General features: G+C 70.8%; 100 protein-coding genes, 3 pseudogenes and 1 riboswitch (2 of these 104 only partly in view). Of the genes and pseudogenes, 24 read left to right on the top strand and 79 right to left on the bottom strand.

Annotation, left to right across the window (positions count from 1 at the left end; all coding sequences use genetic code 11):
- A protein-coding gene (locus ACH4DZ_RS38195; protein WP_398293227.1) for a TIM-barrel domain-containing protein crosses the window boundary here: on the top strand, nt 1-1,044 show its 3' portion. Its footprint begins 1,035 nt before the window's first position; 1,044 of the gene's 2,079 nt are visible here — the last part of the coding sequence; the start codon falls outside the window, past its left edge; the stop codon is at nt 1,042-1,044.
- A 20-nt stretch (nt 1,045-1,064) separates the two neighbouring features.
- On the opposite strand, the gene ACH4DZ_RS38190 is transcribed toward ACH4DZ_RS38195, so the two are convergent.
- The 6 genes from ACH4DZ_RS38190 to ACH4DZ_RS38165 all read right to left on the bottom strand — a co-directional run bounded on the left by ACH4DZ_RS38190 (nt 1,065) and on the right by ACH4DZ_RS38165 (nt 10,058).
- Nucleotides 1,065-1,808, bottom strand: coding sequence for a hypothetical protein (locus ACH4DZ_RS38190; RefSeq protein WP_398293225.1), 744 nt, complete (start codon nt 1,806-1,808; stop codon nt 1,065-1,067).
- The gene (locus ACH4DZ_RS38185) at nt 1,790-4,081 is read right to left on the bottom strand and encodes a glycosyl hydrolase family 95 catalytic domain-containing protein (RefSeq protein ID WP_398293223.1); all 2,292 of its coding nucleotides are present in this window, start codon (nt 4,079-4,081) and stop codon (nt 1,790-1,792) included. The genes ACH4DZ_RS38190 and ACH4DZ_RS38185 overlap by 19 nt, the downstream gene beginning before the upstream one ends.
- On the bottom strand, nt 4,078-6,099 hold the full coding sequence (locus tag ACH4DZ_RS38180) for a beta-galactosidase (RefSeq protein WP_398293221.1): 2,022 nt from the start codon (nt 6,097-6,099) through the stop codon (nt 4,078-4,080). Before ACH4DZ_RS38180 ends, ACH4DZ_RS38185 begins: the two co-directional genes overlap by 4 nt.
- 110 nt (nt 6,100-6,209) lie before the next feature.
- Entirely contained in the window at nt 6,210-7,175 is a 966-nt protein-coding gene (locus tag ACH4DZ_RS38175) for a carbohydrate ABC transporter permease (RefSeq protein ID WP_398293219.1), read from the bottom strand.
- Entirely contained in the window at nt 7,172-8,239 is a 1,068-nt protein-coding gene (locus ACH4DZ_RS38170; protein ID WP_398293217.1) for an ABC transporter permease, read from the bottom strand. The genes ACH4DZ_RS38175 and ACH4DZ_RS38170 overlap by 4 nt, the downstream gene beginning before the upstream one ends.
- A 136-nt stretch (nt 8,240-8,375) precedes the next feature.
- Nucleotides 8,376-10,058 carry an extracellular solute-binding protein gene (locus ACH4DZ_RS38165; RefSeq protein ID WP_398293215.1) on the bottom strand — a complete coding sequence of 561 codons (1,683 nt, stop codon included), beginning with the start codon at nt 10,056-10,058 and terminating at the stop codon, nt 8,376-8,378.
- A gap of 339 nt (nt 10,059-10,397) precedes the next feature.
- Between ACH4DZ_RS38165 and ACH4DZ_RS38160 the strand changes: the two genes are divergently transcribed.
- The gene (locus ACH4DZ_RS38160) at nt 10,398-13,265 is read left to right on the top strand and encodes a glycoside hydrolase family 3 C-terminal domain-containing protein (RefSeq protein ID WP_398293213.1); all 2,868 of its coding nucleotides are present in this window, start codon (nt 10,398-10,400) and stop codon (nt 13,263-13,265) included.
- An 88-nt stretch (nt 13,266-13,353) separates the two neighbouring features.
- On the opposite strand, the gene rpmF (ACH4DZ_RS38155) is transcribed toward ACH4DZ_RS38160, so the two are convergent.
- From rpmF (ACH4DZ_RS38155) to ACH4DZ_RS38135, 5 genes and pseudogenes are all read right to left on the bottom strand, one after another.
- Nucleotides 13,354-13,524, bottom strand: a complete 171-nt coding sequence (gene rpmF / locus ACH4DZ_RS38155) for a 50S ribosomal protein L32 (RefSeq protein WP_398293211.1) — start codon at nt 13,522-13,524, stop codon at nt 13,354-13,356.
- Nucleotides 13,525-13,599: 75 nt separating this feature from the next.
- A complete protein-coding gene (locus ACH4DZ_RS38150; protein ID WP_398293209.1) occupies nt 13,600-15,045 on the bottom strand; it encodes an aldehyde dehydrogenase family protein in 1,446 nt (481 codons plus the stop codon).
- Between the two features lie 318 nt (nt 15,046-15,363).
- On the bottom strand, nt 15,364-15,675 hold the full coding sequence (locus ACH4DZ_RS38145) for a PucR family transcriptional regulator (RefSeq protein ID WP_398293331.1): 312 nt from the start codon (nt 15,673-15,675) through the stop codon (nt 15,364-15,366).
- A gap of 1,116 nt (nt 15,676-16,791) precedes the next feature.
- Nucleotides 16,792-17,109 (bottom strand): annotated as a pseudogene (locus ACH4DZ_RS38140) (PucR family transcriptional regulator ligand-binding domain-containing protein); the annotation flags it as partial.
- A 229-nt stretch (nt 17,110-17,338) separates the two neighbouring features.
- Entirely contained in the window at nt 17,339-19,462 is a 2,124-nt protein-coding gene (locus tag ACH4DZ_RS38135) for an ATP-binding protein (protein WP_398293329.1), read from the bottom strand.
- 302 nt (nt 19,463-19,764) lie between these two features.
- On the opposite strand from ACH4DZ_RS38135, the gene gabT reads away from it, so the two are divergent.
- Nucleotides 19,765-21,099, top strand: a complete 1,335-nt coding sequence (gabT, locus tag ACH4DZ_RS38130; protein ID WP_398293207.1) for a 4-aminobutyrate--2-oxoglutarate transaminase — start codon at nt 19,765-19,767, stop codon at nt 21,097-21,099.
- 527 nt (nt 21,100-21,626) lie between these two features.
- Nucleotides 21,627-22,418: a phosphatase PAP2 family protein gene (locus tag ACH4DZ_RS38125; RefSeq protein ID WP_398293206.1), complete on the top strand. Its 792-nt coding sequence runs from the start codon at nt 21,627-21,629 to the stop codon at nt 22,416-22,418.
- Here the strand turns inward: ACH4DZ_RS38125 and ACH4DZ_RS38120 are convergent.
- The 8 genes from ACH4DZ_RS38120 to ACH4DZ_RS38085 form a co-directional block, all read right to left on the bottom strand.
- Entirely contained in the window at nt 22,357-24,096 is a 1,740-nt protein-coding gene (locus tag ACH4DZ_RS38120) for a chitinase (protein WP_398293205.1), read from the bottom strand. The genes ACH4DZ_RS38125 and ACH4DZ_RS38120 overlap by 62 nt on opposite strands.
- Before the next feature lie 183 nt (nt 24,097-24,279).
- On the bottom strand, nt 24,280-24,765 hold the full coding sequence (locus ACH4DZ_RS38115) for a hypothetical protein (RefSeq protein WP_398293202.1): 486 nt from the start codon (nt 24,763-24,765) through the stop codon (nt 24,280-24,282).
- A gap of 113 nt (nt 24,766-24,878) precedes the next feature.
- The gene (locus ACH4DZ_RS38110) at nt 24,879-26,306 is read right to left on the bottom strand and encodes an NAD(P)/FAD-dependent oxidoreductase (protein WP_398293200.1); all 1,428 of its coding nucleotides are present in this window, start codon (nt 26,304-26,306) and stop codon (nt 24,879-24,881) included.
- A complete protein-coding gene (locus ACH4DZ_RS38105) occupies nt 26,303-27,106 on the bottom strand; it encodes an ABC transporter permease (RefSeq protein WP_398293198.1) in 804 nt (267 codons plus the stop codon). The genes ACH4DZ_RS38110 and ACH4DZ_RS38105 overlap by 4 nt, the downstream gene beginning before the upstream one ends.
- Entirely contained in the window at nt 27,107-28,036 is a 930-nt protein-coding gene (locus tag ACH4DZ_RS38100) for an ABC transporter permease (protein ID WP_398293196.1), read from the bottom strand.
- Nucleotides 28,036-29,232, bottom strand: a complete 1,197-nt coding sequence (locus tag ACH4DZ_RS38095; RefSeq protein WP_398293194.1) for an ABC transporter ATP-binding protein — start codon at nt 29,230-29,232, stop codon at nt 28,036-28,038. Before ACH4DZ_RS38095 ends, ACH4DZ_RS38100 begins: the two co-directional genes overlap by 1 nt.
- Nucleotides 29,229-30,473: a spermidine/putrescine ABC transporter substrate-binding protein gene (locus tag ACH4DZ_RS38090; protein ID WP_398293192.1), complete on the bottom strand. Its 1,245-nt coding sequence runs from the start codon at nt 30,471-30,473 to the stop codon at nt 29,229-29,231. Before ACH4DZ_RS38090 ends, ACH4DZ_RS38095 begins: the two co-directional genes overlap by 4 nt.
- 50 nt (nt 30,474-30,523) lie before the next feature.
- Nucleotides 30,524-32,044 carry a gamma-aminobutyraldehyde dehydrogenase gene (locus ACH4DZ_RS38085; protein WP_398293190.1) on the bottom strand — a complete coding sequence of 507 codons (1,521 nt, stop codon included), beginning with the start codon at nt 32,042-32,044 and terminating at the stop codon, nt 30,524-30,526.
- Between the two features lie 206 nt (nt 32,045-32,250).
- Here ACH4DZ_RS38085 and ACH4DZ_RS38080 point away from each other — a divergent pair, with 206 nt between their 5' ends.
- A complete protein-coding gene (locus ACH4DZ_RS38080) occupies nt 32,251-32,859 on the top strand; it encodes an NADAR family protein (protein ID WP_398293187.1) in 609 nt (202 codons plus the stop codon).
- 322 nt (nt 32,860-33,181) lie between these two features.
- Here the strand turns inward: ACH4DZ_RS38080 and ACH4DZ_RS38075 are convergent, their stop codons facing one another.
- Nucleotides 33,182-33,946: a DUF4190 domain-containing protein gene (locus ACH4DZ_RS38075; protein ID WP_398293185.1), complete on the bottom strand. Its 765-nt coding sequence runs from the start codon at nt 33,944-33,946 to the stop codon at nt 33,182-33,184.
- Between the two features lie 162 nt (nt 33,947-34,108).
- On the opposite strand from ACH4DZ_RS38075, the gene ACH4DZ_RS38070 reads away from it, so the two are divergent.
- Nucleotides 34,109-35,140 carry an adenosine deaminase gene (locus ACH4DZ_RS38070; protein ID WP_398293183.1) on the top strand — a complete coding sequence of 344 codons (1,032 nt, stop codon included), beginning with the start codon at nt 34,109-34,111 and terminating at the stop codon, nt 35,138-35,140.
- A 25-nt stretch (nt 35,141-35,165) separates the two neighbouring features.
- Nucleotides 35,166-35,849 carry a glycerophosphodiester phosphodiesterase gene (locus tag ACH4DZ_RS38065; protein WP_398293181.1) on the top strand — a complete coding sequence of 228 codons (684 nt, stop codon included), beginning with the start codon at nt 35,166-35,168 and terminating at the stop codon, nt 35,847-35,849.
- A 69-nt stretch (nt 35,850-35,918) separates the two neighbouring features.
- Here ACH4DZ_RS38065 and ACH4DZ_RS38060 read toward each other — a convergent pair whose 3' ends face one another.
- The 14 genes and pseudogenes from ACH4DZ_RS38060 to ACH4DZ_RS37995 form a co-directional block, all read right to left on the bottom strand.
- Nucleotides 35,919-36,539, bottom strand: a complete 621-nt coding sequence (locus ACH4DZ_RS38060; RefSeq protein WP_398293179.1) for a PadR family transcriptional regulator — start codon at nt 36,537-36,539, stop codon at nt 35,919-35,921.
- A gap of 24 nt (nt 36,540-36,563) precedes the next feature.
- A complete protein-coding gene (locus tag ACH4DZ_RS38055; protein WP_398293177.1) occupies nt 36,564-37,364 on the bottom strand; it encodes an SGNH/GDSL hydrolase family protein in 801 nt (266 codons plus the stop codon).
- Nucleotides 37,365-37,486: 122 nt separating this feature from the next.
- Nucleotides 37,487-37,765, bottom strand: coding sequence for a gas vesicle protein K (locus ACH4DZ_RS38050; RefSeq protein ID WP_189775390.1), 279 nt, complete (start codon nt 37,763-37,765; stop codon nt 37,487-37,489).
- Nucleotides 37,762-37,995 (bottom strand): gas vesicle protein, encoded by a 234-nt coding sequence (locus ACH4DZ_RS38045; RefSeq protein WP_398293175.1) that lies wholly within the window; start codon nt 37,993-37,995, stop codon nt 37,762-37,764. The genes ACH4DZ_RS38050 and ACH4DZ_RS38045 overlap by 4 nt, the downstream gene beginning before the upstream one ends.
- 3 nt (nt 37,996-37,998) lie before the next feature.
- The gene (locus ACH4DZ_RS38040; RefSeq protein ID WP_398293173.1) at nt 37,999-38,892 is read right to left on the bottom strand and encodes a GvpL/GvpF family gas vesicle protein; all 894 of its coding nucleotides are present in this window, start codon (nt 38,890-38,892) and stop codon (nt 37,999-38,001) included.
- Between the two features lie 52 nt (nt 38,893-38,944).
- Nucleotides 38,945-39,277, bottom strand: coding sequence for a gas vesicle protein (locus ACH4DZ_RS38035; protein WP_398293170.1), 333 nt, complete (start codon nt 39,275-39,277; stop codon nt 38,945-38,947).
- Nucleotides 39,270-40,307 carry an SRPBCC family protein gene (locus tag ACH4DZ_RS38030; RefSeq protein WP_398293168.1) on the bottom strand — a complete coding sequence of 346 codons (1,038 nt, stop codon included), beginning with the start codon at nt 40,305-40,307 and terminating at the stop codon, nt 39,270-39,272. The genes ACH4DZ_RS38035 and ACH4DZ_RS38030 overlap by 8 nt, the downstream gene beginning before the upstream one ends.
- Nucleotides 40,308-40,316: 9 nt before the next feature.
- Nucleotides 40,317-40,940: pseudogene (locus ACH4DZ_RS38025) on the bottom strand (histone protein); the annotation flags it as partial.
- Between the two features lie 7 nt (nt 40,941-40,947).
- A complete protein-coding gene (locus tag ACH4DZ_RS38020; RefSeq protein ID WP_398293166.1) occupies nt 40,948-41,202 on the bottom strand; it encodes a gas vesicle protein GvpG in 255 nt (84 codons plus the stop codon).
- A 1-nt stretch (nt 41,203) separates the two neighbouring features.
- The gene (locus ACH4DZ_RS38015) at nt 41,204-41,953 is read right to left on the bottom strand and encodes a GvpL/GvpF family gas vesicle protein (RefSeq protein WP_398293162.1); all 750 of its coding nucleotides are present in this window, start codon (nt 41,951-41,953) and stop codon (nt 41,204-41,206) included.
- Nucleotides 41,954-41,956: 3 nt separating this feature from the next.
- Nucleotides 41,957-42,436 carry a gas vesicle protein GvpJ gene (gene gvpJ, locus ACH4DZ_RS38010; RefSeq protein WP_398293160.1) on the bottom strand — a complete coding sequence of 160 codons (480 nt, stop codon included), beginning with the start codon at nt 42,434-42,436 and terminating at the stop codon, nt 41,957-41,959.
- Between the two features lie 39 nt (nt 42,437-42,475).
- Nucleotides 42,476-42,796 carry a gas vesicle protein gene (locus ACH4DZ_RS38005; protein ID WP_189775399.1) on the bottom strand — a complete coding sequence of 107 codons (321 nt, stop codon included), beginning with the start codon at nt 42,794-42,796 and terminating at the stop codon, nt 42,476-42,478.
- Between the two features lie 184 nt (nt 42,797-42,980).
- Nucleotides 42,981-43,244, bottom strand: a pseudogene (locus ACH4DZ_RS38000) (spermidine/putrescine ABC transporter substrate-binding protein); the annotation flags it as partial.
- A 271-nt stretch (nt 43,245-43,515) separates the two neighbouring features.
- Nucleotides 43,516-44,964 (bottom strand): gamma-aminobutyraldehyde dehydrogenase, encoded by a 1,449-nt coding sequence (locus tag ACH4DZ_RS37995; RefSeq protein WP_398293158.1) that lies wholly within the window; start codon nt 44,962-44,964, stop codon nt 43,516-43,518.
- Nucleotides 44,965-45,201: 237 nt separating this feature from the next.
- On the opposite strand from ACH4DZ_RS37995, the gene ACH4DZ_RS37990 reads away from it, so the two are divergent.
- From ACH4DZ_RS37990 to ACH4DZ_RS37960, 7 genes are all read left to right on the top strand, one after another.
- Nucleotides 45,202-45,726 (top strand): Lrp/AsnC family transcriptional regulator, encoded by a 525-nt coding sequence (locus tag ACH4DZ_RS37990; protein ID WP_398293156.1) that lies wholly within the window; start codon nt 45,202-45,204, stop codon nt 45,724-45,726.
- Nucleotides 45,711-47,108 (top strand): aspartate aminotransferase family protein, encoded by a 1,398-nt coding sequence (locus ACH4DZ_RS37985; RefSeq protein WP_398293154.1) that lies wholly within the window; start codon nt 45,711-45,713, stop codon nt 47,106-47,108. Before ACH4DZ_RS37990 ends, ACH4DZ_RS37985 begins: the two co-directional genes overlap by 16 nt.
- A 314-nt stretch (nt 47,109-47,422) precedes the next feature.
- Nucleotides 47,423-48,244, top strand: coding sequence for an ABC transporter ATP-binding protein (locus ACH4DZ_RS37980; protein ID WP_398293152.1), 822 nt, complete (start codon nt 47,423-47,425; stop codon nt 48,242-48,244).
- The gene (locus ACH4DZ_RS37975; RefSeq protein ID WP_398293149.1) at nt 48,226-49,968 is read left to right on the top strand and encodes a hypothetical protein; all 1,743 of its coding nucleotides are present in this window, start codon (nt 48,226-48,228) and stop codon (nt 49,966-49,968) included. Before ACH4DZ_RS37980 ends, ACH4DZ_RS37975 begins: the two co-directional genes overlap by 19 nt.
- Nucleotides 49,969-50,165: 197 nt before the next feature.
- Nucleotides 50,166-50,573, top strand: coding sequence for a VOC family protein (locus ACH4DZ_RS37970; RefSeq protein ID WP_398293147.1), 408 nt, complete (start codon nt 50,166-50,168; stop codon nt 50,571-50,573).
- A 71-nt stretch (nt 50,574-50,644) separates the two neighbouring features.
- Nucleotides 50,645-51,778 carry an LOG family protein gene (locus tag ACH4DZ_RS37965; protein WP_398293145.1) on the top strand — a complete coding sequence of 378 codons (1,134 nt, stop codon included), beginning with the start codon at nt 50,645-50,647 and terminating at the stop codon, nt 51,776-51,778.
- Between the two features lie 166 nt (nt 51,779-51,944).
- Nucleotides 51,945-52,601, top strand: coding sequence for an LAETG motif-containing sortase-dependent surface protein (locus ACH4DZ_RS37960; RefSeq protein ID WP_398293143.1), 657 nt, complete (start codon nt 51,945-51,947; stop codon nt 52,599-52,601).
- Between the two features lie 705 nt (nt 52,602-53,306).
- On the opposite strand, the gene ACH4DZ_RS37955 is transcribed toward ACH4DZ_RS37960, so the two are convergent.
- From ACH4DZ_RS37955 to rlmN, 4 genes are all read right to left on the bottom strand, one after another.
- Nucleotides 53,307-54,338, bottom strand: coding sequence for an ABC transporter ATP-binding protein (locus tag ACH4DZ_RS37955; protein WP_398293141.1), 1,032 nt, complete (start codon nt 54,336-54,338; stop codon nt 53,307-53,309).
- Between the two features lie 2 nt (nt 54,339-54,340).
- Nucleotides 54,341-56,044, bottom strand: coding sequence for an ABC transporter permease (locus ACH4DZ_RS37950; protein ID WP_398293139.1), 1,704 nt, complete (start codon nt 56,042-56,044; stop codon nt 54,341-54,343).
- The gene (locus tag ACH4DZ_RS37945; RefSeq protein ID WP_398293137.1) at nt 56,020-57,117 is read right to left on the bottom strand and encodes a thiamine ABC transporter substrate binding subunit; all 1,098 of its coding nucleotides are present in this window, start codon (nt 57,115-57,117) and stop codon (nt 56,020-56,022) included. Before ACH4DZ_RS37945 ends, ACH4DZ_RS37950 begins: the two co-directional genes overlap by 25 nt.
- Before the next feature lie 78 nt (nt 57,118-57,195).
- A riboswitch (TPP riboswitch) is annotated at nt 57,196-57,301 on the bottom strand.
- Nucleotides 57,302-57,327: 26 nt separating this feature from the next.
- On the bottom strand, nt 57,328-58,434 hold the full coding sequence (gene rlmN, locus ACH4DZ_RS37940; RefSeq protein ID WP_210889466.1) for a 23S rRNA (adenine(2503)-C(2))-methyltransferase RlmN: 1,107 nt from the start codon (nt 58,432-58,434) through the stop codon (nt 57,328-57,330).
- A 165-nt stretch (nt 58,435-58,599) separates the two neighbouring features.
- Between rlmN and ACH4DZ_RS37935 the strand changes: the two genes are divergently transcribed.
- Together ACH4DZ_RS37935 and ACH4DZ_RS37930 are read left to right on the top strand one after the other, a co-directional pair.
- Nucleotides 58,600-58,941: a DUF6233 domain-containing protein gene (locus ACH4DZ_RS37935; RefSeq protein ID WP_398293135.1), complete on the top strand. Its 342-nt coding sequence runs from the start codon at nt 58,600-58,602 to the stop codon at nt 58,939-58,941.
- A 65-nt stretch (nt 58,942-59,006) separates the two neighbouring features.
- A complete protein-coding gene (locus tag ACH4DZ_RS37930; RefSeq protein ID WP_398293327.1) occupies nt 59,007-59,219 on the top strand; it encodes a hypothetical protein in 213 nt (70 codons plus the stop codon).
- Between the two features lie 73 nt (nt 59,220-59,292).
- Here ACH4DZ_RS37930 and ACH4DZ_RS37925 read toward each other — a convergent pair whose 3' ends face one another.
- From ACH4DZ_RS37925 to rpsB, 5 genes are all read right to left on the bottom strand, one after another.
- A complete protein-coding gene (locus ACH4DZ_RS37925; protein WP_398293132.1) occupies nt 59,293-60,438 on the bottom strand; it encodes a phosphatidate cytidylyltransferase in 1,146 nt (381 codons plus the stop codon).
- Nucleotides 60,438-60,995 (bottom strand): ribosome recycling factor, encoded by a 558-nt coding sequence (gene frr / locus ACH4DZ_RS37920; RefSeq protein WP_107021830.1) that lies wholly within the window; start codon nt 60,993-60,995, stop codon nt 60,438-60,440. Before frr ends, ACH4DZ_RS37925 begins: the two co-directional genes overlap by 1 nt.
- A gap of 120 nt (nt 60,996-61,115) precedes the next feature.
- Entirely contained in the window at nt 61,116-61,889 is a 774-nt protein-coding gene (gene pyrH, locus ACH4DZ_RS37915; protein WP_398293130.1) for a UMP kinase, read from the bottom strand.
- Between the two features lie 212 nt (nt 61,890-62,101).
- Nucleotides 62,102-62,938: a translation elongation factor Ts gene (tsf, locus tag ACH4DZ_RS37910; protein ID WP_398293128.1), complete on the bottom strand. Its 837-nt coding sequence runs from the start codon at nt 62,936-62,938 to the stop codon at nt 62,102-62,104.
- Nucleotides 62,939-63,089: 151 nt separating this feature from the next.
- Nucleotides 63,090-64,073 (bottom strand): 30S ribosomal protein S2, encoded by a 984-nt coding sequence (gene rpsB / locus ACH4DZ_RS37905; RefSeq protein WP_398293126.1) that lies wholly within the window; start codon nt 64,071-64,073, stop codon nt 63,090-63,092.
- Between the two features lie 281 nt (nt 64,074-64,354).
- Here rpsB and ACH4DZ_RS37900 point away from each other — a divergent pair, with 281 nt between their 5' ends.
- Complete coding sequence (locus ACH4DZ_RS37900) at nt 64,355-65,050, top strand: peptidoglycan DD-metalloendopeptidase family protein (RefSeq protein WP_398293124.1); 696 nt, start codon at nt 64,355-64,357, stop codon at nt 65,048-65,050.
- A gap of 11 nt (nt 65,051-65,061) precedes the next feature.
- Here the strand turns inward: ACH4DZ_RS37900 and ACH4DZ_RS37895 are convergent, their stop codons facing one another.
- The 17 genes from ACH4DZ_RS37895 to ACH4DZ_RS37815 all read right to left on the bottom strand — a co-directional run bounded on the left by ACH4DZ_RS37895 (nt 65,062) and on the right by ACH4DZ_RS37815 (nt 78,369).
- A complete protein-coding gene (locus tag ACH4DZ_RS37895) occupies nt 65,062-65,619 on the bottom strand; it encodes a TetR/AcrR family transcriptional regulator (protein ID WP_398293325.1) in 558 nt (185 codons plus the stop codon).
- A 238-nt stretch (nt 65,620-65,857) separates the two neighbouring features.
- A complete protein-coding gene (gene whiG, locus ACH4DZ_RS37890) occupies nt 65,858-66,697 on the bottom strand; it encodes an RNA polymerase sigma factor WhiG (RefSeq protein ID WP_398293122.1) in 840 nt (279 codons plus the stop codon).
- A 278-nt stretch (nt 66,698-66,975) separates the two neighbouring features.
- Entirely contained in the window at nt 66,976-68,118 is a 1,143-nt protein-coding gene (dprA, locus tag ACH4DZ_RS37885) for a DNA-processing protein DprA (protein WP_398293120.1), read from the bottom strand.
- Nucleotides 68,115-69,737, bottom strand: coding sequence for a YifB family Mg chelatase-like AAA ATPase (locus tag ACH4DZ_RS37880; protein ID WP_398293118.1), 1,623 nt, complete (start codon nt 69,735-69,737; stop codon nt 68,115-68,117). The genes dprA and ACH4DZ_RS37880 overlap by 4 nt, the downstream gene beginning before the upstream one ends.
- Nucleotides 69,737-70,153 (bottom strand): YraN family protein, encoded by a 417-nt coding sequence (locus ACH4DZ_RS37875; protein ID WP_398293116.1) that lies wholly within the window; start codon nt 70,151-70,153, stop codon nt 69,737-69,739. Before ACH4DZ_RS37875 ends, ACH4DZ_RS37880 begins: the two co-directional genes overlap by 1 nt.
- A 151-nt stretch (nt 70,154-70,304) precedes the next feature.
- Complete coding sequence (locus ACH4DZ_RS37870; RefSeq protein WP_055510545.1) at nt 70,305-70,613, bottom strand: DUF2469 domain-containing protein; 309 nt, start codon at nt 70,611-70,613, stop codon at nt 70,305-70,307.
- Nucleotides 70,614-70,668: 55 nt separating this feature from the next.
- Nucleotides 70,669-71,190 carry an NUDIX hydrolase gene (locus ACH4DZ_RS37865; protein ID WP_398293114.1) on the bottom strand — a complete coding sequence of 174 codons (522 nt, stop codon included), beginning with the start codon at nt 71,188-71,190 and terminating at the stop codon, nt 70,669-70,671.
- A complete protein-coding gene (gene lepB / locus ACH4DZ_RS37860) occupies nt 71,180-71,926 on the bottom strand; it encodes a signal peptidase I (RefSeq protein ID WP_398293112.1) in 747 nt (248 codons plus the stop codon). The genes ACH4DZ_RS37865 and lepB (ACH4DZ_RS37860) overlap by 11 nt, the downstream gene beginning before the upstream one ends.
- Nucleotides 71,927-72,003: 77 nt before the next feature.
- On the bottom strand, nt 72,004-72,945 hold the full coding sequence (gene lepB / locus ACH4DZ_RS37855) for a signal peptidase I (RefSeq protein WP_398293323.1): 942 nt from the start codon (nt 72,943-72,945) through the stop codon (nt 72,004-72,006).
- Nucleotides 72,830-73,924, bottom strand: coding sequence for a signal peptidase I (gene lepB, locus ACH4DZ_RS37850; protein ID WP_398293321.1), 1,095 nt, complete (start codon nt 73,922-73,924; stop codon nt 72,830-72,832). Before lepB (ACH4DZ_RS37850) ends, lepB (ACH4DZ_RS37855) begins: the two co-directional genes overlap by 116 nt.
- Nucleotides 73,917-74,699 (bottom strand): signal peptidase I, encoded by a 783-nt coding sequence (gene lepB, locus ACH4DZ_RS37845; protein WP_398293110.1) that lies wholly within the window; start codon nt 74,697-74,699, stop codon nt 73,917-73,919. Before lepB (ACH4DZ_RS37845) ends, lepB (ACH4DZ_RS37850) begins: the two co-directional genes overlap by 8 nt.
- 45 nt (nt 74,700-74,744) lie before the next feature.
- Nucleotides 74,745-75,095, bottom strand: coding sequence for a 50S ribosomal protein L19 (gene rplS / locus ACH4DZ_RS37840; RefSeq protein ID WP_107021806.1), 351 nt, complete (start codon nt 75,093-75,095; stop codon nt 74,745-74,747).
- A 136-nt stretch (nt 75,096-75,231) separates the two neighbouring features.
- On the bottom strand, nt 75,232-76,053 hold the full coding sequence (gene trmD, locus ACH4DZ_RS37835; protein WP_398293108.1) for a tRNA (guanosine(37)-N1)-methyltransferase TrmD: 822 nt from the start codon (nt 76,051-76,053) through the stop codon (nt 75,232-75,234).
- Nucleotides 76,053-76,667 (bottom strand): ribosome maturation factor RimM, encoded by a 615-nt coding sequence (gene rimM / locus ACH4DZ_RS37830; RefSeq protein WP_398293106.1) that lies wholly within the window; start codon nt 76,665-76,667, stop codon nt 76,053-76,055. Before rimM ends, trmD begins: the two co-directional genes overlap by 1 nt.
- Nucleotides 76,668-76,775: 108 nt before the next feature.
- Complete coding sequence (locus tag ACH4DZ_RS37825) at nt 76,776-77,015, bottom strand: RNA-binding protein (protein ID WP_005479813.1); 240 nt, start codon at nt 77,013-77,015, stop codon at nt 76,776-76,778.
- A gap of 2 nt (nt 77,016-77,017) precedes the next feature.
- A complete protein-coding gene (gene rpsP / locus ACH4DZ_RS37820) occupies nt 77,018-77,437 on the bottom strand; it encodes a 30S ribosomal protein S16 (protein ID WP_398293104.1) in 420 nt (139 codons plus the stop codon).
- Nucleotides 77,438-77,772: 335 nt separating this feature from the next.
- On the bottom strand, nt 77,773-78,369 hold the full coding sequence (locus tag ACH4DZ_RS37815; protein WP_107021810.1) for a hypothetical protein: 597 nt from the start codon (nt 78,367-78,369) through the stop codon (nt 77,773-77,775).
- Between the two features lie 754 nt (nt 78,370-79,123).
- Here ACH4DZ_RS37815 and ACH4DZ_RS37810 point away from each other — a divergent pair.
- Nucleotides 79,124-79,981 carry an SAM-dependent methyltransferase gene (locus tag ACH4DZ_RS37810; RefSeq protein WP_398293102.1) on the top strand — a complete coding sequence of 286 codons (858 nt, stop codon included), beginning with the start codon at nt 79,124-79,126 and terminating at the stop codon, nt 79,979-79,981.
- A 255-nt stretch (nt 79,982-80,236) separates the two neighbouring features.
- On the opposite strand, the gene ffh is transcribed toward ACH4DZ_RS37810, so the two are convergent.
- The 5 genes from ffh to ACH4DZ_RS37785 all read right to left on the bottom strand — a co-directional run bounded on the left by ffh (nt 80,237) and on the right by ACH4DZ_RS37785 (nt 87,969).
- Complete coding sequence (gene ffh, locus ACH4DZ_RS37805) at nt 80,237-81,790, bottom strand: signal recognition particle protein (protein WP_398293100.1); 1,554 nt, start codon at nt 81,788-81,790, stop codon at nt 80,237-80,239.
- Nucleotides 81,791-81,910: 120 nt separating this feature from the next.
- Nucleotides 81,911-84,370: a [protein-PII] uridylyltransferase gene (locus ACH4DZ_RS37800; RefSeq protein ID WP_398293098.1), complete on the bottom strand. Its 2,460-nt coding sequence runs from the start codon at nt 84,368-84,370 to the stop codon at nt 81,911-81,913.
- A gap of 25 nt (nt 84,371-84,395) precedes the next feature.
- Nucleotides 84,396-84,734: a P-II family nitrogen regulator gene (locus tag ACH4DZ_RS37795; protein WP_388911245.1), complete on the bottom strand. Its 339-nt coding sequence runs from the start codon at nt 84,732-84,734 to the stop codon at nt 84,396-84,398.
- Nucleotides 84,731-86,071 carry an ammonium transporter gene (locus tag ACH4DZ_RS37790; RefSeq protein WP_398293095.1) on the bottom strand — a complete coding sequence of 447 codons (1,341 nt, stop codon included), beginning with the start codon at nt 86,069-86,071 and terminating at the stop codon, nt 84,731-84,733. Before ACH4DZ_RS37790 ends, ACH4DZ_RS37795 begins: the two co-directional genes overlap by 4 nt.
- A gap of 410 nt (nt 86,072-86,481) precedes the next feature.
- Nucleotides 86,482-87,969: a hypothetical protein gene (locus ACH4DZ_RS37785; RefSeq protein WP_398293093.1), complete on the bottom strand. Its 1,488-nt coding sequence runs from the start codon at nt 87,967-87,969 to the stop codon at nt 86,482-86,484.
- 458 nt (nt 87,970-88,427) lie between these two features.
- Here ACH4DZ_RS37785 and ACH4DZ_RS37780 point away from each other — a divergent pair, with 458 nt between their 5' ends.
- Nucleotides 88,428-89,081 carry a bifunctional DNA primase/polymerase gene (locus ACH4DZ_RS37780; RefSeq protein ID WP_398293091.1) on the top strand — a complete coding sequence of 218 codons (654 nt, stop codon included), beginning with the start codon at nt 88,428-88,430 and terminating at the stop codon, nt 89,079-89,081.
- Nucleotides 89,082-89,221: 140 nt separating this feature from the next.
- Here ACH4DZ_RS37780 and ftsY read toward each other — a convergent pair whose 3' ends face one another.
- On the bottom strand, nt 89,222-90,415 hold the full coding sequence (gene ftsY, locus ACH4DZ_RS37775) for a signal recognition particle-docking protein FtsY (protein ID WP_398293089.1): 1,194 nt from the start codon (nt 90,413-90,415) through the stop codon (nt 89,222-89,224).
- A 331-nt stretch (nt 90,416-90,746) separates the two neighbouring features.
- On the opposite strand from ftsY, the gene ACH4DZ_RS37770 reads away from it, so the two are divergent.
- Complete coding sequence (locus ACH4DZ_RS37770) at nt 90,747-91,721, top strand: LLM class flavin-dependent oxidoreductase (protein WP_398293087.1); 975 nt, start codon at nt 90,747-90,749, stop codon at nt 91,719-91,721.
- Between the two features lie 93 nt (nt 91,722-91,814).
- On the opposite strand, the gene ACH4DZ_RS37765 is transcribed toward ACH4DZ_RS37770, so the two are convergent.
- The 4 genes from ACH4DZ_RS37765 to ACH4DZ_RS37750 all read right to left on the bottom strand — a co-directional run bounded on the left by ACH4DZ_RS37765 (nt 91,815) and on the right by ACH4DZ_RS37750 (nt 98,762).
- Nucleotides 91,815-93,230: a sugar porter family MFS transporter gene (locus tag ACH4DZ_RS37765; protein ID WP_398293085.1), complete on the bottom strand. Its 1,416-nt coding sequence runs from the start codon at nt 93,228-93,230 to the stop codon at nt 91,815-91,817.
- A gap of 403 nt (nt 93,231-93,633) precedes the next feature.
- On the bottom strand, nt 93,634-97,605 hold the full coding sequence (locus tag ACH4DZ_RS37760) for an AAA family ATPase (RefSeq protein ID WP_398293083.1): 3,972 nt from the start codon (nt 97,603-97,605) through the stop codon (nt 93,634-93,636).
- A gap of 277 nt (nt 97,606-97,882) precedes the next feature.
- Nucleotides 97,883-98,086: a hypothetical protein gene (locus ACH4DZ_RS37755; protein ID WP_107021972.1), complete on the bottom strand. Its 204-nt coding sequence runs from the start codon at nt 98,084-98,086 to the stop codon at nt 97,883-97,885.
- Nucleotides 98,087-98,480: 394 nt separating this feature from the next.
- A complete protein-coding gene (locus ACH4DZ_RS37750) occupies nt 98,481-98,762 on the bottom strand; it encodes an acylphosphatase (protein WP_398293081.1) in 282 nt (93 codons plus the stop codon).
- 131 nt (nt 98,763-98,893) lie between these two features.
- Between ACH4DZ_RS37750 and ACH4DZ_RS37745 the strand changes: the two genes are divergently transcribed.
- Together ACH4DZ_RS37745 and ACH4DZ_RS37740 are read left to right on the top strand one after the other, a co-directional pair.
- A complete protein-coding gene (locus ACH4DZ_RS37745; RefSeq protein WP_398293079.1) occupies nt 98,894-100,051 on the top strand; it encodes a CAP domain-containing protein in 1,158 nt (385 codons plus the stop codon).
- 83 nt (nt 100,052-100,134) lie between these two features.
- Nucleotides 100,135-100,533, top strand: coding sequence for a winged helix-turn-helix transcriptional regulator (locus ACH4DZ_RS37740; RefSeq protein ID WP_398293077.1), 399 nt, complete (start codon nt 100,135-100,137; stop codon nt 100,531-100,533).
- Here ACH4DZ_RS37740 and mutM read toward each other — a convergent pair.
- From mutM to recG, 8 genes are all read right to left on the bottom strand, one after another.
- Nucleotides 100,506-101,366: a bifunctional DNA-formamidopyrimidine glycosylase/DNA-(apurinic or apyrimidinic site) lyase gene (mutM, locus tag ACH4DZ_RS37735; protein ID WP_398293074.1), complete on the bottom strand. Its 861-nt coding sequence runs from the start codon at nt 101,364-101,366 to the stop codon at nt 100,506-100,508. The genes ACH4DZ_RS37740 and mutM overlap by 28 nt on opposite strands.
- 167 nt (nt 101,367-101,533) lie before the next feature.
- Complete coding sequence (rnc, locus tag ACH4DZ_RS37730; protein ID WP_398293072.1) at nt 101,534-102,409, bottom strand: ribonuclease III; 876 nt, start codon at nt 102,407-102,409, stop codon at nt 101,534-101,536.
- Between the two features lie 7 nt (nt 102,410-102,416).
- Complete coding sequence (gene rpmF, locus ACH4DZ_RS37725; protein ID WP_033321093.1) at nt 102,417-102,590, bottom strand: 50S ribosomal protein L32; 174 nt, start codon at nt 102,588-102,590, stop codon at nt 102,417-102,419.
- Between the two features lie 2 nt (nt 102,591-102,592).
- Entirely contained in the window at nt 102,593-103,246 is a 654-nt protein-coding gene (locus tag ACH4DZ_RS37720) for a YceD family protein (protein ID WP_398293070.1), read from the bottom strand.
- Nucleotides 103,247-103,417: 171 nt separating this feature from the next.
- Nucleotides 103,418-104,515 (bottom strand): ATP synthase F0 subunit B, encoded by a 1,098-nt coding sequence (locus tag ACH4DZ_RS37715; RefSeq protein ID WP_398293069.1) that lies wholly within the window; start codon nt 104,513-104,515, stop codon nt 103,418-103,420.
- Between the two features lie 93 nt (nt 104,516-104,608).
- Nucleotides 104,609-105,088, bottom strand: coding sequence for a pantetheine-phosphate adenylyltransferase (coaD, locus tag ACH4DZ_RS37710; RefSeq protein WP_398293319.1), 480 nt, complete (start codon nt 105,086-105,088; stop codon nt 104,609-104,611).
- A gap of 26 nt (nt 105,089-105,114) precedes the next feature.
- On the bottom strand, nt 105,115-105,702 hold the full coding sequence (gene rsmD / locus ACH4DZ_RS37705) for a 16S rRNA (guanine(966)-N(2))-methyltransferase RsmD (RefSeq protein ID WP_398293067.1): 588 nt from the start codon (nt 105,700-105,702) through the stop codon (nt 105,115-105,117).
- 387 nt (nt 105,703-106,089) lie between these two features.
- The gene (recG, locus tag ACH4DZ_RS37700; RefSeq protein WP_398293065.1) at nt 106,090-108,300 is read right to left on the bottom strand and encodes an ATP-dependent DNA helicase RecG; all 2,211 of its coding nucleotides are present in this window, start codon (nt 108,298-108,300) and stop codon (nt 106,090-106,092) included.
- A 162-nt stretch (nt 108,301-108,462) separates the two neighbouring features.
- Here recG and ACH4DZ_RS37695 point away from each other — a divergent pair, with 162 nt between their 5' ends.
- Both ACH4DZ_RS37695 and ACH4DZ_RS37690 read left to right on the top strand, forming a co-directional pair.
- The gene (locus ACH4DZ_RS37695; protein WP_398293063.1) at nt 108,463-110,301 is read left to right on the top strand and encodes an HSP90 family protein; all 1,839 of its coding nucleotides are present in this window, start codon (nt 108,463-108,465) and stop codon (nt 110,299-110,301) included.
- Nucleotides 110,298-113,348: a tetratricopeptide repeat protein gene (locus ACH4DZ_RS37690; protein ID WP_398293061.1), complete on the top strand. Its 3,051-nt coding sequence runs from the start codon at nt 110,298-110,300 to the stop codon at nt 113,346-113,348. The genes ACH4DZ_RS37695 and ACH4DZ_RS37690 overlap by 4 nt, the downstream gene beginning before the upstream one ends.
- A 228-nt stretch (nt 113,349-113,576) precedes the next feature.
- Here the strand turns inward: ACH4DZ_RS37690 and ACH4DZ_RS37685 are convergent, their stop codons facing one another.
- Nucleotides 113,577-114,229, bottom strand: the end of a protein-coding gene (locus ACH4DZ_RS37685; protein ID WP_398293059.1) for a DAK2 domain-containing protein. It continues 1,063 nt past the right edge of the window; 653 of the gene's 1,716 nt are visible here — the last part of the coding sequence; its start codon lies beyond the right edge, outside the window; its stop codon occupies nt 113,577-113,579.

Here is a 114,229-nt window from a genome sequence, read left to right as displayed (position 1 = left end):
CGGCTCATGGAGCAGCGCGGCTGGTTCGTCGGCACCCAGTACGGGCCCATGGCGCACGCGGACTGGCCGGACAAGGAGGTCGCCTCCACGGTCCAGGTGGCCTTCTACGACGCGACGAACCCCGAGGCCCGCGCGTTCCTGTGGTCGAAGATCAAGGACAACTACCTGGAGCCGTACGGGATCACGTCCTTCTGGCTGGACGCCTGCGAGCCCGAGCTGAAGCCGGGCTTCCAGGAGAACCTGCGCTACTGGGCGGGCCCCGGCCTCGAAGTGGGCAACATGTATCCGCGCGAGAACTCCCGCGCCTTCCACGAGGGCATGCTCGCGGCCGGCGAGAGCGAGGTCGTCACCCTCAACCGCTCGGCGTGGGCGGGCAGTCAGCGCTACGGGGCGGCCCTGTGGTCCGGCGACATCGGCACGGACTTCGCGACCCTGCGCCGCCAGATAGCGGCGGGGCTCAACACCTCGCTGTCCGGCATCCCCTGGTGGAACACCGACATCGGCGGCTTCCACGGCGGCGACCCGGACGACCCGGCGTACCGCGAGGTGATGATCCGCTGGTTCCAGTTCGGCGCGCTGTCCCCGCTGATGCGGCTGCACGGCTTCCGCGACCCCGGCACCCCGCTCGGCCCGGAGATGACCGGCGGCCCGAACGAGGTGTGGTCGTACGGCGAGGAGGCCCGGCCGATCCTGGAGAAGTACCTCCATCTGCGCGAGCGCCTGAAGCCGTACGTCCTGGAGGTCATGCGGGAGGCCCACGAGGAGGGGCTGCCGGTGATGCGGCCGCTGTTCCTGGAGTTCCCCGAGGACCAGGCGGCCTGGTCGGTGGACGACTCGTACCTCTTCGGCCGGGATCTGCTGGTCGCGCCGGTGCTCACGGCGGGCGCCACGGTCCGTACGGCGTATCTCCCGGCGGGCGCGCGCTGGACGGACGCGTGGACCGGCCAGGAGTACCCGGGCGGCACGGCCGTGACCGTCGACGCCCCGCTGGACCGCATCCCGCTGTTCCTGCGGGACGGCGCGCGGCTGCCCGTGGCGGGGTAGCCGCGCGCCGTCCGCGACGGTCAGCTGCTGCTGACCGTCAGGTTGTTGGTGACGAAGTCCAGGCCACCGGACGAGGACGTGACCTCGAAGCCGAACTGGACGTCACCGATGGTCTCGTTGCCCATCCAGCCCTTGGTGTCCTTGATCCACTTGAGGATCGGCAGCATGTTGACGCTGCCCGCGTTCGAGTCCGAGGTGCGCAGGAACGAGAAGACCTCGTTGGCGCCGTTGTTGCCCTTGTAGACGGACCAGGTGTGGCCGCCGAGGGTGACATTGCCCTGCGAGGTGCCGAGCGGGCCGACGGCTCCGTTGTAGTTGACCCAGAGCATGATCTCGTAGTCGTAGTCGGTGTCCCAGATGTCGTACGAGGTGTTGTACGCGCCGGCCGCCGGGACCGTGACGTTGTAGCTGCTGGAGAGCGAGCCGAGCGAGGTGATCGTCTTGTTGACCACCTTCTTGGAGTTGGGGTACGACTTGATGCCGCCGGTGTTGGGGTGGTTGGCCCACACTCCCCAGTTGGTGCCGGAGTTGGCCCAGATGCACTGGCTGCCGGCGCCGGAGCCCCAGATGTTGTTGTAGAGCGTGTAGCCGTTCAGGCTGGTGTTGCCCCACTGGTCGCAGGAGTTCCAGACCGCGGCGGAGGCGGGGGCGGAGGCGAGTCCGACGGTCACTCCGAGAGCGAGCGCGGGCGCCAGCAGCGCCTTGGTGATCCTGTTCCTGTTCCTGTTCTTGTTCGTCCTCGTGTTCAGCGTGCGTGTTGCCATGGTGTCCCTTCCATGGGTGGGGGGATGTGGGGGATGGCTTCGCTGTACGTCTGCCGCGGCCCCAGGGTGAGGACGCGGTCCTCTCCGGCGCGCAGGTCGAGCTGTCGCGCTCCGGAGGGGGTTCTGAGGTCGATGCGGTGCGTGCGGGTGGGCCGGACCACCGCCCGGGCCCCCCGGGGGCTCCAGGCGAGGTCGACCTCGGCGCCGAACCGCGTCCGTACGCCCCGGAGTTCACCGGCCGGGAGGGTGGCGGGCAGCGCGGGGAGGAGGACCAGCCGGTCGGGGGTCGACTGGATCAGCGTCTCGATGATCAGAGCGGGCAGGGTGTGGGCGGCGTCGGCGTTGTAGACGTCGCGGCGGGGGTAGTGCGCGCTCATGAGGGAGGCGTGGAAGAAGTCGCCCTCCAGTACCCGGCCGAGCGCGTGCGCGACCCGCTCGGCGTCCCGCAGCCGGGCCGCGACGAGGGCGTGGTGCAGATGGCCGTGCGCGGAGTCGTTCTCGGCGCCTCGCAGTGCGAGTGCCCGGTGGGCGGCTGCCGCGAGCTCCGGGGTGTCGTAGGGGTTGATCTCGTCGAGCGGCCAGACACCGTACAGATGGCTGAGGTGCCGGTGGTCGTACGTGTCGTCCAGGCCCGGCCACGCCCATTCGGCGAGGGCGCCGTCGTCGTTGACGCGGTGCGGGGGCAGCCGCCCGGCGAGGGCGCGCCGGCGGTCGGCCTCGGGGCCCGGGTGGTACGCGGCCGCGGTGAGCAGGGCATGGCGGGCCGCGGAGAGGTCCATGGCGGCGTTGACCGCGCCCCAGCTCGCGTCCGGGTTCGCCGGGCGGTTCTCGGGCGAGTAGGAGGGGACGACGACGAGGTGCCCGTGCTCGTCGGTGCGGGTGAGGAAGTCCTCGTAGAAGAGGGCGACCTCGGCGAGAACGGCGGCCAGTCGCGGGTCACGCGCCCCGCGGGCCTCGTCGTGGTCGACGAGTGGCTTGAGCAGCCAGTCGGCGCCCGCGGTCCACAGGTGCAGCGGGTACTCGCGGCTGAAGTGGTAGGTGTGCCCCGACTCGCCGTCCGTGTGGGGCGGGGCGACGACTCCTCGGGCGCCGAAGACGGCCCGGGCGTTGTCCCGCCAGTGCGGCACCTGCCCGTGGACGAGGGAGGCGTGGGCCTCGATGACCTCGGGGAGGGCTCCCGCGACGGCCGAGGCGGTCTGCAGGTTGAGGTTGGCGTCCGTGGTGAAGGCGCCGGACCAGGCCGTGTCCCAGTCGCCGGTCCACAGCCCGGTGAGTCGCGGCGGCAGCATCCCGGAGGCGGACAGCAGGTGGTAACGGCCGGCCGCGAAGAGCCGTTCGAGGAGGGCAGGGCTCCCGGGCCGCCCGAGCAACTCGGAGCCGGGGAGGGCGCGCTCGGTGTCGTCGGCGTCGAGGGCGAGCGAGACGCGGGTGTAGGCGGTGCGGTGGAGGTGCAGGTGGCGCGCCAGGAGGTGCCCGTAGGGCTCGTCGCCGTCCGGGAGGAGCGCGCGCAGGGCCTGTGTCCGCGCCAGGGTGTCCGGTTCTCCGGTGTGCCGCTCCACGCGGGTCAGCAGCAGGACGGACTCGGCGCCCGCGACGCGCATGCCGGGCGCGGTCAGCGTCGTACGACCGCCGGTGACCACGGCCAGCGTCACTCCGGTGTACGCGCGGTCGCCGCCGGGGTAGCGGGCGCTCAGCGTGAGCACGGCTCCCTCGGGGGTGAGGACCGCTCCGTCGCTGACGCCCAATCCGTCGGGAGCCCCGGGGAGCCGGTGGTCCAGTGTGATGTCCAGGGCGGGCCCCGGAGAGGTCACGTACTGGACGATCACGTCGTCGGCGCGGGAGACGAAGACGCGGCTGCGCCACCCCGCGCAGGACGACGTGGCGACGCCCGTGGTGAAGTCGACCGTACGGCGGTAGTCGCGCTCCCCGTCCGACGGCCTCCGCAGCCGCACCTGGAAGGCCGGGTGGAAGGGCCGCACCCACTGCAGCGGGCGACCGTCCGTGAACTCCTCGGCCGCCCTGAGGTCTCCGGCGAGCAACCGGTCCTGCAGTGCGGGCAGTTCGGCCGCCAGTTCCGGAGGCCGGGCGTCCTCGCCGCCGTTGGGCCGGACGAGCGTGTGATGGGTGACGATCACCCGGTCGTCGTTCGGATCGCCGAACACAAGGGTGCCGTGGCGGCCGTTGCCGCTCAGGAAGGCGTCCTCCCAGCGGCCGGCCGGGGCCGGCTCCCAGGTGCCGTGCGGCGAGGGCGTGTTCTCCGTACCGGCGCTCATGGTCGCAGCACCGCCACTCCGTACCGGCCCAGTTCGAGGGAGCCCGTGACCCGTCGCTGGGCGAGCAGGTCCCGGTACTCCCCCGGCACCTCCACCGTGACCGGGTCGCGCCCGTGGTTGAGGACGAAGAGCAGGTCCCCCCGACGTACGGCCTCGACGTGGGCGGGCAGGCCGTCGAGCACCGGGCGCACGCCCGCCGCTGCGGCCACCTCCCGCAACAGCTCGCTCAGCGCGGTTCGTTCGGGCAGCGTGGAGACGTACCAGGCGCGGCCCCTGCGGAGCACGGCGGGCAGTCCGTCGAGTTCGCCGCCCTTGTAGCGGGAGTGCGCGACGACGTCCTCGGCCTGCCCGGTCCGGGGCTCGATCTCCTCGGACCACAGCGTGCCCCGGAAGCCGTCGCACTCGGCGTACTCGCCGGGGTCGAGCGGCCACCACTCGTGCAGGGTGCGGATGCCGAAGAGGTCCCGCAGCCGCTCGTCCATCCCGCCGGTCCGCACCCGGTCGTCCTCGTCCGCGATCCCGGTCAGGAAACCGCAGACGAGGGTGCCCCCTCCGCGTACGTACGCGACGAGGTTGTCGATCGCCGTGTCGGTGAGGAGGTAGAGCTGCGGCACGACGACGAGCCGGTACGCGGACAGGTCGTGCTCGGGGTGCGCGAAGTCCGTGGTGACATGGGCCTCCCACAGGGCGCGGTGCCAGGCCCGCACGACCTGCGGATGATCGACCTCGCGCGAGAGCCGGCCGTCCTGCGCCCCCGCCCACCAGGCGTGCCAGTCGTGGAGGATCGCGACCTCGGAGGGAACGTGCTGCCCCGTCACCTCCGCGCCGATCCGCCGCAGCTCGGCGCCGAGCCGCTTGACCTCCTGGTAGGTGCGGCCCTGCTCCCCCGCGTGGCCGACCATGCCCGAGTGGAACTTCTCCGCGCCCTGCCGGGACTGCCGCCACTGGAAATAGCAGACGGCGTCGGCTCCCCGGGCGACCGCCTGGAGGGACCAGAGCCGGTTGAGGCCGCGCGGCTTGGGATGGTTCACGCCCCGCCAGTTCACCGACCCCGCCGCCTGCTCCATCAGCATCCACGGCCCGCGGGCCTGGGAACGCGTCATGTCCTGGACGAGCGCGCCCTCCTGCGCGCCGAAGGGGTCGCGCGGATCCGGGTAGAGGTCGACGGAGACGACGTCCTCCTCCCGGGCCCACCGCCAGGCGTCCTGCCCCGCCCACATCGGCATGAAGTTGGTGGTCACCGGCAGGTCGGGGGAGTACCGGCGGACGATGTCGCGCTCGGCGACGTAACACTCCAGGAGCATGTCGGACGTGTAGCGCTTGAAGTCGAGCACCTGGGTGGGGTTGTTCAGGTAGTGGGCGTGGCGCGGTGGCAGGATCTCCTGCCAGTCGCCGTATCCCTGGCTCCAGAAGGCGGTTCCCCAGGCCGTGTTGAGCGCGTCGAGCGTGCCGTACCTGTCCCGGAGCCAGCGGCGGAACGTGCCGGCCGCCTCGTCGCCCCAGTCGTAGGTGCAGTACTCGTTGTTGATGTGCCACATGGTGAGGGCGGGGTGGCTGCCGTAGCGGGCGGCCAGGTCCTCCGTGACGGCCGCGGCGAAACCGCGGTAGGTGGCGCTGGAGTGCGAGAAGTGCTGTCGGCCGCCCCACCACTCGGTGCGGCCGTCCGCGTCGCGGGGCAGGGTGTCCGGGTGGAGCCGGCCCAGCCAGGGCGGGGGCGAGGAGGTCGGGGTGGCGAGGACGACCCCGATGCCGTTCTCGTGCACGAGGTCCATGAGCCGGTCCAGCCAGCCGAACTCCCGCGCTCCCGGCCGCGGTTCGATCTTCGCCCAGGAGAAGACGCCGAGCGTGACGGAGTTGACGCCCGCCTCCCGCATGAGGCGTACGTCCTCGTGCCAGGTCTCCTCGGGCCACTGCTCGGGGTTGTAGTCCCCACCGAAGAGGACGCGCCCGCGAGCGGCGTCGGCGAGCCCCGGCGGCACGCGGCCCTGCTTCGCGTCCCTCGGGCCAGTCGCGCACATGACACACCTCGTTCGATAGAGAGAGGGGGGCGCCCCCGAAGGGGCGCGGGGAACGGCGCGACCGGCCACAGCGGACCGGCACCCGGCATACGACCCCGTGGGGCAACCCGTCAGCCTTTGACCGCGCCGGTCAGCATCCCCTTCTTGAAGTGCTTCTGGACGAACGGCGACAGAAACGCAACCGGCAACAACGCCAGCACCATCACAGCCATCTGCACAGCGAGCGCGGACAACTCCCCCGCCCTGATCGCCTGCCCCAGCCCCACCGGAGGTTCCTGCTTCTGGACGAGCTGGATCATGACGTTCTGCAGCGGCATCATGTCCTGGTCGCTCAGGTAGATCGACGCGTTGAACCACGCGCTCCAGTACCCGACGGCGTAGAAGAGCGTGATCACCGCGATGACGGCACGGGAGAGCGGGAGCACGATCTGCCAGAGGATCCGCCAGTCCCCCGCCCCGTCGATCCGCGCGCTGTCGGTGAGTTCCGGCGAGATGCCCATGAAGAACGCGCGCAGCACCAGGATGTTGAAGACACTGATCGCGCTCGGCAGGATCAGCGCGAGATACGTGTCCGTCAGCCCCAGCGACTGCACGAGCAGATACGTGGGGATGAGGCCGGCGCCGAAGAACATCGTCGCGAGCAGGGTCATCAGGAACCAGCGGTGCCCGAGCGACCCGATGCGCGAGAGCCCGTACGCGCAGAGGACCGACACCGTCATCGAGAACAGCGTGCCGACGAGGGTGACGCCCAGGCTGACGACGGTGGCGCGGGTGACCTGGCCGCCGCTCAGCAGTTCCTGGTAGGCGATGAAGGTGACGCCCCGGGGGATCAGCACCAGACCACCGGCCTCGCTGATGGTCTGCTTCGTGGACAGGCTGGTGACGACGACGATCCACAGCGGGAACAGGACGGCCAGACAGGCGAAGGTCAGGGCGATGCCCTTGCCCGCCAGTCCGGCCCTGCGCGGCTCCTCCTCCCAGACGGGCCTCGGCGGGGCCGCCCAGCGGCCGGGCCCCTTCGGTCCTTGGGCCCTCGGCCGTTCGTCGGTCACGACACCCTCGGTCGCGGCACTCATTTCTTGTACACCCCCTGCTCGCCCATGAGATGGGCGACCTTGTTCGCGGCGAGGACGAGTCCGAGACTGACCACGCCCTTGATCAGGCCGGCCGCCGCCGCGTAACTGAAGTCCTGGTTGCGGACGCCGTTCCACCAGACGTAGGTGTCGAGGACCTCCGCCGCGCCCGGTCCCACCGCGTCCCGCTGCAGCAGGATCTGCTCGAAGCCGACCGTGAGCGCGTCACCGACCCGCAGCACCAGGAGCAGGGCGATCACCGGACGCAGCGCGGGCAGCGTGACGTGCCACATACGGCGCCACCGGCCGGCCCCGTCCATCGCCGAGGCCTCGTACAGATCCGGGCTGACGGAGGCCAGTGCGGCGAGGAAGACGATGACGCCCCAGCCGGCGTCCTTCCACACGCCCTCCGCCGTCACCAGGAACTTGAAGATCCCCGGGTCGGTCATGAGGTCGAAGCCCTCGTAGCCGTGCCGGCGCAGGGTCTGCGCGATGATGCCGGCGCCGCCGAAGATCTGCTGGAAGACGGTGATGACCAGCACCCAGGAGAAGAAGTGCGGCAGATAGAGGATCGCCTGCGACACGGCCCGCACCCGGGGCCTGATCACGCTGTTGATGAGCAGCGCGAGCAGGATCGGGACCGGGAAGAAGAGCAGCAGTTGCAGTCCGAACAGGACCAGGGTGTTCTGGACGGCGTCCCAGAACGCCGAGTCGTCGAACAGCCGTGAGAACTGCTCGAAGCCGACCCAGGGGCTGTGGAAGACGGCGATGAAACCGTTGTCGCTGACGTAGGGGTCGTACTCCTGGAAGGCGACGACGTTGCCCAGGATCGGTATGTAGTTGAAGACCAGGACCAGCAGGACGGTCGGCAGGGTCATCAGGATCAGCGTGCGGTCCCGTTCGAAGCGGACCTTGAAGGTGCCGCCGCCGTTCAGGGCCCTCTTCAGGGCCCTCTTCTCGGTCCGGGTGACCCCCGCGCCGGGCGGCGAGGCGGCGACCGGAGTGCCGCCGCGCGCCTCGGTGTCACGGGCAGCGGTATCACGCGCAGTCGTGTCACCTGAAGTCATGTCACCTGAAGTCATGTCACCTGGAGTGGTGTCACCTGGAGTGGTGTCACGTGGAGTCGTGTCACGTGGAGTCGTGTCACGTGGAGTCGTGTCACGTGGAGTCGTGTCACGTGGAGTGGTGCTGTGTGCCACCGGGTCACCCCTGCGCGGATCCGCTGTCGTCCAGCAGCTTCCCGTACCAGTCCCGCAGCTTGTCGCCGCCCTGGCTCTTCCAGTCCGACACGGCCTGCTGCATGTCGCTGATCTTCTTGCGGCCGCGGACGACGTCGTCCTCCAGCTGCTCGAAGTCGTTGGAGAGGTTCGTATAGCGGGCCGGTTCGATGATCTGGAGGCCGTAGAAGGGGGACTTCTTGGTGAAGGCGCCCATCCGCTGCTGCCACTCGACCTGCGCCTTCGCGATCTCCGGAAGGTCGGGGTGCGCGATCGTCGAGGCGGGGCTAGCCAGCATCACGAAGGCGTTCAGGACTTCCTGGTTGCCCTTGTCGTTCTTGGTGGGCGTGCCGTCCTTGACCGTGTAGTGCGTGCCCTCGACCCCGTAGTTGGTGAGCATGTACTCCTCGGTGCCGTACGGGGCGGCGGTGACGTTCGCGGCGGCCAGCACGTCCTGAATCACGGCCTTGGACGCCTTCTTGTTGACGAAGGCGAAGATGCTCGCGGGTGCCCCTGCCCACAGCGTGGGGTCCCCGCCGTCATGGCCGAAGACGTCCATGCCGGCGATACGGAAGTCCTTGTTCTGCGCGGCCTGTTCGGTGGTCTTGGCCCACCAGTGCGAGATGTCGTTGTTGTAGATGAGGACTTCGCCGGCCGTGAAGCGCAGGCCGGAGTCGCCCTGGTTCTGCGCCTTGGCGTCCGGGTGGACGACTCCCGCGGAGTACAGCTTCCGCGTCCACTCCAGCGCTTCGAGGTACTCGTCGGTCTCGACGCGGTAGACCAGCTTGCCGTCCACGGAGTTCCAGCCGAGCGGCTTCTCGCTCCCGGACAGCACACCGAAGCTGTTGAACGCCGTCCACTTCATGTCGTCGCAGGCCCACACCTTCGCCCTGGCGCTGGTGATCTCCTTGGCCAGGGCCAGGAACTCGGCTGCCGAGGTGGGGAGTTCGTAGCCCTTCTTGTCGAAAATGTCCTTGCGGTAGTACGGCACGATGTTGGCGACGTACGAGCTGGGCATCGGCAGGCCGCGCAGCTTGCCGCCGAAGATGGAGCGCTGCCAGGCGTCGGTCGGGACGGCGGCGAGGTTCGGATACTCCTTGACCTTGTCACCCGAGAGGTACGGGCCGAGGTCGGCCATCTTGCTGATGATGGCGCTGGGTATCTTGCCGCCCATGTTCCAGCCGGGGATCACCACGACGTCCGGCATGTCGCTGGAGGCGAGGACCGCGCCCAGCTTCTCGTCGTAGGTGTTGCCGTCCTGGTTCTGCCAGACGACGTTCGCGCCGATCTTCTCGTTCATCGCCTTGTAGTAGGGGTTGTCGCCCTTCGGCGGTGAGCCCCAGAACGGCGACATGATCTTGATGGTGCTGCCCTTGCCGAGCTTCCCGGACACCGAGGTCTTCAGGTCGGCCGTGACGAGTTCGCTGGTGAAGCCGAGCGAGGACCCGTTCTTCGACGCGATGTCCGGTGTCACCACGTTCTGCGCCACGAAGGCGGGAAGGATCTTCTTCGCGTCCTTGCCCGAGGTCGTGCCCTCCTTCTTGCCGCCGTCGGAGCCACCGCAGGCGGCCAGCAGCGGCATACCGCCGGCCACCGCGACGGTGGCGACCGCCGTGGAGGCGAGGAAGCTTCTCCGGCCGGGGCCGGAGGCGGAGGTGTTCGGCGTCATTGCGTCAACCCTTCGTGGCACCCAGGAGCGGCACCTTCGACAACCGGAGGCGGGAGGTCGCTCACCGCGGCAGACAGTCGAAGCGCTTCGATGTTGCTGCGAGGTTAAGTGAACACCTGGGGGTGCACAAGAGCCGATTCAAACATTCCTCGGAGGTGTGCCGGAGAGTCAGAGGTCTGTACCGGTCTCTTTCGCCCCACGGAATGAGGGCAGTTGGGCGTGCGGATCCGGAGTTGTCGGGTCCGAGTGTCTTGACACCCGACCACTCATCGAATCAGCATCGAAGCGCTTCGAAAGCTCGCCGCCGGCCTTCCCCGTCTTCCGCAAAGGGATCCTCGCGTGACTGCACAAACGCCGCCTTTCCGCGACTCGCAGCTGCCGTTCGCGAAGCGCATCGACGATCTTCTGTCGCGGCTCACTCTCGACGAACGAGTGGCGATGCTGCACCAGTTCGGGCCCGCCGTGGAGCGCCTCGGCATCGCCGCGTTCCGCACCGGCCAGGAGGCACTGCACGGGGTCGCCTGGATGGGACCCGCGACCGTGTTCCCGCAGGCGGTCGGCCTGGGCGCGACCTGGAACGAGGAGTTGGTGCGCCGGGTCGGCGAGGCGGTCTCCACCGAGACCCGCGCGATGCGCTCGCGCGACGACCGCGTCGGCCTCAACGTCTGGGCGCCCACGGTGAATCTGCTGCGCCACCCCCTGTGGGGCCGCAACGAGGAGGGCTACTCGGAGGACCCGAAGCTGACCTCGGCGATCGCCACCGCGTACACCCGCGGTCTGCGCGGCGACCATCCCGCCTACTGGCGCACGGCCCCGGTCCTCAAGCACTGGCTCGCGCACAACAACGAGACGGACCGGGCCACCGCGTCCGGTTCGGTACGCCCCCGTGTGCTGCACGAGTACGATCTGCGGGCCTTCCGCGAGACGGTCGAGGCGGGCGCGGTGGCCGGTGTGATGCCCGCGTACAACCTGGTCAACGGCCGCCCCAACCATGTGTCGCCGTACCTGGCGGAGCAGTTGCGCACCTGGACGGACCAGGACCTGCTGGTCTGCTCGGACGCGGGCGCGCCCTCGAACCTGGTCGACTCCGAGCACTACTTCGACACGCACGAGGAGGCGACGGCCGCGGCGCTGCTCGCCGGCGTCGACAGCTTCACGGACCACGGCACGGACAGCTCGAAGATCGTCGAACGGGTCCAGGGGGCCCTGGACCGGGGCCTGTTGACCGAGGCCGACATCGACACGGCGGTCCGCCGCCAGCTCGCGGTCCGCTTCCGGCTCGGCGAGTTCGACCCTCTGCTGGACCCGTACGCGGACGCCAAGGACTTCGACACGCCCGCGCACCGGGCCCTCGCCCGGGAGGCGGCGGAACAGGCGATCGTCCTGCTCAAGAACGACGGCGGTCTGCTTCCCCTCACCCGGGAGGGCACCCGCATCGCGGTGGTCGGGCTCCTCGCCGACGAGTGCAAGCTCGACTGGTACAGCGGCACCCTCATCCACCGGTCCACACCACTGGAGGGCCTGTACGACCGCTTCGGCGCCGACCGCGTGGACTTCGCCGAGGGCGTGGACCGCGTACGCCTGAAGACCTCCGACGGTACGTATCTGAGCGTGCCGAGGGCGGACGACGCGGGTGAGGAGGTCCGCGGGGCCGGGGGCGCGCTGGACCCGGCCCTCCTTACGGGCCGCACCGATCTGCCGCCGCTCACCACCGACGACGTGGGCACCGAGCTGGCACTGATCGACTGGGGCGAGGGCGTCCTCACCCTCCGCGCTCCGGACGGCCGGTACCTCTCGGTCGCCGAGGACGGTTTCGTGCGCGCCTCGGCGGACCAGCCGGGCGGCTGGGTCGTGCAGGAGACGTTCCGGCTGGAACCCCGGGGCTCCCAGGAGGGCGGGCACGGGGACGGGCACCTCCTCAAGCACGTCGGCACGGGTCGCTACGTCTCTGTGACCGCCGACGGCGTAAAGGTTGCCGACGAGAATCCGACGGCCCTGGAACTGGAGATCACCGGGCGCGGCGAGGACGCGGTGGCGCACGCGGCGGCCTCCGCCGACGTCGTCCTCGTGGTCGCGGGCAACGACCCGCACATCAACGGGCGCGAGACGGAGGACCGCACCACCCTCGCCCTCCCCGCCCACCAGCGACGGCTGCTGGACGCGGCACGGGCCGCGAACCCGCGCACGGCTTTGGTCGTCACATCCTCGTACCCCTACGCGCTCGACCCCACGGGCCTCCCCGCCGTCCTCTGGACGGCCCACGGCGGCCAGGCGGCCGGCACCGCGCTGGCCCGCGTGCTGGCGGGGGACGTCTCCCCGGCGGGCCGGCTGCCCCAGACCTGGTACGCCTCGGACGCGGACCTGCCCGGCCTCCTCGACTACGACGTGATCGGCAGCCGCCAGACGTATCTGTACTTCGAGGGCACCCCGCTCTTCCCGTTCGGCCACGGCCTGTCGTACGCGTCCTTCGCGTACGCGGACCTGGCGGCGCGGGTCGGGGAGGAGTCCGTCCAGGTCACCTTCACGGTCACCAACACCGGGGACACGGCGGCCGACGAGGTGGCCCAGGTCTACGGCCGTCCCGTGTCACCCTCCGTGCCGCGCCCCCGCCGTGAACTGCTGGCCCACCGGCGCGTCCACCTTCCCGCGGGCGCCACCGCGGAACTGTCCTTCGACCTCCCGCTCTCCGCCTTCGCGTGCTGGGACGCCGCACAGGGCGGCCCGCGGCTTGAACCCGGCGGGTACGAACTCCTCGCGGGCGCGTCCGCCGAGGACATCCGCCTGAGCACGACGATCGAACCGGGCGGCACACCTCCGGCCCCGCGCCCGGTCCTCGAACGCGGCCTGCGCCCGGCCGACTTCGACGAGCAGCGGGGCACCGAGATCGTCGACCGTACGAAACTGTCGGGCGACGCGGTGACACCCGCGAACCCGGACCCGAGCGGCAGCCCCACGGCCGAACTGGTCTACCGGGCCTGCGACTTCGGGCCGGGCGCCCGGTCGGTCACGGTCGAGGTGTCGGGCGAGGGAACCCTCGAACTGGCCCTGGACGACGGCCAGGCAGTCGTCCACCTGGACATCGCGCCCACGACGGGCCCGTACGCCTACACCTCCGTCACCACCCCGTTCGGCGTCGCCGGGGTCCACGACCTGCGCGTCGAGCTGCGCGGCCCGCTGCGGCTCGCGCACGTCGGCTTCTCCGGCTGAGGGCCCGGAGAGGGCCGAGGGCACAAGGAAGGGGCCCGGCACCGTAAGGCAGCGGTGCCGGGCCCCTTCGCCCGGGGGTGAGGCGGGGTCACCCCTCGGGCTTGATGAGGCCGCGCTCGTAGGCGCGGATCAGCCGACGGGGCACGGCGTACGCGCGCCCGTCGACGTGGAAGAGGACGAGGACGGGCGTCGCCGCCTTCCACTGCGACCTGCGGTGCCGGGTGTTGGAACGGGACATCTTGCGCTTCGGGACTGCCATGCCCGGCACACTACATGAAAATGATTGTCACTAGCCATAGGGGTCCGCGTTCCCGGCCCCTCGACGCCCGGGCCGTCAGAGAGCGAGCCCCGTGAGGACCAGGACGCGCTCGTAGGTGTAGTCGTCCATGGCGAACCGCACGCCCTCGCGCCCGACACCGGACTCCTTGACCCCGCCGTACGGCATCTGGTCGGCGCGGTAGGAGGGGACGTCGCCGATCACCACCCCGCCCACCTCCAGCGCCCGGTGGGCCCGGAAGGCGGTCTGCAGGTCGTGGGTGAACACCCCTGCCTGGAGCCCGTACTTGGACTCGTTGACGGCGGCGAAGGCGGCGGCCTCTCCGTCCACCTTCTGCACGGTGAGGACGGGCCCGAAGACCTCCTCGCGGGAGATCGTCACCTCCGCCGGTACGCCGGCCAGCACGGTCGGCGCGTACGAGGCGCCGTCGCGCTTGCCGCCGGCGAGCAGTTCGGCACCGGCCGCGACGGCCTCGTCGACCCACGACTCGACACGCTCGGCGGCGTCCTCGCTGACCAGCGGACCGACGTCGGTCGTGTCGTCGGACGGGTCGCCGGTCACCTGGGCGCCGACCGCGGCGACGATCCGGGGCAGCAGCCGGTCGTACACCGACGCGTCCGCGATGACGCGCTGCACGGAGATGCAGGACTGGCCGCCCTGGTAGTTGCTGAAGGTCGCGATGCGGGTGGCGGCCCGGTCGAGGTCTTCGTCGCTCGCCCAGTCGGCCAGCACCACGGCCGCGCCGTTGCCGCCGAGCTCCAGGGTGAGGTGCTTGCGCGGTACGGAGTCCATGATCGCGTAGCCGACCTTGTCGGACCCGGTGAAGGAGATGACGGGCAGCCGTTCGTCCCGCACCAGCGCGGGCATCTTGTCGTTGGCCACGGGCAGCACCGACCAGGAGCCGGCCGGCAGGTCGGTCTCGGCCAGCAGCTCACCGATGACCAGGCCGCTCAGCGGGGTCGCGGGGGCGGGCTTCAGGATGATGGGCGCGCCCGCCGCGATGGCCGGGGCGATCTTGTGGGCGCACAGGTTGAGCGGGAAGTTGAAGGGGGCGATGCCGAGCACGACGCCCTTCGGGAAGCGCCGGGTGAGGGCGAGCCGGCCCTGGCCGCCCGCGTCGGTGTCCAGCCGCTGGGCCTCGCCGCCGTTGAACCGGCGGGCCTCCTCGGCCGCGAACCGGAACACGGACACCGCGCGGCCGACCTCGCCGCGGGCCCACTTGAGCGGCTTGCCGTTCTCGGCGGAGATGAGCCGGGCGATCTCCTCGGTCCGCTCCACGAGCCGCCTGCTCACGTGGTCGAGGGCGGCGGCCCGTACGTGGGCCGGGGTGGCGGCGAACTCGTCGCGCACGGCGTGGGCGGCGGCGACGGCCTCCTCGACCTGCGCGTCACTGGGCACACCGACCCTGCCGACGAGGCGCCCGTCCCAGGGGGAGGTGACATCGAAGGTGGCCTCACCGGTGGCCTGGCGCCCGGCAAGCCAGAAGGCATGGGTGGAAGTCATGAGATCCCCGGCCCTTCCAAGAAGTAGGTCAACTGCTCGACGCCTCCACGGTAGGCCCGCCACCCCCGGGACCCACTTGTCCACGGAGTAGCACTACCCCCTGACATGGCTCCACTTCGTCAGAAAGGTGCAGACCACCCACCTGGGGGCGCGGGGAACGGCGCAATCATTCGCGGTTCAGGGGGCGCGGGGAACGGCGCAACCTTTCGTCTTCAGGGGCGCGGGGAACGGCGCATGCTTTCAGGGGCGCGGGGAACGGCGCAAAATCCCCAGCCCCCACCCACCCGCACCATCCAACCGAGCCCGGCCGAAGCCGACCTACTCCCCCGCAGAAGCAGTCGCAGACGAAGCCGCAGACGAAGCCACAGACCCCGTCACGGCAGCCGTCGCCTTCAGTGCCAACCACAACTCCATCCGCACATCCGGATCATCCAGAGACCGCCCGAGGATCTCCTCGACCCGCCGCATCCGATACCGCAACGTATGCCGATGCACCCCCAGATCCGCCGCCGCCGCATCCCACTGCCCGTGCCGCGACAGCCACGCCCGCAGCGAGGCGACCAGATCCCCCCGCCCGGTCGCGTCGTGCTCGTGCAACGCCCGCAGCAGCCCGTCCGCGAACGCCCGCACCGCGTCGTCCGCCAACAACGGCACCACGGACCCCGTAGCCACCTCTTCGTGCTCGACCAGCACCCGCCCCCGCCGCCGGGCGACGGAAAGCGCCTGCTCGGCCTGCTTGTAGGCGGCCCCGGCGGCGACCGGACCGGCGGGCGCGGACACCCCCACGACCAGCTCGTCCTCGTCGGTCCCCTGCTCGGAACCGCTCCGCGCGATACCGACGGTGTGCGCGTACCGCGTGCAGGCGGTGACCACCGCACCCCCGTCCGCGGCGAGCACCACGAGCCGCCGCTCCCCGTCGGGCACGACCAGCACGGCCTCACCGGACCGGGCGGCAGCGGCTTCCGCGACCTCGACGAACCCGCCCACCAGATCGTCCCCGGCCTCGGCGAGCACGGCCGAGGCCGCCTCGACACCGGCCGCGTCGACCTCGTCGGCGTCGGCACCGCCCCTGGCCCGCGCCCGCCCGGCGGAGGCGGACGCGGCCTCGGCGAGCATCATCCGGTAGGGCGCGTCGAGCAGCCCGCCGTACAGGTCCCCGGCCACCCCGCGGGCGTGATCGGGCTGCCCGGCCAGCAGCATGCGCAGCACGGCGGCACCGATCCGCTGCTCGGCGGCGTACAGCGAACGGGACCGTTCCGTGACGAGGGTCAGCAGGGCGATCGCGGAGTGCACGGCATACCGCTCGGCCGTGCCCAGCGCGGACGCGGTCCCGACGGCGAGCGCGCCACGGGCACGGCGTCCGGTTCCCAGCGTGTGCAGCTCGACCCGGTCCTCGCCGTCCGTGCCGTCCGCGCCGTTGACGGGTTCCCCGCCGACGACGGAGCTGGCCGGCGCGGGCCGGTCGCGCAGCCGCTCCACGTCCTCGGTGATCCGGGCGGCCCTGCGGCCGGCCCAGTCCGGTGCGGTGGCGACAACGGCACCGGAGGCGTCGTACAGCGCGGCCCAGCCGTCGACCTGCGAGGCGAGCGCGGCCAGCAGCCCTTCGGGTCCGTCGCTCAGCGCCTGTCTGGTCAGCTCGCGCTGGGCGGCGAAGCCCGCGGTCACCGCCCGGTACCGGTCGGCGGCGATGGCCGCGGAGACGGCCTTGCTGATGGCGAGGAAGGGGGTGCGCCGAGGGACCTCCAGGAGCGGCAGACCCTCCTCCGCCGCCGCCTCGGCCAGCGCGTCGGGGATCTTCTCGTAGTGCACGCCGACGGCGAAGCCGAGCCCGGCCACCCCGGCGCCGACCAGCCGCTTCACATACCGGCGCATGGCGTCGGCGTCCTCGGCGTCCAGCTTGAGCGCCGTGATGAGGAGAAGCTCCCCGCCCTCCATGTAGGGCACGGGGTCGGTGAGCTCGCTGGCGTGCACCCAGCGCACGGGGGTGTCCAGCCGTTCCCTGCCCGCGCGCACGGTGAGCTTGAGCGCCGAGTGATGGACGAGCGAGGCGAGCGTGGGGGGCATGGGGCCTTCAGGTCTTCACGGGTTCTTCGACGGTCACGGACGAGGTGATGGCGAGGTGTTGATGACGAGGTGTTGATGACGAGGTGATCTTTTGGCCGCCATGTATGAACGGCCTATGCCGATTCTGCCTCACCGTACGGTCGAGCCGTGACCATATGTCCAGACGTCCTGCCGGATGCGCCCGCCCACACCCCCTCAGGAGCCCCACCGCCCCCTCACATCCCGCTGCTCAGGCTCCCGGGTTCCGCAGGTCCACCAGGAGCGGGGGCGCGTGCTCCCCGCGCACGCTGGTGAGCGAGAGCACCGCGTGCCCCGGTGGCACCGCGTGCGCCAGTTCGGACGCCGACCACCGTTCCCGTTCGACCTGGCGCACGGTGACGGCCCGGGCGGTGGGCGCGTTGCCGGTGATCACCCGGCGCAGCATGTGGACCGCCTTCCCGGCCGGCGTCTCCGCGATGATCTGCCGGTCGGTGACGTCCCGCGCCTCGATCCACTCCTTGCCCCAGACCTCGGCGAAGTCCTGCCCGTCCCACGGGGTGAGCCCGGACAGCGCCACCCGGCACCCGATCGAGCCGAGCAGTGGTGACCGCAGCGGGCGGGGCGCGTCGTCGAGCGTGCGCAGGGTCATCACGACGCCGGCGTTGGCGGACCGCAGCCGCTGGATCCCCCGGACGGCCTCGGGGGTGACGACCCCGGTGGCGTCGTCGAGCACGAGGCAGGCGAAGAGGGACCGGTCCTCGCGGACCGCGACACTGGCCGCGAACTGGGCGAGCACGAGCCGCGACAGGATCCGTGCGGCGTCCGCGTGCCCGCGCTGGGGCAGGTCGATCCGTACGCGTACGGGATGGTCGAGCGCGCGCAGCGAGAAGGGCCGTGTCTGTCCCGAGGTGTCGAAGAAGCCGGCGAAGGCGGGCCTGTCCAGCAGCGCCACCCGGTCCGCGAGCACTCCGCCCACATGGCCGGGCTGCCCCAACTGCCGCTCCCGCGCGTCGAGTTCCCGGAGCAGCGACTCCTGGCCGCCCTCGGTGAGCGCCTTGCGGAGCGCGCCGAGCGGGCCGGGCGCGCCGTCGAGGAGCTGCCGCAGTTCGGGCACGGAGGGGAAGCGTCCGTGGACGGCCCGGTACGGCCCGAGCAGCTGGGCGAGCACGGTGGTGGAGCGCCGGCTGTCCCCGCTGGGGTGCGGGTCGGCGAGGTCGCCCACGAGCGCCTCGGCGAGCACGGCCGCGGCCTCGTCCGGGTCGGTGGTGCCGCCGTACAGATCGAGGTCGTACACGGACTCGGGATCGCCCACCCGCACCACGACGTCGTACGCGTCCACCGGGCCGAGGCCCGCCCCCGCGGCCCCGACGACGACCACGGCCGCCCGCCCGGCGAGCGCGTGCAGGCACAGCGACTCGACGAGCGGCCGGACGACACCGCCGGTCTTGCCGGATCCGGCGGGCCCGACGGCGAGCAGCGAGGTCCCCAGCAGCTCGGGCCCGAGCGCCGTCCCGGTGCCTCGATAGGCGTACGGATTACGCGGATCGTCGGCGGTCGTGCCGAGGCGCACCTGCCCCGTGACGAGGTCGTGGCGCGCGAGCCGGCCCGGCAGATCCCGGTCGCCGGAGGGGTGCAGACAGGCGGCGGCGCCTTCCCGCAGCACGGCGCCGGTGAAGGTGGCGAGGCTGTGCCGTCCGCTGCGTACGCCCTGCCAGGCGCGGGTGATGCGGGCGTGGTCGACGTCGCGCATGAGGCCGGCCCGCGCGTCGGAGCCGAGCCGGTCGGCGGCGTCGGCGGCTCCGGCGGCGCGCAGGGCGTTCCACTGCGCGGGGTCCTCCTCGGGTGTGGGCGGCCGGTCGTCGACGGGCGCGGCCCGGCGCCAGGCGGGGGGTCCGTACCGGCGCCAGACCTCGCTCCACCGGCCGAGCCGGCCGACACCGATCATGATTCCGAGCGCCACGGCCACGTAGTAGGCGTAGACGACCACGACGGATCCGAAGCTGTGCGGCTGGGCCCAGGAGTCCGGGATCATCGCGTACAGCGGCAGCAGCCACCAGCCGCCGAGGTAGCCGTTCCACAGCAGCGACCAGATGAGGTATCCGACGAGGAACGCGATGAACGCGCCGCTGAGCAGCTGCCGGGCCGGAATCCGCTCCGGCTCCACCTCCGGCCGGGGCACGTGCCCGAACCGCCACACGCCCGGTGCGGCCTCGGGCCGGGGCGTGCGCAGCCAGGTGAGGAAGGCGGATCCGTCCGGCCGCGGTGGTCCGCCGGGTGCCTGCGTGGGACGCGGCGGCACCCGGGGCGGTCCGGCCGGCCGCGGCACACGATCGGCGTGTGTGCCCCGTGCGTCGTGCGTGCCGTCGCTGTCCATCGCCTCTGCCACCCCTGACCAGCCGCTCCGTACGTGGTTGCGAGTCAATCTAACGCCCTCCCAAAGGGAGTTCACCGCTTACCGGGCCGCTTACCCGGCCCGGTGCACGGCGATACGGACGCCGGGCCTCTTCCACGCTCCCCGGCCGCCTCCTGTCCAAGACGGACAAGCGGCCCCTCGGACACCGCCCGGATGGAGCATGCCCACCCCCCGTTCCGGGCCCTAGCCTGCGAAGAAGGAAGCCGGACATTCGAGAGAATCCGTTCGCAGACAGCCGTTCGCACGACCCCAGGGAGCCCCTCATGAGCGCAGTTCCGCAGGAGCGCCGCATCGTCACCGCCATTCCCGGCCCGAAGTCGCAGGAGCTGCAGGCCCGCCGCACCGCCGCGGTCGCGGCCGGTGTGGGCTCCGTGCTGCCCGTCTTCACCGCGCGCGCCGGTGGCGGCATCCTTGAGGACGTCGACGGGAACCGGCTCATCGACTTCGGTTCCGGTATCGCCGTGACGTCCGTCGGCGCCTCCGCCGAGGCCGTCGTACGCCGGGCCGCCGCCCAGCTCCAGGACTTCACCCACACCTGTTTCATGGTCACGCCGTACGAGGGGTACGTGGCCGTCGCCGAGGCGCTCGCCGAGCTGACGCCCGGGGACCACGCCAAGAAGAGCGCCCTGTTCAACAGCGGCGCCGAGGCCGTCGAGAACGCCGTCAAGATCGCGCGTGCCTACACGAAGCGGCAGGCGGTCGTCGTCTTCGACCACGGCTATCACGGCCGCACCAACCTCACGATGGCGCTGACCGCGAAGAACATGCCGTACAAGCACGGCTTCGGGCCGTTCGCGCCCGAGGTCTACCGCGTCCCGGTGGCGTACGGCTACCGCTGGCCGACGGGTCCGGAGAACGCGGGCGCGGAGGCCGCCGCGCAGGCCATCGACGAGATCACCAAGCAGGTCGGTCCGGACAACGTGGCCGCGATCATCATCGAGCCGGTGCTCGGTGAGGGCGGCTTCATCGAGCCCGCCAAGGGCTTCCTGCCGGCCCTCAGCAGGTTCGCGACCGACAACGGCATCGTCTTCGTCGCCGACGAGATCCAGTCCGGGTTCTGCCGTACCGGCCAGTGGTTCGCGTGCGAGGACGAGGGGATCGTCCCGGACCTGATCACCACCGCCAAGGGCATCGCGGGCGGTCTGCCGCTGGCCGCCGTGACGGGCCGCGCCGAGATCATGGACGCCGCGCACGCGGGCGGCCTGGGCGGCACCTACGGAGGCAACCCGGTGGCCTGTGCCGGCGCGCTCGGCTCGATCGAGACGATGAAGGAGCTGGACCTCAACGCCAGGGCGAAGGACATCGAGGCCGTCATGAAGGCCCGCCTGGGCGCGATGGCCGAGAAGTTCGACATCATCGGCGACGTCCGCGGCCGGGGCGCGATGATCGCGATCGAGCTGGTCAAGGACCGTACGACGAAGGAGCCGAACGCGGAGGCGACCGCCGCGCTCGCCAAGGCCTGCCACCAGGAGGGCCTGCTGGTCCTGACCTGTGGCACCTACGGGAACGTCCTGCGCTTCCTGCCGCCGCTGGTCATCGGCGAGGACCTGCTGACCGAGGGGCTGGACATCATCGAGCAGGCTTTTGCCCGCATCTGAGCGGCGTCCGTCTCATCGGTTCCGCTGCCGGGGTCCCGGACCTGCCGCAGGAGCGGGGCGTGTGAAGAAGGTGTGCGAGGTGCATGGCGGGAACGGAATCCTCCTGTCGGACGCCCGCCCGCTGTCGTAGGTTCTACGCAGATGAGAGATGCACCCCGCCCACAGGGGACTGTGGGCGACATCAGGACGGGGCCTCCCCAGCTTCGCCCTGGCCGTGCCTTCGCGCACACAACCGGAGCCTTGTGCTCCGGGTCTCCTCACCGATCGGACAGTCGCTCGCCCCAAACCCCCCGGGGCGCGCGGCAACCGATCAGAACCACCGAAGGGCTTGCACCTACCCCCCCTGGTGCAAGCCTTTCGGCGCGTCCGGGGCCTGTTCCGCGGACCCGGGCCCGGCCGCCTGGCCCGCGCCACGGGACGGCGTCCGCCGGGGGATGTGAATCGACCGCCGGTCCGTCGTGGTCGGCCGCGCAGTTCCCCGCGCCCCTTGCGGGGCCCCGCCGGGTGCTGCTGGCACGCTGTACCGCATGATCAGCGCCCCCGAAAGCGGCAGCCGAGGCGAAGGTCCACCGGATGCGGGGGCCCGCACCCGGACCCTCGCCCCGCGCGTCCCCCTCTCCCTCCTCTTCCCCCTCTTTCTCTTCATCCTCTTCGGTCTGCTCACCTGGCAGGTCTCCGTCGACGGGCCGGTGCGCCGCGCCGACGAACGGCTCGCGCGGACGGTCGAGGGGAGCCGCCTGCCGACGGGTGCCGCCGAGTTCCTCGCGGATCTCGGCAACATCGCGGTCGCCGTCCCGGTCCTGGCCGCGGTCGCCGCGTACGTCGCGTGGCGGGCGCTGCGGGCGGCCCTGCCCCGCTGGTGGCTGCCCCCGCTCGCGGCGCTGCTCACCATGGCGGCCGTACCGCTCCTGGTCGTGCCGCTGAAGGAGGCCGTCGGCCGCACCGGCCCGCCCGGGATGGCGGGCGACGGCTACTACCCCTCGGGCCACACCGCCACGGCCGCCGTCGCCTACGGAGCCGCCGTCCTCCTGCTGCTCCCCTGGCTCCACAACCGCTACCTCCGCCGCGAGCTCACCATCGCCTGTCTGGTCCTGGTGGCAGCCGTGGGCTTCGGCCTGGTCCGCCGCGGCTACCACTGGCCGCTGGACGTGGCGGGGAGCTGGTGTCTGAGCGCCCTGCTGCTGCTGGGACTCGCGACGTTCCTGACCAGCGGCAGCACGACCGCTCAGCCGCTCGGCCGCTCGGCTGATCAGCCGCTCAGCCGAAATAGTCGTCGAAGTTCTTCGAGAACTCCCAGCCGCCGAAGCGGTCCCAGTTGATCGACCACGTCATCAGGCCGCGCAGGGCGGGCCAGGTGCCGTGGGTCGCGTACGAGCCGCAGCCGGTCCTCTTCGTCAGGCAGTCCAGGGCCTTGTCGACCTCGCTCGGCGACACGTGGCCGTTGCCCGCGTTGGTCGTGGCCGGCATGCCGATGGCGATCTGGTCGGGGCGCAGCGGCGGGAAGACGTTGGCCGCGTCGCCCGCCACCGGGAAGCCGGTGAGGAGCATGTCGGTCATGGCGATGTGGAAGTCGGCCCCGCCCATGGAGTGGTACTGGTTGTCGAGGCCCATGATCGGGCCGGAGTTGTAGTCCTGGACGTGCAGGAGCGTCAGGTCGTCGCGCAGGGCGTGGATGACCGGGAGGTAGGCGCCGGCGCGCGGGTCCTGGCCGCCCCACTTGCCCGTTCCGTAGTACTGGTAGCCGAGTTGGACGAAGAACGTCTCGGGCGCCATCGTGAGGACGAAGTCGTCGCCGTACTTGGCCTTGAGGGTCTTCACCGCCGAGACGAGGTTCACGATCACCGGCGTCCTCGGGTTCTTGAAGTCGGTGTCGTCGGCGTTCAGGGAGAGCGAGTGGCCCTCGAAGTCGATGTCCAGTCCGTCGAGCCCGTACGTGTCGATGATCTTCGAGACGGAGGAGACGAACGTGTCGCGGGCCGCCGCGGTGGTCAGCTGCACCTGGCCGTTCTGGCCGCCGATCGAGATGAGGACCTTCTTGCCCGCGGCCTGCTTCGCCTTGATCGCCGCCTTGAACTCGGCGTCGGACTCGACCCCCGGGCACTCGGCCGCCGGGCAGCGGTCGAAGCGGATGTCGCCCGAGGTCACGGAGGTCGGTTCGCCGAAGGCCAGGTCGATGACGTCCCAGCTGTCCGGGACGTCGGCCATCCTCGTGTAGCCGGAGCCGTTGGCGAAGCTCGCGTGGAGGTAGCCGACCAGGGCGTGGGCGGGCAGGTCCACGGGGTCGCCGCCGCCCGGGCCCCCCGCGGTGGTCGTCGTGACGGCCGGGGACTTCGCGGACTCTCCGGCGGCGTTCACGGCGGTGACCTGGAAGGAGTACGCCGTCGAGGGGGCGAGGCCGTTGACGGTGGTCGACGTCCCGCTCGCCGTCTGGATCTTCGTCCCGTCGCGGTGGACCGCGTAGCCCGTCGCACCCTGCACCGCGGGCCAGGACAGGCCGACGGCGGTGGAGGTGACCGTGCCGACCGTGGGGGTGGCGGGTGCGGCCGGTGGCTGGGCCGCGTCGCCGCCGGGGCCGACCAGGGAGATGTCGTCGGCGTGGTAGGCGCCGGTGCCGTACCAGCCGTGCGTGTAGATCGTGACCCGGGTGGTGGAGGGGCCGGTGCGGAAGGTCGTGGCGAGCCGCTGCCAGTCCGGCGCGGACTGCGTCCAGGCGGAGACGTCGGTGGTGCCGGTGCCGCTCGCGCCGAGGTATACGTAGGAGCCGCGGACGTGTCCGGCGAGCGTGTACTGGGAGTCGGGCCGGACCGTCACGGTCTGCGCGCACCGCGCGTTGTCGCTGCCTGCCGGGGTCGCCTGCAGCGCCGAGGCGCCGCTGCGGACGGGTGAGCCGACGACCGAGCCCGCCGTGCAGGACCAGCCGTCGAGGCCGGCTTCGAACCCGCCGTTGCGGGCCAGGTCCGCGTCGGCCGCACGGGCGGCCGACGAGAGTGCGGTCATACCGGGTACGGCCAGGACGGCGGCCGCACAGACGGCGAGGACGGATCTGTGAACAGGTCTGTGGACAGGTCCGACGCGATCCACGAGTGCCTCCTGGCGTGGGGGATGGGAGGGTGGGGCGCGCCCAACTTGGTCCAGACCAATTCCGTTGTCAAGGCCTCCGGCAGCTATCCGTCATCGCGGTCACCCCGCGCCGGACCCGTCACGGCCCCCAGCCCCTCCGCGATCCCCGGTCGCCAGCCCCGCCGCCGCCTCGTGCATCGCCAGTTCCAGCAGCGCCGGGTCGGTGAGTGTGCCGGAGCCGTCCGGGGGGATCAGCCAGCGGACGCCGCCGGTCGAGCGCCCGGGATACGGGACGACGATCCACGTACCGCGTCCCGCCGTGCGCACCCCCGTGCCCAGCCAGCGCGCGGCCGTCCCCGGCGGGACGAAGAAACCCATGCGCGCGTCACCGAAGTCGACGAGTACGGGACCGGGTTGGTCGAGCACGCGGGACAGCACGTCGAGTGTCGGATAGCCGAGCTGCCCCGGCAGGATGAGCACGTCCCAGACCTTGCCCGCCGGCAGCAGCGCGACCCCCATCGGGTTGCGCTCCCACTCCCAGCGGCAGGCCTCGGGATCCGGTGCCACGGATGCCAGCCACTCGACCGCCGTCTTGGCCCCTGTCATGGCGGAACCTCCCTCTCGTGTGTCGGCGCTGGTCGCGCCACAGGGGAGAGGGAGGTCCGGGCCGGGCATTACGCGGCTTTCGGCGACTTGTTGGTGAAAGTCACCCGTCAGGGTCAGCTGTCGAAGCCGAGGCCCACCCGGTCCATCGTCCGCAGCCACAGATTGCGCCGGCCGCCGTGCGCGTCCGCGCGGGCGAGGGACCACTTGGTGAGGGCGATGCCCGTCCACGCGAACGGCTCCGGCGGGAAGGGCAGCGGCTTCCTGCGGACCATCTCCAGCGCCGTACGTTCCGTGCGCACCCCCGTCAGCAGGTCGAGCATCACGTCCGCCCCGAACCGGGTCGCGCCGACACCGAGGCCCGTATAGCCGGCCGCGTAGGCGACCCGGCCGCCGTGCGCGGTGCCGAAGAAGGCCGAGAACCGGGAGCACGTGTCGATCGCGCCGCCCCAGGCGTGGGTGAAACGGACGCCCTCCAGCTGCGGGAAGCAGGTGAAGAAGTGCCCGGCGAGCTTCGCGTACGTGTCCGGCCGGTCGTCGTACTCGGCGCGCACCCGGCCGCCGTACGGGTACACCGCGTCGTAGCCGCCCCACAGGATCCGGTTGTCGGCGGACAGCCGGAAGTAGTGGAACTGGTTGGCCGAGTCCCCGAGCCCCTGCCGGTTCTTCCAGCCGATGGAGTCGAGCTGCTCGGCGGTCAGCGGCTCGGTCATCAGCGCGTAGTCGTAGACCGGCACGGTGTACGGGCGCACGCGCTTGACCAGGTTCGGGAAGATGTTCGTACCGAGGGCGACCCGGCGGGCGCGCACACTCCCGTACGGCGTGCGTACGGCCATTCCCGCGCCGTACGCCTTCAGGGTGAGCGCGGGCGTGTTCTCGTAGACGCGCACCCCCAGCCCGACGCAGGCGCGCTTGAGTCCCCAGGCGAGCTTGGCGGGGTGCAGCATGGCGACGCCCCTGCGGTCGTGCAGGCCGCCGAGGAAGGTCGGTGAGTTCACCTGCTCGCGTACGGCGTCGGTGTCCAGGTACTCGACACCGTCGGCGAGGCCCCGCTCCTTCAGCTCCTCGTGCCAGTCCCGCAGTTCGGCGGCCTGGTACGGCTCGGTGGCGACGTCGATCTCGCCGGTGCGCTCGAAGTCGCAGTCGAGGGAGTAGCGGGCGACGGTCGCCTCGATGCCGTCGAGGTTGCGGGCGCCCAGCTCCTCCAGCCGGTGGATCTCGTCGGGCCAGCGGGTCAGGCCGTTGGACAGGCCGTGGGTGAGGGAGGCGGCGCAGAAACCGCCGTTGCGGCCCGAGGCGGCCCAGCCCACCTCGCGGCCCTCCAGCAGGACCACCTCGCACCCGGGGTCGCGTTCCTTGGCGAGGAGCGCGGTCCACAGTCCGCTGTAGCCACCGCCCACGACGAGCAGGTCGCAGGTCTCGGCGGTGGTGAGCGCGGGCTCGGGGCGGGGCTTGCCCGGGTCGTCCAGCCAGTACGAGAGCGGCTGGGCGTCGGAAAGGGATGCCGTCCAGTTCTTGTCGGCCCGATTTCTCTTATGGCTCATGATGCCTTTTGCCGGTTGCGGCGGTTTCCGATGACCATTCCGGCCAGCACGAACAGTACGGCGATGAGGAACATGGCCGTACCGATGACGTTGATCTGAACGGGTGTTCCGCGCTGTGCGGAACCCCAGACGAACATCGGGAACGTGACGGTGGAGCCGGCGTTGAAATTGGTGATGATGAAATCGTCGAAGGAGAGCGCGAAGGCGAGCAGCGCTCCCGCGGCGATACCGGGCGCGGCGATGGGCAGCGTGACGCGCAGGAAGGTCTGCAGGGGACCCGCGTACAGATCCTGCGCGGCCTGTTCCAGGCGCGGGTCCATCGACATCACGCGCGCCTTGACGGCGGTGACGACGAAGCTCAGGCAGAACATGATGTGGGCGATCAGGATCGTCCAGAAGCCCAGCTGGGCGCCCAGGTTGAGGAAGAGCGTGAGCAGCGAGGCGGCCATGACGACCTCGGGCATGGCCATCGGCAGGAAGATCAGCGAGTTCACGGCGCCGCGTGCGCGGAAGCGGTAGCGGACCAGCGCGAAGGCGATCATCGTGCCGAGGACGGTGGCGCCCAGCGTCGCCCAGGCGGCGATCTGCAGACTCAGCGAGAGCGAGCCGCACAGGCCGGCGACCCCGCAGGGATCGGTCCAGGCGTCCGTGGAGAACTGCTGCCATTCGTAGTTGAAGCGCCCCTTCGGATTGTTGAAGGAGAAGACGGTGACGACGATGTTGGGCAGCAGCAGATATCCGAGGGTGAGCAGACCCGCGATGACGACGAGACGGCGTTTGAACCAGCGCAAGAGGCCCATCTAAACCAGATCCTCCGTCCCGGACTTACGGATGTAGAGCGTGACGACGGCCAGGATTCCCGCCATGAGAAGGAACGAGAGAGCGGCGGCCGTCGGATAGTCGAGAATGCGCAGGAACTGCGTCTGGATGACGTTTCCGACCATGCGGGTGTCGGTGGAACCGAGCAGGTCGGCGTTCACGTAGTCGCCGCTCGCCGGGATGAACGTGAGCAGCGTCCCGGAGACGACCCCGGGCATCGACAGCGGGAAGGTCACCTTGCGGAAGGTCGTGAAGGGCCGCGCGTACAGGTCGCCGGCCGCCTCGTGCAGCCGCCCGTCGATGCGTTCGAGGGAGGTGTAGAGCGGCAGGATCATGAACGGCAGGAAGTTGTACGTGAGACCGCAGACCACCGCGAGCGGGGTGGCCAGCACCCGGTCCCCCGCGGTGACGCCGAGCCAGCTGGTGACGTCCAGGACGTGCAGCGTGTTGAGGGCGCCGACGACCGGCCCGCTGTCCGCGAGGATCGTCTTCCAGGCGAGCGTACGGATCAGGAAGCTGGTGAAGAAGGGCGCGATGACCAGGATCAGGATCAGGTTGCGCCAGCGGCCCGCACGGAACGCGATGAGGTACGCGAGCGGGTAGCCGAGCAGCAGACACAGGATCGTGGCGGTGCCGGCGTAGGCGATGGAGCGCAGGAACTGCGGCCAGTAGTCGGCCACCGCGTCCCAGTAGGTCGCGAAGTGCCAGGTGACCTTGTAGCCGTCCTCCAGGGAGCCCGTCTGCACGGACGTGGAGGCCTGGTAGACCATCGGCAGCGCGAAGAAGACGACCAGCCAGAGGAGGCCGGGGAGCAGCAGCCAGTACGGGGTGAGACGGCCCCTCCTCCGAGGGGGGCGCTCCTTCGGGGCGGGGGTGGGCGCCAGGGGCGGCGCGTCGGTGACGGTCGTCATCAGGCCGCCTCTTCCTCGACCGTTTCGATGCCCGCGTCGATGTCTTGGGCGGCGTCCAGGCCGAAGGTGTGCGCCGGGTTCCAGTGCAGGACCACCTCGGCGCCGGGTACGAGCCGGGGGTCGCGGTCGATGTTCTGGGCGTAGACCTCGAACTCCGGGCAGACCGGGCTGTCGATGACGTACTGCGTGGAGACGCCGATGAAACTGGAGTCGGCGATGGTGCCGGTGATGCGGTTGCGGCCCACCGGGATCTCGCCCGCCTCGTCGGCGTGCGTGAGGGAGATCTTCTCGGGGCGGACCCCGACCAGGACCTTGCCGCCGGCCGTTGTGGGCGCCGAACATCGGGCCTCGGGCAGGACGAGCTTGCCGCCGCCCGCCTTCAGGACGATCTCGTCGCCGCTCCTGGTGTCGACCTCGGCCTCGATGAGGTTGGAGGTGCCGAGGAAGTTGGCGACGAACGTGGTGTTCGGGTTCTCGTAGAGGTCGGCGGGCGAACCGAGCTGCTCGACGCGGCCCGCGTTCATCACGGCGACCGTGTCGGCCATCGTCATGGCCTCCTCCTGGTCGTGCGTGACGTGGACGAAGGTGATGCCGACCTCGGTCTGGATGCGCTTGAGCTCCAGTTGCATCTGGCGGCGCAGTTTGAGGTCGAGGGCGCCGAGGGGCTCGTCCAGGAGGAGCACCTTGGGGGTGTTGATCAACGCGCGGGCGACGGCGACGCGCTGCTGCTGGCCGCCGGAGAGCTGGTGCGGCTTCTTGCGCGCCTGCTCACCGAGCTGCACGAGGTCGAGCATCTCGCCGACCTGCTTCTTCACCGACTTGATGCCGCGCCGGCGCAGACCGAAGGCGACGTTCTCGAAGATGTCGAGGTGCGGGAAGAGGGCGTACGACTGGAAGACGGTGTTCACCGGGCGCCGGTACGGGGGCAGGTTCGTCACGTCCTGCTCGCCGAGGAAGACCGTTCCGGAGGAGGGTTCCTCCAGGCCGGCGATCATGCGCAGCGTGGTGGTCTTGCCGCAGCCCGACGCTCCCAGGAGGGCGAAGAACGACCCCTGGGGCACGGTCAGGTCGAGCGGCCGGACGGCGGTGAAGGAGCCGTAGGTCTTGCTGATGCCCGAGAGGCGGACGTCACCGCCGGTCTCCGTACCGCTCGTCGTGCTGTTCTTCGCACTGTTGTTGGTGGTCACGGTGATCACGCCCCCGTCAGCTTTGCGAACTTCTCTTCGTACGCCGTCTCTTCCTTCGCGCTCAGCGAGCGGAAGGCGTGCGACGAGGCCGCCATGGCGGCGTCGGGAATGATCAGCGGGTTGTCGGCCGCCGACTTGTCGATCTTCGCCAGTTCGGCCTTCACGCCGTCGACGGGACAGACGTAGTTGATGTACGCGGCCAGCTCGGCGGCCGGACCGGGCTCGTAGTAGTAGTCGATGAGCCGCTCGGCGTTGGACTTGTGCCGCGCCTTGTTGGGGACCAGCAGGTTGTCCGAGGAGATCATGTAGCCGCTGTCCGGGATGACGAAGTCGATGTCCGGGCTGTCCGCCTTGAGCTGGACGACGTCACCGGCCCAGGCGACACAGGCGGCGAGGTCGCCCTTGGTGAGGTCGGACGTGTAGTCGTTGCCGGTGAAGCGGCGGATCTGGCCCTTGTCGACGGCCTTCTGCAACCGGGCGATCGCCGCGTCGAAGTCGTCGTCGGTGAACTTCGCCGGGTCCTTGCCGAGATCGAGCAGCGTCATACCGATGCTGTCGCGCATCTCGGACAGGAAGGCGACGCGTCCCTTGAGCTTCGGGTTGTCGAGCATGTCGGAGATCGAGGTGACCTCCACCCCGTCCAGCGCCTTCTTGTTGTAGGCGATGACGGTGGGAATACCGGTCCAGGGATACGAGTAGGCGCGTCCCGGGTCCCAGTCGGGGGTGCGGAACTGCTGGGAGAGGTTGGCGTAGGCGTGCGGCAGGTTGGACGCGTCCAGTTTCTGCACCCAGCCGAAGCGGATCAGCCGCGCGGCCAGCCAGTCGGTGACGCAGATGAGGTCGCGCCCGGTGTCCTGGCCCGCCGCGAGCTGCGGCTTGAGCTTGCCGAAGAACTCGACGTTGTCGTTGATGTCCTCGGTGTACTTGACCTTGATGCCGGTGCGTTCGGCGAACGCGTCGAGCGTCGGGTGCCGCTTCTCGCTGTCGTCGACGTCCATGTACTCGGTCCAGTTGGAGAAGTTGATCTGCTTCTCCTTGGCCGAGTGGTCCTCGGACGAGACGCCCGCGGTGTTCTTCGCCGCCGGGATCCCGCAGGCGCTCAGGGTCCCCAGTCCGCCGAGGGCGAGTGCGCCGCCCGTCGAGGCGCGCAGCAGCGAACGGCGGCTGAGCGAGGCCCTGCCGTTGCGGAGGCTGCGCCGCACGGCGGCCAGTCGGGCCGGGGACAGTTGGTCGGGCTCGTACTGCTCCATGCTCGTGGTGCCCTTTCGGGAGGTTTCGGCCTGGTCCGGGCCACTGGCGACTAACGGTCCCCGAAGATCGTGCGGTGCCAGTCCTTCCTGGCCACCGCCGTGTTGTCGAACATGACGTGCTTGATCTGTGTGTACTCCTCGAACGAGTACGAGGACATGTCCTTGCCGAAGCCGGACGCCTTGTAACCGCCGTGGGGCATCTCGCTGACGATCGGGATGTGGTCGTTGACCCAGACACAGCCCGCCTTGATCTCGCGCGTGGCCCGGTTCGCCCGGTACACGTCACGGCTCCACGCGGAGGCGGCGAGACCGTACGGGGTGTCGTTGGCGAGGCGGATGCCTTCGTCGTCGCTGTCGAAGGGGACGGCCACCAGGACCGGGCCGAAGATCTCGGACTGCACGATCTCGCTGTCCTGCGCGGCGTCGGCGACCAGGGTCGGCCGGTAGTACGCGCCGCGCTCCAGCCCCTTCGGGATCTCGCCACCGGTGACCACGCGCGCGTAGGAGCGCGCCCGGTCGACGAACCCGGCGACCCGGTCCCGCTGGGCGACGGAGATCAGCGGCCCGAGGTCGGTGTCCGGCGCGAAAGGATCACCGAGCCGGACGCTCTCCATGAGCTCCGCGGTCCTCGAAACGAACTCTTCGTAGAGGGGCCTCTGCACGTACGCGCGCGTGGCGGCCGTGCAGTCCTGGCCCGTGTTGATGAGCGCGCCCGCGACCGCGCCGTGCACGGCGGCCTCCAGGTCCGCGTCGTCGAAGACCACGAAGGGGGCCTTGCCGCCGAGTTCCAGGTGCAGGCGCTTGACCGTGGCGGTGGCGATCTCGGCGACGCGCCTGCCGACGGCGGTGGACCCCGTGAAGGAGGTCATGACGACATCGGGATGCCCGACCAGGTGCTCACCGGCGTCCCTGCCCGCCCCCGTGACGATGTTGACGACACCGTCCGGGATGCCCGCCGCGGTCGCCGCCTCGGCGAACAGCAGGGAGGTGAACGGGGTCAGTTCGGCGGGCTTGAGGACGATCGTGTTGCCGGCGGCGATCGCCGGGAGGACCTTCCAGGCGGCCATCTGAAGGGGGTAGTTCCAGGGGGCGATGGACCCGACCACCCCGATCGGCTCGCGGCGTACGTACGAGGTGTGGTCGCCGGAGTACTCACCGGCGGACTGCCCCTGAAGATGCCGGGCAGCGCCCGCGAAGAAGGCGGTGTTGTCGATCGTGCCCGGGACGTCGAACTCCCGGGTCAGCTTGATCGGCTTGCCGCACTGCAGGGACTCCGCCTGCGCGAACTCCTCGGCGCGCTCGGCGAGCACGGCGGCGAAGCGGTGCATGGCGTCGGAGCGCTCGCCCGGAGTGGCACCGGACCAGCCGGGGAACGCCTCCCGCGCGGCCTCCACCGCCGCGTCCACGTCGTCCGTGCCGGCCAGCTCGTACGTGTGGAGGTCGTCGCCGGTGGCGGGGTCGACGACGGTGTGGCTCCGGCCGGACGTGCCCCTGGCCGGCCGGCCCGCGATGTACTGCGCGCCGTCCGCGAAGCGGTCCTGCGCCTGGAAGCGATGGCCCGGATTGTGCATTTCGCTCTCCTCCGCCGCACTCCCCGAACCCGGGGGCCGGCGTAGCTCCAGCTCGATTTGAGTGCCGATCCTGACAGAGCAATGGTGCTCCAACAAGTGATTCCGTTGTTGCCATTTGGTTACGCGACGGAATCTGTCGGCCAGGTGTCGAGTCGCTGAGGAAGAGGCGGGACGGATTGTCAGTGGTACGTGCCAGACTCGCGTGCATGGGGGAGATCGAATCGGGGATCGCATCCCGGGAGGCGCTGGTCAGCGCGGTCCGGGCGGGGGCGAAGGTCAAGTACCTGCATTTCTGGGGGCACCGGCCGCGGGCGGACGGGCGGATCGGGTCGAGCTGTCTGAGCCAGTGGTGGCCGTCGCCGTTCACGGTGGACGGGGTGGAGTACCGGACGGCCGAGCACTGGATGATGGCGCGCAAGGCGCGGCTCTTCGGTGACGCGGAGGCGGAGCGGCGGGCGCTCGACGCGCCGAATCCGGCGCTCGCGAAGAAGGCGGGGCGGCTGGTCCGCGGGTTCGACGAGGCCGTCTGGGAGCGGGAGCGGTTCGGGATCGTGGTGGAGGGGAGCGTGGCGAAGTTCGCGTCGGACGGCGAACTTCGCGGGTTCCTGCTGGGCACGGGTCAGCGAAGCGAGATGGGGGCTCCCCCGGGCGAGGGCTGGGGGAGGGTGCTGGTCGAGGCCAGTCCTGTGGACCGGGTCTGGGGCATCGGGCTGGCCGCGGACGACGAGCGGGCGTGCGACCCGGCGCGCTGGCAGGGCCTGAACCTGCTGGGCTTCGCCCTGATGGCCGCAAGGGACCGCTTGCGCTCCGCTTGAACGCCCCGCAGGGACCGGCCTGCAGCCACATCACGCCTGCGGCGGGGCCGGCGGGGCTGGGCGTGTGGTCTCCTGCGGGCCGGTGGGGGCTGGTCGCGCAGTTCCCCGCGCCCCTGAAGGGGCGCGGCCCGGGATGGTGGGCGGGCGTGATCTGGCGCCTGCCGGGGCAACGGGCTGCTTTGCTTTTAGGGGCGCGGGGAACTGCGCGACCGGCCCACGACGACCCGCACGTGCCCGCCCGCCGAACCCACCCCAAGGGGCGCGGGGAACTGCGCGGCCAGCCCCCACCGGCCCGCACGTGCCCGCCCGCCCGACAGCCCCCTCAGCCGACCGCGGTCAATGACGTGCTGAAGCCGTCGTCCCCGGTCCCCGAGTCGTCGATCTCCGTATCCGGCAGGACCAGGAACACCACCAGGAAGGCGATGCCCAGCGCGACACCGACCGCCCCACAGATGATCCCCGCCAACGCCTGCCCCGCATTGGTCGCCTGGCCCCGCCGAGCCCTCCCCCGCCCGATCCCCCCGAAGATCAGCGCGAGAATCCCGCACACGAGCGCCACCGGCCACAGACAGAACCCGACCGCCGCGACGATCCCGAGCACGAGCGACGCGGTCCCCAGCCCATTGCTCGGCGCCATGGGCATCCCGGGCCACCCGTAGCCGGGCCCACCCTGCACGGGGTAGGCCGGATAGCCGTGCCCATGGCCGTGCGCAGGGCCAGGTCCAGGCCCGTACCCGGGCCCAGGCCCGTACCCGTACCCGTACGGCACCGGCCCCGGCCCTCCCGGCGCGATCGGCGGCGGCGGAACCGCGGAACTCCCGGGACCCGCATACGGATCCGGCGCCGCAGGGAACGAGGTCACGGTCCGCCGGTCGTGCACCGAGGACGACCCGGACCCCCGCGAAGCTCCCGCGTCCACCGGCGGAGCCCAAGGATTCGACTCGGCGGGCAGTTCGGCGGGCAACTCGACAGGCGGCTCGACGTGCGGCTTGCCCAGCGACACCCTCGCCTCGGGAGCGATGTCCTCGGGGCGACGGTCCCGCGGCTCGTCGGCCGGCCCACCCGGTGCCTGCGCGTCCTCGGACATGCGCGGAGTCCCCTCTGTCGTACGTGGCGTCATGCTAAGGCCCAGGCCTCCCCCGCGCGGGCCTCGGCCTACGATGATCCTCGAAGAACCGCACCACCGATCAGCCGATCACCCGCGCCCGCCCGCCGCACACCGGCCCGGCGCCGTTCCTGGGGAGGAACCTTGACCGACCTGCACGCCTTCATCGCCGGACTGCCCAAAGCCGAACTGCACGTCCACCACGTAGGCTCCGCCTCCCCCCGGATCGTCTCCGAGCTGGCCGCCCGCCACCCCGACTCCAAGGTGCCGTCGGACCCCGAGGCGCTGGTCGACTACTTCACGTTCACGGACTTCGCCCACTTCATCGACGTGTACCTGTCCGTCGTCGACCTCATCCGCACGCCCGAGGACGTACGCCTGCTGACGTACGAGGTCGCCCGCGACATGGCCCGGCAGCAGATCCGCTACGCCGAGCTGACGATCACGCCGTTCTCGTCGACCCGCCGCGGTATCGACGAGGGCGCCTTCATGGACGCCATCGAGGACGCCCGCATCGCCGCCGAGACCGACTTCGGCACGATCCTGCGGTGGTGCTTCGACATCCCGGGCGAGGCGGGACTCGAATCCGCCGAGGAGACGGTCCGGCTCGCCACCACCGACAAGCTCCGCCCGGAGGGCCTGGTCTCCTTCGGACTCGGCGGCCCTGAGATCGGCGTACCCCGGCCGCAGTTCAAGCCGTACTTCGACCGTGCGATCGCGGCCGGCCTGCACTCCGTACCGCACGCGGGCGAGACGACGGGGCCGGAGACGGTCTGGGACGCGCTGACGGACCTGCGGGCCGAGCGCATCGGCCACGGCACCAGCTCCGCCCGGGACCCGAGGCTCCTCGCGCACCTCGCCGAGCACCGGATCCCGCTGGAGGTGTGCCCCACCTCCAACATCGCCACCCGCGCGGTCCGCACCCTCGACGAGCACCCGATGAAGGAGTTCGTACGGGCCGGCGTGGTCGTCACCGTCAACTCCGACGACCCGCCGATGTTCGGCACCGACCTCAACAACGAGTACGCGGTCGCCGCACGCCTCCTCGACCTCGACGAGCGGGGCCTGGCCGCGCTCGCCAGGAACGCCGTCGACGTCTCCTTCCTGGACGGCGCCGGCAAGGCGGCACTGGCGGCGGAGATCGACACGTACACCGCCGGGTGGCTCGCGCCCTGAGACGGCGCACCAGCACAATGGGCCGATGCGTACCGTGACTGCCGTGGCCCATCGCGGCGACCCCTACCGCGTCCGTGAGAACACGCTCGACTCCCTGCGTTCCGCGCTCCGACGGGGCGCGGACGCGGTCGAGATCGACGTCCGGCCGACCCGCGACGGCGTGCCCGTCCTGCTGCACGACGACACGCTGAAGCGGCTGTGGGAACAGGACCGGCCGCTGCGCTCGCTCTCCGCCGACGAGGTACGGGGCCTGACCTCGGGCGGGATCCCCACGCTGGAGGAGGCCCTCAAGGCGACGGACGAGGGCCGGCTCATGGTCGACCTGCCCGGTCCGGTGGACGCCCGCGCCGTCCGCCGGATCATCGGTGTCGTCCGGGACTTCGGCGCCGAGGAGCGCGTGTACTACTGCGCGGGGGCCGCCGCCATGCTCGCCGTCCGCGCGGCAGAACCCGCCGCTGAGATCGCCCTCACCTGGACGAGCCTCGCGCCTCCGCGGCCCGCGCTGCTCGACGCCGTACGGCCCCGGTGGCTCAACTACCGCTTCGGGCTGGTGGACCGCGACCTCGTCGACCGGGTCCACAAGGACGGATACCTGGTCTCCGTGTGGACGCCCGACACCCGGCGGTCCATGCGGCGGCTCCTCGACACGGGCGTCGACTCGATCACGACGAACCGCGTCGACACACTCCGCGCCCTGAGCCCGGCCTGAGCACAGACAAAAGGCGGGTGGCCGAGCCGGGCCCGGCGTCGGACTGACGGACGGGACGGACGGGACGGACTAGGTGTTCCGCGGGCCCGGTTCGCCCGTGGGCGCGGGGGCCGGTCCGTCGAGTACCGCGACGCGCTGGGCGAGGCGCTCCAGGACGGTCTCGCCCCACTGGAGGTTCCCCCGTTCCAGGGCGATGCCGCCCTGGAGGGTGAGGTAGGGGCCGATGCGGTCGGCGGACGCGAGGTGTTCGTCCTCGGTGCGGCCGGCCAGCATGCGTTCCCGCATACGGAGATAGCGGGCGAGTTTGGCGGCGGACCGTTCGACGCGCTCGGCGACCGCGGTCCGTACGGCCTCGATGTCGTCGGTGTCCCCGATGTCGACGCACTGGACCTTGACCATCAGCTCGTCCCTGATGGCCAGGGGCTTCGCGGGGCCTTCGGTGACGAACGCGCGCAGGACCCGGCGCCCGGCCTCGGTGAGCGAGAAGAGGCGTTTGTTGGGCCGGCGCTCCTGTTGGACGACGCGGGCGGAGACCAGCCCCTCGCCCTCCATGCGCTCCAGCTCGCGGTAGAGCTGCTGGGGGGTGGCCATCCAGAAGTTGGCGACCGAGGCCTCGAAGCCCTTAGCGAGGTCGTAGCCGGACGCCTCGCCCTCCAGAAGCGCGGCCATCACCGCGTTGCGCAACGCCATGAACTCAAGCTAGCACCGCGTTGATCAGTCAAGGAGGCGACCGTCGAGGAGGGCCGGTGGGAGCAGTTCCGGCCGCTTGGCCCGCCGGCCGTCGCCCGACGAATGGCCCCGGACCCGGCGCAGGAGCCAGGGCCCCAGGAAGCCGCCGACCCAGCGCAGTTCCGCCCCGACGCCCCGCAGCCGCCTGGGCACGGACGTACCGGGCGGCAAGGGCAGCGTCCAGGCTTCGTCACTGCCCGGGAGGCCGAACGCGTGCGCGACCGCGGCGGCGATCCGCGCATGACCGAGCGGGCTCGCGTGCAGCCGGTCCGGACTCCACAGCCGGGGGTCCGTCACCACCTCGTGGGCGGACATGTCCGCGATGACCACTCCATGGCGTTCGGCCGCCTCCCGGATACGGGAGTTGAGGGCGAGGACCCGGCGGCCGAGCGGCCGGGCCAGCGGGCTGATCCGGCCGACGTCGGGAAAGGTGACCGTCGCGACGCGGGCCCCCTGCCCGGTCAGCGCGGCGAACATCGCCTCCAGATGGCCGCCCGCCTCGTCCGCGTCGAAGCGGGGCCGCAGCAGGTCGTTCATCCCGGCGACCACGGTGGCCACGTCGGGCCGCAGTGCGAGGGCCGCCGGGAGCTGCTCGGCGCGCACCTGCCCGGCGAGGCGCCCGCGGACGGCGAGATTGGCGTAGAGGACGTCCGGGGACCCCTTCGCCAGCTCCTCCGCGAACCGGTCGGCGCAGCCGCGCAGCCCTGTCACGTCGTCACCGTCGCCGAGCCCTTCGGTCTGGCTGTCGCCCAAGGCGACGTACCGCAGATACCCGCTGTCGGACATGGACCGACCCCCTTTCGTCATAGCCCACTAATACCTTATTCACTTTGTTGGCTATAACAAGGGGCGGCAGGGAACCGGCCGGACCGGACTCGCTCGGATCCCCGCCCGGCCTCCTCGGACAGTCAGTCCCTCGGCAGCAGCGTGCCGAGGGGGCCGAGGTCGAGATTGAGGTCCTCCGGACGCACTCCGTGCTGTTCACACAGTTCCGTCATCCGCTGGTCGAGCAGCATGAGCGTGGTGCCGATCTCGTCGGCCTGCTCGTCGCTGAGGTCACCCTGCTCGATACGGCGGATCGCCTGGCGCTCCATCAGTTGCCTGAGGAGTTCGACCACGGTGAGGACCAGGGCGACGAGGTCGCGGCCCATCTTCTCGGAGTCCAGGTCCACCCGGGAGCCGGTCACAGCGGGCCGCCGTCCGCCCAGGGAGCCGGGACGCGTTCGTTGACGGACGACAGCAGGGCGTGCAGCGACAGACGTACCAGCGGAACGTCGGCGATGGCGATGACCAGATCGCCGCTGATCACCACTCCGGTCGCAAGGACGCGATCCAGCAGATCGACGAGCGGCACCCCGACGGGGCCGCCCAGTGGCCCGGCGTCGTCCCAGGCCGTCACATCGACATCGTGCGTCACGCTCTACACCTCGCCGACGAACGAGTAGGGCACCCACGGTCCGGACAGCTCGATCCGTGCTCCGGTGCGTTCCCGCAGTGTCCGGGTGAGCCGGGCGAGTTCCTCGGCGCGGTGTTCCGCCACGAGATAGGTCGCGTTGAGGACCTGGACCCGCCGCTCCCCGGCCGCCTGAGGCTGCGGCCGCAACCTGCGGGAGGCCTTGGCGAGACCCCCGACTTCGGCGTCCACCGCTTCGGCGATGCGCAGTGCCTCGTTCTGGCCGCGCTCGCGGCGTTCCTGCGCTCCCCGTTTGCGGTTCAGATAGGCGAGGCCGGCTCCGGGTGACGGTCGAGTCCGGTCGGCCGGCGCGACCTGCCGGGCCGGCGTCCGCTCCGTGTCGGGCAGGTCACGCGGGTCGTGCGGTTCGTCCCGGCGACCGCCGTCGGTTCGATCGCTTCGGCCGTCCCGCTCGTCTCGGTCGTCCCGCATGCTGGGCGGCGCGTACACCTTCACGCCCCATTCGGCGTGGTGCGCGATGCGTCTGAGCGCGGCACGGAAGCGGTCCGCCTCCTCGCCCAGTGCTTCTCGCACTCTCCGTTCACCGTGGTAGAGGGTCGCCATCGGCAGAGGAACCGTCGGGCAGCGGGCCGCGACCGCGGAGACCACGTCGTGGTGGGCGCGTGCGTAACGTTCCAGCTCCCGCTGATCGGACAGGCGTGCCTGCCAGGCCTCGTCGGTGAAGTCGCCCGCCCGGACGGTCTGGACGATCGCCGTCAGGCTCCCCAGGGACAGCGTGCTCACGGCTGAGTCGTCGCTGACGCCGGTCAGTCCGACGACGTCCGACGGGTCCGGATCCCGGCAGACGGCAAACACGTAGATCGTGTCGGCATCCGACGTCTCAGGGCCGCGCTCCGTCATGTGCCTCGGTTCTCCTTGCTGATCGCTGACTTCGGACGGTGCCGCGGAATCGCTATCGGGGCTGCTTTTCCGGTGCCTCGGACTCAAGCTCCTTCAGCCGCTCACGCAGATCTCGGTTCTCCTCCTGGAGCGCGTCGCGGGAAGCACGCGAACTGAGTGCCGGATCGTTCTCCCACCAGTCGATTCCGGCCTTCTTCGCGGTGTCCACCGATGCCACGAACAGCCGGAGCCGAATGGTGAGCAGTTCGATGTCGAGAAGCTCGATCTTGATGTCCCCGGCGATCACGATCCCTTTGTCCAGAACGCGTTCGAGGATGTCGGCGAGGTTGGTGGTCTGCGGGCCGGGCACGGGATAGGACCCCTGCCGGAAGTCGACATCAGTCACGACGCCGCCTCTGCCCTCTCCTCTTCGGCGGGGTTTCTTCTTCTTCCTCTTCCTCCTCCGGCCCCTCTTCGTCCTCGTACGCGTCCTCGTCCTCGTCCTCTTCGTCCTCGTCGTCCTCCGGCGCGTTCTCGTCCTCGTACTCGGATTCGGCGCCCTCCTCGTAATCCTCCTGCCCCTCCTGGTCCTCCTGGTCCTCCTGCTCCGCCTCTTCCTCTTCCACCGCGTCCTCGTGGGAGACGACGACTTCTCCGTCACGGATCTCGCCGCGCCATCCCTCGGGCTCTTCGGTGCTGAGGGTGACGTACCGCTGGAAATTCTTGAAGTCGAGACGCATCCGGCGGCCTTGTGCCCGCCAGAGATTTCCCGTCTTCTCGAAGAAGCCGGACGGGTAGTACTCCACGACCAGCACGATCCGCGTCAGCGTGGGGCCCAGCTCATGGAAACTGACCGCGCCGCGAGTGGTGCCCTTGGCGCCTTCGGAGGTCCAGACGATCCGGTCGTCGGGGATCTGTTCCTGGACCGTCGCCTTGAAACTGCGCGTCGACGGGCCGACCTTGACCTTCCAGTCGCTTTCGATCTCGTCGCTCTTCGAAACGTCGCGAACACCTTTCGCGAAGCCGCTGAACTGGTCGTACTGCGTCCAGTGGTCATAGGCGTCCCGCAGAGGAACCCCCACATCGAGAACCTCGATGATGTTCATGACCTTGCCACCGCTCGCCTTGCGTTTGCCTTTTCCTCCGCCGAAGGCTTCCTTGGCCTTTCCCACGACGTTGTCCTTGACGCCCTTGGCCTTCTCCGAGACGAAAGCCTTCAGGGGTGAGTCACCCTGAAGAACACGTGAGCCGATCGCGGGCAGCGAGCCGCCGTTCTGAGCCGCGTCCGTGAGCTGCCCGGTGACGTCGGTCAGTTTGTCGCCGGCCTTCTCCGCCAGATGCTCGACCTGCGCCGACACGAATCTGGACAGCTGTTCACGAAGCTCGTCCAGGCCCGACGTCTCCTCCGTCGACCGGTCACCCTGCTTCTTGGCCATGACTGCCTACCTCCGACGATCGGCGCGCTTGGATCCTGCTCGCTTCGACGGCGCCGTCTTCTTCGCTGCCGTCTTCTTCGCTGCCGTCTTCTTGGCCGCGGTTTTCTTGGCCGCGGTCTTCTTGGCGGGAGCGGTCTTCTTCACAGGCGCGCTCTTCTTCGCGGGTGCGGCCTTCTTCGCAGGCGCCCTCTTGCGTGTCGCGGTCTTCCGCCGGGGCCTCTCCTGCGGCTCCTCTTCCTCCGGCTCCTCTTCTTCCTCCTCCGGCTCCTCCTCGTACTCCTCCTCCGGCTCCTCCTCGTCCTCGTCTCCCTCGGTCGCCTTCTCTCCGATCCGGGCCGTACGGTCGCTGAGGGCACCGGCGAGCGTGCTCATGCCCCGGTCGGCGGCGGCGGCCATCGCCTCGCGGCCCGCGTCCAGCACTTCCCCGCGCAGCTGCTCCTGCAGCTCGGCGAACTGCGGAAGCTCCCCGAGCCTGCGCATCCCCTCGGCGGCGAGTTGGCGGGGTTCCAGGCCGAAGCGCCGACCCGCCAGATAGGTCGCGACGGACAGCGCCAGCCGGCCCTTCTTGGTGCGGCCCAGCACATAGCCGCCCACTACGGCAGCCGCGAGAGCCACCTTGTCCTTGTCATCCATGAGCCCGTCACCTTCGATCGTCCGGGGAGGAGCGGGCCCGTGCGGCGTGCAGCCGGTCGAGCAGCCGTTCCTCTTCTCTTTCGAACTCCTCCATGCCGATGTCCCCGTCCTCGAACTCCTGGTTCAGCACAGCCAGCTGGGTGCGGAGGACTCCGGGGTCGTGCAGCTCTCGCTCGGCGGCGTCGTTGAGCTTCTCCGCCACCCAGACGACGCCGCGGACCGGCGCGATGGGGAGGGTGAGCAGCCCGGTGATCAGTCCCATCTCAGGCTCCGGCGGCGCGGACGGGAATGCCTTCGGCGGCGACGAAGCTGTAGCAGGGCAGCGGACCGGAGAGACGCAGTTCCACACGGTCGCGGTGGGTGTGTGCGAAGCGCTCCGCCGCCTTGCGGAAGGCCTCGCTGTCGCCGCGGCCGACGAGGAACGACGTGTTCAGGACACACCCCTGGACCTCGGGGCCCGAGGTCACCGCGCGCGCCCTGGGCGTCAGCTCGCCCAGAGCCCGCCGACCCGCTTCGGCGGCCCGGCTCTCCAGTGCGGCGGCCACCGCCTGGCCCAGCCTGAGGCTCGCCTCGTAACCGGGCCGTCGACGTACCTCGTCCCTCAGCAGGCGGATCCGCTTGTCCTCCGCGACGAGGTTTGCCAGCGCGTGTTGCGCGGGGAGCGCTTTGACGTTGATCTCGACCCCGTCGGAGAGGTGCTCCAGCGCGGCCAGATGCTCGGCTTCCTGCACCGCCAGCCGGCCGAGCACCGTCTCCTCGTCGGTCGCGATCATCCCGAAGCGCATCGGCAGCACCGGGCCCTGTTCCGACAGGCGCAGCAGCAGCTCCTGGTGAGCGAGCAGATCCCGGCGTCTGGCGCGGAGCGCGGGCGGAGCCTCGCTGACGACAGCCGCGACCCGCCCGCGCCGGAGCAGCCGCAGTGGCGCGGCCGGGCTGCCCACACCCCGCGCGTCGGCGGGCAGCGGTCCCGCGGCACGGATGATCGCGTAGACGTACACACCTTCGTCCGGCACGGCTCACGCCTCCACGGGTCGTCGGCGGCTCGTACCGCTCCGGGCCGGGGCGCGCCGCTTCCGCGGCCGTTCCTGCCGCGTTTCCTCTGCCGCGTCCTCGTCCTCGTCGAAGTCGTCGTAGTCGTCGTCACGGCCGCCGACGGCCCTGCGGACGGTGTCGCCCACGCTCTCCGCGGCCTTGCGCACCTTGCGCTTGCCGATGGACTTGGCGGCACTGCCGCCGAGCAGCTCGGGGATGGTGGTGCTGCCGGAGTCGTGCTCCAGGTCGAGCCGGTTGCACGCCTCCGCGAAGCGCAGATACGTGTCCACGCTCGCCACGACGATGCGCGCGTCTATCTTGAGGATCTCGATGCCGACCAGGGACACCCGGACGAACACGTCGATGACCATGCCCCGGTCAAGGATCAGTTCGAGCACGTCGTACAACGTGCCGGCGCGCGGCGGGCACGCAACTACCTCGTCGGAGTAGGTGGTCGCAGGCATGAGGGGTCCTTCCGGTAGTCGGGCAACCTGGGGCACTGCTCACTCGTCGGCGGACCCCCGCCGATAGCGGCGGACCCTGCGGTACTCCATGAGCTCGCCGTCCTGGTCGAGCCTCACCTCGTACGACGCGAGAAGGCTCGTCGTGTCCGGAATCCGGGGCAGCTCAAGGACGTCCACGACGACACACCAGCCGTCGTCGTCCCGCCTCACCGCCGATACGCCCTCAGTGGGATGGCCGATCAGGCCCTCCAGGCTCCGGCAGGCCGCACGCGCCGCATGTTCCGCCCCGCCCGCACGCGGGGAGCGGGGAGCGGTTGTCGTCGAGGACTTCCGGGCGCGCGGCCGACGCTCTTCTGCCATACACGCAAGTCTGGTAGCTGTCCGGCGTGGCGCATCTTGAGCGGGGCAGTCGGGTGCCGGACCCGTCTACCGGACCACACGGACCTCGTTGCTCCCTGCTCCGGCCCGGGCCGGGCCGGCCCGGCTGACTCGCTCCGGCCCGGCTACGGAATCAGGACCTTGTCCCACACGGTGACGTGGCGTTCTACAGCCCCGCGATCGCGTTCCAGCGCTTCGCGAACTCCGTGCGTTCCTTCGCCGTGATGTCGCGGGCGATCGCGAGCCTCTTGCGCATGGCGGTGTCGGGGAAGATGAGCGGGTCCTCGGCGAGGGCGGCGGTCTCCTCGTCCTTGGCGGAGGCCAGGACGTCCTGGGCGGCCGGGACGGGGCAGACGTAGTTGACCCAGGCGGCGAGTTCGGCGGCCACGGCGGGCTCGTAGTAGTGGTCGACGAGTTCTTCGGCGTGCCGCCCCTACCCCGTGTACGCCGGTCAGGCCGTGGCCGTCGGATCGGCCTCGCCGTCCGACGGTGACTCCCCGTCGGTGCGGTGAGAAGGCAGGCGGTGATCAGCCCGAGGACAGCGGCACGGAGTCGAGCGTCGAGGGGCTCGTCCTCAGCGGCTGACCCGCGTCCGGCCGCGGCGGCCCCGGGCGGCGGACCGACTCCCGCCCGGGGGCCGCACCCCGCATGTCCCGCACCACGTGTCCCGTGACGCGTACCGCGTACCGCGTACCGAACGCTCAGCCGAGCGACGTCATGACGTGCTTGATCCGCGTGTAGTCGTCGAAGCCGTACCCCGACAGGTCCTTGCCGTAGCCGGAGTGCTTGAAGCCGCCGTGCGGCATCTCCGCGACCAGCGGGATGTGCGTGTTGATCCACACGCAGCCGAAGTCGAGGACCTTGGACATGCGCATCGCGCGCGCGTGGTCCTTCGTCCAGACGGAGGAGGCCAGCGCGTACTCGACGCCGTTCGCGTACGCGACGGCCTGGGCCTCGTCCGTGAAGGACTGGATGGTGATGACCGGACCGAAGACCTCGTTCTGGATGATCTCGTCGTCCTGCTTCAGGCCGGAGACGACGGTCGGGGCGTAGAAGTAGCCGTTCTCGCAGCCCTTGTCGGTGACGCGGTGGCCGCCCGCCTCGACCTTGGCGTGCGCGGGCAGCCGCTCGATGAAGCCGGTGACCTGCTTGAGCTGGTTCGGGTTGTTCAGCGGCCCGTACAGCACGTCCTCGTCGTCCGGCTGCCCGGTCTTCGTGTCCGCGGCGGCCTTGGCGAGCGCGGCCGTGAACTCGTCGTGGATGGACTCCTGTACGAGGACGCGCGTGGCGGCCGTACAGTCCTGGCCCGCGTTGAAGAAGCCCGCCACCGAGATGTCCTCGACGGCCTTGGCGATGTCGGTGTCCTCGAAGACCACGACGGGCGCCTTGCCGCCCAGCTCCAGGTGGACGCGCTTGACGTCCTTGGCGGCGGACTCGGCGACGGAGATGCCCGCCCGCACGGAACCGGTGATGGACGCCATGGCCGGAATCCGGTGCTCGACCATCGCGCGGCCGGTGTCACGGTCGCCGCAGATGACGTTGAAGACGCCCTCGGGGACGATCGAGCCGATGATCTCGGCGATCAGGACCGTGGAGGCCGGGGTGGTGTCGGACGGCTTGAGCACGACCGTGTTGCCCGCGGCGAGCGCCGGGGCGAACTTCCACACGGCCATCATCATCGGGTAGTTCCACGGCGCGACCTGCGCGCAGACACCGACCGGCTCGCGGCGGACGATCGAGGTCAGGCCCTCCATGTACTCGCCGGCCGACCGGCCCTCCAGCATGCGCGCGGCGCCCGCGAAGAAGCGGATCTGGTCGACCATGGGCGGGATCTCCTCGGACCGGGTGAGTCCGATGGGCTTGCCCGTGTTCTCGACCTCGGCGGCGATGAGTTCCTCGGCACGCTCCTCGAAGGCGTCCGCGATCTTGAGGAGGGCCTTCTGGCGCTCGGCGGGGGTCCGGTCGCGCCAGGCGGGGAAGGCCGCGGCGGCGGCCTCCATCGCGGCGTCGACGTCGGCCTGACCGGACAGCGGCGCGGTGGCGTACGCCTCACCCGTCGCGGGGTTGACCACGTCCGTGGTCCGTCCATCGGCGGCATCGCGGAACTCTCCGGCGATGTAATTGCGCAGACGACGCAGCTCGGTGCTCACTGCCCGGCCCTCCTGTCGGATGTCCTCACCGGACATCGGATAGCGGATGTTCTACGACTGTCCTTGTACGGTCCTTCGGCTCAGGTGTCCACTGGCTGAGACACCTGACCTCCCACCCTAATCCTCGCCCCGACGTTTTCAACACCCCCACTGGCCTCAGAGCTGCGAAATCCGCAGACTTGGAACACGTAAACAACGAATTTCATCGATCGCACCTTGCGGAACCGTCGAGCCCTCGTGCAGAGTGAGCCCGTGGCCAGTCGAAGCGCAGACCCCAGGGACCCCCGGGACTCCCGCGAGTCCAGGAACGGCACTCCCCAGCTGGATGCCGTCTCCCTCGGCATCATCGAGCAGCTCCAGGAGGACGGCCGCCGGCCGTACGCCGCGATAGGCAAGGCCGTGGGCCTTTCCGAGGCGGCCGTGCGCCAGCGCGTCCAGAAGCTGCTCGACCAGGGCGTGATGCAGATCGTCGCCGTCACGGACCCGCTCACCGTGGGTTTCCGCAGGCAGGCGATGGTGGGCATCAACGCCGACGGCGACCTGGAACCGGTCGCGGACGCGCTGACCGCCATGCCGGAGGTCGAGTACGTGGTGATGACCGCGGGCTCCTTCGACATCCTCGCCGAGATCGTCTGCGAGGACGACGACCATCTGCTGGACGTCATCAACAAACGCATCCGGATCCTGCCCGGCGTGCGCTCCACCGAGAGCTTCGTCTACCTCAAGCTCAAGAAGCAGACCTACATGTGGGGAACCCGATAGCCGTGACTGCCAAGGACCTCAGCCGCACCGCGTACGACCACCTGTGGATGCACTTCACCCGCATGTCCTCGTACGAGAACGCGCCCGTCCCCACGATCGTCCGTGGCGAGGGGACCTACATCTACGACGACAAGGGCAAGCGCTACCTCGATGGTCTGGCCGGTCTGTTCGTGGTCCAGGCGGGCCACGGCCGTGCCGAGCTGGCCGAGACGGCCGCCAAGCAGGCCAAGGAACTGGCCTTCTTCCCGATCTGGTCGTACGCCCACCCGAAGGCCGTCGAGCTGGCCGAGCGCCTCGCGCACCACGCTCCCGGCGACCTGAACAAGGTCTTCTTCACCACCGGTGGCGGCGAGGCCGTCGAGACCGCGTGGAAGCTCGCCAAGCAGTACTTCAAGCTGCAGGGCAAGCCGACCAAGTACAAGGTCATCTCGCGCGCGGTCGCCTACCACGGCACCCCGCAGGGCGCCCTGTCCATCACGGGCCTGCCCGCCCTGAAGGCCCCGTTCGAGCCGCTGGTCCCCGGCGCGCACAAGGTCGCGAACACCAACATCTACCGCGCGCCCGCCTTCCTCGACCAGGGGTCCGGCGTCTCCCCCGAGGCCTTCGGCCGCTGGGCCGCCGACCAGATCGAGGAGCAGATCCTCATGGAGGGCCCGGAGACGGTCGCCGCCGTCTTCCTGGAGCCCGTGCAGAACGCCGGCGGCTGCTTCCCGCCGCCGCCCGGCTACTTCCGGCGGGTGCGCGAGATCTGCGACCAGTACGACGTGCTGCTCGTCTCGGACGAGGTCATCTGCGCCTTCGGCCGCCTCGGCACGATGTTCGCGTGCGACAAGTTCGACTACGTACCGGACATGATCACCTGCGCCAAGGGCATGACCTCGGGCTACTCCCCGATCGGCGCCTGCATCATCTCGGACCGGCTGGCCGAGCCGTTCTACCAGGGCGACAACACCTTCCTGCACGGCTACACCTTCGGCGGTCACCCGGTGTCGGCGGCCGTGGGCCTCGCGAACCTCGACATCTTCGAGCGCGAGAACCTCAACCAGCACGTCCTGGACAACGAGGGCGCGTTCCTCTCCACCCTCCAGAAGCTGCACGACCTGCCGATCGTCGGCGACGTCCGCGGCAACGGCTTCTTCTACGGCATCGAGCTGGTGAAGGACAAGGCCACCAAGGAGACCTTCACGGACGAGGAGTCGGAGCGCGTGCTCTACGGCTTCGTCTCCAAGAAGCTCTTCGAGTACGGCCTCTACTGCCGCGCCGACGACCGCGGTGACCCGGTCATCCAGCTGTCGCCGCCGCTGATCTCCGACCAGTCGACGTTCGACGAGATCGAGGGCATCGTCCGCCAGGTGCTGACGGAGGCCTGGGCGAAGCTGTGAGCCGAAGGCGTCGGCCGATGCGGCCATCGCGGCTGAGCTGAACCTGTCAGCTCAGCCGCCCGTCCGCCCGTCCGCCCGTCCGCCCGTCCGCCCGCTCAGCCTTTGAGCTGAACAAGTGATCAACACCGGCCCCGGTGGCGCCCGTTCGAGTGAGAATGCGCGCCCCGGGGCCGCGTGCTGTCCGGCCTCCGGGCCCCGACTCCCTAGCGTGCCCAGTGACCGATCGGCCCTGCCTTCGTTCCCCCGACCGGGGGACCCCGCGACCTTCCGAGGCCGCCCGGGCAGCGCAAATCAGATCTGAAGAGGTGTACGCGATGGCGGCTCCGCCGGACAACGACGTGCTCTGGGCACGCGCCCTGCACGTCAGACACAACGGCTCACCCGCACTCACCGGCGTCTCACTCGGGGTTCGCGAGGGCGAGATCCTCGCCGTCGGCGGCCCGCGCGGCAGCGGCAAGACGACCCTCCTCCAGTGCCTGTCGGGACAGCTCCTCGCCCAGCAGGGCGAGGTCTGGTTCAACAGCACGCCCGTCCACACCATGAGCACGATGAAACGCGAACGGCTGCGCCGCGACCGTTTCGGCTGGATCGACCCGGCGCCGGTCCTCGTCCCCGAGCTGACCGCCTGGGAGAACGCCGCCCTGCTCCTGATGCTGCGCGGGGTGAGCCGCCGCCGGGCCAAGGCCGCCGCGCTGGAGTGGCTGGACCGCCTCGACGTCGGCGGCTGCGCCCGCAAACGCCCGTACGCCCTGCTCCAGTCGGAGCGCCAGCGGGTGGCCATCGCCCGCGCCCTGGCGCCCGCGCCGAGCGTGATCTTCGCCGACGAGCCCACCGCGCCGCTGCATCGCGCCGACCGCGCCCAGGTGCTGCGGACGCTCACCGCGGCGGCCCGTTCGCACCGGATCACCGTCGTCCTGGCCACGCACGACGCGGACACCGCGGCGCTCGCCGACCGCACGGTGTCGCTGCTCGACGGACGGCGCGTGCACACGGTCCATCTGCCTCCGCTCCCCGAGCAGGCCGAGCCCACCGGTCCGACGGGTCCAACCGGCCCCCCAACCGGTTCCACCGGTCCCGCCGGTCCCACCGGTCCCACCGAGACGGAAGGCCGGGCCGCGTGCTCGCTCTCCGCCTAGTCCGCGGGGCCAACCCCGCCGTCCAGTTCCGCAGGCTCCTCGTCGCCGCGGCGTCCGCCGGCACCGGCTTCCTGCTCCTGTGCACCCTGGGATACGCGCTGGGGCACCCCGACGCGTCCACGGCGGCCGTGCTCCGGCTCGCCTGGTGCCTCGCGCCGATCGCGGCCACCGTGCAGTTCGCGGTCGCCGTCGCCCGGACCGACCCGGCCACCCGCCCGCGGGCCGGGCTCGCGGCGATCGGTCTGGGACCCGGGCAGCTGATGATCCTGGCGGCCGTCTCCACCGCCGTGTCCTGCACGCTGGGCTCGATGGTCGCCCTGCTGTTCTTCCTGCACCTGCGCGGCGACCTGACCGGCCTCCCCTTGGACGGCGACGCGGCCGGCTTCCTCGCCGCGAACCAGCCGCTGCCCCTGCCCGCCACGCTCACGCTGCTGGCCCTGGTACCGGTCCTCGCGTCCGCGACCAGCGCGGTCGTACTGCGTCCGCGGGGCCCGCGCCCGACCGTCCCCGCGGTGGGCGGACGCCCGGGACGGCTGGGCGGTTTCGGCGGCTACGGCCGCTCCGCCGAACGCATCGGCTCCAGCACCTACGGCCGCTTCGGAGCCCGCACGGACAGGGGCACGCTCCGACAGGCGCCCGCCCCCGCCGAAGGCCGCGAGGCAGCCCTACAGACGGCCCCTGCTCCGTCCGCCGACGCCCGGACCGACGGCCCCGACGCAACGAACGCAACGGACGCACCCGAGCGCGACAGTCGCGCCGCCTCCGAAGAACCCGCCTCCGACAGCCACAGCCATGTACTCCCGCCCGACGCACCCGGCTCCGACAGCCACGACCGCGTACTCCCGCTGGACGTACCCCGCCGCGCGGCCACCCGCGCCGACACGGGACCCGACACCCCCACCCACCCCGCCCCGCAAGGGGCGCGGGGAACTGCGCGACCAGCCCCCACCGCCCCGCAGACACCCCACACCCCGCACCACCCCCATCCACTCACCGAACCCAACACCCCCGCCCACCCCACCCCCCAAGGGGCGCGAGGAACTGCGCGACCAGCCCCCACCGCCCCGCAGACACCACACACCCCGCAGAACCCCCACGCCCCCCTCCCCCCGCTCCCCACCCCCGCCGGCCTCCCCTGGGGCACCGCCGTCCTGGCCGCAGGCCTCGCGGTGGAGACGTACGCGAGCCGGGGCGCCCCCGCCCACGAAGGCCACGCGCTACCCGGCGGACTCACCGGCGCCCCCTTCGGCGTGCTCGTCGGCTGGGCGCTCACCGCACTCGGCCTCGCACTGGCCGGACCCGCCCTCACGCACCTGTGCGGCAGGCTCCTCCAGTCCGTACGACCGAGCGCCCTGCGCCTGCTCGCCGGACGCGTGCTCATGGAGGAGGCGGCCCGCCTCGGACGCCCGCTCGGCGTGGTGTGCGCGGTGGCGTCGGGCACGTACGCAGTCGCCGTGCTCTACACCGGAACGCGTCCCGGCATCGGCCCCCTCACCACACTCGGCCTGCTGCTCGTCGCCGGATGCGCGGTGGCGACGCTGCTGACCGCCGCCGTCGAGGCGAGGAACGCGCGCGCCGACACCACCGCGGCGCTGCTGCGGATCGGCGCGCCCGCCTCGACGCTACGCGCCGCGGCCACCCTCCGCGCGGGCACCCTCCTCGCCGTCCTCACCCCCCTGACCTGGGCGATCGCGGAGCTGGCGGCCATGCCACTGATCCGCTGACCGGGCGTACGAGAACGGACCGACCGCTCGGCCCACCGCTCGGCCCACCCCGCGATCCGCCACCCGATCCGCCACCCGGTCGAGTGCGGGTGCGAAAAAATCCGCGTGTACGAAAAAGTTGCGCGCGGACCGATGACTTCTCGGCGGGGCCCCGGTCTGACTCTCCGAACAGCAACTCACCCGACGGAGGACCTCCCATGTACCAGCAGATGATCTTCGTGAACCTGGCCGTGAACGACGTGGACGTGTCCAAGAAGTTCTTCTCGGAGCTCGGCTACACGATCAACGCCCAGTTCTCGGACGAGAACTGCGCGTCCGTCGTCATCAGCGACACGATCGTCGCGATGCTGCTGAACAAGCAGCGCTACGCGGACTTCACGAAGAAGGAGATCGCGGACTCGACCAGGACGAGCGAGGTGCTCCTGTGTCTCAGCGCCGAGAGCCGCGAGAAGGTCGACGAACTGGTCGACAGGGCGATCGCCGCGGGCGGCTCCGCGAGCGGGGAGACCCAGGACCACGGTGTCATGTACGGGCGCGCCTTCGACGACCCGGACGGCCACACCTGGGAGGTCATGTGGATGGACCCGGCCGTCGTCCAGGGCTGAATCCCCGCCCCCGCCCGACGGGACAGCGCTCGGACAGGCCGTGCCCGAACAGCCCGTGCTTACATGGTCGGGTGCAGACGAGCCCCGCCCACGTGGCCCATCACAACGACCGTGAGATCGAGACGCTGGAGGAGTTCGACGCGACCGTCTCGGCCCGCGGCACCCTCACCGGCTTCCGCGTACAGGCAGTCGATCTGACGGACCGTACGAAAGAGCTGCTCGCCAGCGACACCGCGGGCGCCGTCTTCCTGGGCTGCCCGATGCGGGAGAACGCGGCGGCGAAGATCCGGGCCGACGGCGCGCTGGTCTTCCCGCCGCTGCCCGACGTGCCGTTCGACCCGTACCGCGGGCATCTCTACACGCCCGAGGAGCTGTTCGGCTCCCTCGACAAGGGCTACGAGGCGACGCCGGACGCCGCCGCGTACGACTGGTTCCGGCGGACCCGTGCCGACGGGGACGTCTACGCGTCGATGCTGCGCTCGATCCACGACGACTCCGTCTCCGACGCCCTGGACGAACTCCTGCGCGGGGCGCGCGTGGTGGGTGTGATGGGCGGTCACGCGATCGCGCGCGGCACCGAAGCATACGGGGGCGCGGCCAGGCTCGGCCGCGCGCTCGCCCGCGCCGGGTTCACGGTGGCGACCGGCGGCGGCCCCGGCGCGATGGAGGCGGCCAACCTCGGCGCCTACGCGGCCCCGTACCGCGACGGCATGCTGGACGAGGCGTGCGAACTCCTCGGGAAGGCCCCCTCGTTCGTGCCGTCGGTGGCCGAGTGGGCGCGCGCCGCCTTCGGGGTGCGCGAGCGCTGGCCGAAAGGCAACGCCTCCGTCGGCATCCCCACCTGGTTCTACGGGCACGAGCCGCCGAACGCCTTCGCCTCCCACATAGCCAAGTACTTCGCCAACGCCACCCGCGAGGACGGCCTGCTGGCCCGCTCGAACGCGGGGGTGGTCTTCCTGCCCGGCGCCGCCGGGACGGTCCAGGAGATCTTCGACAACACGACCCCCAACTACTACGAGTCCCGCGGCGAACCCACCCCCATGGTCCTGGTGGACCGCGCCCACTGGACGCAGCGGCTGCCCGCCTGGCCGCTCCTGCAGGCCCTCGCCCGCGACCGCCCGATGGAGTCCCGCATCACGCTGGTGGACCGGATCGAGGAGGCACCGGAGGCGCTCGACCGCCTGTCGCGTGTAAATGAAACCTAAAAGCCAAGGGGCAAGACGGACACACGGATTGACAACCGGAGACGGTGCCCAATAAACCTGTGAGGCGTCTGGGATTGCTGTTTCTCAGTAGCTCCCATCAACCCCCCTCATTTTGTGCATCCCGTGAAGGGCAATCGTGTCCATATCTCGCCGTACCGCACGTTCTGTGCGCATTCTCGGAGTTGCCTCCGCCTCGGCCGCGCTCACGCTCGGCCTGGCCGGCAACGCGCTCGCCTGCAACATCAGCGAGTTCTCGGCCGCCGCCAAGTGCGACGGCACGAAGGGCGTCATCAGTGTCACCGACAAGGACCCGTCGGGCGTCAAGGCCAAGGTCAGTGTCTACCTCCAGTCGAACGGTGCCGACGCGAAGCTCGTCGGCGAGCAGGAGGTCGAGGGCACGCGTGAAGGCGTGACCGTCGACTTCTCCGAGGACTGGAAGCCGAACGCGACGTACCGCGTGCACGTCAAGGCCGGCAACCAGGTCGACGAGGACATCAAGCCGAACCTCGTCACCCCGTCCGAGGCCTGCGAGTCCCCGGAGACGACCACGCCTCCGGCGACCCCGAAGCCCTCGGAGAAGCCCTCCGAGCCCGCGGAGGAGCCCTCGAAGCCCGCCGAGTCCCCGGAGCCGTCGGAGTCGGAGAGCACCCCGGCCGCCTCTACCGGTGACAACGCCCCGTCGCCGGCGGGCGACTCGAACCTCGCCGAGACCGGTTCCAGCTCCAACACCGGTGCGATCGCCGGCATAGCGGCCGCGCTCGTGGCGGCCGGCGCCGGCGTGATGTTCGCGCTCCGCCGCCGAGGCGCAGCGAAGACCCGCTGACACCAGCTGGTCGCAGCACATCCAGTAGTGGCCCGCCCCCGAACAAGGGGGCGGGCCACCGCTGCGTCAGAACCCCTCGGCGGCGCGGCCTCCAGGGACGCGGCCCCCAGGGGCGCGGGGAACGGCGCAACCTTCTGGCTTTCAAGGGGCGCGGGGAACGGCGCAATCTTTTAGGGGCGCGGGGAACTGCGCGACCAGCCCCCACCAGCCCGCAGCCTGCACACACCCCCGCGCGGCCGGCGCAGCGCGGCCCGCGCCAACCTCACCCGAACGACGCCCGCGACAACCAGAGGTCCAGCAACCCCTTGTCGTCGAACTCGACGACCCACTCGGCGTCCGGACCCGCCACGGCATCGGTGGCGTGCAGGTGCAGACTCCGCCCCGGCGGCGCGGAACGTCCCTGCGGCCGTCTCCGCGCCCTCCGCGAGCCAGACGTCCAGGGAGACGGGATCGTCGGCCTCGGGCCCCACGACGCCCCCCAGGTGCTCGACGGGCACGCTCCTGGTCGCCCCCGTGCGGACGATGTGCTCGGTCCAGCGGTGCGCCTCGCCCACCTGCACGGCCGGCCGCCGCAGCGTCCACTCCGGACAGGTCGGCACGGTCGCGGCGAGATCGGCACCCGCGAGGTGGGCCCGCAGCAGCGCGGTCCGCCCGACGACTTCGTCGCAGTATCGCTCGCGCCCGAGTAGCGTTACAGGCCGCACACTAGGGCCCCGGAACTCCTGCGAGTACGACGATTTCGGCTGCGTCGAAGGCCACCCCGACCTCGTCCCCGGTCTCCGGCGCGTCCCGCAGCGCACACGCCGCCTCCAGCCGCGGCGCCCCCTCGGGCTGCAGCCGTACGGCGACATGGGTGCCCCGGAACGTCCGCGCGGCCACCGCGCACCGCAGCCCCTCCTCGGCCGGTACGAGCCGTACGCCCGCCGGCCTGACGAGCAGCGTGACCTCGCCCTGCGAAGTGTCCGGGGGCACCGGCAGCTTGCCCCAGGGGGTGTCCGCGGCCTGACCGGAGACGGTCGCCCCGGTCACGTTCTCGAAGCCGAGGAAGCGGGCCACGAACTCGTCGGCCGGACGCTGCCAGACCTCAAGAGGTGAACCCGACTGGGCGATCCGCCCGTCCCGCATGACGACGACCTGGTCGGCGAGCGCGAAGGCCTCGCCCTGGTCATGGGTGACCGCGAGAACGGTGGTGCCCAACTCGCCGAAGAGTTCCCGCAGTTCGACCACCAGTCGCTCACGCAGCGAACGGTCCAGCTGGCCGAGCGGCTCGTCGAGCATGAGCAGCCGGGGCCGGGGAGCCAGAGCGCGGGCGAGGGCGACCCGCTGCTGTTCGCCGCCGGAGAGGGAGGCGACGGCCCTGCCCTGCGCGCCCGGCAGACCCACAAGGTCCAGCAACTCCCCCACCCGCGAGGCCTGTCGGCGCTTCGACTCCCCGTGCATACGCAGCCCGAAGGCCACGTTTCCGGCCACATCGCGCTGCGGGAACAGCTGGTGGTCCTGGAACATCAGGCCGACGCCCCGCTTGTGCGCGGGTACGCCGTCGAGGTCGCGGCCGTCCAGGAACACCCGCCCGCCGTCCAGGTGCTGCAGCCCGGCGACGGCCCTGAGCAGGGTCGACTTGCCGCTGCCGCTGGGCCCCAGGACGCACACGATCTCGTGCTCGCCGACATCGAGCCCGACGCCGTCCAACACCGGGCGCCCCCCGAACCGTACGGTCGCCCCCTCCAGTTCGAGCATCGTCAGAACTCTCCCGTCCGGTCGGAGCGAAGGTCGGTGCGTAGGCGTTCGAGGACCAGCAGCGCCACCGCGCACACCAGCATCAAGATGGTCGAGAGGGCCATGGCCTGCCCGTAGCTGAGGTCCCCGGCCCGTCCGAGCAGTCGCGCCACGGCGACCGGCAGCGTCGGGTTGTCGGGCCGTGCGATGAAGACGGTCGCGCCGAACTCGCCCAGCGACACCGCGAAGGCGAACCCGGCCGCGACCAGCAGCGCCCTCCGCACCATCGGCAGATCGACCTCGCGCCACACCCGCCAGGGCGAGGCCCCGAGCACCGCCGCGGCCTCGCGCAGACGTCCGTCCACCGCGCGCAGCACCGGCAGCATGGTCCGTACGACGAAGGGGACGCCCACCAGCGCCTGCGCGAGCGGCACCAGGATCCATGAGCTCCGCAGATCCAGCGGCGGCTCGTCGAGCGCGATGAGGAAGCCGAAGCCGACGGTCACGGCGGAGACGCCGAGCGGCAGCATGAGCAGCGCGTCGAAGCCGCGGACCAGGCGTCCCAGGCGTCCGGCGTCCCGGCGGGTGAGGGCGGCGGCCGCGAGTCCACCGATCAGCAGGGCGATGGCGGTCGCGGCGAAGGCGTACCGCAGCGAGTTGCCGACGGCGTCGATCGGCGGGACCAGGAAGAGACTGCCCTCGTCGCTGGTGAGCGCCTTGTAGTAGCCGAAGCCGGGGGCGTCGAGCGAGCGCTGGACGAGGACGGCGAGCGGCAGGACGAGCAGCACGGCGATGGAGCCGAGAACGCCCGCGAGCAGCGCCCACTGCCCCGCCCCGCGCGGCCGACGCGCGCTCGCTGCGGCATCCACCAGCCGCAGGGCCGTCTCCCGCCGTCGTACGGTCCGGGCGTGGACGGCGAGGATCGCGCCCACCGCGACGAACTGGACGAGCGTCAGCACGGCGGCCGTCGAGAGGTCGAAGATCTCCGAGGTCTGCCGGTAGATCTCGACTTCGAGCGTCGAGAAGGTGGGGCCGCCGAGGATCTGCACGACGCCGAAGGAGGTGAAGGTGAAGAGGAACACCATGAGCGCGGCGGCGGCCACGGCCGGGCCGAGCGCAGGGAGCGTCACCCCGCGCCAGGCCGCGAACCGGGAGGCGCCGAGCATCCGCGCGGCCTCCTCCTGCCGCGGGTCGAGCTGCGACCAGAGACCGCCGACCGTGCGGACGACGACCGCGTAGTTGAAGAAGACGTGCGCGAGCAGGATGGCCCACACGGTGGTGTCCAGGCGTACGCCCCACAGCTCGTCGAGCAGCCCGCCCCGCCCGAGCAGCGCCAGGAAGGCCGTGCCCACGACGACCGTCGGCAGCACGAACGGCACGGTGACGACGGCCCGCAGAATCTGCTTGCCCCTGAACTCGAAGCGCGCGAAGACGTACGCGCCGGGGAGCGCGATCAGCAGGGTGAGCGCGGTCGAGGCCAGCGCCTGCCAGGTCGTGAACCACAGGACGTGCCGGATGTCGGACTGTCCGAGCACGTCCCAGATCCGCCCGAACCGCCAGACGCCGTCGACCTTCAGCCCACGAACGGTGATCGCGGCGACCGGATAGGCGAAGAAGACCCCGAAGAACGCGACGGGCACGATCATGAGCCCGAGCCGCGCCGCGCTCCCCCGGCGCGGAGACCGGGGGCGCGCGCTGGGCTCTACTTCAGTACGAGCGAGGTCCATGACTTGACCCACTCGTCACGGTTGTCGGCGATCCTGGCGGGGGCCAGGGTCTCGGGGTTCGCGGCGGCCGGCCCGTACCGGGTGAACGCGTCGGGCACCTCAGCGCCCTCGACCACCGGGTACACGAACATGTTGAGCGGCATGTCCTCCTGGAACTGCTTGCCGACCAGGAAGTCGATGAGCGCCTTGCCGCCCTCGGTGTTCCCGGCGTTGCTCAGCAGGCCCGCGTACTCGACCTGGCGGAAGCAGGTGCCGTCCGCGACACCGGTCGGCGCAGTCTTCGGCTTGGGGTCGGCGTAGATGACCTCGGCGGGCGGCGAGGAGGCGTACGAGACGACGAGCGGGCGGTCGCCCTTGGCCTTCCTGCCGCCGGCGGACCCGGAGAACTCCTCGTTGTAGGCCTGCTCCCAGCCGTCGACGACCTTCACGCCGTTGGCCTTGAGCTTCTTCCAGTAGCCCTCCCAGCCCTTGTCGCCGTACTTCGCGGCGGTGCCGAGCAGGAAGCCGAGGCCGGGCGAGGAGGTCGAGGCGTTCTCGGTGACGAGCAGATCCTTGTACGCGGGCTTGATCAGGTCGTCGAAGGACGTGGGCACGGCCAGCTTGTGCGCGCTGAAGTAGGCCTTGTCGTAGTTGACGCAGATGTCACCGGAGTCGATGGGCGTGACCCGGTGCTTGTCCTGGTCGACCCGGTACTCGGACCGGATGCCGTCGGCGCCCTTGGCCTCGTACGACTGGAAGAGCCCGTTGTCGAGGGCGCGGGAGAGCAGGGTGTTGTCGACGCCGAAGAGGACGTCTCCCTGCGGGTTGTCCTTGGTGAGGATCGCCTTGTTGACGGCCTGCCCGGCGTCGCCGTCCTTGAGGACCCTGACCTTGTACCCGGACTCCTTCTCGAACGCCTTCAGTACGTCCTTGGTGTAGGCGAAAGAGTCATGGCTGACGAGGGTGACGGTCTTGGACCCGGAGCCCCCACCGCTCCCGGAGTCGGACGAGCCGCACGCGCCGAGCGCGGCGAGGCCGAGCCCGGTGGCCGCGACCACGGCGGTGACCCTGAAGATGCTGCTCTTGTCGCTCACTGGATTCCTCCTGGGTTGACCAGGAAGAGACGCGGCCCTGCCCGGGACCTCGGTCGGATCCCGGGCAGGGCGCAACAGCTTGAGTAGTGACCGAACTTCCTACCCAGAATGACCTGGGCGAGGTTCAGAGGGTCTGCGGGCTGTCCCGCACTCTCAGCGCTGTGGCGCTCCCCTGTCGGAATATGAAGATGTACGTACGTATGCGCCAGACTACCGCTCGGTGGCCGCGAGCTGTCCGCACGCCCCGTCGATCTCCTGGCCACGGGTGTCCCGGACGGTGACGGGCACACCATGGGCGGCGATCGCCTCGACGAACGCCTTCTCGTCCTCGGGCCGCGAGGCGGTCCACTTGGAACCGGGCGTCGGGTTCAGCGGGATCAGGTTCACATGCACCGGCTTGCCCTTGAGCATCCGCCCGAGCCGGTCACCGCGCCACGCCTGGTCGTTGATGTCCCGGATGAGCGCGTACTCGATGGAGAGCCGGCGCCCCGACCTGGCCGCGTACTCCCAGCCCGCGTCCAGCACCTCCCGTACCTTCCACCGCGTGTTGACCGGTACGAGGGTGTCGCGCAGCTCGTCGTCCGGTGCGTGCAGGGAGATGGCGAGACGGCACTTGAAGCCCTCGTCGGCGAACCGGTTGATGGCGGGGACGAGACCGACGGTCGAGACGGTGATCCCACGCTGCGAGAGCCCGAGCCCGTCCGGCTCCGGGTCGGTGAGGGCCCGGATGGACTGGACGACCCGCTTGTAGTTGGCGAGCGGCTCGCCCATGCCCATGAAGACGATGTTGCTGAGCCGCGCCGGGCCGCCGGGGATCTCCCCGTCGCGCAGCGCCCGCATGCCGTCGACGATCTGGTGCACGATCTCGCCGGTCGACAGGTTCCGGTCGAGACCGGCCTGTCCCGTCGCGCAGAACGGGCAGTTCATCCCGCAGCCGGCCTGTGAGCTGATGCACATGGTGACCCGGTCCGGGTAGCGCATCAGCACGGACTCGACGAGCGTGCCGTCGAAGAGCCGCCAGAGGGTCTTGCGGGTGGTGTCGTCGTCGGTGGACAGATGCCGCACGACCGTCATCAGCTCGGGCAGCAGGGCTTCCTGCAGCTTGGCGCGCGAACCGGCAGGGATGTCGGTCCACTGCTCGGGGTCGTGCGCGAACCGCGCGAAGTAGTGCTGCGAGAGCTGTTTGGCACGAAACGGCTTCTCACCGACCGCGGCAACAGCTTCTTTACGCTCGGCGGGCGTGAGATCGGCAAGGTGCCGCGGCGGCTTCTTGGCTCCGCGGGGGGCGACGAATGTGAGTTCTCCGGGCTTAGGCATGGCTGTACCAGTGTCGCAGATCGTTTCGTGTGACCTGAGCCGCCGGATCCCGGCGGTGTGCGGTCGCACAAGGCGGTCGCGCGAGGCGGTCGCCTCACGGTTTTGTGGGCCTCTTCCGCCGGCGGCGTTGCCATCTAGGCCACACTTGGACCTAGAATCGAACGCGTGTCCGATAAAGTGTCTCGTCTGGATCGCCTGCGCAGCGTCCGCGAATGGCTGGCCTGGCAGTTGCGCCGCACGGACGACACCATCGCCGAGCTCGAACGTCAGGAGGCGACCACTGCCCGTGCCGCGCGCACACTGTCCCCACCCACACCCGGCTGGAAGCTCGCGTTGCGAAGAGCGGGTGGCAGACCCACCCCCGACGCCGTCCATACGAGCGACTGCGGCATGGCCGGCAAGAACACCAAACCGCTGCCCCGCGAGCAGGCGCTCCGGGCTCTCACGGAGGACGGCATCACCGCGTGCCCCTACTGCCGGCCCGACAACGATCTGGGTGTGCTGTGAACGGCGAACGGTCGCAGGACGAGAACATCAGCGGGACGAACGCGGCGCCCATCGTCGTGCACCGCATGACGGGCGCCCGCGGGCGCCGGGTCACCATCCACGGCCAGGTCTTCGGCCTCGCCCACAGCGACACCGACCTGGTCGAGTTCCTGCGCCGGGCGGGGCTGCCGGACGACGCCTGGGAGCTGCTGGACGACCCGCGGTGGGTGAAGTGGCAGGGTGGCCGGCCGCACGAGTACTCCGCGGCGGGCCAGGACGCCGAAGACCCCCAACCGTGATCGGCCGGGGGTCCGTGAGTGACGCGGCGCTCGGTCCGGTCGGCCCGGTCCGGTGACGCCGCGCTCGGTCCGGTCAGACCGATCCGACGAAGAGCACCAGCAGCAGCCACACCACGGGGGCGGTGGGCAGCAGCGAGTCCAGTCGGTCCATGATCCCGCCGTGGCCCGGGAGCAGGGTGCCCATGTCCTTGATGCCCAGGTCCCGCTTGATCATCGACTCGCCGAGGTCGCCGAGCGTGGCGCTGCCCGCGACCGCGAAACCGAGGATCAGACCCTGCCACCAGGTGCCGCCGTCGATCAGGAACTGCATGCACAGCGCGCCCGCCACCATGGCGAAGGCGATCGCGCCGAGCAGGCCCTCGCGGGTCTTGCCGGGGCTGATGCGCGGCGCGAGCTTGTGCCGGCCGAAGCGCCAGCCGACGGCGTACGCGCCCGTGTCGCTGACCACGGCGAGCAGCAGGAACGTGAGGACCCGCTTCGCGCCGTCGTCCGCGGTGAGCATCATCGCCACGAAGGTGGCGAGGAACGGGATGTAGAAGGCCGCGAAGACCCCCGCGGTGACGTCCTTGAGGTACCCCTCGGGCGGTTCCGTCATCCGCCAGACCAGGACCGCGAGCGCGGTGAGCGCCATGGCCACCCAGGCGCCCTCGGGCCCGCGGACGTAACCGGCGACGACCATCGCCGCACCGCCCAGCGCCAGCGGCACGAGCGGCGCCTTGATGTCCTTGCGCTCCGCGAGTCTCGACGTGAGTTCCCACAGACCGACCACGACAGCGACCGTTATGACGCCGACGAAGGCGGCCTTGACGACGAAGAGCGACGCGACGATCACCACGCCGAGCCCGACACCGACCCCTATGGCAGCACCCAGGTCGCGCCCCGCGTTCTTCTTCTGCGGCGCGGAGGCGGGTTGTGCGGCGCTGGTCATGGGCTCCTGCGGATTCAGCGGGTGCTGCGACGAAGCCTGGGACGGGGGCGGCGTCGACGGCGGTGGCGTCTCGTCGCGGAACAGGGGGCCGCCCGTCCGAGCGGCCCCCCGGTCGTCATCCTGGTCTCCGCCATGCGCGGGTACGTCGGGCACGATGGGCATGGGGCGAGTCTGCTGCGCGTGGTGCGCATCGTACGCGGGACCCGCCGGGGCAGCCCCCTGGACAGGCCCCTGGTCGGACGGCCCCCAGTACCCGGCTTGTGGCGGCGCCCCCCAGGAAGAGTCGTTCATCAGACTTCGAGCAGCTCTGCTTCCTTGTGCTTGAGCAGCTCGTCCACCTGCGCGACGTACTTCGCGGTGGTGTCGTCGAGCTCCTTCTCCGCACGGCGGCCCTCGTCCTCGCCGACCTCGCCGTCCTTGATCATCTTGTCGATGCCGTCCTTGGCCTTGCGGCGGACGGAACGGATCGAGATCTTGGAGTCCTCGGCCTTGGTGCGGGCCACCTTGATGTAGTCCTTGCGGCGCTCCTCGGTGAGCTCGGGGAACACCACCCGGATGATGTTGCCGTCGTTGCTCGGGTTGACGCCGAGGTCGGAGTCGCGGATCGCCTGCTCGATGTTGCGCATCGCGCTCTTGTCGAACGGGGTCACCACGGCCATGCGCGGCTCGGGCACCGAGAACGAGGCCAGCTGGTTGATCGGGGTCAACGCGCCGTAGTAGTCCGCCACGATCTTGTTGAACATCGCCGGGTGCGCACGGCCTGTGCGGATCGCGGCGAAGTCCTCCTTGGCGACCACGACGGCCTTCTCCATCTTCTCCTCGGCTTCGAGGAGGGTCTCTTCGATCACCACTTGCTCCTGCGTGTCTTGAGTAGGCCCGGCTGCGGTTCCCTGGCGGTTAGGCGGCCGGCTGCGTCGCGTCTTGTTCCTGAACGGTTCCCGACCGGCGGGACATTGTCCATCCCCCGGTCAGGCCCGACTGCCCTGGTCACCCACAAGCGTGCCGATCTTCTCACCCTTGACCGCCCGAGCGATATTGCCCTCGGCGAGAAGCTCGAAGACGAGAATGGGGAGCTTGTTGTCGCGGCACAGCGTGATCGCGGTCATGTCGGCGACCTTCAGGTCGCGGGTGATGACCTCGCCGTAGCTGAGCGCGTCGAACTTGACCGCTTCGGGGTTGGTCTTGGGGTCGGAGTCGTAGACCCCGTCCACACCGTTCTTGCCCATCAGCAGCGCTTCGGCGTCGATCTCCAGAGCGCGCTGGGCGGCGGTGGTGTCCGTGGAGAAGTACGGCATGCCCATCCCGGCGCCGAAGATGACCACACGGCCCTTCTCCAGGTGCCGCACGGCTCGCAGCGGGATGTACGGCTCGGCGACCTGCCCCATGGTGATGGCGGTCTGCACGCGCGAGTCGATGCCCTCCTTCTCCAGGAAGTCCTGGAGGGCCAGGCAGTTCATGACGGTGCCGAGCATGCCCATGTAGTCGGAGCGGGCCCGGTCCATGCCGCGCTGCTGGAGTTCGGCCCCGCGGAAGAAGTTGCCGCCCCCGATGACGACGGCGATCTGGGCACCACCGCGGACCACCGCGGCGATCTCCCGGGCCATCTTGTGCACCACGTCGGGGTCGACGCCGAGCGCTCCGCCACCGGCGAACGCCTCACCGGAAAGCTTCAGCAGAAAGCGGCCGGAGCCCTTGCCGGTGTCGTTCTTCTCGTCCTTGTCGGCGGCCTGGGTGGTGGTCATGGAGATCTCGCCTCTTCTACGTGTCGCACATACGGGTCGCACATACGAAGAAGGCCACTGCCGGTGGGGTGTTGTTCGCATCCCATGCGCGGCAATGGCCTCCTCGTCAGATCTGCTGTCGTCCGTTCACGCCCGCGCGTGACGGTCTGCGCGACCGACACGGACGACTGCTGTCGACCCTAGCGGGATCGCGCGTCGATCGCGGTGCGGACTCAGATGCCGACCTTGATGCGCGAGAAGCGCTTCAGGGTGACACCGGCCTCGTCCAGGACCTTCTGGACGGACTTCTTGTTGTCGAGCGCGTACGGCTGACCGAGGAGGGTGGCCTCCTTGAAGAAGCCGTTGACGCGACCCTCGACGATCTTCGGGAGCGCGGCCTCGGGCTTGCCCTCGGCGCGCGTGGTCTCCTCGGCGACACGGCGCTCGGACTCGACGACCTCGGCCGGAACGTCCTCACGGGAGAGGTACTTCGGCGCGAAGGCGGCGATGTGCTGCGCGATGCCCTTGGCAAGGCCGGCGTCGGCCTTGTCCAGCTCGACCAGGACACCGATCTGCGGGGGCAGATCGGGCATGGTGCGGTGCATGTACGCGGTCACGTAGGCGCCGGAGAACTGGGCGAAGCGGTCCAGGACGATCTTCTCGCCCAGGTTCGCGTTGGCCTCGTCGACGAACGCCTGGACCGTCTTGCCGGACTCGATCTCCGAGGCGAGGAGCGCCTGGATGTCGGCCGGGGAGGTCGCGGCGGCGTGCTCGGCGATCTGGTTGGCGACGGCCTGGAACTTCTCGCCCTTGGCGACGAAGTCCGTCTCGCACTTCAGCTCGACCAGGACACCGGAGGTGTTGTCGTCGGCGATGATGGAAACCACGGCGCCGTTCTCGGCGGAGCGGCCCTCGCGCTTGGCGACGCCCTTCTGGCCCTTGATGCGCAGCGCCTCGACGGCCTTGTCGACGTTGCCGTCGGCCTCGTCCAGCGCCTTCTTGCAGTCCATCATGCCGGCGCCCGTGAGCTCACGGAGCTTCTTGACGTCGGCGGCGGTGTAGTTCGCCATGATCTGTGAATCTCTTCTCGGAGTTCGAAGTCTCGGAGTCGGCGTCCGCCGCTGATCGGGCGGGCGTCCACCGAAGATCTACGGGCTGGGGGTGAACGGCGGGCGACGCACCAGGCGCCGCCCGCCCTCACTCAACCGTGACGCTGGATCGTCAGGCCTGCTCGGCCGCGGCCGGCTTCTCAGCCTCGGCCTCGGCGGGGGCCTCGGCGTCAGCGGCCGGAGCCTCCGTGGCGGGGGCCTCGGCTGCGGGCGCCTCGACAGCGGCCTCGGCCTCGGCCGGAGCCTCGGCGGCGGGGGCCTCGGCGTCAGCGGCCGGAGCGTCGGCGGCGGGCGCCTCGGCGGCGGTCTCGTCGGCCTTCTTCTCGCCGCCCTCAAGCAGGTCGCGCTCCCACGCGGCGAGCGGCTCGCCCGCGGCCTTGTCACCCTCGGCGGCCTTGCCGGCACCGGAACGGGAGATGAGGCCCTCGGCGACGGCGTCGGCGATCACGCGGGTGAGCAGGGTGACGGAGCGGATCGCGTCGTCGTTGCCCGGGATCTTGTAGTCGACCTCGTCGGGGTCGCAGTTGGTGTCGAGGATGGCGACGACCGGGATGTTGAGCTTCCGGGCCTCACCGACCGCGATGTGCTCCTTCTTGGTGTCCACGATCCAGACGGCGCTGGGCACCTTGGACATCTCGCGGATACCGCCGAGGGTCTTCTCCAGCTTGGCCTTCTCGCGGGAGAGGACGAGCAGCTCCTTCTTGGTGAGGCCGGACGCGGCCACATCCTCGAAGTCGATCTGCTCAAGCTCCTTGAGGCGCTGCAGACGCTTGTAGACGGTCGAGAAGTTGGTGAGCATGCCGCCCAGCCAGCGCTGGTTCACGTAGGGCATGCCGACGCGGGTCGCCTGCTCGGCGATGGCCTCCTGCGCCTGCTTCTTCGTGCCGACGAACATGACCGTGCCGCCGTGGGCGACGGTCTCCTTGACGAACTCGTAGGCGCGGTCGATGTACGACAGCGACTGGAGCAGGTCGATGATGTAGATACCGTTGCGCTCGGTGAAGATGAAGCGCTTCATCTTCGGGTTCCAGCGACGGGTCTGGTGACCGAAGTGGACGCCGCTTTCCAGCAGCTCCCGCATCGTGACGACGGCCATGGCCGTACTCCTTGGTGTTCTCGGTTGTGCCGCGTCCGCCGGACGGCGGTCGCGCCTGACGCCCGCATTGCGCCTTGCCACGAGGGACCGAGGGGCGCTGACATCGGCTGTTTGACGGCCTGATGTCGGGGCGTGCGAAGTCGACCCGGTGACCCGGATCGCCACAAGAAGTGTACGGGACCCGCGGGGTGCCGGGTGACGCCGCTGTCCACAACCGACGGGTACTCCACAGATCCCGGCCATGATCCCTTTTTTCCTGCCGTTCGCGGCACGGTTCTCGCATGCGAGCAGACCATTTCCTTCGTACGCGTCCGGCGTCGCGGCCTGCCCCGACAGTGACCGCCGTGCTGGTGCTCGGCCTCCTGCTGGGCCTGGTCCTCGGCGGCGGCCCCGCGGCCGTCGCCGGGGTCGGCGAGCCCGGCACGGGTGCCGGTGGGAGTTCCGGCGGGAGTCCCAGTGGTGCGGACCCGCCGGTCCCCGCCGTCGGCCGCGCCTGGCCGGTGGGGTCGCGCCCGCCGGTGACGCGTGGCTGGGAACCGCCGGCGACCGTCTACGGCCGGGGTCACCGGGGCGTCGATCTCACCGCGGCTCCCGGCACCCCGGTCCGGGCCGTCGCGCCCGGCCGCATCTCCTTCGCCGGCCGGGTCGCGGGCCGCGGGGTCGTCTCGGTCGAGCTGACCGGCACCGGCGCCCCACCCCTGCGCACGACGTACGAGCCGGTGGCCGCGACGCTGAAGAAGGGCACCGAGGTGGCCGCGGGCGAGGTGGTGGGCGTACTGGAGCTGCCGGCGTCCCACTGCCCGATGTCGTGCCTCCACTGGGGCCTGCGCCGCGGGGAGACCTACCTGGATCCGCTGTCCCTGCTGCCCCCATGGCTGCTGACCAGGGGTCCGTCACGACTGCTGCCGGTCACGGGGGTCCCGCAACCGGAGCCGGATGCCGTGCCGGGAGCAGGCAGAGGAGCGGCACCGACGTGACGCAGCCGCCGTCAGCCCCGCACGCCCCGCAGAGCCATCGCTACGGCGGCCTCGGTGATCACCCCGGGTTCCTCGGCCGCACCGATCTCGATCCTCCGCACCGCAGCGTCCGCGATCCCCTGAAGAAGCATCGCGGCCATCCGGGGCTGCTCGTGCCCCATGTCCCGCAGCGCCTCCACGATCATCGCGACGAGCCCCCCGTGCGCGGCGCGGATCTTCTCGCGCGCTCCGGCGTCGAGTTCACTCGCGGAGATCGCCACGACGGCCCGGTGCCGCCGGTCCCCCACCAGGGCGAGCTGCCGGCGGACGTACGCCTCGACCTTGCCCTCGGGTGTCCCGGCCAGCGACATCGCGGTTTCGACCTCGGCGGCCCAGAGCGGGAAGTCGACCTCGCAGAGCTCTTCGACCACCGCCGCGCGGGAACGGAAGTACTCGTACACGGAGGACCGCGCGAGACCCGTCCGCTCGGCGAGCGCCGGGAACGTCAGGGCCTCCGTCCCTCCCTCGGACAGCAGGGACCGCGCCGCGTCCAGCAGGGCGGCTCGCTGCATCGACCGGTGCTCGGCCACGGAGGCCGCTCGAATCCTTGGCACGCCCCCACTTTACGGACGCTCCGCCCGGGGCGGGAGACTCTCGCCCGTGAGCACCTCTATCGGTCTCCGATCAGCGACACCGCACCGAAGGGATTCCTCCCGCCCCGGCCGCCCGACCGGCACGGCTCCCGTCCGTCCGTGAGAAGCCCCGGCGAGGGACGATTCAGGGAGGTCAGCGCGAGCGTCGGGACGGCGGGACCAGCCGACGGCGGGGTCAGCGCCCGAAGCTCGCCAGCTTCGCCCGGAGCTGGAGCACGGACTTGGTGTGGATCTGACTGACGCGGCTCTCCGTCACCCCGAGCACATTGCCGATCTCGGCGAGCGTGAGGCCCTCGTAGTAGTAGAGGGTCACCACGGTCTTCTCCCGCCCGGGCAGCGTGTTGATGGCCCGCGCCAGGAAACGCCGCAGCTCACGGTCCTCCGCGACCTCCACCGGGTTGTCGGCCGCGGTGTCCTCAAGCGTGTCCATCAGGCTCAGCCGGTTGCCGCCCTCACCGCCGACATGCAGCAGCTCCTCCAGGGCCACGACGTTGGCCAGCGACAACTGGCCGAACACCGCGTGCAGTTCGTCGACCGCGATCCCCATCTCGGCGGCCACCTCGCACTCCGACGGCGTACGCCGCAACCGCGCCTCCAGCGTCGCGTAGGCCCGTTCGACATTGCGCGCCTTCTGCCGCACGGACCGGGGGATCCAGTCCAGAGCCCGCAGTTCGTCGATCATCGCGCCCCGGATCCGCGTGATCGCGTACGTCTCGAACTTGATCTCCCGCTCGATGTCGAACTTCTCGATCGCGTCGATCAGCCCGAACACGCCCGACGAGACGAAGTCCGCCTGCTCCACATTGGGGGGCAGCCCCACACTCACCCGGCCGGCGACGTACTTCACCAGCGGCGAGTAGTGCAGGATCAGCTGCTCGCGCAGCCGCCCGTCGCCCGTGGTCTTGTACGACCTCCACAGCTCGTCGAGCGTCGAGGGGGCGGGCGGCCGCACGCCGCCGTCACGGGCGGCGGGGGGAACCGCCGCCCGGTCGGACCCGGAGGTGTGCTGGGGCATGCGTCGCCTTGTGCCGTTCTGCAGTGAACTGTGGGTAACTGCGTGAGCTGTCGGTCTGATGTCGAGTTGCCTGTCTGAGTCGGAATCCATGTGAGCGTAGCGTGACTGGAGAGTCGCAGTGCGCGAACAGTGGTGGACTCACCGTGCGCAGATACGTTCCGCTGGACGTCCCACGGAGGTGTGGCCGTCGCCGTACGTGACAGCTGTAGGGCATCAACTACGGGAAACCCCAGGGGCTTCGGGGCGTCGCCCGGACGGCCGAACACTCTCGGTCAGCGTCACCCCCGATCCCTGCCGATGGACAGAGCGGCCTGGCGTGTCAACTTCCAGCCGTCGCCGTGTCGTTCGACGAAGCCAAGTGAGCGGAGTTCGTACAGTCTCGCGACCACGTCGTCCTCGGTCGTCCCGGCGTCCCTGGCGATCTCCTGCCGCGACGCCGCCTCCCGGGCCGGCAGCGCGGCCAGCACCCGGGCGGCATCCGGGTCCAGAAGGTCGCGCGGGAGCACCGGTCCACGCCGGTCCGGGGCCAGCTCGCCCATGTCACCGATGAGCTCGGCCACTTCCGCGGCGTCGGTGACCAGCACCGCGTCCCCGCGCAGGAGTTCGTGCACACCCGCCGAGAGGCCGCTGGTGACCGGCCCCGGCACTCCCATCGTGAATCTGCCCAGCCGCTGGGCGGCCCGGGCGGTCGCCAACGCACCGCTCCGGTACGCCGCCTCGACGACCACCGTGCCGCGCGTCAACGCCGCGATGACCCGGTTCCGCAGGATGAACCGGCTCGGGGTCGGATGGTCACCGGGCGGCAACTCCCCCACCACGAGACCCTGTTCGGCGATCCTGGTGATCAACTGTGTGTGCCCGGGCGGATAGGGCCGGTCGACCCCGCAGGCGAGCACTGCGACGGTGGCGCCGCCCGCCCCGAGAGCGCCCCGGTGCGTCGCGCCGTCCACGCCGTAGGCGCCTCCAGACACCACGACCCACCCCCGCTCCGCGAGCCCCGCGCCGAGCGCCGACGCCATGTGGGCGCCGTACTCGGTACAGGCCCGTGCCCCCACCACGGCGACGGAGCGCAGCGCCCACATCCGCAGACTGGGCAGCCCCCGCACCCACAGCCCGACAGGCCTCGCGTCCCCCAGGTCGTCCAGTTGCGCGGGCCACTCCGGATCGCCGGGGCAGACGAACCGTGTCCCGCTGTCCCGCGCCACCGCGAGGTCCCGCTCCGGATCCGCCCGCGCGGCCCGGGCCCGCAGGCCCGCCCATCTCGCATCCGTCACCCCCGGCAGTTGCTGCCCGTCCCCGGCGAGGCGGCGCACCACCTCCCCCGCTCCGCACTCACGGAGCCATCGCCCGCACACCTCGTCCCCCGGTTCGACGACCCGTGCGAGGAAAGCCCGGTGGAACCGCTCACCGTCCCCGCTCACCGGGAGGCCCCGATCGCCATCGGCACCCCCCGGGGAACCCCGGTGCGCAGTTGCAGTGCGAGGGTCACGTCCGCCACCCCGGGCCGGTCACGGCCGGCGAGATCCGCGACGGTCCAGGCGACCCGCAGTACACGGTCGAGTCCCCGGGCGGTGAGCACACCGCGCTCCAGGCTGCGCTCCGCGTCGTCCATGGCGCCCGGGGACGCGTACCACCGGCTGCGGAGCTCGCGGCCCGGTACCTCGCTGTTCGTGCGCCAGGGGGTGTCCGCCAGGCGTACGGCGGCCCTCGCCCTGGCCTCCCGGACCCGGTCGGCGACCGTCTCGGTGGTCTCGCCCCGGGCGCCCCGCTCCGTCAGCTGGGAACGGGTGACGCGGTCCACCTCGACCCTCAGGTCTACGCGGTCGAGCAGTGGTCCGGAGAGCCGGCCCTGGTAGCGGCGGATCGTGGAGGGCGAGCATTCGCACAGGGTGTCCCGCTGCGAGAAGCGGCCGCAGGGACAGGGATTGGCCGCGAGCACCATCAGGAACCGTGCCGGGAAGCGCACCACACCCGCACTGCGCGCGATCACCACATGCCCGGACTCCAGGGGCTGGCGCAGTGCGTCGAGGGCCCGGCTGCTGAACTCGGGTGTCTCGTCCAAGAACAGGACGCCCCGGTGGGCGAGCGACACCGCGCCCGGCCGTGCCACCCCCTGGCCGCCCCCGACCAGAGCCTGCATGGTGGCCGAGTGGTGCGGGGCGCAGTAGGGGGCGACGTCGACCAGGGGCTTGCCGGGTGGCAGCAGACCGGCGACCGAGTGGACGGCCGTGACCTCCAGGGACTCGCTGCGGGCGAGCCGCGGCAGGATGGCGGGCAGCCGCTCGGCGAGCATGGTCTTGCCCGCTCCCGGCGGCCCTTCCAGGAACAGATGGTGCCCGCCGGCCGCGGCGACCTCCACCGCGGTCCGTGCCGAGAGCTGGCCCACGACGTCGGCGAGGTCGTGTTCGTGGTCGTAGTGCGCGGCGCCCATGCCGTGCATTCCGGTGGCCGCACCGGTGCCCGGCATGCGCAGGCCCGCGAGCGGATCGGTCCGGCCCTGCTCGTCCGGATCCTCGTCGGGCACCGGTTCGTCCGTGAGGACCGCGATGAGCTGGCGAAGGCTGCGGACACCGAGCACGGAGACACCGGGCACCAGGGATGCCTCGGCTGCCGCGCTCTCCGGCACCACCACCTGTTCGTATCCCGCCTCGGCGGCGGCCAGCACGGCCGGCAGCACACCTCGTACGGGCCGGACCCGTCCGTCCAGGCCCAGCTCTCCGATCATCACGATGTCGGCGAGCACACGGGGATCGATGCGCTCGGAGGCGCCGAGGGCCGCACAGGCGATGGCGAGGTCGAAGCCGCTGCCGCCCTTCGGCACCGAGGCCGGGCTGAGGCCCACGGTGAGCTTCTTCTGCGGCCACTCGCCGCCGGAGTTGACCACGGCCGCCCTGACGCGGTCCTTGCTCTCCGTCAGGCTCTTGTCGGGCAGTCCCACCAGGGTGAACGCCGCCACTCCGGGCTCCAGATCCGCCTGGACCTCGACGACGACACCGTCCACGCCCACGAGGGCCACCGAGCACGTACGCGCGAAGCCCATCAGGCCGCCCCTCGCACGTGCTCCACCACGGGGGCGCCGCGGTCGGGCAGCAGGACACCCACGACGTCGATACGGACGCCGCCGGGTGGAGCCCCTCCGTGTTCCTGCAGCCAGCGCTCGGCGAGGCCTCGCAGGCGCTGGGCCTTGACGGGGGTCACGGCGGCCATCGGATGCTCGAAGGACCCCGCACGGCGGGTCTTGACCTCGCAGACGACCAGCGCGTCGCCGTCGCGGGCCACGATGTCGATCTCGCCGGCCCGGCCCGCCCGCCAGTTGCGCTGCAGGACCGTCATTCCGGCCTCGGTCAGCCGCCGCGCGGCCAGGTCCTCGCCGTACTTGCCGAGTGCGTTGCGTGCCTTGGACGCGTTGGGCGCCTCGGAAACCTTGACCGCCTTGGATGCCTTGGACGTCTGCATGTCGGCACCACCTCCGGCGCCAACACTGAGCCCATCGCGATCCGCTGTTGGATCTTGGTGGACGGCCGCTCGACTGTGGACAACTCAGTCACCCGTACGAGCGGCCGCCGTAGGACTCCCGGGACCGTCCAGCCGTCCCGACCGTCTCTTCCTAGCTGCTCGGCAGTTCGAGGTCGCTCTTGTTCAGCTCCTCGATGTTCACGTCCTTGAATGTCAGGACGCGCACCTGCTTCACGAACCGAGCAGGTCGGTACATGTCCCACACCCAGGCGTCCGCCATGGACACCTCGAAGAACACCTCGCCCTGAACCGAGTGCACCTGCATCTCGTAATCATTGGTGAGGTAGAAGCGCCGTTCGGTCTCGATCACATATTTGAACAGACCGACGACATCGCGGTACTCCCGGTAGAGCTTCAGCTCCATCTCGGTCTCGTACTTTTCGAGGTCCTCGGCGCTCATGGCATGTTCCCCTTCAGCCGTGCGTCCCCCTATTGTGCGCCAGCCCCGCGAGCCCCTAGACGATTTCCGTGTCGAGGGTCTCGGGCCTGGCCGGGGGCCCTTCGTCGAGCAGCCTGAGCAGCAGCTCGGCGAGTCTGGTCGGATACACCGTCTCATGTGCCCGGGCAAGTTCCCGGCACGTCCACCAGCGCGCTCCGGCGACACTGCGCCGTTCCAGCTCGGTCAGCCCCGTGGCCACGGTCGCCGTCTGCGTCGTACGGGCCAGGAAGTACCACTCGTCCTGGTCCCAGCGACGCCCCGCGAACGGGAACGAACAGGTGCGCCGCCACAGCACCGGACCCAGCTCGACCTCGGTGATGCCGGTCTCCTCCGCGACTTCCCGCAGCGCGGCCTCTTCGCGTGTCTCGTCGCCCTCCACCCCGCCGCCGGGCGTGAACCACCAGTCGTCCGACGGGTCATCGGGCTCATGCCCGTGCAGCAGCAGGATGCGGTCCCGCGGGTCCAGCAGCACCACCCGGGCGACCTTCCGCAGCTCGCCGAGCTCACCGCCCGCCGGCGAGGACGCGTCAGCCGGCAAGGGCCCGCTCCCCCGCCCCCGTACGACTCCGGCGACGGCCCGACCGGTTGGCGATCGGCCCGTACGCGGCCCCGCCGAGGACGAGTACCGCGCCCGCCACCACCGCCGCGAGGACCAGTCGCAGGGGCCCCGGCTCGGAGACGCCGCCGAGCGTCTCGAAGCCGCTGGGGCGGGCCAGCATGCCGTTCATGGGCCAGGCCACCGCGTCGACGCGCGCGCTGACCGCACTGCGCGGCACCGTGCCGTTGCCGGCCTCCGTCAGGTGGGCGGTGGAGTCCAGCGAGCCGCTGCGCTCGTCGCCGAGCAGGAAGAGCCGGTCCCTGGGTACCTCGATGGAGGGGATCGTGGACGCCTCCGCCGCACTCCCCTCGGGCAGATACGGTTCCTCGATCTTCTTGCCGTTGACGGTCAGCTTGTCCTGCGTACAGCAGGCGACCGTGTCCCCGCCGACGGCGACGACCCGCTTGACCATGGGCATGTTGCCCCAGGTGGACTGCTTGAAGACGACGACGTCTCCGCGCCGCACGTCGGAGCCGTCGATCCGCTCGGCGAGCACCCGGTCGCCACCCGCGATGGTCGGCGACATCGAGTCGGTCGGCACGGTGTAGGGCTGGTAGACGACCGCTCCCCAGGCGAACCCGCCGAGAAAGAGCACACAGCCGAGGGCCACGGCCAGCCCCGACAGCTTGCTGCCGAGCCGTCCGCGGCCCTCGTCCGTACGACTTGTCCCGCTCATCCCAGTGCTCCCCAGCTCGGAGAATCGACCTCGCGACCCAGGTCGGACCGCGGAAGATCGGCGTCTGGGACGGCACCCTACCCGGCGGTACGCGACCCAGAAACCCTGGTGTTCCCGACGGTAAGGCGACGCCTGCGCCACAGCACCAGCGGCAGCGCGCCCGCGAGCCCGAGCGCACCCGGAGCGGCGGCGGTCAGGTTCTGGTCGAAGGTGTCCGGAACCGGGAGCGTCGACCAGCGGGTGGGCGGCCAGGCGACGACGATCGCGCGGCCCACCGCGTTGTCCACGGGTACGAAGCCCTTGTGCTTGTCCTGCTGGTGGTAGCGGGAGTCCAGCGAGTTCTGCCGGTGGTCGCCCATGACCCAGATTTTGCCTTCGGGAACCTTCACCTTGAACTGGCCGCCGGCGTCGTCCATGGTGCACGGCGTGTTCCCCGGGTACACGTAGGGCTCGTTGAGCGCCTTGCCGTTGACCTTCAGCGGGCCGGTGCCCTTGCACTCGATGGTGTCGCCGGCGACTCCGATGACGCGCTTGATGAGGTCCTTCTCCTCGGAGGAGGGCATCAGGCCGATCCAGCTGAGGGCCGTCTGGATCGCGTTCGGGTTGGGCGTCGGCTCGCCCGCCAGCCACTTGTCGGGGTCGTGGAAGACGACGACCTCGCCGCGCTCGGGCTCCGAGCCGAACCACGGGGTCAGCTTGTCGACGAGGACGCGGTCACCCTGCTGAAGGGTGTTCTGCATCGAGTCCGAGGGGATCGAGAACGCCTGCACCAGGAAGGACTTGATCAGCAGCGCGAGAACCAGCGCGATGCCGATGAGCAGGGGAAGTTCTTTCCAGAAGGACCGCGGCTTCTTCGGCGCCGGGTCGGTCCCGTCGGGGTTCCGCCCGTCCCCGCCGTTGTCGTCACCGGAGGCGTCTCCGGGGGCCACGGCGTCCTCGCCGGCCGGCGGGACCGACTCCTCGGATCGTCCCGGCCGATCCTCGGGCCCCTCGTGTCCGGATCGTGCGCCGACCGCCAAATCCCCCACATCCACTCCTCACTCCGTGCCGCCGCCCGCGCCGGATACGGCGCAGGCCCACCACTCCCATAACGAGCGGGAGTTCCGCAGGGGTCGGGAGCGGGATCAATCCATATCGATCCGCGGTGGCCACCCTATGCGACGTGTCGAGTGCGGTGGTCGCTCCGCCGGCCACGTCGGGCACGGACGCGTAGGTGTCGGGTTCCTTGAGCTGAGTCCAGTGGCCGATGGGCCATGCGATGACCATGGCACGGCCCACGACATCCTCGGAGATGGTGCCGCTGTACTTCTCGGTGCGGTGGAACCGGGAGTCGGCGGAGTTGGACCGGTGGTCGCCCATCACCCACAGGCGCCCCGCCGGCACCTTGACCTCGAAGACCAGCGAGGAGGGTTTGTCCCCGGGGTTGATGTAGGGCTCGTCGAGCGGCATGCCGTTGACGGTGACGCGGCCCTGGGTGTCACAGCACTTGACGGTGTCGCCGCCGACCGCGACGACCCGCTTGATCAGGTCCCGGTCGTTGTCGGAGGGCAGCAGGCCGATGAAGGTCAGTGCCTCCTTGACCTGCTTGACGACGATGGGGTCTTCCTTCTTGACCGTCGGCTGTTCGTCCTCCAGCCATCCGCCGGGGTCCTTGAAGACGACGACGTCGCCGCGCTCGGGCTTCGAGCCGAACCACGGAGTCAGTTTGTCGACCAGGACACGGTCGCCGATCCGGATCGTCTGCTCCATGGAGCCCGAGGGGATCACGAAGGCCTGGACGAGGAACGTCTTCAGGACGAGCGCGATGAGCAGCGCGACACCGATCAGAAGAGGTATCTCCTTGATCGCGGAGCGCTGCCTGCGCCGCTTGACCCGCCGGGCCAGCTTGCGTCGGTCGGCCCGGCCGGGCATCACCGGGCCGCCCGTGCGCCGGGAGCCGGTGGGAAGGAGGTCCTCCGCGGCGCTGTGGGTGCTGCGGGGCTTGCCGCGGTTACCCATGGACACCGTCCACGGCTTTCCGTCCGCTCGCCCCTGACAGGGACGCCGGAGGGAGCGCCGGGAGGAGCGGGCCCGCGGCGGCGGGCACGCGCGCGTAGCCGTCGGCCCGTTCGAGACCGGTCCAGTGGCTCGGCGGCCAGGCGATCCAGTCGGCTCTGCCGATCACGTCGTCGACGGGGATCATGCCGCCGCCCGGAGAGCCGAGGTGGTCGCGGGAGTCGCTGGAGTCGCCGCGGTGGTCGCCCAGGACGAAGAGGGTGCCGTCGGGGACGGCCACGTCGAAGGACACTTCGGACGGCTCGTTCCCCGGGTACAGAAACGTCGACTCGTCGACCGAGCGGCCGTTCACCTCGATCCTCCCCTGCCTGTCGCAGCAGACCACATGGTCTCCCCCCACGCCGACCACACGTTTGATGTAGTCGGCGTCGCCGAAGTAACCGGTGCCGTCGAACACGACGACGTCACCGCGCCTCGGCTCAGCACCGAAACGGTACGCCAACTTATTTACGAGAACGCGGTCCCCGATCCTCAATCCGGGCTCCATCGAGCCACTGGGAATTTGGAACGGCTGGATCACGAACCGGGTGAGCAGCAGCAGGGAGAACAGACAGAACAGCACGGTCAGGGTGATCCGTCCGCCCGGCAGCCGGTCGGCGGCCCGGGCCACCAACGCGAAACGCGACCGTCCCTCCGCCCCCTGTGTGTCCGAGATCTCCTCGGATACGGCGGGGTGGGAGGAGCGGTCGCGCTCCGTGTGCTGTGCTTCGGCGTCCATGTGGGCCAGATGCTATCCGGCCCTGACGAGGGACCCGGCGCTAGCTCAGTTGTCGCGCTTCTCCTTGATCTTCGCGGCCTTGCCGCGCAGCTCACGGAGGTAGTAGAGCTTCGCGCGGCGCACGGCGCCGCGGCTGACGAGCTCGATCTTCTCGACGATCGGGGTGTGCACGGGGAAGGTGCGCTCGACGCCGACGGAGAAGGAGACCTTGCGGACCGTGAAGGTCTCACGGACACCGGCGCCCTGGCGGCGGATGACTACACCCTTGAACTGCTGCACACGGGAGCGGTTGCCCTCGATGACGCGGACGTGGACGTTGACGGTGTCACCCGGGCGGAAGGCCGGGACGTCGCTGCGCAGCGACGCGGCATCGACGGACGCGAGCAGGTTGGACATGATCGTCTGCTTTCTTCGCCGATGCCACAGGTCATCGACGGAAGTCGGTGTTTCCAGAAGGTGGGCTGTTCTCGTCGGGGCGGGCGTCGTGTCCCCCTGTGGCAGGGGCGCGCGCCGGACGACGTACAGCAGCGGCCTATTCTTCCACGGTGTCGGGCCTGCGCCCAAATCGGCCGTCGGGCCCGGGCTGCCAGCCCAGGATCGAGAGCATCTCGCGGTCCTTCTTGTCGAAGGCGGCGGGGTCGCAGCGCTCGACGAGGTCCGGTCTGTTGGCGGTGGTACGCCGCAGGGCCTCGTCCCGGCGCCAGCGGGCGATCTTGCCGTGGTGGCCGCTGACCAGCACGTCCGGGATCTCCCGGCCGCGCCACTGGGGCGGCTTCGTGTAGACCGGCCCTTCCAGGAGGTTCGCCATGGCTCCCGGCGCGAACGAGTCGTCCCGGTGCGACTCGGCGTTGCCGAGGACGCCGGGCAGCAGCCGGGCCACGGCCTCCGTGACGACCAGGACGGCCGCCTCGCCGCCGGCCAGCACGTAGTCGCCGATGGACACCTCGTACACGGGCATGCGGGTCGCGTACTCGTCGATGACGCGGCGGTCGATGCCCTCGTAGCGGGCGGGTGCGAAGACCAGCCAGGGGCGCTCGGAGAGCTCGACTGCGAGTTCCTGGGTGAAAGGGCGGCCGCTGGGCGTGGGGACGACCAGGACGGGCCCCTGGGAGCCCGTTTCGTAGCCGTCGGCGAGGACGGAGTCCAGTGCGTCGCCCCAGGGCCCGGTCTTCATGACCATGCCGGGGCCGCCGCCGTACGGGGTGTCGTCGACCGTGTTGTGCCGGTCGTAGGTCCACTCCCGAAGATCATGCACGTGCACATTCAGCTGTCCACGCGCGCGTGCCTTCCCCACGAGGGAGACGTTCAGGGGGTCCAGGTACTCGGGGAAGATCGTGAGGACGTCGAGCCGCATCAGGCGCCGGCCTCACCGGAGGGGCCGGAGGAGCCGTCGGAGTCCGCGGAGTCCGCGGAGTCCGCGGAGCCGGTGTCCGCCTCCCTGGAGGAGGCGATCTCCGCGCGGTCGTCGATCAGTCCGGGCGGCGGGTCGATGACGGCCCGCTGCTTCTCCAGGTCGATCTCGACGACGATCTCCTCGACGAACGGGATCAGCACCTCGGTCCCGTCGGGCCGCTCGACCACGAAGAGGTCCTGGGAGGGCAGGTGCGAGATCTCGGTGAGCCGCCCGACCTCGGTGCCGTCCTTCAGGACGACGTCCAGGTCCATGAGCTGGTGGTCGTAGTACTCGTCCGGGTCCTCGGGCACCTCGTCCGGGTCGACGTCGGCGATCAGCAGGGTGTTGCGCAGCGCCTCGGCGCCGTTGCGGTCGCGTACTCCCGCGAATCGCAGCAGGAGGCGACCGCTGTGCACCCGTCCCGTCTCGATGGTCAGCGGACCGGCCGAGGCGGGGTCCGTGGCCAGGACGGCACCGGGCGCGAGCCGCAGCTCCGGCTCGTCGGTACGTACCTCGACGGTGACCTCGCCCTTGATGCCATGGGCGCGGCCCACCCGCGCGACTACCAGCTGCACTTGCTTGATCTCCTGTCGTGTGTCCACGGTTCTACCGCGTGGACGACTACGGGCCGGGGACGGCCCTGAGGCCCTCCCCGGCCCGAGCCGGTGCTGCGTGTACGTCAGTCAGCGGACGTGATCCACGTCGACGAGGTCGACGCGGACACCACGACCGCCGATGGCGCCTACGACGGTACGCAGGGCGCGCGCGGTGCGGCCGTTGCGGCCGATCACCTTCCCGAGGTCGTCGGGGTGAACCCTGACCTCAAGAACGCGCCCGCGGCGCAGGTCGCGCGAGGCGACCTGCACGTCGTCCGGGTTGTCGACGATGCCCTTCACGAGGTGCTCAAGAGCCTCCTCAAGCATGCTCAGGCCTCGGTCGACGTGGACTCGGCGGCAGCCTCGTCCTTCTTCTCAGCCTTCTTCTTCTGCGTGATGGCCTCGCCCTTGCTGTCGTCGTCGCCGCCCAGGGCGTCGAACAACGGGCGCGCGGCCTTCGGCTCGGCGACGAGCAGCGGCGCCGGGGCCGGCAGGCCCTTGTGCTTCTGCCAGTCGCCGGTCAGCTTGAGGATGGCGAGCACGGGCTCGGTCGGCTGCGCGCCGACACCCAGCCAGTACTGCGCACGCTCGGAGTCGACCTCGATGCGCGACGGGTTCTGCACCGGGTGGTACAGGCCGATCTCCTCGATGGCCCTGCCGTCACGGCGGGTACGGGAGTCGGCGACGACGATGCGGTAGTGAGGCGCGCGGATCTTGCCCAGACGCTTCAGCTTGATCTTGACTGCCACGGAAGTGGTGTCTCCTGGTCTTGACGGGGTTGGGCACGGCGAGATTGCCGCGTGGGGTTGCGGTACCCGAGTGCCCGATGGACGCGTCAGCCGGAGGAGAGAGGGGTCCTGTGCGGCTGCGAGTACAGCTGACCATTCTGCCACACCCCGAAGGGCGCCTCGACCCCGGTCCCGACCGCTCCCGGGCAGCCCGGGGCGATAGCGATACCACCGGGCGCGGTACGGGTGTCGCCGTCGAGGTGGGCCGTCGCACGAGCCGGCACCCACGAAGTGCCGCCGCGCTCTCCCGCACCACCCCGGCGGGACGACGGCCCGCCGTTGCGTCAGCCGTCCGCTCAGCCCGCTGCGGCGCCGACCACCTCCGGGATGCGGAACGGCTTCCCGCACCCTCCGCACACGATCGGGGCCTGCGCGAGGACCGACGGGACGACGCGCACGTTACGCCCGCAGTCGCAGACCGCCTTCACGCGCACGCCCCCTCCGGAGGAGCCGTGCCGGGCGGCCGGGCCCCGGAAGCTGCGGGCCGTGTCGGCGGCGGTCGCGACCGTGTGCGCCTTGAGGGCGCGCTGCAGCCGCTCGATCGTCGGGCGGTAGCGCCGCTTCGCCTCGGGGTTGAGCGTGACCAGCGAGAAGCCGCTGCTGGGATGCGGTTCCTCGGGGTGGTCCAGTCCCAACTCCTCGGCGATCGCGAGGAATCTGCGGTTGTGGTACCGGCCGGCGCGGGAGGTGTCGCGGACACCTCGGGCGGCGGCGATGCCGTGGACTGCTTCGTGAAGCAGTCGTTCGAAGGAGAGTTCGTGTCCGCAGGCGGACGACGACTCCCCGATCAGGGACTCTGGCGCGGCAAGATCGGGCAGCTCGGGGTGGTGCCGCTGAATGTCGGCCCACGCCCCTGCCAGCTCTGCGGCGAGAACAGGTGGTGTCGTGCTCACGTAATGACAACGAGCCGGGGTGCCTCTGTGTTCCTATTCCGGGGCATCCCAAATATTTTGCACGTACCCGTCAGTTGCCGCTGATGCGTCCTGACGAGGGCGGGTGCGCTGATCTGCGGAGAAGCCTCACAGTTCACACCCAGCCGGTACGTAGTGACGTGTACGTCCGGGCCTGTAGGCGCTGTCTGCGTACCGGGACACCTGAGGTCGCCGGATGCGCAAGAGGCGTTTCGGTCCTTCTCACGGCGGAATGCCGGGGCCCGGTCGACGCGGGCCACGACGGCGACGTTACCGGGTGCGTCATCGAACCGGGACACCGGCCCGTCCCCGGCCACCGGACACCGTACGGTCCTCCGCGACAGCCGGTCGGCGAGTTCGTGGACCTTGGCCGGAACCGCGTCGTCACCTTCGACGCCGGAAACCACGGCCTGCGGGGCGGGGGCACGGCGACGCCCGCCACCCACTGTCATCGCCGTACGGCATGAACAGGCCATCCACCGCGCGCGTCCGCGACGGCGGACGCGTCCGCGACGGATGACGTCCGCCCGCCGATCGGCAAGGAACGGCGGACGCACATGTTGCCGGTATGTGAATTCTCGCGGCGCGCGCCGATGGTACGCAAACCGGGCGCCGTAACCCCTGGACGCCAGGACGAGCGCGCAGTTTCCTGGCATACGGGGGGAGTGCGAGCGCACTGCACGGGGGTGAAGGAACGGGGCACGAACGCAACTCTCTGCGGATTGGGGCACATTCGATGACACCTACGCTCGTGCGGCAGCACCTACCTCACTCGGGGGCTGCGCCCCAGGTGGATCAGTGGGCACGCGCGCGTGACTGGGCCGAGATTCAGGAGCGGATGCTCGTACCGCTCCACGAGGCCGTCTACGAGCGACTCGAAGTGGGCTCCTCGACCAGGCTGTTGGGGCTCGGCTGCGGGTCCGGCCTGGCGCTGCTGACGGCCGCGGCGCGGGGCGCGTCGGTCACCGGTGTGCAGGCCCACGCGCCGGAGCGGCTGGCCCTCGCGCGGGAGCGTCTGCTCCCCGCGGTACGGGGCAGGCGTGCGCGTGCCGGTGCGCGGCTGACGGACGGGGAGCCGACGGACGTCGACGACATGGCGTCGGCCGCGTACAACCTGGTGACGGCTTTCGAGCCGGTCGGGTGTGCGGCCGACGACTCCGAAGGTCTCACCGAAGCTCTGGCGGTTGCGGGTCCGCTCGTCGGCCGGGGGGTCCCCGTGGTTCTCACGGGCTGGGGACCTCCGGAGCGGTGTGCCACGTCCTCGGTACTGCGGGTCGCCGCGAAGCTGGCGGATCCCCTGCGCGGTACGGGCAGTTGGCGCCCGGCCCGCCGTGACGACCTGGAGGAGGTCGCCCAGCGGGCCGGCCTTCGGCCCGACGGGTCGGGGCGGGTCGCGTGCCCCTTCGGGTACGCGGACGTGGACAACGCGGTGCGGGGGCTGCTGTCCACGGGGCTCTTCGACGCGGCTGTCGCCGCCACGGATCCGGATCAGGTCGACAAGGAGGTGCGGGAGGCTCTGCATCCGTACAAACGGCGGGACGGGACGGTGTGGATGCCGAACGTCTTCCGGTATCTGATCGCTCGGACGGCTTGAGGCCTTTCGCCCCCGCCGCCCCTACCTGTTCCCGTCCCTGTCCTGGGGGCTTCGCCCCCAGACCCCCCATATCGCGCTTGCGCGCTCGTCCTCAAACGCCGGACAGGCTGGAAGTAGGGGCTCAGCCCCACTTCCAGGGGCGCGGGGAACTGCGCGACCAGCCCCCGCCGAACCCGCAGCCGAAACGATCAGCCCGTCCGGCGCCTGAGGACAACGGGGGTTCGGGGGCAGCACCCCCGAGGCAGCGACCAGCCCCTAGCCCATGAACTTCTTGAACTCGTCGGGAAGTTCGAAGTTCTGCGGCTGCTGACCGCCCGGCAGACCGAACGCGCCGCCCGCCTGCCCCCCGGCCTCCCGCCTAGCCGCGGCCTCTTCCTCCTGCTGCTTGCGCTTCATCGGGTTGCCGGAGCGCTGCTTGCCCTTGCTCTTCTTGGGCTGCTTCTTCGTCCGGCCGGCGCCGCCGCCCATGCCCGGCATCCCGGGCATTCCCGGCATGCCGCCGCCCTGGGCCATGCGGGACATCATCTTGCGGGCCTCGAAGAACCGCTCGACCAAGCCCTTGACCGCACTGACCTCGACGCCGGAGCCCTTGGCGATACGGGCCCGCCGTGAGCCGTTGATGATCGTCGCGTCCTGGCGCTCGGCCGGGGTCATCGACTTGATGATCGCGGCCGTACGGTCGACGTCGCGCTCGTCGAGGTTGCTGATCTGATCCTTGATCTGGCCCATGCCGGGCAGCATGCCGAGCAGTTTGGAAATGGAGCCCATCTTCCTGACCTGCTCCATCTGGGCCAGGAAGTCGTCGAGCGTGAAGTCCTCGCCCTTCTTGGAGGCCAGCTTCGAGGCCATGGCCTCGGCCTCCTGCTGCGAGAAGGTCTGCTCGGCCTTCTCGATCAGCGTGAGCATGTCGCCCATGCCGAGGATGCGGGACGCCATGCGGTCCGGGTGGAACGCGTCGAAGTCGTCCAGCTTCTCGCCGTTGGAGGCGAACATGATCTGACGGCCGGTGACATGCGCGATGGAGAGCGCCGCGCCACCGCGGGCGTCGCCGTCGAGCTTGGAGAGGACCACGCCGTCGAAGCCGACTCCGTCGCGGAAGGCCTCCGCGGTGTTGACCGCGTCCTGGCCGACCATCGCGTCGACGACGAAGAGGATCTCGTCCGGCGAGACCGCGTCGCGGATGTCGGAGGCCTGCTGCATCAGTTCGGCGTCGATGCCGAGGCGGCCCGCGGTGTCGACGATGACGACGTCGTGCTGCTTCTGCTTCGCGTACTCGATGGAGTCCTTGGCGACCTGGACCGGGTCGCCGACGCCGTTGCCCGGCTGCGGCGCGTAGACGCCGACGCCCGCGCGCTCGCCGACGACGCTCAGCTGGTTCACCGCGTTCGGACGCTGCAGGTCGCACGCGACGAGCAGCGGGGCGTGTCCCTGGCCCTGCAGCCACTTGCCGAGCTTTCCGGCGAGCGTGGTCTTACCGGCACCCTGCAGACCCGCGAGCATGATCACGGTCGGCGGCTGCTTCGCGAAGCGCAGCCGACGGGTCTCGCCGCCGAGGATGCCGACGAGCTCCTCGTTGACGATCTTGATGACCTGCTGGGCGGGATTGAGCGCCTGCGATACCTCGGCCCCTAGGGCCCTCTCCTTGACCTGCTTGATGAAGGCCCGGACGACCGGCAGCGCGACATCCGCTTCCAGCAGGGCGATACGGATCTCGCGCGCGGTGGCGTCGATGTCCGCCTCGGACAGGCGCCCCTTGCCGCGAAGGTTCTTGAATGTCGCTGCGAGGCGATCGGAGAGAGTGTCGAACACGGCGGTCGCGAATCCTCAAGTAGGGGGCAGGGGGGCAGGTCCGCCCTCCAGAGTATCTGCCCGCACCAGAAAGGGTCTCCACCCCGTCGTCACAGGCTTGGGTCACGACGGGGCGCACCCTCACTCCCGCAACGTATCCTCCAGCGCCCGCGCCAGCGAGGCCGCCTGCTCCCCCGGCAACGGCACCCCCTCGCGCCCGGTCACGTAGAACGCGTCCACCGCGTTGGCGCCCAGCGTGGACACGTGCGCGCTGCGCACCCGCACCTGCGCGTCCTCCAGCGCGCGCCCGATCCGGTGCAGCAGCCCCGGTGCGTCATGGGCGCGGACCTCGATGACCGTGGCGAGCCTGGACGCGGCGGGGGCCACGCTCACCCGGGCCGCCGGCGCCACGATGCCCCGCCGGCGCGGATAGGCGGCGTCCCGCTCGGCCAGACGTCCGGCGATGTCGAGGGACCCGTCGAGGGCGCGTACGAGATCGGCGCGCAGCCGGGCGGCCTGCGGCAGGGACCCGTACTCGGCGGCGACCCGCCAGTCGAGCAGCAGGACGGAGCCGGAGACGCCGTCGGGCAGCTCCAGGGCCCGCAGTTCCGCCGTCCGCACGGTGAGCCGGTGCATGGCGAGGACGCCCGCCACAGCCGGCAGGACGCCCTTCTGGTCCGGTACCGCGATGAGCAGTTCCACGCCGAGGGGTTCCGGCTCGCCCGGGGCCTCCTCGGGGGAGGGTTCGGCCGGCGGTTCGGTCTGGGCCCGCAGCGCGAGCACGGGACCGCCGGTGCGGAACGCCTCGATGGCGAGCCGTTCCTGTTCGGCGGTGGGCGCCGCGGCCTCGGGCTCCTCGGGGTCGTCCCCGGCGAGCACGGCGGAGACCCGCTTGACCAGGTCCGCGACGAGGGACGCGCGCCACGAGGACCAGGCTGCCGGACCGGTGGCGAGCGCGTCGGCCTCGGTGAGCGCGTGCAGGAGCTCCAGCGTGCCCTGCGAGCCGACCGCCTCGGCGACCGAGCGCACGGTCGCCGGGTCCTCCAGATCGCGCCTGGTCGCCGTCTCGATGAGGAGGAGGTGATGGCGTACGAGGGTGGCGAGGGTGGCCACGTCCGTGCGGTCGAAGCCGATGCGGGCCGCCACGTCCCGCGCGATGATCTCGCCGGCCACCGAGTGGTCGCCGGGCCAGCCCTTGCCGATGTCGTGCAGCAGGGCGGAGACCAGGAGCAGGTCGGGGCGGTGGACGCGGCGGGTGAACTCGGCGGCGCGCACCGCCGTCTCGATCAGATGGCGGTCGACGGTCCAGATGTGGACGGCGTTGCGCTGCGGCCGGCAGCGGACGCGCTCCCAGTCGGGCAGCAGCCGGGTGATCAGCCCCTCCGCCTCCAGAGCCTCCCAGACCTCGATGGTCGAGGGGCCGGAGCCGAGCAGGGTGATGAGTTGCTGGCGGGCCTCGGCGGGCCACGGCGTGGGCAGCGGACGGGTCGTGGCGGCCATCCGGCGGACCGCGTGCAGCGAGAGCGGCAGGCCCGCCTGGGCGGCGGCTGCCGCCGCGCGCAGCGGCAGTACGGGGTCGCGGTCGGGGCGGGCGGCGCGGGCGAGGACGACCTCGCCGTCCTGCTCGACGACACCCTCGGCCAGCGGGGAGCGTTCGGGGGCGGGTTTGCCGCCGCCCAGCATGGCGCGCAGCCGCGGTCTCACGGCGCGCGACCGCAGCACGCGCCCCACCTCACGCCAGGTGACATCACTGGCGTACGAGACGACGCGGGCGGCCTCGTACACCTGGCGGAGCAGGGTGTCGGCGTCCAGCAGGCCGAGTTCCGCGGCGACCTGGTCCTGTTCCTGGAGTGCGAGGCGGTCGGTGGCGCGGCCGGTGGCGAGGTGCAGGGCGTCACGAACGTCGAGGAGGCTCTTGCGGGCGTCGGCCAGGCCCTCGCGCGGGGCGTCGGCGAGCCAGGAGGCGGCGACGGCACGCAGTGCGGTGGCGTCGCGCAGGCCGCCGCGGGCCTCCTTGAGGTCGGGTTCGAGGAGGTACTGGAGTTCGCCCTGGCGTTCGGCGCGCTCGGCGCACAGTTCCTGGAGTTCGGGGAGGCGTTTGGGTGCCTGGTTGCGCCAGTCGGCGAGGACGGCCGTACGCAGTGAGGCGGTCAGGCCGAGGTCGCCCGCGATGTGGCGTGCGTCGAGCAGTCCGAGCTGGACCTTGAGGTCCTCGCCCGCCGTTCTGCGTGCCTCGGCGGGGGTGCGGACGGAGTGGTCGAGGTCGAGGCCGAGGTCCCAGATCGGGTACCAGATGCGGTCGGCCAGGGAGGCGATCGCGCCCGAGTCCGCGCCGCCGTCGTGCAGGAGCAGCAGGTCGAGGTCGCTGCGCGGGGAGAGTTCGCCGCGGCCGTAGCCGCCGACGGCGACGAGCGAGACGCCGCGCAGTTTCTCGGCGCCCGCGTCGAAGAGACCGGTGAGCCAGTCGTCGGTCAGTTCGGCGAGGGCCGAACGGCGCGGCGGCCCGGACCGCGCCCCCTCCTGGAGGAGGCGCAGCCGGGCCGCCGCGTAGCCGCTGGGTCCCGAGTCCTCTGCTTCTGTACGCACGTCCGTACTCGTCACCCAGTGGCTCCTGTTCGTCTGCTGACTACAGCGCGTCGGGTCCGCGCTCGCCGGTCCGGACCCGGACCGCCGTCTCGACCGGGACGGACCAGACCTTGCCGTCCCCGATCTTGCCGGTACGGGCCGCCTTCACGATGACGTCGAGCAGCTGCTCGGCGTCGGCGTCGTCGACCAGTACCTCGATACGGATCTTGGGAACGAGGTCGACGGTGTACTCGGCACCGCGGTAGACCTCGGTGTGGCCCCGCTGACGACCGTAACCGCTCGCCTCGGTGACCGTGAGGCCGTGGACGCCGAAGGCCTGCAGGGCCTCCTTGATCTCGTCGAGCCGGTGGGGCTTGACGACGGCGGTGATGAGCTTCATGCGTCCACCTTCTTGCTCGCGGCGCCGGCTGCCGGAGCCGGTGTCGCGGTACGGGCGGCGCCGCCACCGGCACCGCTGAAGTCGTATGCGGTCTCGGCGTGCTCCTCCTGGTCGATGCCCGCGACCTCGACGTCCTCGGGAACGCGCATCCCGATCGTCTTGTCGATCAGGAAGGCGAGCACCGCGGAGGCCACCAGGGAGTAGGCGAGGACACCGAAGACACCGGCGCACTGCTTCCAGAACTGGTCGAGGCCGCCGCCGTAGAAGAGGCCCGCGACGTCGGACTGGCCGCCGCCGGTGGCGAAGAAGCCGATCAGCAGGGACCCGGCGACACCGCCGACGAGGTGGACGCCGACGACGTCGAGCGAGTCGTCGTAGCCGAACTTGTACTTGAGGCCGACGGCCATGGCGCACAGCACACCGGCGATGGCGCCCACCGCGATCGCGCCGAGCGGGGAGACGGCGCCGCCGGACGGGGTGATCGCGACCAGACCCGCGACGGCGCCGGAGGCTGCGCCGAGGGTGGTGAACGCGCCGTGGCGGATCTTCTCGTAGGCGAGCCAGGCGAGCATGGCGGCGGCGGTGGCGACCTGCGTGTTGACGAACATCAGCGCGCCTACGCCGTCGTCGTTGCCGAGCCAGGAGCCGGCGTTGAACCCGAACCAGCCGAACCACAGCAGACCGGCGCCGAGCATCACCAGGGGGAGGCTGTGCGGGCGCATCGGGTCCTTCTTGAACCCGACGCGCTTGCCGATGACGAGGATGACGCCGAGCGCCGCGGCACCCGCGTTGATGTGGACCGCCGTACCGCCGGCGAAGTCGATGACGCCGAGCTCGAAGGCCCAGCCGCCGGTGCCCCAGACCCAGTGGGCGACGGGGAAGTACACGACCGTGGCCCACAGGGCGATGAACAGCGACCAGGCGGTGAACTTCACGCGGTCCGCGAGAGCGCCGCTTATCAGGGCGGGCGTGATGATCGCGAACATCAGCTGGAAGACGGCGAAGACGTAGATCGGGATGGTGTAGCCGTCCCAGAGCTCCATCTTGCCGATGCCGCTGAGGCCGACGAAGTCCGAGGACCATCCGACGATGCTGCCCGAGTCGGTACCGAAGGCCATCGAGAAGCCGTAGAGCACCCACAGGATCGTGATGATCCCCATGCTGATGAAGCTCATCATCAGCATGTTCAAGGTGCTCTTGACCCTGACCATGCCCCCGTAGAAGAAGGCGAGTCCGGGAGTCATGATCAGCACCAGGGCGGAACAGATGAGCATGAACCCGGTGTTGGCGGCAGACAGCGTGGGAGCGTCTGCGGCAAGCGTGATGGCTGGTGCCATCGGCGTCTCCTCGTCGTTGGTACGGCCCCGTGCGGGCGAAGCCATGAGCGGTTGTGAGGGGTGGGCCGGTTATGTGCCAGAGATTGGCGCAGCGCCGTTTCGACCGGAGCCCCTGTATGTTTCGCCCGGGTGACGAAGAGAACGTGCGTGTTACGCGTCGATGAACCGCCGGATTGCGGCGGCGCCGATCGTTATCGTGGCGCAACCTTCCACCGGCCGCACCCCCAGGCGGTACCAACCGCGACCCAAGCCATCGATTGAGCAACCCAGACGGCGCCCAGCCACCTACGCGAGAGCGGCGCCGGTTCAGGCGCGAAAGCCGGACCGGCCGCGGCCTCCGTCCGATGACCTGGCATGGGGGAGCCGAGTCGGGCTGTTATGGACGGTGGTCGCGGCCGGCGTACTGGGGGTCAGCCCGCCTCGGCGGTCTCGGGCAGGTCGATGGCCAGCTGATCGGTCAGGTCGATGACGGCGGCGAGGTCCCCGAAGTCGCGGACGGCCGTGTCGACTGTTTTTCGGATACGAGTGTTGACCCGCTCCGAGCGCACTTTCTTGGCGATCGTGAGGGCTTTGCGCACCAGGACCGTGCTCTGCTCGGGTTCTCGCCGCAGGAGGTGCACCGTGCCCATTCCGACGAGGTTGAGCGCGTATGAACGCTGGTGTTCGGTGTCCTTCTCGAACAGGTCGACCGCTTGCTGCATGACGGGCTCGGCCAGTGACGCGTACGCGGGACTGCGGCCGGCGACATAGGCGAGGTCGCGGTAGGAGTGGCTGTTCTCGCCGTGCAGCTCGGCCTCGGAGAAGAAGCGGATCCAGTCGGCCTCGGGCTCGTCGAACTCCTCGGCGTCCCCGAAGGTGTCCTCGGCCATCCGGACGGCCCGCTTGCACTTCCCGGGCTGCCCCATGTTGGCGTAGGCGCGGGCCTCCATCGCATACAGCATGGACTGCGTACGAGGACTCGCGCAGTCCCGGCTTCCGTACTGCGCCAGGTGGATCAGCTCCAGCGCGTCCTCGGGCCGCCCCAGGTGGATCATCTGGCGGCTCATGCTGGAGAGGATGTACGAACCCAGCGGCCGGTCGGCGGCTTCCTTGGCGGCGTGCAGGGCGAGGACGAAGTACTTCTGGGCGGTGGCTTGGAGCCCCACGTCGTAGCTCATCCAGCCGGCCAGCTCGGCCAGCTCGGCGGCGACCTTGAACAGCCGCCGGGTGGTGGCCTCGGGCTGCGGCTCCTGGAGCAGGTCGGTCACCTCGTGCAGCTGGCCGACGACCGCCTTGCGGCGCAGACCGCCGCCGCACTGGGCGTCCCACTGGCGGAACATGACGGTGGTGGATTCCAGGAGGTCCAGCTCGGGCTGGGAGAGCCGGCCTGGGCGGCGCGAGGCGGCGGCGGAGAGGGCGGGCTCCGGGCGCGGGGTGGTGGGGCTGGGCACCAGCCAGCGCTGCATGGGCTCGATGAGCGTGGGTCCCGCGGAGAGGGCGAGGGACGTGCCGAGGAAGCCGCGGCGCGCCAGCATCAGGTCGCTGCGGGAGAACTCGCTGATCAGGGCGACCGTCTGCGGGCCGGTCCAGGGCAGATCGACGCCCGACACGGACGGTGACCGGTGAGCGGCGCGCAGGCCCAGGTCCTCGACGGCGACGACACAGCCGAAGCGCTCGGAGAACAGCTCGGAGAGGATGCGCGGGATCGGCTCGCGCGGGTTCTCCCCGTCGAGCCAGCGGCGGACACGCGAGGTGTCCGTCGAGATGTGGCTGGCGCCCAACTGGCGTGCTCTGCGGTTCACCTGGCGCGCCAGCTCGCCCTTGGACCAGCCGCTGCGCACGAACCACGAGCCCAACAACTCATTGGGGCGTTTCTCCGTGCCAGTCGCGGTCGTCCCGCTTCCGCCGTTGCCGCCCACTGGAACGCCCCCATCCCTGAACCCACTTGCGCGCTGTATGCGCCAAGCCCTAACAGAATGCCGGTAAACGGGGTCCCCGTCCGACCGTTCTCACCCATCGAACGGGAAGACGAGTTGCCTCCGGCATACCCACAAGTGCATGCGTCCCCAGGACCTGTGCACTCACAGTAATCCGGCGATCACCGCCCCAGCCATGGCGATCCCGGAAACGCCACCATTCGCCACCCCTTCGAATGAACTCGCGGTGGCCGCCACGCGATTCACTTGACACCTGACGGCCGGAAGTGGGCGGAACGATGCACACCGGGGCGCGCGAAACCGGGCGCACCACCCGCGTTGCAACCGGGCGCCGCATTCGAACCGCGCGCGGAGGGGAACGGAGAGTACGGGCGGCAACTGAGAGTCACGACTCGATTCCGGGACGTAACCACGGACAGGCTGGACCCGTTGGAGGGGGCATGGGTTTCACGATCGGCGGCATCCGCGAAATTCGGTCCGGCTCGCGTCGCCGCGGCCGCTCCACGGAGTGCACGGCCGTGGCCGAGTTCACCGGACTGTGGGGCTGGGACGTGGTGCCCGGCGCCCGGGCGGCCGCGGGCGCCTGCTCCTGCGGCCGGGCGGACTGCTCCCGACGCGGCGCGCATCCCCTGGACTTCGCGCCCGTCGTCCCGGCGCGGGCCACCCTGGACGAGGTGACGGAGGCCTGGGGCGAATTCCCCGGCGCCGCGGTGATGCTCCCCGTGGGCCGCGCCTTCGACGTCATCGAGGTCGCCGAGTCCGCGGGCCGCCGGGCCCTGGTCCGGCTCGAACGCATGGGCCTTCCGCTGGGCCCCGTGACCGTCACCCCCGAGGGCCGCGCCCACTTCCTCGTCGCACCCGGCGCAGCGGCCGAACTGCCCCAGCTGCTCTACCGCATGGGCTGGGACGACGCGACGCTAGACCTGCACGGCCTGGGTCCCGGTACGCACATCACGGCCCCGCCCTCCGACCGCGGCGGCCTCGGCCCGGTCCGCTGGCTCCGCTCCCCCGCGCTCGACTCCGCGACGAAGCCGCCGGCCGCCCGACTGCTGCTGGGGACACTGGCGTACGTGGCCCACCGCTCACGCCCGTAGATCTGTCGGCACAGACCCTGGCGGCACAGACCTGTCGGCACAGGCCTCCTCCACAGAGGCCTGCCGATACGGAAGGGCCCCACTCCATCTGCACCATGGAGCGGGGCCCTTCATCACGCACGCACGTGCCGTGCGCGTTCTCACTCTCCGATAAGGGCATCCACGAACGCTTCCGGCTCGAACGGGGCCAGGTCGTCCGCGCCCTCGCCCAGACCGATGAGCTTGACCGGGACGCCCAGCTCGCGCTGGACGGCGATGACGATGCCGCCCTTGGCCGTGCCGTCGAGCTTGGTCAGGACGATGCCGGTGATGTTGACGACCTCGGCGAAGACGCGAGCCTGCACCAGACCGTTCTGACCGGTGGTGGCGTCCAGGACGAGCAGCACCTCGTCGAGCGGGGCGTGCTTCTCGACGACGCGCTTGACCTTGCCCAGTTCGTCCATGAGGCCGGTCTTGGTGTGCAGCCGGCCGGCCGTGTCGATCAGTACGACGTCGGCACCCTCCTGGATGCCCTCCTTGACCGCGTCGAAGGCGATCGAGGCGGGGTCGCCGCCCTCGGGACCGCGTACCGTGCGGGCGCCGACGCGCTCGCCCCAGGTCTGCAGCTGGTCGGCGGCGGCGGCCCGGAAGGTGTCGGCCGCGCCGAGCAGCACGTGCTTGCCGTCGGCGACGAGCACACGGGCGAGCTTGCCGGTCGTGGTGGTCTTGCCGGTGCCGTTGACCCCGACGACCATCACGATGCCGGGCGTGTCCAGCGGCGACTCGGTGTGCACCGTGCGGTCGAAGTCGGGCACCAGCAGCGTGAGCAGTTCCTCGCGCAGCAGGGCGCGCAGCTCCTCGGGCGTGCGGGTGCCGAGCACCTTCACGCGCTCGCGCAGCCGCTCGACCAGTTCCTGGGTGGGCTGCACGCCGACGTCGGCGGTGAGCAGCGTGTCCTCGATCTCCTCCCAGGTGTCGTCGTCGAGGTGCTCGCGCGCGAGGAGCGTGAGGAGCCCCTTGCCGAGCGCGTTCTGCGAGCGGGAGAGCCGGGCACGCAGCCGCACCAGGCGACCGGCGGTCGGTTCCGGGACCTCGACCTCGACCGGGGGTGCTTCGACGACCGGGGCGGTCGCCGAGGCGTCCGGAAGATCCACCTCCTCTATCGTGCGGCGCGGTTCGTCGCGCGGCGTCTCGGCCTCGTCGCCGATGTGCGGCTCGGCCGGCGGAGCCGTGATGTCGGGGGCGGCGGGGGGCGGCGGGGGCAGCTGCCTGCGCCGGCGGCTGCCGACGACGAGGCCGCCGAGCGCGCCGATCACGACCACGGCGATGACTACAGCAAGGATGACGATTTCCATAACGGGTCCAGTATGCGCGACCACCCCTTCCGGTTGCCGTTCCTGCCCTGGGGGCTGCGCCCCCAGACCCCCCTGTCGCGCTTGCGCGCTCGTCCTCAAACGCCGGACGGGCTGAAGATTCGCGGACGGTCCGGCATCTTCAGCCCGTCCGGCGTTTGAGGACCGGGGGTCCGGGGGCAGCGCCCCCGAGTACGTGACGGGAAGGGTAGGGGCGGCGGGGGCGAGAAAAGCCCCCGAGGGGCCGCCCCCCTGGTCGTCTGACAACCCGTCAGCTACCGTCACCCCCACCGAAGCCACCGGCACCCACCCGCCCGGCGAAGGGGACCCTCCCATGCCCGTAACGGTCGTACGTTTCAATCTCGTCGACCCCGCCGCCACACCCCCCTCCCTCAGCGCCCGCTACAAGGCCGCACTGGAGATGTCCGCCTACGCCGACGACCGCGGCATGACCACCGTGCAGACCGAGGAACACCACGGCGCGGCCAACAACTGGCTGCCCTCCCCGTTCACCTTCGCGGGCGCGGTCTTCGGCGCCACCCGCAAGATCGCGGTCACGGTCTCGGCCATCATCGGACCGCTGCACGACCCGCTGCGCCTGGCCGAGGACATCGCCGTGCTCGACCTCCTCAGCGGCGGCCGGCTCATCACGGTCGCGGGCATCGGCTACCGCCCCGAGGAGTACGCGCTCTTCGGCGTGGACTACAAACGCCGCGGCGCCCTCCAGGACGAGCTCCTGGAAACCCTGCTGAAGGCCTGGACCGGCGAGGACTTCGAGTACCGCGGCCGTACCGTACGGGTCACCCCGCGTCCCTTCTCGGATCCGCACCCCCTGCTGCTGGTGGGCGGCTCCTCGAAGGCCGCGGCCCGGCGCGCGGCGCGGCTCGGGCTGCCGTTCTTCCCCAGCGCGCATCTGCCGGACATCGAGGCGTACTACAAGGAGCGGCTCGTCGAGTACGGCACCCAGGGCTGGACCATGATGCCCGCCGCGGTGACCCCGCTGCTGCACCTCGCCGAGGACCCGGACCGCGCCTGGGACGAGCACGGCGAGCACTTCCTCCACGAGGCCCGGACGTACGCCTCCTGGCAGTCCTCCGACATCCGCTCGGCGGTGAAGTCGGGGGCCACGACGGTGGAGGAGCTGCGCGCCGAGGGCGTCTACCGGATCGTGACGCCGGAGGAGTGTCTGGCGCTGGGCCTCGACAGCTACGTACTGCATCCGCTGTCCGGCGGCATGTCCGTCGACGAGGGGTGGCGCAGCATGCACCTGTTCTGCGAAAACGTGCTGCCCCGGCTCAAGGCCCTGTAGGCCTCGGAACCGGGGCGGCACGCCCTCCTACGAGTACGGGGAGAAGGACAGCGGGGACTTGGCCCCTCCCCCCGGGTCGGTGGGGCCGGCGGGCTAGCCCATCTCCTCCAGCGTCTTGCCCTTCGTCTCCTTGACGAACTTGAGGACGAAGGGGATGGAGAGCGCGGCGAAGACCGTGTAGATCACGTAGGTCATGGAGAGGTTCCAGTCCGCCAGGGACGGGAAGCTCGCGGTGATGGCCCAGTTGGCGATCCACTGCGCGGCGGCGGCGACGCCGAGTGCCGCGGCGCGGAGCTTGTTGGGGAACATCTCGCCGAGGAAGACCCACACGACGACACCCCAGGAGAGGGCGAAGAAGAGGACGAACACATGGGCGGCGATCAGCGCGACCCAGCCCTGGGTGGCGGGCAGTTTGCCGTCGACGAGGTCGTAGGAGAAGGCCCAGGCCTCCAGGCCCAGCCCGATGACCATGCCCACGGAACCGATGAGGGCGAGGGGCCGGCGGCCGATCCGGTCGACGAAGATCATGGCGATCACGGTGCCGATGATGTTGATGATCGACGTGGTGAACGAGTAGAGGAACGAGTCCGTCGGGTCGACGCCCACCGACTGCCACAGCGTGGAGGAGTAGTAGAACGCCACGTTGATGCCGACGAACTGCTGGAACACCGACAGCCCGATACCGATCCACACGATCGGCTTGAAGAAGAAGGTGCCGCCCAGCAGGTCCTTGAAGGACGACTTGTGCTCGCTCTTCATCGCGTGCTCGATCTCGGCGACGCGGGCGTCCAGGTCGATGTCGCCCTCGACCTCCCGCAGCACCTCACGGGCCCGCTTGTCACGGCCCGCGGAGATCAGAAAGCGCGGCGACTCGGGGATCGCGAAGGACAGCAGGCCGTAGATGACGGCCGGGATGACCATCACGCCGAGCATGACCTGCCAGGCCTCCAGGCCCATGACCGTGCCGCGCTGGTCGCCGTCGGCGGCGTTGAGGATGCCCCAGTTGACGAGCTGCGAGATGGCGATGCCGATGACGATCGCGGCCTGCTGGAAGGAGCCGAGCCGCCCGCGGTAGGCGGCCGGGGAGACCTCGGCGATGTAGGCCGGGCCGATGACCGAGGCCATACCGATGGCGAAGCCGCCGATGACCCGCCAGAACGCCAGGTCGTACAGGGCGAAGGGCAGTGCGGAACCCACCGCGCTGACGGTGAACAGCACCGCCGAGATCTGCATGCAGCGGATCCGGCCGATGCGGTCGGCGATCCGGCCCGCGGTGGCGGCGCCGATCGCACAGCCGATCAGTGCGATGGCGATGACCTGGGCCAGGGCAGCGGAGCCGACCTCGTACCGGTCACGGATGGCCTCGACGGCGCCGTTGATCACGGCACTGTCGTAGCCGAAGAGGAAGCCGCCCATCGCGGCCGCCGCCGCGATGAAGATGACGTGCCCGAGATGCTCGGGATGAGCCGGTTGGGCTCCGGACTGGGGTGGCTGCGCTGTGCTGGTCACGTGTAACTCCTCGGGCCACCGGCCTCACTGCCGGGGGTGGGGGCGAGCCCTTCCGGACGGTGTCTCCAGTGGCGCACACGTTTACGCCACCCACCACCTGAAGGTAAAAGCAACGAAGCAGAGACTATGCCTTCAAGTTTCGAAGTCAACAGGGGGTCCCGTGAAGAACTGGCACCGAGAAACCACCCTTTGTGACGGACTAGCAAGGGGCTGGCATTCAAGACTTGAAGAGATAGAGGCTGCGTAGCTACGGATACCCCGTAAGCGGCGCGGGGAACGCCACAACCGTCGCCGAACGCGTACGCGTGTTCCCGGGCGGCCGGGACGACCGGTACCGCCGTTCGGGCGAGGGCCGACGCGACTGCCGGCCGGGGGCAGGGCAGCCGTTGGCCGGGGGCGCGGATCAGCGCAGCCGCTGGCTGATGACCTTCGACACTCCGTCGCCCTGCATGGAGACGCCGTACAGCGCGTCGGCGACCTCCATCGTCCGTTTCTGGTGCGTGATCACGATCAGCTGCGAGGCCTCCTGCAGCTCTCGCATGATCCCGATCAGCCGCTGCAGATTGGTGTCGTCGAGCGCCGCCTCGACCTCGTCCATCACATAGAACGGACTGGGCCGTGCCTTGAAGATCGCCACGAGCATCGCGACGGCGGTCAGCGACCGCTCGCCACCCGAGAGCAGCGAGAGCCGCTTGACCTTCTTGCCGGGCGGCCGGGCCTCGACATCGACACCCGTGGTGAGCATGTTGTCGGGATCGGTCAGGATCAGCCGGCCGTCACCGCCCGGGAACAGCCGCCCGAAGACCCCTTCGAACTCCCGTGCCGTGTCCCGGAACGCCTCGGTGAAGACCTGCTCGACCCGCTCGTCGACCTCCTTCACCACCTGGAGAAGATCGATACGCGTCTTCTTCAGGTCCTCCAGCTGCTCGCTGAGGAACTTGTGGCGCTCCTCCAACGCGGCGAACTCCTCCAGCGCGAGCGGATTGACCTTCCCGAGCTGCTGGTAGGCGCGCTCGGCCGCCTTGAGCCGCTTCTCCTGCTCGGACCGGTGGAAGGGGCGGGGCTGGTTGCGCGGATGCTCCGGGTCGTCCGGCAGCTCCTCGCCCTCGGCGGGCAGGGAGGGCGGGACGAGCTGGGTGGGCCCGAAGTCCGCGACCAGGCCCGCCGGTTCGACGCCCAGCTCCTCCAGCGCCTTCGCCTCCAGCTGCTCGATCCGCAGCCGTTTCTCGGCCCCGAGCACCTCACCGCGGTGCACCGAGTCCGTGAGCTTGTCCAGCTCGGCCTTGAGATCGCGGCCCTGGTTACGGGCGACGACGAGCTCCTGCTCACGCCGTGCCTTGGCGCTCTCCGCGGCCGTACGCTCCTCGTCCGCGCGGCCGAGGGAGACCTCCACGTGGGCGAGCAGTTGCCGTGCGCCGGAGGCGACCGCCCCGGCGACCGCGGCCTCGTGCCGCAGCCGCGCCCGGCGCTGCTCGGCGCGGGCCCGTGCCTCGCGTTCGGCGCGCGCGGCCCGGTCGAGCGAGTCGGCCCGTCCGGCCAGCCCCTTGACCCGCTCCTCGTGCGTACGCACCTGGAGGCGGGCCTCCATCTCGGTCTGCCGCGCGTTGGCCCCGTCGGCCGCGAGCCGGTCCCGTACGGAGGTGTCGGGCTCCTCGTCGACCGGCATCTCCTCGGCGACGACGAGCCGTTCGGCCAGTTCCTCCGCCTCCTCCACGGCCCGGTCGAGGGCTTCCTGAGCCCGCGCCGCCGCGGCGGTGCTCCGCTCGGCCTCCCCCACGGCGCCCCGCGCCTGCCCGGCCAGTCGGCCGAGCTGCTGTGCGACCTGGGACTTCTCCCGCTCCCCGGCGCGCCGGCGCTCGCCCAACTCCTCTACGAGAACCGTCCGTTCCTTGCGCAGCTCGGTGGCGCGCTGCTGGGCCGCGCTCAACTCCTCGCACAGCACGCCGAGTTCCGCCAGCTCCGCCGTGGCCTCGTCCACCGACGCCTGCACTTCGAGCAGACTGGGCGCCCCGGCGGAACCGCCCTGCGCGAAATGCGCGCCGAGCAGATCCCCCTCGGCGGTCACGGCGGTCAGCTCGGGCCGCGCGTAGACAAGATCCTCGGCGTCCTCCAGCGTCCCCACCACGACGATCCCCCGCAGCAGCCGCCGTACGGCAGGCATGAGTTCGGAGGGCGCACGAACGAGATCGGCTGCGTACGGGGGGTTGCCGGGGGGCGGCTGGGGGTGTCCGTGACCGGTGCCCAAGGGGTCGGCATGGTCGGCGTGGTCGGCGCCGAGGGATGCGGCGTGATCGGTCGGGCCGCCGAACTGGGCCGCCCCTCCCGACTCGGCACCGCCGCCGAAGTCCCCCGTACTCCCAGTGCCCCCAGTACTCCCAGTACTCCCAGTGCCCCTAGTGCCCCCGGTGCCGGCAGGATCCGGGACCGCCCCGGCGAACCGTTCACCGGCCGGCCCGCCCGGTCGGCTCCCGTCCCTGCTCCCATGCCGGCTGTCCCGGCTCCCGTCCCGGTCCCCGCCATCGGTGGCATCGCCCGTCGTGGACGTGCCGCCCGGGGCCGTGACGGCCCGCGGGTCTCCGGCCGCGAAGGCCGCCGCCCCCGGGGTGTGTGTTGGTCCCGCGGCGAACGTCGGATCCGGCAGGTCCGCCGGGTCCGGGGATCCCGCCAGCAGCAGCGCCGCCCGGCCCGCGTCCTGTTTGCGGAGCAGGCGGATGGCCTCCGCGGCCGAGGCGGGCGTGGTCACCGCGATCGCGTCCGCCGCCGCGCCGAAGGCCGCCGCCAGCGCGACCTCGTGGCCCGGGACGACCGTGAGCAGTTCGGCGGCGGGGCCGAGCAGACCCGAGAGCCGGTCCCTCGCCGCGAGCAGCGCCCCGGTGCCGTCCTTGCGGCGCAGGCCGAGGGCAAGGGCGTCGCGCCGGGCCTGGGTGGCCGCGCGCCTGCGTTCGGCGGAGGTGGCCGCCTCGCGGGCCGCGGTCAGTGCGGACTCGGCGTCGGTGAGGGCCCTCCTGGCCGCCTCGTGCCGTCCGGCGAGTTCCTCGTCACCCGCCTCCAGCCCGTCGACCTCCGCCTTGAGCTGCTCGTACTCCTCCTGGGCGGCGACCGCGCGGTCCTGTGCCTCGTCGCGGGCGGCGGCGAGCCGGTCGATCTCGGACTGGGCGGAGGCGGCACGCGAACGGGCCGCGTTGACCTGGCCGCTCAGCCGGGCCAGCCCCTCGCGGCGGTCGGCGATGGCCCGGGCCGCGTCCTTCAGCCGCCGCTCCTCGACCGCCAGTTCACGCTCCAGGTCGGCCCGGTGGGCGACGGTGTCCTCCAGGGCGTGCTCGGCCGCCCCCAAGGCCGCTTCGAGCTCGGCCTCCTGCTCACGCACCCGCGCGGCCTCGCGCTCCATGTCCTCGGGGTCGCGTCCGCGCCGCTCCTCCGGCGGCTGGGCCGTGGCGCTCTTCACCCGCGCGTCCGCCAGCGAGACCGTGCCGCGCACCCGCTCGGCCAGCTGCGACAGCTCGTACCAGGTCTGCTGGGCCCGCTGCAGACGCGGGGCGAGCCGCCGCACCTCGTCCTCCAGCGTCGCCTCGCGCTGGAGGGCCTTCCGCAGCTCGGCCTCGGCGGCCTCCTTGCGCTCCTTGAGCGCGGCCTCGTCGGCCACCTCGGCCTGGAGAGCCCCTCGCAGCCGTACGAGATCGTCGGCCAGCAGTCTCAGCCGGGCGTCCCGGAGATCCGCCTGGATGACGGCGGCCCGGCGCGCGACGGCGGCCTGCCGGCCGAGCGGCTTCAACTGCCGCCGCAGCTCGTCCGTAAGGTCCTGCACGCGCGCGAGGTTGGCCTTCATCGCGTCCAGCTTCCGCAGCGCCTTCTCCTTGCGCTTGCGGTGCTTGAGGACGCCCGCGGCCTCCTCGATGAAGGCGCGGCGGCCCATCGGATCGGCGTGCAGGACGGAGTCGAGCTGACCCTGTCCGACGATGACGTGCATCTCACGGCCGATGCCGGAGTCGGACAACAGCTCCTGGATGTCCAGCAACCGGCAGGTATCGCCGTTGATCTGGTACTCGCTGCCGCCGTTGCGGAACATGATCCGCGTGATGGTCACCTCGGCGTACTCGATGGGCAGCGCGCCGTCGGAGTTGTCGATCGTCAGCGAGACCTCCGCGCGGCCCAGCGGGGGCCGCCCGGTGGTGCCGGCGAAGATGACGTCCTCCATCTTGCCGCCGCGCAGCGACTTGGCCCCCTGCTCCCCCATGACCCAGCTCAGGGCGTCCACGACATTGGACTTGCCGGAGCCGTTGGGCCCCACGACGCAGGTGATGCCCGGCTCGAACCGCAGCGTGGTGGCCGAGGCGAACGATTTGAACCCGCGCAGGGTCAGAGCCTTGAGGTGCACGCAGCCGGACTTTACCTTCCGGGTCCGTCTCACTCCACGAACGCACGGTTTCGCCCATGAACGTGCAGGGCACACCAGACGTTAAAGAGGGTGAACAGTCGGCAGAGGGTGAACAGTCGGCAGGGGTTGAACGGCCGGCAGAGGTTGAACAGCCGGCGATGAGCGATGGAGTACCGGGGGGAAAGAAAGAAGGGACGCCGAAGCGTCCCTTGCAACTCTGTTAGCGGCTGACACATGCAGCCTGTTCACTGGTGGTGGTGAGGGTGCTCTTCAGCGATCAGGTGAGCGCAGGCTCCGCCTGGGGTACGTCGATGCTTTCGAGAAGCGAGTCGTGAGAAGCGGCAGCCGCGAGCGCGTCGTTCTCGGCCTGGATTCGTCCGAGCTCGGATTCCAGGTCCTGGACGCGCTGCTGGAGCCGTCGCATCTCGGCAATGAGTCGCGGGTCGGAGCCGCCGACGTAACCGAGAAGCGCCTTTGCCATGATGGATGGTCCTCCACACTGAGTGACCGACCGAAGCGGTGTGGGTCGTGAGGGAATCGCACCCGCGATGCTTGGCGATCTTGTGTTCTTACTGCCGCTCTTACATGCCAAACAGCTAAGGTGCGCGGGGACTTTCAGCGTCTCACCAAAAAGTTTGACGGTCAACACGATCACGCCCCGTATTGGGGGGCACCCCTCAGCGCGCGGCCTGGGAACGGGCGGCGCAACCTCTGTGTCGGGGCCTCTGGGGCGTGGAGATCATCCTTGTCGGCGGAGCCTGCCACGAGTGGTGGTTTCTTGGCAACCACCTGGTGCTTTCTCTCCGGGACGGGTACCCGGCGCACGTCCCGCGCTCACCTCGAAGAGGGCCGCGACCGCCGCCGCCGAGTGGATCTCACCGGATGGCGAAGCCGTCGTAGCCGCCACGGGGCGTGTCCCAGATCTCAGTGACTCCGTCGACCCTGCCCGGCGTGTCGTCTCCCGCGAGCCACTCCAGCAACCCCTGACACCCCTCGCGGGGACCCTCCGCGACCACCTGGACCCGTCCGTCCTCCAAATTGAGAGCAAAACCACTCAGCCCGCCGATCTCCAGGGCCCGGGCTCGCGTGTACCAGCGGAAACCCACCCCTTGCACGCGCCCGCGTACCCAGGCGACCAGCCTCGTATGCTCACTCATGGCTGCACGCTAACCGGCCAATTGCTCTCTGAGCACTTCCACCCCTTGCGCCATGGGGTACCGTCCCGACCCAATGAGCCTCACTCGTTCGGGTGAGGAACGTTGACCGCAAGGATGAGGAAGGCCAGGAGATGGGACGCCACCGACGCTCCGCCGCCGGCCGCGCCGCCACAGGCCGCGCCACCGGGGTCACAGATACGTACGAGACGTACACGGGCGGCCACGCGACGGATGACGCGAGCCAGTACGTGGGCCCGGGCGACTATCCGAGCCTGGGCGACTACGCCACCGCGGGTGACCACCGCACCGCCGGGGACTACCTGACCGGCGGCCCCTACTCGACCGCCGGGATGTACGACTCGCCGGGCGGCATCCACGAGACGGGTGACCTCTACTCGAAGAGCGACGCCTACCTCTTCACCGGGGACGAGCCCGCCGGTCACGCGTCGGGCGACTACACACCCGACCGGGGTGCCCGGCGAGGGGGCCAGCGCCGCCGCAGGAAGGGCGCGACGCCCGTACGCACCGGTCTGCTCGGTGTCTCGGCCGCCGTCGCGATGGGTGCCGTCGCCGTCGCCTCCGGGGTGATACCGGGCAGCGACTCCCTCTCGATCGGGGGCGGCGGCGCGGACAAGGTGCGCGCCCAGGACACCCCGAGCGACGTGGAGACCCAGGGCGGCACGAACGGTTCCGCGGACGACCGCGTGGACTCGGGCACGAGCCGCGACCTGGAGCGCTCTCCCTCTCCGTCGGTCTCACCGACGAAGGCTCCGGAGAAGGCCGCGAAGAAGCCCTCCGCGAAGCCGTCGACGAAGGCTCCGGCCACCGAGGAGTCGAAGACGGAGGAGCCTGTCGCCAAGGCTCCCGCGCCGAAGGCTCCCGAGACGACTCCGTCGAAGGCGGCGTCCACGCCGTCCACGGCCGAGGCCGCGGTCCTCTCGCTGGTCAACGACGAGCGGGCCAAGGCGGGCTGCAGCCCGGTGACCGCGTCCAGCTCGCTGGCCGCGCTGGCCGAGTCCTTCAGCGAGGACATGGCCGCACGGGACTTCTTCGACCACACGGACCCGGACGGGGCCTCCCCCTGGGACCGGGCGGAGAAGCTCGGCATAGCGAACCTCGGCGGCGAGAACATCGCCCGCGGCCAGGCCGACGCCGCCGCGGTGATGGAGGCCTGGATGAACAGCCCCGGCCACCGCGCGAACATCCTGAACTGCGACTTCAAGACCCTGGGTGTCGGCGCGCACTTCGCGTCGGGCGGCCCCTGGTGGACGCAGGACTTCGGCTACTAGCCAGGACGTACGTACAGAGGCGTGCACTAACTTCTGGTTAGTGCACGCTTTTGGTCAGCGCTGCCTGGGAGTACGCTCACCGCGTGGACCTCACCGATACGCCGGACCTCGCGTACGACGTGTTCTCCAAGGCCTGCCCTTCCAGAGGCACCCTTGAGCACATCACCGGGCGCTGGGGCGCGCTCACGCTGGGGGCGCTGGCCGCTCTGCCCGAGGGATCGCTCCGCTTCAACGAACTGCGCCGGCGCGTCGACGGCGTGAGCGAGAAGATGCTCTCCCAGACCCTGCACGCGCTGGAACGCGACGGGCTGGTGCACCGGGACGCACAGCCGACGAACCCGCCGCGGGTGGACTACGAGCTGACGCCGCTGGGCCGCGAGGTCGCCGGACGGCTGCTGGCCCTCATCCACTACATGGAGGGGCGCATGGACGAGGTGCTGGAGGCGCGTGAGCGCTACGACACCGCGCGCGGCGGACGCTGACAGCTCGGGCAGAAGTAGCTGGACCGGTTCATCCAGGGCCTGCGCCGCATCACGGTGCCGCAGCGCCGGCACGGCTCGCCCTCCCGCCCGTACGCGTCGAGTGAGCGGTCGAAGTAGCCCGACTCACCGTTCACGTTGACGTAGAGGCTGTCGAAGCTGGTGCCGCCGACGGCGAGCGCCGCGTTCATCACATCTCGTACGTGGCCCAGCAGTTCGGCCGTGCGCGGGCGCGTGAACCCGGTGGTGGGGCGCTCATAGTGCAGTCGCGCGCGCCACAGCGCCTCGTCCGCGTAGATGTTGCCGACACCGCTGATCAACGACTGGTCGAGCAGGGCGCGTTTGACGGTCGTGCGCCGGCGCCGCAGCGCCTCGTGGAACGCGTCGTCGTCGAACAGCGGGTCCAGGGGGTCGCGCGCGATGTGCGCGATGACGTCGGGGAGTCCGTCGGGCGAGGTCTCGTGCAGGGAGAGTCCGCCGAAGGTGCGCTGGTCGACGAAGCGGAGTTCCGTGCCGAGGTCGTCCTCGAAGCGGACGCGGATGCGCAGGTGCTTCTCGTCGGCCGCGTCCTGCGGCTGGACGAGGAGCTGTCCGCTCATGCCGAGGTGCGCGAGCACGGCGGTCGCGGAGTCCGCGAGCGGCAGCCAGAGGTACTTGCCTCGGCGCTGGACCAGTCCGACGCGGTGCCCTTTGAGGCGGGCGCCGAAGTCCTCGCCGCCGGCGATGTGGCGGCGGACGGCGCGGGGGTGCAGGACCTGGGTGTCCGCGACGATTCGGCCGCTCACCCAGCGTTCGAGGCCTCGTCGTACGACCTCGACCTCGGGCAGTTCTGGCACGGGCTCCTCCGGAGGGGGCGGTTCCATATTCGGGTGCGGGTGGGTGGGGGCTGGTCGCGCCGTTCCCCGCGCCCCTTGAAGGCCAAAGACTGCACCGTTCCCCGCGCCCCCGGGAGAGAAAAGACTTTGCCCGCCCCCGTTGGTCGGGGGCAGGCAAAGGGGTGGGGTCAGGCTGAAGCCGGGTCGGTCGTGGTCGGGGAGGAGGCGTCGGGCGTCTCCTCATCGACTGGGGCCGTCGGGGCTTCCAGCTCGGCGGCTGCAGCCGCCGCGGCACGCTCGTCCGCGGCGGAACGGATGGCCCGCCAGGCGGACTCCGCGGCCTGCTGCTCCGCTTCCTTCTTGCTGCGGCCGGTGCCGGTGCCGTACGAGACGCCTCCGACGCGGGCAGCAGCTGTGAAGGTCTTCTCGTGGTCGGGGCCGGTCTCGGTGACCAGGTACTCGGGAACCCCGAGCCCCTCGGTCGCCGTGAGTTCCTGGAGACTGGTCTTCCAGTCCAGGCCCGCACCCAGATTCGAGGATTTCTCGATCAGGGGATCGAAGAGACGGTGGACGAGTTCGCCCGCCGCGTCCAGACCCTGGTCGAGATAGACAGCGCCGATCACCGCTTCAAGGGTGTCGGCGAGGATGGACGCCTTGTCCCGGCCACCTGTGCCCTCTTCGCCCCGGCCGAGCCGGATGAAGGAGCCGAGGTCGAGCTCACGGCCCACCTCCGCAAGCGCACGCGAATTGACCACCGCGGCCCGCAACTTGGCCAGCTGGCCTTCGGGCAGGTCGGGGTGGGTGGTGTACAGCGTGTCCGTGACCACGAGGCCGAGTACGGAGTCCCCGAGGAACTCCAGACGCTCGTTGGTCGGCAGACCGCCGTTCTCGTACGCGTACGAACGGTGGGTCAGTGCACGCACCAGAAGGGCGGACTCAAGTTTGTACCCGAGCCGCCCTTCCAGAAGGGTGTGGGACGAGGCTGTGTTCTCCGCCTTTTTCTTGGCGCTTACTTCCGCCTTGGCGTCGTCCGCCTTCTTGGGGCTAGACACAGTGCCTCTCACCAGCCGCTCAGACCTCGAGGACCTGGCGCTTGTTGTAGGTGCCACAAGCAGGGCACGCGATGTGCTGCAGCTTGGGCTCGTGGCAGCGCTCGCACGCAACCAGGTTGGGGACCGCAGCCTTCCACTGCGACCGGCGGTGGCGCGTGTTGCTGCGCGACATCTTCCGCTTCGGAACAGCCACGGCTACTTCTCCTGCTTCTTGTCGGCGTGCGCTGATGGAAGCGCGCCGCCGCCCAACTCGTCCTTCTCGCCATCTTCGAGTGAACCGGCGAGTCCTTGCAGTGCCGCCCAACGGATGTCGACGGCGTCATGATGGTGGTCCGGGTCGTCCGCGAGCCGGGCTCCACACTCGGAGCACAGGCCGGGGCAGTCGTCCTGGCACACCGGCTGCATCGGCAGTGCGAGCACCACCGCATCACGCAGCACGGGTTCGAGGTCGAACAGACCGTCCTCGATGAAGAGCGTGTCCTCGTCGTCCTCGGCGTCGTCGGCCGGCTCCGCTTTCACACGGCCCCGGTCGTCGGCGTCAGGGTACGAGAACATCTCCTGGAAATCCGTTTCGAGCTGCTGCTCGACCGGCTCCAGACACCTTACGCACTCCCCCTTGGCCAGTGCATGGGCGGTGCCTGTGACAAGCACCCCTTCCATGACCGACTCAAGTCGGAGGTCGAGCTTCACCGGGGCGCCTTCCGGCACTCCGATGACTCCCTGCAGACCGAGGTCCTTGGGAGCGTCGATCTCACGGGTCAGGCGCTGCAGCGCACCGGGACGCCGCCCCAGCTCGTGTGTGTCGAACACGAGAGGGTTGCGGTGGTCGAGGCGGGCGTTCAGAGCCATTCCTGCTTTCGATCTCGAAACTCGGGGTACTGCCCTCGGTGGTTCCCGGGCAGCGGTGATCGCGGACGTGCACACGACCGAAGAGCCAGGATACTGGACCTTTCGCTCTCGGCCCAATCCGGTGCCCGCACCCCTGCGAGGGCCCCCGCCTGGCCTCCGCCGGGCCTCCGGTCAGCGCCCCTGTTCGTACGCCCGCAGCTGCTCCGCGCTGATCATGGTGGTGTCGAAGAGACTGGTCTCGTCGAGCGCGTTCTCCTGCGGCTGGGGCGTCTGGGGCGGCTGGGCGTACGCCTGCTGCTGCCCGCTCTGGTCGTACGCGGCCTGCTGGTCGTAACCCTGCTGCGGGTAGGCGGCGTACGGGTCGGCGTTCTGCTGGTAGCCGTACCCGTCGTGCTGCGCGTACTGCTGCTGTTGCTGGTAGCCGTACGGGTCGGCGGGCTGCTGCTGGTAGGCGTAGGCGTCCTGCTGCCCGTACTGCTGCTGGTGGGGCAGCTCCGCCGGGGGCCGGGGCTGGTCGGCGGTCCGGGGCCTGGCGGCCTGCTCGGGGATCTCCGCGAGGCCGTCCAGGTACTCGGCGTCGGTGGTGTGCTGTCCGGTCGTCCCGTCCTCGCCGAAGGCGCCCAGGTCGCTCAGGTCGTCGCTGGCGATGCGGCCGTGCAGCTTCTGCCGGCCGCGGCCGACGGCGTCCAGGGTCTTGGCTAGGACGGCCTCGAAGGCGCCGAGCTTGACGTCGACGTACTGGTCGGCGTTGTGGCGCAGGGTCTCCGGGTCGAGGCTGCGCTCGGGGGCGTCCTCGTCCTCGTAGCCCTGCTCGTCGGTGCCGGGCCCGGTGCCGAGGAGCTTCTCGCGACCGCGGCCGACCGAACCGAGGGTCTTGGTGAGCACGACCTCGAAGTTGGCGAGCTTGGAGTCGACGTACTCGTCGGCCTCGGCGCGGACGTCCTCGGCCTCCTTGCGGGCCTCGGCCAGGATCCGGTCGGCCTCGTTCTGCGAGCGGCGGGCGACCTCGGTGTCGGAGATCAGCGAGCCGCGCTCGGCGTGCGCGGACTCGACAATCCGCTCGGCCTCCAGCCGGGCCTGCTCGACCATCTGTTCGCGGCCACCGATCAGTTCCTCGGCCTGGGCGAGAGAGCCGGGCAGCGCCTGGCGTACCTCTTCGAGCAGGGAGAGCAGCTCGGTGCGGTTGACCACGCACGAGGCCGACATGGGCATCGAGCGGGCGTTGCCGACCGCCGAGACGATCTCATCGAGCTTCTTCTGCACGTCCACCGTGTGCTCGCCACTCTCTACAACCGTGATGGAGACGGACGGTTCGACTGTACGACCACTCCCGCCCCGCACGACACCGGACGGCGGACTTGCTCAGTCCTTCCTGAGGCGTTCCGTGAGTGCCCCGAGGACCAGCGGCGGGACCAGGTGGGAGACGTCTCCGCCCCAGGTCGCGACCTCCTTGACCAGCGAGGAGGAGAGGAAGCTGTAGGTGGGGTTGGTCGGCACGAAGAGGGTCTCGACGCCGGAGAGGCCGTTGTTCATCTGGGCCATCTGCAGCTCGTAGTCGAAGTCGCTGACCGCGCGCAGGCCCTTCACGATGGCCGGGATGTCGCGCTCCTTGCAGAAGTCGACGAGGAGGCCGTGGAAGGACTCCACCTCGACGTTCCCGAATTCCGCCGTGACCTGGCGGATCAGGTCGATGCGCTCCTCGATCTCGAAGAGGCCCTTCTTGGACTGGTTGATCATCACCGCGACGTGCACGACGTCGTACAGCCTGGACGCTCTGGCGATGATGTCGAGATGTCCGTTGGTAATCGGGTCGAACGACCCGGGACAGACGGCGCGGCGCACTTCAGATCCCTCGCTCTCCGGTCCGGTCATCGTGCGTCTTCGCACGTAGAGGCGGCGCGACCGTACCAAAACGTTCCCTCGCCGTAGCGACGGGAGCGCAGTGCGTCAAAGCCGTCCGGCCATCGGAATTCGCCGCCTCTTGTACTGCGTTCAACGGTGACGAGCGCTTCGCCCGCGAGCCAGCCCCCCGCACGGAGTGTGAGCAGGATCTCGCGAAGATCGTCGTCCGTGACGGCGTACGGCGGATCGAGGAACACCAGGTCGTACGGGGCTTCCGGGACGCCGGTACGGATGATCTGTTCCGCTTTGCCGGACCTCACCTCGGCGCCGGGCAGGCCGAGCGATTTCACGTTCTCGCGGATCGTGCGGGCGGCGCGGGCGTCGGCCTCGACGAGCAGGGTGTGTCCGGCGCCGCGGCTCAGTGCCTCCAGGCCGATGGCGCCCGAGCCGGCGTACAGGTCGAGGACGCGGTCGCCTTCGAGGGGGCCGCCGAGCAGGGACCGCCAGGTGGAGAAGAGACCCTCACGGGCGCGGTCGGAGGTGGGCCTTGTGCCGGTGCCGGGCGGGACCGCGAGGCGTCTTCCGCCTGCGACGCCTGCGATCACACGGGTCATGTGGGGTCCTTGTCGGCGTTGTCGGCCTTGCCGGAGGGGGTGGTCACGGGTCCAGTCTGGCAGGTGGGGGGTGGTTCGCCCGGTGGGCGGCTGCGGGTGGGTGGGGGCCGGCCGCGCCCTGCGGCGGAGCCGCCTGTGTCACAGCCCCGCGCCCCTTGGGAGCGGGGCTGCGCCCCTGCTTTCGGGGTTGTCCGTCGGGTGCGGGCCGGTCGTGGCTTGTCGCGCCGTTCCCCGCGCCCGCGAAAGGCCGGCTTCGCCGTGCCTTTCGTCATACCCGGCTGGGGGGCGGGGTCGGTCTCTGCCTTTTCAGCCTGTCCGGCGTTTGAGGACGAGGCCGTTCAGGCCGATGCGGGGGGCCGGGGGCGCAGCCCCCGGGGACGGCGGCTGTCAGCCCTTGTCCAGGTACTGCTCCCGTTCCTCGTCCAGCAGCGCCTGGAGCGCCGTACGCAGGCCGGGGAGGTTGTCGAGGTCAGGGTCGGCGGCCACCACGGCGGTCGCCTCCTCGCGGGCCTCGGCGATGATTTCCTCGTCCTCGATGACCGTGAGCATCCGCAGGGACGTGCGGGCCCCGGACTGGGCCTGGCCCAGGACATCGCCCTCGCGTCGCTGTTCGAGGTCGATGCGGGAGAGCTCGAAGCCGTCGAGGGTGGACGCCACCGAGGTAAGCCGCTGCCGGGCCGGACTCGCCTCCGGCATCTCGGTGACGAGCAGGCACAGGCCCGCGGCGGAGCCACGGCCGACCCGGCCGCGCAGCTGGTGAAGCTGGGAGACGCCGAACCGGTCGGCGTCCATGATCACCATCGCGGTCGCGTTCGGCACGTTCACCCCGACCTCGATGACCGTCGTGGCGACCAGGACGTGCGTCTCCCCGGCGGTGAAGCGGCGCATCACCGCGTCCTTGTCGTCCGGGGGCATCCGGCCGTGCAGCACTTCGACCTTGAGGCCCTGGAGCGGGCCCCTGGCGAGCTGGTCGGCGACCTCCAGGACGGCGAGGGGCGGGCGCTTCTCGGCCTCGTCCTCGGGCGACGGCTTCTTCTTCGACTTCTTCGGGTCTTCGTCCTCGTCGCCGATGCGGGGGCAGACCACGTACGCCTGATGGCCGTTCGACACTTCCTCCCGCACGCGCTCCCACGCGCGCGAAAGGAAGTGGGGCTTGTCCGCGGCCGGGACGACATGGCTGGCGATGGGCGAGCGCCCGGCGGGGAGCTGGTCCAGGACCGAGGTGTCCAGGTCACCGAAGACGGTCATGGCGACCGTGCGCGGGATGGGCGTGGCGGTCATCACCAGCAGGTGCGGGGGCTGTTTGCCCTTGCCGCGCAGGGCGTCGCGCTGCTCGACGCCGAACCGGTGCTGTTCGTCCACCACGACCAGGCCCAGGTCGTGGAACTGCACCTTGTCCTCGATCAGCGCGTGTGTGCCGATGACGAGCCCGGCCTCGCCGGTGACCAGGTCGAGGAGCGCCTGCCGGCGGCCGGCCGCGCCCATGGAGCCGGTGAGCAGCACCACCTTCGTGGAGTCGTCGGCCCCGCCGAGCATCCCGCCCTCGGCCAGCTCCCCCATCATCTCGGTGATCGACCGGTGGTGCTGCTGGGCGAGCACCTCGGTGGGGGCGAGCATCGCGGCCTGCCCGCCCGCGTCGACCACGGCGAGCATCGCGCGCAGCGCCACCATCGTCTTTCCGGAACCCACCTCCCCCTGCAGCAGCCGGTGCATCGGGTGCTCGGTGGCCAGGTCGTCGAAGATCTCCTTGGAGACCTTCCGCTGGCCGTCGGTGAGGGTGAAGGGGAGCTTCGCGTCGAAGGCTGTCAGGAGGCCGTCCTGCTTGGGTTTCCTTGCCACCGCGGGTAGTTGGGAGTCCGCGTGGCGGCGGCGGGCCAGGGCCACCTGGAGGACGAAGGCCTCGTCCCACTTGAGGCGGGCGCGCGCGTCCTCGATGTCCGCCTTGGTGTGCGGGCGGTGGATCTTGAGGAGGGCTTCCGGCAGGGCGACCAGGCTCCGGCCCGCCCTCAGCTGCTCGGGCAGCGGGTCGACGGCCTCCTGGACGCTCGGCAGCACCGTCTGCACCGCCTTGGCGATCTTCCAGGACTCCAGCTTGGCGGTGGCGGGGTAGAGCGGGATCAGCGCTCCGGCCCAGGTGTCCACGGTCTCGTCCGCGTCCTCCCCGCGCAGTGGCTCGTACGCCGGATGGGCCAGCTGGAGGCGGTGGTTGAAGACGGAGACCTTGCCGGAGAACAGCGCGCGGGTGCCGGGGAGGAGGTCCTTGTGGGGCTTGTGCACGCCGTTGCCGAAGAAGACCAGCTTGAGCTGGCCGCTGCCGTCCGTGATGGTCACTTCGAGGCGCTGCCCCTTGCCGCGGGGCGCCTTGGCCGAGGCGAACGTGAGCAGGCGGGCGTCGGCGACCTGGGCGACCACCGTCACGTGCTCGTCCATGGGCAGGTCGGCGAGGTGGGTGAGCTGCCCGCGCTCCTCGTATCTGCGCGGATAGTGGTGCAGCAGGTCGCCGACGGTGTGCAGGCCGAGATGCTCGGCCATCACCTTCGCGGTGGCGGGTCCGAGCACCTTCTTCAGTGGTTCTTCGAGCGCGGGCACGAGATCCATTGCACACCACACCACTGACATTGCCGTATACGTACTGGAAATCCCCTGGTCAGACGGCTCGTTCCGGCCCTAGGATGTCCGGCTCCGGCACTGTTCGCGGTCGCCTCGTCACGGACCGCCCGACCCCGCGCCGTCGCACGTCCCCCCACCGGCGCAGCGACGATGGACTCCCAGATCTCACAGCCGTCCCAGGCATCCCAGTCACCTCACACGTTCCAGGTCGACCTGCGCGGCCTCGTGGACCTTCTCTCCCACCACCTCTACTCCAGTCCCAAGGTCTATCTGCGCGAACTGCTGCAGAACGCCGTGGACGCGATCACCGCCCGGCGCGCCGAGCAGCCGGACGCGCCCGCCCTGGTGCGGCTGTTCGCCGAGGACGGCACCCTGCGCGTGGAGGACTCCGGGATCGGGCTCACCGAGGAGGACGTGCACAGCCTCCTGGCGACCATCGGCCGCAGCTCCAAGCGGGCCGAGGGCCTGGAGTCGGCCCGTTCCGACTTCCTGGGCCAGTTCGGCATCGGCCTGCTCGCCTGCTTCGTGGTCGCCGAGCGCATCCGGGTGGTCAGCCGCAGCGCGCGTACGCCCGACGCGCCGCCCGTGGAGTGGACGGCGGCCGACGACGGCTCGTACCGGGTCCGTACGCTGCCGCCCGAGGCCCGTGCCGAACCGGGCACCACCGTGTACCTGGAGGCCCGTCCGGGCGCCGCCGACTGGCTGGCCGAGGAGCGGGTGCTGTCGCTGGCCCGGGACTTCGGTTCGCTGCTGCCGTACGACGTCCGCGTGGGCGACGAGACGGTGACGGATCTGCCGGCGCCCTGGGACCGCTCCTACCCCGGTCCGGCCGCCCGGCGGGCCGCGCTGGCCCGGCACTGCCACGACCTGTTCGGGTTCACACCCCTGGACTCGATCGAGCTGAACGTGCCGCTGGCCGGGATCCGCGGCGTGGCGTACGTGCTGCCGTCCGCGGTCAGCCCCGCCCGGCGCGCCGGCCACCGCGTACACCTGAAGGGCATGCTGCTCACCGAGCGGGCCGAACAGCTGCTGCCCGACTGGGCGTTCTTCGTGCGCTGTGTCCTGGACACGGACAGCCTGCGGCCCACCGCGTCCCGGGAGTCGCTGTACGAGGACGAGACCCTGGCGGGCGTACGGGAGGCACTGGGTGAGCGGATACGGGCCTGGCTGACGGGGCTCGCGGCCGGTGACCCGGAGCGCCTTGCCGCCTTCCTGTCGGTGCACCACCTGGGGGTGAAGTCCCTGGCGCGGCACGACGGCGAGATGCTGCGCACGATGCTGCCGTGGCTGCCGTTCGAGACCACCGACGGACGGGTGTCCCTGGAGGAGTTCGCCCAGCGGCATCCGGTGGTGCACTTCACGCGGACCGTGGAGGAGTACCGGCAGGTCGCGCAGATCGCGTCCGCGCAGGGCGTGGGGGTCGTCAACGGCGGCTACACGTACGACACCGAACTCGTCGAGGCGCTGCCCTCCGTGCGCCCGGGGACGGTCGTCGCGGAGCTGGACGCCGACACGGTGACCGCCCATCTGGACGCGGTCGACCCGGCGGTGGAGCTGGCCCTGTCGGCCTTCCTGGGGGCCGCGCGGGCGAAACTCGACCCCCTGGGGTGCGATGTCGTCCTACGGGCCTTCCATCCGCTCTCCGTGCCCGCGCTGCACCTGGACGACCGGGCGACCCGCCACGAGCGGGCACGCGCGGACGCCGAGGAACAGGCCGACGACCTGTGGGCGGGCATCCTCGGCTCGCTGCGCGGCAGCGCCCCGCGCGCGCGGCTGGTGCTCAACCACCTGAACCCGCTGATCCGGCGGATCGGTTCGCTCGACGACCGGGAGCTGATCGGCACGGCTACGGAGTCGCTGTACGGACAGGCCCTGCTGATGGCCCAGCGACCGCTGCGGCCCGCGGACTCGGCGCTGCTGAACCGCGCGTTCATGGGCCTCCTGGAGTGGGCCACCCACGACAACCCCCCGGAGGAGGGCCACCGATGAGCCGCCCTGTGGACAAGCACATGGACTTCGACGCGCTGCGCCGGGCGATGCAGGAGAACTACGAGCAGCCGGAGGGCCCCGCCCGCAACGCGCGCGCCGAGCAGCTGCTCGGCGAGGCAGAGAAGCTGGACATCCCGCTCGCCGTGATCGAGGCGCTGGGCCACCAGCTGAAGGTCTACAACTACAGCTCCGAGAAGGACCGGATGTTCGTCCCCTTCGCGCGCCTGCTGCGCATGTGGGACGAACGGCCCGAGGACTTCGACGAGTACGAGGTCCACTCCCTGCACTGGGTCTTCAAATGGGTGTCCTCCGGGATGCTCGGCCAGCCGCACATACCGCTCACCTCCATCGAGAAGTGGCTCGGCGAGATGGAGCACCGCTACCGCCTCGCCGGTCACTCCGAACGGGCCGTGCGCGCCGCCGAGTTCACCGTGGCCCGGGAGGTCGGGGACCTGGGGCGGGCCGAGCGCGCGTACACGGCGTGGCTCGCCGCGGACCGGGACCGGATGGCCGACTGCCACGCCTGCGAACTGCACGACCAGGGCGGCTGGCGGGCGGAGCGGGGCGCGGACGCCGAGGCCCTCGATCTGTGGCGGCCTGTCCTGGAGGGCGAGTACACCTGCGCCCACGAACCGCACGCCGTCCTCGCGTCCTCGCTGCTGCCCCTGCTGCGCCTCGGCCGTACGGATGAGGCACGCGCCCACCACTTGCGCGGTCTCCGGCTGGTGCGGTCCATGGAGAGCATGCGCGGCGCGTACGCGGACCACGTGGAGTTCTGCGTGCTGAGCGGCAACGAGGCACGTGCCCTGGAGCTGCTCGCGGAGCGGCCCTCGTACTTCACGGACAGCGGGGAGCCGCGCAGCCGCATGGACTTCCTGGCCGTGGTCGCCCTGCTGGCGGACCGGCTGACCTCTCTGGGGCTCGGCACCCGGACCGTGCCGGGTCCGGCGGGGCGCACCTGGACGGCGGACGAACTCGCCGCCCACGCGCGCGTGGAGGCCCTTTCCCTGGCCGGGCGCTTCGACGCACGCAACGGCACGACGCGGGTGAGCGAGCGTGTCCGCCGGCGCATGGACCGGCAGCCGCTGGTGGACCGCCTGCCGCTGGGGGTACGGGCGGCGGTGCGGACGGGTGTCGCCACCGCTCCCGTGCGGTCGGTTCCGGTGCCGGCTCCCGTCGCCGGCGTGGGGCCGGAGCTGCCCGCGCTGTCCGCGCTGCTCGCCGAGGCCCGGCGGCTCTCCGCGTCGCTGCGTCCGGAGTCCGTCGCGGCCTGGGCGGCGGTCGCCGAGGCCGTCGAAGTTGTCGGGGCCGTCGGGGAGCAGGAGCTGACTCCTCGCGACCGTGCGGAGATGACCGACCACGAGGCGATGGGTCTCGGCCCGGAGGGCGTGGAACTGTTCGCCCGGGCGGCCCAGTTGTACGAGGACGCGGGCGACCCGGGTGAGGCGCTGGCGGCACGCGCGCGTGGAGCGTACGTGCTGGCCCTGTCCGGCCGGAGCGAGGAGGCACTGGCCGCGGTCTCGGAACCGTACGAGCTGGTGCTCGCGCTGTTCGCGGAGGGCGCGACCGGGCTTCGGCAGGCCGCTTCCGTGCTGGTCGGGCGGGCCCGGATTCTGTTGCACCGGGTGCACGAGGCGGCGGGGACGAACGGGCTGACCGGTGGCTCGGGGAGCGGGTCGAAGGCCTCGGCCGCCGCCGGGGCCGCCGCCCGGGAGTTGCTGGCCCTCGCCGGGCCGGGCGCCGGGGACGATCCTCTGGTCGCCTCGCGGGCCGCGGAGGCACAGGCGATGCTCGGCGAGCTCGCGGCGCTCTCCGGAGACGCGGAGAAGGCCGCTGAGCTGCTCACGGGGGCCTCGGAGGCGTTCGTCGCGGCCGGGGTGCCGTGGTTCGCGGCGGAGTACGAGGCCCGGCTGACCGGGCTCGCCCGCCATCTGGGCGACGCCGAGGCGGCCGAGCGGGCGGCCAGGGCGGCGCTGGAGCACGGGGCGCCCTTCATGGAGGCGACCGGGCAGGCCCAGCTGCATCTCCAGCTGGCCGAGATACTCGGCGCCACGGGGCGGTTCGGGCCCGCGGTGGACCACGCCCTGGAGGCGTCACACTGGGCCGACGAGGGCGGCGAGAGTGCCACGCTGGGCGCCTGGGCGCGGCATCAGCTGGGCGGCTTCCTGCTGCGCCGGGAGCGGTGGGCGGAGGCCGCGGAGGTCTTGGAGTCGGCGCTGTCGGAACTGAGCGCGGACACGCACGGCGACGCGGCGGTCGTGCAGACCCGGTGGTGGCTCGGCGACTGTCTCACCGAGCTCGGCGAGCACCGCGAGGCCGCCGAGCACTGGCTCCGGGCGGCCGACGTCGCCCGGCGGTGGCCCGAACAGCAGGACCACGCGACGCTCGCGCACCTCGCCGCGGAGGCGCTCGGGCAGGCGGGGCTGCTTCCTGATGCGGAGCTGGCCTATGAGCGCGCCGGGGATCTGTGGGCGACCCTCGGGAACGTCCACGGGCTGGTCCGGTCGTTGCGGGCCCGTGCGTGGCTCGCTGTGCGCGGGCGGGCCGGCGGGGGCCTTGAGGACGCCAGGGACGCCATGGACGCCGGGGCACCGGAGGGTGTGGGGGTCGATGTGGCGCGGGAGTTGATGGGGCGGGCTGTCGTTGCGTGCCAGGCGGGTGTGTCCGGGGACGGGGAGGCGGCTCGCGAGTCGCTCGTCGCCGAACTCGCGCATACGCATCGGCAGTTCGGTGACCTGGTCGCCCGTTCCGTGCCCGACGACGCCGAGGACGAGGCGATCCGCGCGCTGTTCGAGGAGGCGCTGACCCATCTCGCACTGGCCGTCTCCGGGTTCCTCTCGCTCGGTGAGGACGCCCTCCATGACCGGACGGGTGCGCAGCTTGCCGCCGGGTGGCTGGAGGCGGATCTTGAGCGGCCGGAGGGGGCGGCTGGGCGGGCCCGCGCCGTCGTTGACGCGTACGCCGGCGCTGGCGCTGGCTCTGACGAGGTCGTGGTGGTTCGGCTTGCCGAGGCGGAGCGGTTGTTGCGGGCGACGGGAGGGGGCTGAGCGTCGAGTGCCGGGTGCGGGTGCGTTGTGGCTGTTCGCGCCGTTCCCCGCGCCCCTTACAGGGGCCGCCGATACGTTGCCCGTGCTCGCGGCGGTCCCCATGGCCCTCGGGGAACGGTGCGGGTGCGTTGTGGCTGTTCGCGCCGTTCCCCGCGCCCCTTACGGGGCCGTGCGCTGTGGCTGTTGCGTAGAGCTTTGGTGGGGGCGGTCCCTCTGGGGGGCGGGTGTTTACTCCACGCCGATCAACAGGAGTGCTCCCTGGCGGCCGCCCCGGTATACCACTGTGTCCACGGCCAGGTAGGACTCGCGGACCCGGGATTCCAGGTGGTCGGCGATCGTGTCGGGGGCCTCGTCGCCCAGGACCAGGGTGACCATCTCGCCGCCCGCCGAGAGCATGCGGTTCAGGACCGACTCGGCGATGGCCGTGACGTCGGAGCCGATCACGGCCACGTCGCCGTCGATGAGGCCGAGGACGTCGCCGGCCTGGCAGATGCCGGCCATGGTCCAGGACTGGCGTTCCGCGACCTCCACCTCGGCGTACCGGGTCGCGCCCGCCGCCGAGGTCATCGCGACCACGTCCTCGTCGAAGCGCCGCTCGGGCTCGTGCACGGCGAGCGCGGCGATCCCCTGCACCGCCGAGCGCGTGGGGATCAGCGCGACCCGTACGCCCTCGGTGCGGGCCTGCTCGGCCGCCGCGGCGGCCGTGTGACGCAGCTCGGCGTCGTTCGGCAGCAGGACGACCTCCAGGGCGTGGGCCCGCCGTACCGCGTCCACGAGTTCTCCGCTGGCCGGCGGCTCCCCGGGGCGCGCGAGGACCGTGGTGGCCCCCGCCTCGGCGTAGAGCCGCGCGAGGCCCTCCCCGGGGACGACGGCCACGACCG

The sequence above is a fragment of the Streptomyces sp. NPDC017991 genome (assembly GCF_044328075.1).
GTDB lineage: Bacteria > Actinomycetota > Actinomycetes > Streptomycetales > Streptomycetaceae > Streptomyces.
This window is presented reverse-complemented; position numbering and strand designations above follow the sequence as displayed.

Coding starts and splice junctions, on each gene's coding strand:
- ACH4DZ_RS38190 (WP_398293225.1), bottom strand. CDS start 1,808: ATGGCAACACGCACGCTGAACACGAGGACGAACAAGAACAGGAACAGG.
- ACH4DZ_RS38185 (WP_398293223.1), bottom strand. CDS start 4,081: ATGAGCGCCGGTACGGAGAACACGCCCTCGCCGCACGGCACCTGGGAG.
- ACH4DZ_RS38180 (WP_398293221.1), bottom strand. CDS start 6,099: ATGTGCGCGACTGGCCCGAGGGACGCGAAGCAGGGCCGCGTGCCGCCG.
- ACH4DZ_RS38175 (WP_398293219.1), bottom strand. CDS start 7,175: ATGAGTGCCGCGACCGAGGGTGTCGTGACCGACGAACGGCCGAGGGCC.
- ACH4DZ_RS38170 (WP_398293217.1), bottom strand. CDS start 8,239: ATGACTTCAGGTGACACGACTGCGCGTGATACCGCTGCCCGTGACACC.
- ACH4DZ_RS38165 (WP_398293215.1), bottom strand. CDS start 10,058: ATGACGCCGAACACCTCCGCCTCCGGCCCCGGCCGGAGAAGCTTCCTC.
- rpmF (WP_398293211.1), bottom strand. CDS start 13,524: ATGGCAGTCCCGAAGCGCAAGATGTCCCGTTCCAACACCCGGCACCGC.
- ACH4DZ_RS38150 (WP_398293209.1), bottom strand. CDS start 15,045: ATGACTTCCACCCATGCCTTCTGGCTTGCCGGGCGCCAGGCCACCGGT.
- ACH4DZ_RS38135 (WP_398293329.1), bottom strand. CDS start 19,462: ATGGACAGCGACGGCACGCACGACGCACGGGGCACACACGCCGATCGT.
- gabT (WP_398293207.1), top strand. CDS start 19,765: ATGAGCGCAGTTCCGCAGGAGCGCCGCATCGTCACCGCCATTCCCGGC.
- ACH4DZ_RS38125 (WP_398293206.1), top strand. CDS start 21,627: ATGATCAGCGCCCCCGAAAGCGGCAGCCGAGGCGAAGGTCCACCGGAT.
- ACH4DZ_RS38120 (WP_398293205.1), bottom strand. CDS start 24,096: ATGACCGCACTCTCGTCGGCCGCCCGTGCGGCCGACGCGGACCTGGCC.
- ACH4DZ_RS38115 (WP_398293202.1), bottom strand. CDS start 24,765: ATGACAGGGGCCAAGACGGCGGTCGAGTGGCTGGCATCCGTGGCACCG.
- ACH4DZ_RS38110 (WP_398293200.1), bottom strand. CDS start 26,306: ATGAGCCATAAGAGAAATCGGGCCGACAAGAACTGGACGGCATCCCTT.
- ACH4DZ_RS38105 (WP_398293198.1), bottom strand. CDS start 27,106: ATGGGCCTCTTGCGCTGGTTCAAACGCCGTCTCGTCGTCATCGCGGGT.
- ACH4DZ_RS38100 (WP_398293196.1), bottom strand. CDS start 28,036: ATGACGACCGTCACCGACGCGCCGCCCCTGGCGCCCACCCCCGCCCCG.
- ACH4DZ_RS38090 (WP_398293192.1), bottom strand. CDS start 30,473: ATGGAGCAGTACGAGCCCGACCAACTGTCCCCGGCCCGACTGGCCGCC.
- ACH4DZ_RS38085 (WP_398293190.1), bottom strand. CDS start 32,044: ATGCACAATCCGGGCCATCGCTTCCAGGCGCAGGACCGCTTCGCGGAC.
- ACH4DZ_RS38080 (WP_398293187.1), top strand. CDS start 32,251: ATGGGGGAGATCGAATCGGGGATCGCATCCCGGGAGGCGCTGGTCAGC.
- ACH4DZ_RS38075 (WP_398293185.1), bottom strand. CDS start 33,946: ATGTCCGAGGACGCGCAGGCACCGGGTGGGCCGGCCGACGAGCCGCGG.
- ACH4DZ_RS38065 (WP_398293181.1), top strand. CDS start 35,166: ATGCGTACCGTGACTGCCGTGGCCCATCGCGGCGACCCCTACCGCGTC.
- ACH4DZ_RS38060 (WP_398293179.1), bottom strand. CDS start 36,539: ATGGCGTTGCGCAACGCGGTGATGGCCGCGCTTCTGGAGGGCGAGGCG.
- ACH4DZ_RS38055 (WP_398293177.1), bottom strand. CDS start 37,364: ATGTCCGACAGCGGGTATCTGCGGTACGTCGCCTTGGGCGACAGCCAG.
- ACH4DZ_RS38040 (WP_398293173.1), bottom strand. CDS start 38,892: ATGACGGAGCGCGGCCCTGAGACGTCGGATGCCGACACGATCTACGTG.
- ACH4DZ_RS38030 (WP_398293168.1), bottom strand. CDS start 40,307: ATGGCCAAGAAGCAGGGTGACCGGTCGACGGAGGAGACGTCGGGCCTG.
- ACH4DZ_RS38020 (WP_398293166.1), bottom strand. CDS start 41,202: ATGGGACTGATCACCGGGCTGCTCACCCTCCCCATCGCGCCGGTCCGC.
- gvpJ (WP_398293160.1), bottom strand. CDS start 42,436: ATGCCTGCGACCACCTACTCCGACGAGGTAGTTGCGTGCCCGCCGCGC.
- ACH4DZ_RS38005 (WP_189775399.1), bottom strand. CDS start 42,796: ATGGCAGAAGAGCGTCGGCCGCGCGCCCGGAAGTCCTCGACGACAACC.
- ACH4DZ_RS37980 (WP_398293152.1), top strand. CDS start 47,423: ATGGCGGCTCCGCCGGACAACGACGTGCTCTGGGCACGCGCCCTGCAC.
- ACH4DZ_RS37970 (WP_398293147.1), top strand. CDS start 50,166: ATGTACCAGCAGATGATCTTCGTGAACCTGGCCGTGAACGACGTGGAC.
- ACH4DZ_RS37955 (WP_398293141.1), bottom strand. CDS start 54,338: ATGCTCGAACTGGAGGGGGCGACCGTACGGTTCGGGGGGCGCCCGGTG.
- ACH4DZ_RS37950 (WP_398293139.1), bottom strand. CDS start 56,044: ATGGACCTCGCTCGTACTGAAGTAGAGCCCAGCGCGCGCCCCCGGTCT.
- rlmN (WP_210889466.1), bottom strand. CDS start 58,434: ATGCCTAAGCCCGGAGAACTCACATTCGTCGCCCCCCGCGGAGCCAAG.
- ACH4DZ_RS37930 (WP_398293327.1), top strand. CDS start 59,007: ATGACGGGCGCCCGCGGGCGCCGGGTCACCATCCACGGCCAGGTCTTC.
- ACH4DZ_RS37925 (WP_398293132.1), bottom strand. CDS start 60,438: ATGAACGACTCTTCCTGGGGGGCGCCGCCACAAGCCGGGTACTGGGGG.
- pyrH (WP_398293130.1), bottom strand. CDS start 61,889: ATGACCACCACCCAGGCCGCCGACAAGGACGAGAAGAACGACACCGGC.
- tsf (WP_398293128.1), bottom strand. CDS start 62,938: ATGGCGAACTACACCGCCGCCGACGTCAAGAAGCTCCGTGAGCTCACG.
- rpsB (WP_398293126.1), bottom strand. CDS start 64,073: ATGGCCGTCGTCACGATGCGGGAGCTGCTGGAAAGCGGCGTCCACTTC.
- ACH4DZ_RS37900 (WP_398293124.1), top strand. CDS start 64,355: ATGCGAGCAGACCATTTCCTTCGTACGCGTCCGGCGTCGCGGCCTGCC.
- whiG (WP_398293122.1), bottom strand. CDS start 66,697: ATGCCCCAGCACACCTCCGGGTCCGACCGGGCGGCGGTTCCCCCCGCC.
- ACH4DZ_RS37880 (WP_398293118.1), bottom strand. CDS start 69,737: ATGGGCTTCGCGCGTACGTGCTCGGTGGCCCTCGTGGGCGTGGACGGT.
- ACH4DZ_RS37875 (WP_398293116.1), bottom strand. CDS start 70,153: ATGCAGACGTCCAAGGCATCCAAGGCGGTCAAGGTTTCCGAGGCGCCC.
- ACH4DZ_RS37870 (WP_055510545.1), bottom strand. CDS start 70,613: ATGAGCGCCGAGGACCTCGAAAAGTACGAGACCGAGATGGAGCTGAAG.
- lepB (WP_398293112.1), bottom strand. CDS start 71,926: ATGAGCGGGACAAGTCGTACGGACGAGGGCCGCGGACGGCTCGGCAGC.
- lepB (WP_398293321.1), bottom strand. CDS start 73,924: ATGGGTAACCGCGGCAAGCCCCGCAGCACCCACAGCGCCGCGGAGGAC.
- lepB (WP_398293110.1), bottom strand. CDS start 74,699: ATGGACGCCGAAGCACAGCACACGGAGCGCGACCGCTCCTCCCACCCC.
- rplS (WP_107021806.1), bottom strand. CDS start 75,095: ATGTCCAACCTGCTCGCGTCCGTCGATGCCGCGTCGCTGCGCAGCGAC.
- trmD (WP_398293108.1), bottom strand. CDS start 76,053: ATGCGGCTCGACGTCCTCACGATCTTCCCCGAGTACCTGGACCCCCTG.
- ACH4DZ_RS37825 (WP_005479813.1), bottom strand. CDS start 77,015: ATGCTTGAGGAGGCTCTTGAGCACCTCGTGAAGGGCATCGTCGACAAC.
- ACH4DZ_RS37810 (WP_398293102.1), top strand. CDS start 79,124: ATGACACCTACGCTCGTGCGGCAGCACCTACCTCACTCGGGGGCTGCG.
- ACH4DZ_RS37795 (WP_388911245.1), bottom strand. CDS start 84,734: ATGAAGCTCATCACCGCCGTCGTCAAGCCCCACCGGCTCGACGAGATC.
- ACH4DZ_RS37790 (WP_398293095.1), bottom strand. CDS start 86,071: ATGGCACCAGCCATCACGCTTGCCGCAGACGCTCCCACGCTGTCTGCC.
- ACH4DZ_RS37780 (WP_398293091.1), top strand. CDS start 88,428: ATGGGTTTCACGATCGGCGGCATCCGCGAAATTCGGTCCGGCTCGCGT.
- ftsY (WP_398293089.1), bottom strand. CDS start 90,415: ATGGAAATCGTCATCCTTGCTGTAGTCATCGCCGTGGTCGTGATCGGC.
- ACH4DZ_RS37770 (WP_398293087.1), top strand. CDS start 90,747: ATGCCCGTAACGGTCGTACGTTTCAATCTCGTCGACCCCGCCGCCACA.
- ACH4DZ_RS37755 (WP_107021972.1), bottom strand. CDS start 98,086: ATGGCAAAGGCGCTTCTCGGTTACGTCGGCGGCTCCGACCCGCGACTC.
- ACH4DZ_RS37750 (WP_398293081.1), bottom strand. CDS start 98,762: ATGAGTGAGCATACGAGGCTGGTCGCCTGGGTACGCGGGCGCGTGCAA.
- ACH4DZ_RS37745 (WP_398293079.1), top strand. CDS start 98,894: ATGGGACGCCACCGACGCTCCGCCGCCGGCCGCGCCGCCACAGGCCGC.
- ACH4DZ_RS37720 (WP_398293070.1), bottom strand. CDS start 103,246: ATGGCTCTGAACGCCCGCCTCGACCACCGCAACCCTCTCGTGTTCGAC.
- rsmD (WP_398293067.1), bottom strand. CDS start 105,702: ATGACCCGTGTGATCGCAGGCGTCGCAGGCGGAAGACGCCTCGCGGTC.
- recG (WP_398293065.1), bottom strand. CDS start 108,300: ATGGATCTCGTGCCCGCGCTCGAAGAACCACTGAAGAAGGTGCTCGGA.
- ACH4DZ_RS37695 (WP_398293063.1), top strand. CDS start 108,463: ATGGACTCCCAGATCTCACAGCCGTCCCAGGCATCCCAGTCACCTCAC.
- ACH4DZ_RS37690 (WP_398293061.1), top strand. CDS start 110,298: ATGAGCCGCCCTGTGGACAAGCACATGGACTTCGACGCGCTGCGCCGG.